Raw genomic sequence first — 115343 nt, forward strand, 5'->3', positions numbered from 1 at the left:
GTTGACATATTGTCATTCAGTTTTCAATGTTCATCTCAATAAAATCAATCTTTTCAATCATATCTTTTCTAAGAAGAAATGTCAATGATTCCTTAAGATTACTTTATTTATTTTAAAGTGTTTTTATAATGTTTGCAAGGGTAATTTTTACACTTGCTTAACAATTAAATTAAATACTTTACAATCGCTTTTCAGCGACTTTTATATAATATCAATTTCACGTTTTTAAGTCAACATTTAGATTGAATTATTTTTTAAATTTGTGAACAGCTAATTTGTAGCTCACAAAGAAATATTCTAGCATGATTTCTAAATTTTGCAATAGAAAAATCACACAAAAACAAAATTTGTTTCTGTGTGATCAGTATACCTTTTGTTAAATTACATTAAGATACTATTTTTGAGTACTGGCTATGACTTTTCTGGCGATTGATGTATAAATTTCTCCTAAACGATCTTCAGGCTGATAAATAGATGGTGAAAAATCTTTAGGGTTCCACGTAGGTTGTTCAAGAGGCAACTCTCCAAATAGCTGTGTTTCTAATTCATCAGCAAGTTTAGTACCTCCACCTTTACCAAATACATATTCCTTATTACCAGTTTCTTTACTTTCGAAATAACTCATATTTTCGATCACACCTAAAATGGAGTGTTCTGTATGTTTAGCCATAGCTCCAGCTCTAGCTGCTACAAACGCTGCTGTAGGATGCGGAGTAGTAACTATGATCTCTTTACTAGAAGGTAGCATTGAATGTACATCTAAGGCTACATCTCCAGTGCCAGGTGGTAAATCAAGTAAAAGATAATCTAAATCTCCCCATTGAACCTCTGTAAAGAAATTTGTAAGCATTTTTCCTAACATTGGACCTCTCCAAATGACAGGTGCGTTTTCCTCTACAAAGAAAGCCATTGAAATAACCTTAACTCCATGACGTTCAACCGGAATAATTTCTTTGCCATCTACTCCCGGTCTTTCATCAATCCCCATCATATCTGGAACGCTGAAACCATAAATATCAGCATCTACGAGTCCAACTTTTTTACCTTCTCTTGCCAAAGCTACAGCTAAATTAACAGCTACAGTTGATTTACCTACGCCACCTTTACCGGAAGCAATTGCAATAAATTCAACTGGATTATTTTGAGAAAGTAAACCTTCAATTGTTTTAGGTTTTTCTGTTCCTTTACCACGATACTTTTCTACTGTCTCCGGTGGTAATTCTTCAAAACGAATACCTACTGTATTAGCACCGTTTTCTTTTAGAGCTTTTACAATTGCCATTTGTAAATCTAATTGTGGTTGTCCCCCTAATTGAGCCATTGCAACTTTAACACTAACGTGCTCAATATCTTCTTTGATGGTAACGTTAACTATACCATCAGTTTCTTTCAAAGGTACATCAATAATTGGGTCTTTTAATGCACCTACTATTTCTTCAACTTGATTTACCGTTAACAAAGTAAATCCCCCTTAAATATAATAATTTATCTACATAATAACAAAAGTTATTCGATTACGTAGTTTATCTTTTTTATTATAAGTCTTTTTTTATTATAAAAAAAGAAGTTAGCCCATAATAATAGGCTAACTTCATATATAATTTAGACTTCTCTCATATTTTGAGATTTTCTATTAGGTTCTTTAATAAATAACGCAAATAAGAATGCAGCAACAACAAAACCTGTAACTAGAGCGAATGAAACATCAACTCCGGCAGCAACACTTTGTCTTTGTAATAATTCTTTACTAGCATGTGCAGACGAGGATGGCCCAATCCATTTCGAACCAATACTCATAAACGTTACCATTAATGCAGTTCCTAATGAACCAGCCATCACACGACCAAAGTTCATAATAGCAGTACCGTGTGAAATATCTTTATTGTCTAATGCATTAATACCAGTTGTATTAATAGGCATCATAAGTAGAGAAACAGCAAACATCCTAATCGCATAAATGACAATAAGATAAATATAAGATGTGTCTGCTTTTAAGAAACAAAGCAATAATGTGCAAATCGTTAATAAGCTAAAACCAGCATATATTAATGGTCTTGGACCATATTTATCATAAAAACGTCCAGTAAATACTGACATTATTCCATTTATAATCGCACCTGGCATAATCACTAAACCTGATAACAACGCAGATAAACCTAAAGCGTTTTGTACATATAGAGGAATAAGTAGTGCAGGTCCAACCATAGATAACATAATAATCATTGATGTAATTGTACTGAAACAAAAGATTCTACCTTTAAATACATTGAGGTTAAGTAATGGGTTGGAAATCGTTGGTTGTCTTCTAACAAATATTGAGATAATTATAATACTTATGATCAACGATCCTATAACTATTGGATTAGAAAAACCTAAATTTCCAGCACTACTAAATGCATACAGCATAATACCAAAACCTATAGTCGAGTATACAACAGAGCGTTTATCTAATTTTGAATCCTTCGTTTCGTTATAACTAGAAATTGAAATTAAACCAAAGATAAAAGCAATTAAGGCGATACCGACTATAATAATAAATGGCACTCTCCAACTTGCATTATCAATGATTAAGCCTGTGAATGTAGGTCCAATAGCTGGAGCGAACTGAATGACTAAACCAGCTAGTCCCATAGCAAAGCCACGATGTTCTTTGGAGAATAAAGTGAAAAGTGTAAATTGCATTAAAGGCATCAACACACCGGCGCCTATTGCTTGAATAACTCTTGCTGTCATCAACACACCAAAATTAGGCGCAACCGCAGCTACAATTGACCCTAATAAAAATGTACCCATAGCTCCTAAATATAAAGGTCTAGTTTTAACTCTATCCATTAGGAAAGCTGTAAGTGGTATCATGACACCATTTACAAGCATAAATCCAGTAATTAGCCATTGGGAAGTGCTTTCATCAATTTTTAATTCTCGCATAATGTGAGGCAAAGCAGTGTTGAGTAAAGTTTGATTTAAAATTGCTACAAACGCACTCACTAACATCACTGCTACAATTAAATTCCGCTTCGTTTTGGGTAAATCGATACTAGACATGAACGTTTACTCCTTTATTATTTTTATAACAGTGTTATATTCAATCAAATTATAATTAGCAAAGCAAAATAAATGCTTAATTACTATTTCTTGTTATTCAAGTTTTCACTTTCAGGATAAAATATCTCCTTACAAATAAATAGAAATCCTATGATTAACATAATTACCCAAAATTGAATATTAATATATACATAGTGAATATGTACTATAAAATAAAACATCACTGTCGTTACTATATAAGAAATAAGGTGAAATGTAATACCCTGAAAATAAGGATTGTTAGGCAATTTCTTCTTAAAGTAGTCCATTAAATGCTCAACAGCAAAAAGAGTAAAATATCCCAATACTATATAACTACCATAGTAAAACAAATTGTCATAAAATCCTTTATTGTAGCCAAAATAACCTAAATGAAAAAATATTAAAATCCTACTTAACCCATATAATCCAAAACCAAGAAATGTTAAGAATATCGCCCCGGATAATACAAAAATAGCGAGAACAATAAGTGTTACAGCTAAATTATAAAATTTATTTTTAAAGAATTTCATCACTCATTGTCCTCCCCTCTTTTTTAATACATATTTATAGTATCACGTATTCATCACCTTATAAAATTTAAAAACGCCTACTCTTATAGTAGACGTTTTTTGTATTTGAAAACCTTTTTAATTATTAAAATTTGAAGTTTTATTAGATTTATAAAATAAAATCCACATCATTGACAAGCAAATTGAAATGACGGCAATCAAACCTAATACATTGTGTAGATGAGTGCCGAATAAACCTGATTTTAAAGCATACATATATCCCATAATTGTAGAACCTACAGATGAACCTAAGTTTTTAGTTAATGCATAAAATGACATCATCTTCTTCATATTTCTAGGAGAGCTTTCCTCTTGTACAATCACGCTATCTTTAGTGTATACATATCCAAAACTAAGTCCAGCAAAGATAACTGAAAATGCTATCAACAATGGCACTTTCATGCCAAATAAAATAATAACACTGCAAATTAAGAGAACTGTAAACGCACTAAGATATAATGCTTTTCTAGTAAAGTTTGCTTCAATCTTCGCTAAATTAAAGTTTAATATAATCCATGCAACTGATAGTGGTAAAATAACAAACCCACTTTGAAGAGGTGATAAACCTAATTGTTCTTGTAAATATACTGGTATATACAGGTTATATCCTATTAATGACATAGCTATAAATAAATCAGTAATGAAAGCAAGCATTATTGATCTATTAAACTCATTAGTCGGAAGAAATGGATTATTTTGTTTTTGTTCTATTTTAAACAAGCCAATCAATACTAATAAAGCCAAGATGATTGCAATAATATTGAGATATAAATGTTGTTGATTTAATAATCCAATCATAAGCAATGCTATAAATATATAAAAGATTGATAATCCTTTCACATCAAAGTGTGTTTGATTACCATGTTCTTCCTCTGGAAAATGAAATGTCATTAGTACTAATACAATAGCAATAATTGCTATAGGTATATTAATAAAGAACAGCCAGTGCCATGTCGCGAATTCTAAAATCGCACCACCGAGTATGGGTCCAATGATACTGGAAATTCCCCAAACACTACCTACAATTCCCATAATTTTATATCTTAAAGGAATTTCAAACGCTAGTTTAGGGACTATCTGAGATAAAGACATCATGACCCCTGCCCCAAAACCTTGAATCATTCTTGAGATAATTAAAAAAGTAAATGTTTCACTTAAACCTGACATCAAACTACCAATTGCAAATAAAGAAACACCTGCAACGGCAATATATAATATCTTAAAACGAGATAACAGCTCACCTACAATAGGGTTAGCTATGACCAAAGCAATAAAATAAACAGTAAAAACTAAAGATACTAAATTACCTGCATGTAAATTTATCTTAATCGTTGGTAAGGCTAGAGATATAATAGATGTCTCAATTGCAGCCATAAACATGATTAGTATCAATGCGGTTACTGTTAATATCGACCTAAACTTCATTTATATTTACTCCTTTTGTTCTATCTATTTCGAACCCTTAAAATATTAATACGATGATGTTTAGTTCGCAATCATGCAATAGTATTAATTTTCTAGGTTAAAATAAAACGGCAGAGCCATTTAAACTCTACCGTAAACTTACTTTACATAAAATATAATATCCCTATCATGTGTAAAACCGATGCAATCACAATAAAAATATGCCATATCATATGAAAATAAGGTCTATTCTTTTGCGCGTAAAACCAGGCTCCTATTGTATAAGAAAGGCCACCCAGGAATATAAATAAAATAAATAACCAAGAGGTGCGCATGATAATCACTGGTATAAATATCACACCAACCCATCCCATCACTAGGTAAACAATAAGACTGAGCTTATGATTAACTTTCGTAGCAATGGATTTATATAATATTCCCCATAATGTAGTCCCCCATAAAAATAGGGTCACTACCCATCCTATCCATCCACCTACTATAGTAAGTAATACTGGCGTATAAGTACCTGAAATAGCTACGTAAATCATGCTATGATCGATAATACGTAAAATATACTTATGAGCTGTATAATTCTGCATAGAATGATAAATAGTTGAAGAAATAAACATCATAAAAATACTAATAATATAAATAGACACACTTACCGATTCCAATGTGCCACCATGATTGTAGCTATGAACAGCTGCATAAGGTAATACAAACAATGTTAATAATGCAGCCGCACCATGTGAGGCTGCATTACCTATTTCCTCGCCAAAAGATAAGGGAATGATGTCCTTAAATGATTCAACTACCGATGCTTTTTTATGCTTAGATGTATGAGACATCTATTCCACCACCTTTTATTTAAATCAAACTCATACGTTTTAAATCTTCTGTAGCAGTTTCCACACTATCTTTACCTACTTTATTTTTCAGTGGTGAAAACTCCTCTTCTCTAGGAACTTGTAATGTAACAAAACTTGTTCCATATTTGAAAATATCGAAATAAAACAATTCAAATTTTAATGTTGGTAGCTCTACAACGCCAAAGTCTTCATCTAGTTGTTTTAATTTTTTAATAGCTAAATGATATGGTAGTTCCCTATCTACTGCACTTTTAATATAGGCCAGTTTAAATGCATGGATACCAATATTAGCATTATCAAAATCATTGGCTACTTCGGGATCCAATTCTGAATACTCAAGAACTGTATCTTTACTATCAATGTTGACTAAACGTCCAACACTCTCTCCATGTTTAGGTTGAATTGTTTTAGATGTAACATCTTTATTATTACTTACAGTGTAACCAGCAAATAATGGATCTAAGACTTTCACAAGAACATTGTCAATATTATTTAAGAAGATATATTTTACATGATCCTTTTCCATTTTATCTAAGTATCCAGCCTCTTTAAGAGATTTAAATACTCCACCATTACCATTTGGTGTTTCCATAATATGACCATCTCTGTTAAGTACAAGTTTGCCGTCTTCACCTAAGGCTACAATATTTGCTTGTTTAAAGAAATGTACATGTTCTGGATCATAATCAAAATATTGATGTTTCTTAAAATACTCTATTGTTTCATTATGATTTATATCACTAGTCATTATATACCAATTAATTGTATGACCCGTTTGATTCTTTAAATTAATGAGTTGGCGAGCCTGTAACTCAAATAAACTTACACCCTCAATTTCAAAAGAACCTTTAGGCCCTTTATAACCTAATCGCGTTCCTTGACCGCCAGCCATAAGAAGTACCGCGAATTCACCATTTCTAATCGCTTCATAACCCTTTTGTTCATATGTATGCTTATCTTCATCAGAAAGTTGAGATTTCACTTCATACTTAACTTCTGATACCGATGATACATCATCTATTGATTTTCTATTAACATATAAATCATGATATAGTTTTTGAATTCCTTCTAAATCAAGCTCATCAACTTTATTTTCAAGTGCATCTTTTTCATTATTACTCATTAATTTTTCATATTCATACAAATGCTCTTGGTTATATTTCTCCAATTGGTTTTTATCTAACATGATTACTCTCCTTATGTATAAATGATTCAAAGAATTAATTTAGCCACTGTAACATAAATTCATTAAAAAAGGGTTGAAACAACGTGTATACTGTTCCAAAGCTAAAAGCTGTAGCTAAAGATAAATCAACTAATCCGCCTGTTTTAAAATGAAGCGGCGATACAACATTCAATGGTAAGGGATAGAATAATTTAACCCCTTTAGGTGTTAATATATCTAGTATAACATGTGAAGCTATTCCAATAACAATTGCAACCATATAATACATGGGTGTTTGAATTAAGTACAGTAAAAAACCAATGATAATGATGAAAGCAAGAGAGTGAGTAAATGTCCTATGGCCAAATAGAAGCCTAATAACAAAACTTAAAACTCTGAAACGTCTTCCAATTTTACTTTGGGTATGACATATGTCTGGCAATAGGCTTGCTAGAGTTGATAATACCAATATAGTGACTGAAGTAAATAAATCAGTATGAAAATATTGAGTTGTCAAAGCTCCTGTTAAAGCCCCACAGGAGGCATGTGTTTTACCTGTCATTTCTAGTTCTCCTTTTCAAAACATTTTAACACACAATTACATATAAAGCGAACATACTTTCGTATTAATATTTTATTAGTATGACATATTATATTCAAAAGTATCACATAAATCCTTGAAAACGATTTCAAAATAATTTATGATGAATATACAAATTATTTAAAGGATGTGTTTTTAATGGCAATGACAGTAAAGAAAAACGATAATGAAGTACGTATTCAATGGAGAGTAGCAGATATTAAAATACCTAATAATGAAATTAAAAATATCTCACAAGACCAAGATATCCATGCAGTACCTGAAAAAAATGGAAAAGAAATCTCTCGTATTGGTTCTACATTTGGAAAAACAAACCGCGTAATTATCGATACTGATGACCATGAATACATTATTTATACTCAAAATGATCAAAAAGTTTACAATGAACTGACTAAGTAATTAAAATATATATAATTAATAATCCATACAAAAGCCACCAACCATGTATCTATTACGGTTGGTGGCTCTCATTTTCGATATATGAAAATTGATAAGTATAAACAATCCTATTATATTGGAATCAATAATGATTATGGAGGTGAAGTTATTGTTCGTCGTAACAAATAGAATAACCGTGAAAAAAGGTTTTGCAGAAAAAATGGCACCTAGATTTACAAAAGGTGGTCAAATCCAATCCTTACAAGGTTTTAATGGTATTGAAGTTTGGCAAATTGATAGAGATGATTATAGTGAAGATATGTATGTAAATACATGGTGGAATACTGAAAAAGATTTTAAAAATTGGGTAAATAGTGATGCTTTTAAAGAAGCTCATAAAAATACTGGAAAATCCGAAGACTCTCCAGTAATTAAAAGTGAAATTGTTAAAGCAAATGTATTGTCGAAATTAGATAAATAATTTTTTAATAGAGGATTGCTTATTATAATAAAGTATATTAATAAGCAATCTTTTTAATGGATAAATAAATGCGCAAGTAATGCAATAATAGGAAGCGTGATTAAAGTACGTATTAAGAAAATCATAAATAGTTTACCTATGCTGACAGGAATTTTTGAACCTAAAATAACACCACCTACTTCTGACAAGTATATTAATTGGGATATACTTAATGCTCCAATAACAAAACGTGTTATGTCACTTTTGACCCCTTCAATTAATATAGATGGTAAAAACATATCGGCAAAACCTATGAGAATAGTTTGAGAAGCGTGTGAAGCTTCTGGAATTTGCAATAATTCTAGTAGTGGAACGAATGGTTTTCCAATAACTTCAAAAATAGGTGTATAATTCGCGATAATTGTTGCGATTGTTCCTATACTCATTACTACTGGTAAAATGACAAACCACATATCTACAACGGTTTTAAATCCAGAAATAAAGAACTTTTTGAATCCTGGAGCTTTTATACCAACCTCTGTCGCCATGTCATATCCATGTCTTAATGCCGTTTTTCCTTCTGGTAATTGCTCCGTTCTTGCATCCTCTGAAACATCTTTAGCATATTCATCTGGAATATTTTTTAAAGGCCAAATTCTTGGCATTATCATTGCTGCAATTAAACAAGAAACAATTACAGTGATATAAAAATAAAAGAATTGATCTTGCATTTTAATAGTTGAAGCAATAACTATAGCGAAAGTAATAGATACTACACTAAACGTAGTAGAAATGACTGTTGCTTCTCTTCTAGAATAATAGCCTTCCTCATACTGTCTACTTGTAATTAAGACGCCTACCGTTCCATCACCAATAAATGATGCTAGATTATCTACAGTTGATCGACCAGGTAGAGTAAATAGCGGTCTCATTACTGGTCTAAACACAGGTCCTAATAATTCTAATAGTCCGTATTCCATCAATAACGGTAAAAATAGTGCCGCAAATAAAAATACGGCCACAAGAGTTGGTAATAGACTATAAAAGACTAGCCCCCCCGTATCTTCTGAATAAATCATTTTAGGCCCTACTTTCAAATAAGTAAGCCATACAAATACAACTGATAATACTCTTAATATTAGCCAACCTAGTTTGACATTAAATGCATTATACATTAGGCCTTGTGGATTTAACTTGTGTTTATAAATTGTTGAGCACAAAAGAGTTAATACACCTGAAATTGTAATAATTAATACAATTAATATAGGCATAATATTCCCTAACAGATCTTTTAAACAATTTGCAAGAAATGCCACAGGTAATGTTGTTTGTTTTTGTCCATCTTGAACAACTGGTATAGGAATTAAAAATAATATGATACCTAGAATGGACATTGTTATAAATTTAATTCTACCTTTTATAATTTCGCTTTTAGTATATCCGTTCATTACTTTTCAATCCGTTTCTATCTATTTATATCAATTTGAAGTAATCAAGATTCATCTACACAAATGTTTATATATACAAAAATATGAATAATTACGTATAAATACTATACGCTAATCTATCACTTTTCGCAATTAAAAATTTAAAAAAGGCCGATTTCAATAAACTATAAATTGAAATCGGCCATAGCATACCTAAGAGCGCTCAAATTCATATTTAATGAATAAATCATTTCATTCTACGTAGTAAGAATAAGAAATATGGTGCTCCAATAACTGCAATAACTACACCTACTGGAATATCAAGTGGCGGTTGAATTCCCCTAGCTAACCCATCACCAAGCGTTAATAGTATAGCGCCTATTAAACCTGACATGATAATGACATGTATATTTTTGTGTCCGACGAGTTGTCTTGCTATATGAGGTGCTATAAGTCCTAAGAAACTAATACCACCGACAACTGCAATAGAAGCTCCAGCTAACATTACAGCCAAGATGAGTAATATCATTTTTAAAAATCGAACACGTGCACCAAGAGCTGTAGCGACATTATCTCCCAAGTTTAAGATATCTAGCTGGTAACCGAGTAATAATACTACCGGTACAGTGATAATAAACCAAGGTAAGACACTATAGAAGTTAGAAATATTATGTCCATATAAACTACCAGTTAACCAAACTAATGCATTATTTGCATCCATAGGATTACGAATAAGTAAGAACTGTACGATAGCCGTACAAATTGCGCCTATGGCTAAACCTATAAGAGCAAGTTTCGATCCTTTTACATCAAATTTGGAAATAAGGAAGGACAATATTAAACTAATCACCAATGCTCCAACAAACGATCCTAAAGGTAATACAAATAAAGGTGCCGACGGAAATATCATAATAATAATCACCGCTGCTAGACTTGCTCCTTTAGTAATTCCAATAACATCCGGAGATGCAAGCGGATTTCTAATTACACCTTGAATGACAGCACCAGATATAGCTAAACTGCTACCTATTACTAATCCCAATAATGTTCGAGGTATACGATATTCATTTAAAATAAAGTCATCTTGTGTGAAAAAACCAACAATAGCGTGTATAGGGTCTATCATAACTGAACCTATACATAAACTAAATATTGTACTGACGACTAATAAAATAATCACGATTCCATAACGTATACTATTGCTACTCTTAATCATACGCGATTCACCCCTCTTACAGTAATGAATAAGAAGTAAAAGGCGCCGACAAATGAAGTCACTATACCAACTGGAGATTCAAATGGATAAGTGATTAAACGACATAAAACGTCAGATATTAGCAATAAATCTGCACCAAAAATAAACGTGAGAGGTAGCATAACTAGATAATTTTTACTTACATAACGTTTAACTATATGAGGAACAATGAGGCCCACAAAACCGATGGGGCCTGCAATTGAAACAGACATCCCTGCTAATACTATCACTAGCAATCCAATAATCATTCTTACAATTTCAGTACGTTGACCAAGGCTTCTTGCAATGTCGTCTCCGAGTTCCATAATTGTAAGCTGTCTCCCCATAAAAATAGTTACAATTACAGCAATGACTATACAAGGTAAAATCATCATAATTTGATTCCATTTTATCCCAGCTAATGATCCTACTAACCAAAACATGACAGTATCATTAGAATCCTCATTTAAAAGAATGATTCCTTGGGTCATGCTACTAAAGAATAGATGTATCGCCATACCTGCTAAAGCAAGTTTCACTGGCGTAATTGATTTCGTAGATCCTGACAACGTATAAACAGTAAATCCACCAAAAAAGGCTCCAATAATTGCTAGGATAGTTGAATAAGAACCTAGGGATGGAATTAAAACTGTAATTAAAACAATGACGAAGGACGCTCCAGCATTTACACCAAATATTTGAGGTGAAGCAAGTGGATTTCTAGTTATTGCTTGCATAAGTAGACCGGCTATCCCCAATGCACCACCTATCACTAACCCTGCAAGCATTCGAGGCATGCGTACGTTATGAATTAAAAATGTTTGTTCTGATTCAATATGTCCAGTGAAGTAACTTAAAATATCATGAAATTGTATTTTTGAAGAACCAATCGCTAAATTCAAATAGATTGAAATAAAAAGAAAGCACACACCCACTATATAAGTGAGTGTAGTGCGCTTTCTCTTTTTTTGTTCAATAGCGGATTGACTATTTTTAATACCCATAGTCATTATTTTCCACCTTACTTATTATCTTTATTACTATCTTTCTTTGAAAGTTCTACAAGTTCTTTTGCCATCTCTTCAGAAGAAATTAAACCACGTGATCTAGCCCATAGGTCACGATCTAACACATCTACACGATTATGTTTAACAGCATCTAATTTTTTCCATACAGCATCTTTTTCTAATTCTTTAAGAGAAGGCTCATTAGGACTTGCTTTATCAGTCATGATGAACATACGGCCTGGATTTACTTTAGATAATGTTTCAGTGTTCATTTGTAAGTAAGGTCCTTTAAGATACTTACTTAAACCTTTTGTCACATCATCAGTTAATGCTTCTTTGAATCCAAGTTGATTTAAGAATTGTCCTACATATGAATAACTAGGGTGTGCTAATAAACCTGATTTAGATGCAACTGCAGGTAACACTTTCTCATCTTTATTCATTGTAATTTCTTTTTTATATTTTTCAATCTTTTCATCATGTTCTTTTAGACGTTTTTTACCTTCATCTTCTTTACCTAATGCTTTAGAAATTGTTTTGAAGGCATCAATGTTTTGATTATAGTTTCCATCAAAACTCTTAAGTTCAATTGTTGGAGCAATTTTACTTAAATCTTTATAAATTCCTTTATGTCTATTACTATCTGCAATAATTAAGTCTGGTTTTAGTTTACTAATTTCCTCTAAGTTAGGTTGTTTACGTGCACCTACAGACGTATAGTTACCAATTTTATCTCTTAATGGTTTGATGATACGTTCCTTTTTCTTATCATCTGCTATACCTACAGGTTTTACATCAAGTGAAGCTAATGCATCTACGAATGAATATTCAAGTACAACGACACGTTTAGGGTGCTTAGGTACTTTAGTTTTTCCTTCATCGTGTTTAATTTCTACACCATCTTTAGATGCAGATTTATTACTTGAATTATTAGAACCATTACTTCCACAGGCCGCAACAAGAACTAATACTAGCATTAAGCCAACAGCACTAAAAAATTTTAGACCTCTCATTGTTCCACTCCTTAATATGTATATGCTTACATATATAGTTTATTGATAACGATTCTCATTGTCAATATCATTTTGTATTGTTTTATGAATATATTTTACTCAAATATAATTTAATTCATAAGTCAGACTAACTACTATGAAAGATAAATCTGAATATCACTTAATATTTGCCTTATATACAATTTAGAGAACAATAACTAACTAAAATAAATAAAACTGCTCTTTTAAATAGAAATTAAAGAGCAGTTTAAAGTGAAATATAATTTAATGAATAAAATTGAGTCTTCTCTACGTATTGGCAAATATGTTTGTGTTAAAATTTTCAATCAAAGTTTGAATCTTTGAATCGTCGTAATATGATTTAGTTAAATTTTTCATATACATACTCTGTGACAAAGCTTCATAATTTAAACTAAATTGAATTCTATCCCCAATTTGATAGTGATCTTGATTATTCAAATCAATCATTAAATGATCGCTTGAGGCGCCAACCATTTTCAGATCATTGGCGATAGGCTTGATACCATCTGTAAATGTATCTAAATAACCTATATCCACTATTGCTTGTAAATAGGATTGGTGTGTCACTTGATTAATACGTGGTTTAATTTCAATAATTTCCGCTTCAAGTACAATCGCATCTTGATAGAGACTTGCAATAGGTTCATTCGTGGTAGTATCTATTCCCCTAAAGAGTGCTTCTCCTATTCTTAATTCATTAATCTTGCCAAGATCATTGTACATTGTTTGAGGTAACATGCTTGAGTTACCTCCTGAAATAATTTTAAACTTGTAACCTATTTCCTTTTCAACGGCACTAATGAACTTATTAATCATAAAGACATCATTTTCTTCTGGAGCTTTGGATTTAAAGCACATAAAATTAAATGCTAATCCTACTAGTTGTATATGACTCATACTCATAATTTCTTTAATATAATCTAATACATCATAAGTTAAGACACCTTCACGGCCGTCTTTCCAATCTACCATTAACATGATTTGATGCTTTACATTCATTCTTTTTGCAATTACATTCAATTGTTTAATCGTATCAAGTTCTGTTTGAATACTTAGTTTCACAGTAGAAATCATAGTTTCAAATTCTGTCGTGGGGCGTAATAGTGTAAATGTGATATTTAAATCTCTTAGTCTTTCAATATTATCAATTCTTGATTCAGCAAAGTGTGTAATTCCAAGAGATTTTATTGTAGAAACGATGCGTTCATCTCCGGCAACACATTTTACTACAGGGGTAAAGTGAATCTGTCTACGTTCAAGTAATGTCTGAAGTACTTTGGCATTGTATTGTATTTTTGATAAGTTAACTTTGATTCTAGCCATGTACTACACCTCTTTTTTAATAGGATTTTCTAATTCAGTGTTCAAATATTTTTTAACTTTATTTTCCATCCTCATACTCAATAACGCTTTAACAGTTATTGTCGGACCAAATAATACTTTCCTCAAAATGTCGGCATGGGATTTATCATCATCAATCGCTAGATCAATCTCTTCACGAACGATATCAAATAACTCTTCTTCTTTAACATCTTCATATTGATTAAAGTGATGAATCAACTCTGCTAATTGATTTTGTACAACAGCATGTTGAAACTTTGCAATAACTTCCTCAATGGATTGAGCTAATAAACTTTCATTCGTTACTTCAATATTTGTTACCTTCTGTTGTAAAGTATCTAAATCTATACGTGAACCACCTAAATCACGTACTAAGAATTTCATTTGATAGTTAGGACCTAGATTGACAATCGTATTTTGCATATGTGCTTCTAATGCAATTCCATAATCTTGAATGTATGCAATGAGTGGTTGGACTAATGTTTGTGTGTAAGTTGCAATAAAATGTTTAATGTGGTCAATTGATATTTCAGTTTCAAGCCATTCTAAATAGCTATCTACAATCGCTTTACGGTCAATTGGATTAGGATTAACTAAACTTGCTGTGACCACTGTTGAGCCATTTTCAAAGATAACGGGTTTCTGACGAATAATGCATGCAAGTTGTCTTGCCAAATCAGAATCCACGTCGGCATATGCACCAAAGGGTTCCATGGCCACTTGGAGTCCTGGATATTGATCAAGTAGTCCTTGTAATGCATAACTTAATTTAGGTCCATCTACCGTAGTAACCGTAGAAACAGTTCTTACTGCACTAGTTGCTTGAACATTCACAGGAAGTTTAACGTGATAAGGTTTATGAATTAAATCCATCGTTCTAAATGATAACGTTGCTTTAGATTCTACTGTGAATGGTGTTGGTATTAGTATTTTACTAGCAATCCACTGACTAAATTTTCCGCCTATAGTGTGATCGTATTGCCAAGGATGAACAATCATGACTCTATAATCCTCTAAATTTAAATTTAAAGGCTCCAAAAATGAATTGAGTTGATGACGATATTCCGGAATGACACGATTTAAAATATATTGGTCATCGTCTTCCATTGACGTAGTGACAATGTGATTCTTTTCAATAAGCATAATTTTTAGAGGAATAACCTTTTCAAACTCTGGAGCATACGCTTTCAACTCGCTTTTATTTAACGGAAGTTTTGTCTTAGTTAAAGGATGGGTAGGATGTCCTTCAACAATCAAACTCTCCGAATAACTTAAATCATCTATAATGCCACTATCTTGTAAATGTTGTAGCCAGGATATAAAGTTTAATGATTCAGGCAATCTTGAAAATTTCATACTTTGATGTATGAGTGATTGTCTGTTGTTAAAATGTTTATATGTTTCAATAAAACTGTCTCTACTATGAATCAATTCTTCATTCAAACGTTCTGAAATTTCAATATTAAAATCCTGTGTTAATGTTTCGAGCAGATCTTCTAAGCTTTCAATAGGTTGTGACTTTTGACCACAACCATACATAATATCGCCTTTAAACACATATCTTTCCATAGCACTTTTACGTTTTACTTGAACAGTTAATCTTTTGCCTTGGTACTGAATTTCCACCACATTATCATCTTTCGTTATTTTCATGCCTTCTGGTGAAATACGTTCTTTAATTATTGCGTTCATGATACGGTATTGTATATTTTTATCTGCTAACAGCCATTCATTACGCTTCATTATTACTTTCCTCCAACTTCGTCATACGCTGTATTAGGTAAAATATTACTGAAATGGCTACGGTAGTTATACCCATGATCATGAATGTCGTCAGTATTCCGAATACATCTGCAAAGAAACTCATAACTAAACTACCGAGAGGTATCATACCACGGTCCATCATAATAATACTTAATACCTTCCCTCTCTCATAGTCTTTAACACTATGTTGAAAATAAACTCTATTCGTTGTTCTTGCCCATTGGCTAAATAGTCCAATTAAAGTGATACAAATGAACATAATAACCAAATTATGTATAACGACGCCTAGTAAAGCTAACCCAAATAGCAAAGAACTTAAATAATACATTTTAACTGCGCTTAGATGATTTAAAATGGTAGGTAAAATAATTGTTGCTACGATACCACCAATAGCACAGAAGGTCATCGCTATACCAAATACTTCTGATTTTCCTGGAAAAATATGATTCGTAAGTACGGGTAATACTGTTGTATAAGAGAATCCTGTAGCCATGATTAATAGAGAAGTAATAAATATCTTACTCCCCTCTAGATTACGTTTGAAATAATTCATAACTATCTTTAATGAGAATTCTTTATTTTCGAGTTGATTTGAAACAACTTCAAAGTGAAGAGGCAGACTAAAAAGTACAGCAACTAAATAACATATCGCTTGTGCTAAGAAAGTTGAAGGCGCATGATAAGCTGCTAGAATGACTCCAGCGATTGCAGGACCTATCGAACGACAGATGTTAATGATAAACGAATGAAACGATACTGCCTGTGTTGTAGAAATTTTATCTGATAAATCAGGTAACACCGCTTGTCTTACTGGTGTTTCTACTGCACTTAGAATACCTCTTAACGATGCATAAATGAGTATTACAGCGATTGGGATAGAATCAATAGTAAATGTCAAAACACACAATACCGCAGTGACTATAAATGAAGAGGAAATGGTTATTCTAAGTAAATTTCCTTTATCATATTTATCAGCAATTGAGCCTGCCCATACACTTAGCAATAAAATTGGTACGAGTCGGCAAAAATTAACTAATCCCAGATAAACTGCGTTATGATATGTAGTAAGTACAAACCAGTTTAATCCTATTTGCCCAATCCAATTCCCCAAAAACAGAAGAAAAGAACTGGAAAAGAAAAATTTTGCCATTTAATTTTCACCTGTCTTTTTTATTGATAATAATTATCATTATCATTAATATGGATTATACAAATCTTATTTATTTTTGTAAAATATTTTTTTAGAGGTGAATTATGAATTTCAATCAATTTATTAACAAACAAGACATTGAGATGACCCAAGATGAGCAAAATGTCTTTCAGTTTTTACAACAATATGATGAACAATGGGCATCTATTTTCCAAGATAAATTATTAACTGGTCGAGATAAAGTAACAAAGCGTTTAGTTACTTCTATACATAGAGAGAATTTAGTTCATGGTAATGATCATAGTCAGTTACTTAATAGACGTAAATTTGCTGGCTATGACACTCATGTAACTGACATTTTAGAAATTCATTTTCCTAAATCAAAGCTATACTTATACGCACCAGTAACTGGTCAACATGCATTTAATCGTATAGATGTTGAAGGCCCCTTTTATTATAAACGTGAACAATATCAAGATGAATTTAAGCGTATTTTACATCCTAATGACATATTAGACTGGATTCTTACTGAATCACCAGAGTTGGACAATGAAGCGAGCCAACAATTCAGAGATGACCAAACGAACAGTGCAGCCAATATGACATTTGCGCTGAGCTATCAATATTTTAAAATGAAGGATGATCGAGCACCTCTATACGATATTATTAAAAATCATCAAGATAGTTATCTAAGGTCTGAGCAAGCCGTAGTAGAAGGCCACCCTCTTCATCCGGGAGCAAAACTGCGTAAAGGTATGGATGCGTTTGAAACATTTAGATACTCTTCTGAATTTACTCAGCCCATCGAATTAAAAATTGTATTATTGCATCATTCAGTGGCTCGTGTTCAAGCTTTAGATGCAAATTACAATGATACGATGAAACATATGTTTCCTGATATATACTCACACTTAGAAAAAGAATTTAGCGGACAAGTAAATTTAGACGACTATCAATTGATGATTATGCATCCATGGCAATACGACCATGTCCTACATCAAGATTACATGGAAGAACTTGATCAACGACTTATGATTGTGAGTGAATATTCTATCCCATATTATGCTGGTTTATCATTTAGAACGTTGGTTCCTGAATTACCTAATAAAGCGCCACATATTAAATTATCAACAAATGTACATATTACTGGCGAAATTCGTACACTTTCAGAACAAACAACTCATAATGGACCTTTAGTTACACACATCTTAAACGATATCTTGACTAAAGATTCAACATTTAAACAGTATGCTTCTACTGTAATTGATGAAGTGGCAGGAATTCATTTTTATAATTCTAATGATAGTGATGAGATACAAACAGATCGTAGTGAACAACTAGGTACGTTATTTAGAAATAATTTCTATCATTCTATAACGAATGATGTGGTACCTGTCATTCCATCAAGTTTAGTTGCAACGTATCCTTACAACTCTGAAACGCCTATTCAAACATTAATTCAAACATATCAAGTTTCTAAGGGATTTCAGTCATTTGAAGAAGCAGCTAAAACTTGGATGAATGAATATAGTAAAGCGTTACTAGGTTTAGTCATTCCTTTATATTCTAAATATGGTATTGCTTTAGAGGCACACCTACAGAATTCTGTTGCAACCTTTAACGAAGACGGTTCACTTAATAAACTATATATTAGAGATTTCGAAGGCTTACGTATTGATACTGAGCGCTTAAATCAATCGGGTTATGAGACGAACCATTTTCATGAGAAATCTAGAATTTTAACAAATTCTAAGACTTCCGTTTTTAATAAAGCATTTTATTCTACAGTTCAGAATCACTTAGGAGAGCTTGTGCTTACAATAGCTAAGTCATCTCATTCTTCTTCACTTGAAAATGAAATCTGGAAGGATATGGCACTCATATTAAAGGATATTTTAAGTAATATCACAGAATTATCTGAAGGTCGTCGTAGTGAAATCGAAGAAGTTATCTTTGCCCCAACAATTGATTATAAATGCGTGACGACTATGCGATTAGAAGATCAAGCACATGAATATACGTATATTAAAGTAAACAATCCGCTTCACTAATTAAAATATTAATGTAATTGTAGTTTATAATAAGCAGTCTATGTTTAAGAAAGTCATCTTTTACACAGACTGCTTATTTTTTGAGGAATATTAATTATTAATAAACAAAAAGCCTATAAATGGTGTGAGAACACTTTCCATTTATAGGCTAATATCATATAAGGTTCAACTTAAATGATTTATCAAATTGCAATTATAAATTATTGTAAACCTTGTCTGTCACTGTGGTTGTTGTCTTTATTGTCTTTTTCATTTTTTTGTTGCCATTCTTTTTTAGTCATTACATCGTCAACTTGCATGTTCACTTCAACAACTTCTAAGCCAGTGATGTATTTCACTTGTTCTTTAACTAAGTCAGTTACTTTACGGAAGATTTTTGGTGCTGATTCACCATATTCTAAAATAACTTTTAAGTCGATAGCAGCTTGTTTTTCGCCAACTTCAACTGACACGCCAGTAGTCACGTTATTACCACTTGAGAATGCATTAGTGAAGTTGTCAGTGAATCCGCCTTTCATATCTAAGATACCTTTAACTTCACGAGCAGCAATACCAGCAATTTTTTCAACTACTTCATCAGAGAAAGTTAATTTGTTTTCGAATTGTGGTTGTTGATTTTCTTGAACTTCTTTTTGTTGTTCTTGTCTTTCTTTTTCATTTACACCAGTTTGGTTATCGTATGCTTGTTTTGCTTTGTTATTATCTACTGCCATAGTAAATTCTCCTTTACTTTCAAAATTTAGTTATTATTAATAATTAGATTTAATTAATTCCTTTAGAACTGGTCTAGCTCCATCTATTGAGGAAATTCATAAAGTCTTGCGTACGGTCTTTAATATACCCGATACCAATTCCAATTAAACACAAGACAATGATTAAAATTGTTTTCCAAAATCCAAGAGTTAGGAATAATATAGCTATAAGTAAAAATGCTAAAAATCCAATAATACGCCACTTAAATGCTTTAAATATATTGATTAATTGTTGTGTAGAGTCTTGTCCGTTTTGATTATTATTTTCAGCCATGATATCCCTCCCTTACAACACACGTGGACCAGACGTTTTCTGGTCACGAACATTAACTTCTAATTTTCGTACTGGAATTTCTGTGAAATGTTCAACATTTTTCTTAATGTCAGAGCGAATACTTTCAGTTAATGATTTCACTTGAACATCATTTGGTACGAAGAAATCTGCTTTAATGTCGATAAATGATTTCTTTTTCTTACTATAAAGCTTACTTACTACATTAGGTTGTCTTACTTGATCATATTTAGTTAATGTATCGTACGCAGATTTTTCAACTGCTTTTCTTGATACATAAATATGACCATCATCAAAAGTTTTATAAAGTCCAGGTTTACGATACGTAGGTTTGAATATGCTTAATACTAATATGAGTCCAATCAATATTAGTAATCCCGCAAGTCCAATTAATAGTGGTTGGAACCAATTGAAATGAAGGAAGTAGTCTTGATAGCTTTTAATACGACTATCCTTTATGTACATAAACAATAGGAACCCAACAATTGCGACTATTAAAAGGCCGAGGATGAAATTTTTTAGTCTTTTCACCTCGCACGGCACCTCCTTATGTCATTGTTGAATTTGTTTACATTTTAAATGAGTACCCTATAAATATTTTTTTGAAACATAAATAAAACAATTTTTTATTCTATTTTTAAAAATATTTAAAGAAGCACTACTTATAATACATTATTCCCATTCTAATTAGATGAAAAACGTATATTTTTATTATTATGTTAAATTTTTTTCGTTTTTAGAACTACGGTATTCTAGAATGTCAGAATTCTTATCCTTAACTAATACCTTATTGCTAGGACGTGGCTTTTCATCACTAAGCGACTTAAAGAGCGACCAAATCATAACTATGATTACGAGTGAAAATGGTAATGCAGCTATGATAAGTAAGTTTTGTATTGCTTGTGTGCCACCAGTGTAAATCATAATTATTGCAAATAGTGCCATGATAATACCCCAGCTTACCTTTACAAATGAAGCAGGATTTATATCTCCACGAGCACTTAACATGCCCAGTACATAGGTAGCGGAGTCGGCTGAAGTCACAAAGAAAATCATAATCACTACTAGAGTAATAATACTTAATATAAATCCAAGCGGATATTGTTCTAACGTTGCAAATGTAGCTGTCTCTGTAGCTGCTTTAGCAATATTAGCTATATGATGATCTTGTAAATAAATTGCTGAAGCACCGAAGACTGCAAAGAATAAGAAACATACTAGTGCTGGAACAAATAGTACGCCTAAAATAAATTCTTTGATTGTTCTACCTCTTGAGACACGTGCGATAAAGATTCCAACAAATGGCGCCCATGAAATCCACCATGCCCAATAGAAAATTGTCCATTGTTGTAACCATTTAAATTTCTCTCCACCTGATGGAATTCTCAAACTCATTTTAAAGAAATTGGCTATGTAATTCCCTAAACCATTCGTAAATGTGTTCAAAATATAAAGTGTCGGTCCAACAATGAATAATCCGACTAAAACTAGAAATGCTAACCCCATATTGATGTTACTTAAAGTTTTAATACCTTTATCAATACCTGACCATGCTGACCAAGTAAATAATATAGTAGCAACGATAATAAGGATAACTTGTGTTCCAAAGTTATTTGGCACTTTAAACAAGAAGTTAAGACCTTCATTAATTTGTAATGCTCCAAATCCTAATGTTGCTGCAACACCTGTTACAGTCGCTATGACTGCTAATACATCTATCGCACCACCTATCGGACCTCGCATAGCTTTTTCACCGAAAATGGGCGTTAATGTTGCACTTACAAGACCGGGATATCCCTTATGGAAACTAAAATACGCAAAGACGAGCGCTACAATGCCGTAAACTGCCCAGGCATGTATACCCCAATGGAAGAAAGAAAATTGCATGGCGTCATTAATGGCTGACTGCGTTCCAGCTTTATGTATTGGAGTTAAAGTAAACGCGTGACTTATAGGCTCCGCAGTGGTCCAGAATACTAATCCGATACCCATACCTGCACTAAATAACATAGCGAACCATGAAGGAAGTGAGAATTCAGGATCTTCTCCTTCTTTACCTAATGTAATTGATGCATATCTAGAGAATAATAAATAAACACTTACTATAAGTATGAGTAGGATAAGTAAAAGATAATACCATGAAAAATGAACTGCTATAAATGAAGTTACAGTTTGCGTAACTTGTTCAAGTTGTTTAGGTAGAATCGCACCATAAATAACAAATGCTGTACAAATTGCTAATGCTACCCAAAATACAATGCTGATTTTACTTGTATTTGTTGATTTCATAAATAAAACAATCACCTCTTTCCTATGTTTATTACCCGTCCCAAGTAATATCAATCATTTATACTTTGTATTTTTAAAATATATAACTTTTTAATTTTATAGTGATGATGGCGACAAAATTGAATATAAAATTAGCAGTAAGATGATTCGTAATTAAAATCATCTTACTGCTATTCTCTCTAAGAAATATGTCGATAATTATTTATGGTAATTATTTTTCCACATTAATAACTAATTTACCTATCATCGTATTTGATTCTAAAATTTGATGAGCTTGGTAAAGTGTCTCGGTGGTTAATCCATTAATCACCTTCGTAGTTGTATGGTGATATTGGCCTCGTTCAACCCTTTCAGAAATATCTTTCAAATACTCATGATGTTTAATCATGTCATTCGTGCGATTGACTGGTCTGGCGAACATAAATTCATGAGTAAAGTTAACACTATTTGGTTTGAGTAGATTTAAGTCTTGCTTTTCTTTAAATGCAACAATCGTTGCGATATGACCTAATGGTTTAATAAGTTCAATCATTTTCTCATAATATAAATCTGTATCAAATGTGCAGAAAATGTAATCTACTTCATTAATATCGTGATGCTCAAGTTGTGTCTTTAAATCTTCTTTATGATTGATTACAATATCAGCACCCATAGACTTCGTCCATTCAATCGTTTCCTCACGAGATGCAGTGGTAATAACCTTTAAGCCATGTGCTTTAGCAATTTGTGTAGCAATACTACCTACGCCACCGGCCCCGTTAATGATAAGAAGAGATTTACCTTTGTTCTTTTCAGGGTCATGAGATATTTGAAACACATCAAATAATGTTTCAGATGCTGTGAGACCAGTGAGAGGTAAACTTGCCGCTTGTTCAGGCTTAAGATTAGATGGTGCTTTCGCTACTAATTCTTCCTCAATTAACTGATATTCTTCATTAGAGCCATGCTGATTTGGAGAACCTGAATAAAACACATAGTCTCCTGGCTCAAACATTGTGACATCTTCTCCAACTTGTTCGACAATACCTGCCGCATCAAATCCTAATATACGTGGTGCATGGTTAACTGGTAAGATGCGTTGTTTCGTATCAACCGGATTGACACTTATACTTTGAACCTTTATTAATAACTGATTCCTAGTTGGATTTGGAATATTAAATTCAATTTCTTGAAATTGATTACCATCTTCTAGATTGAACGGTGCATTAAATCCTATTGCTTTCATGATTCCACCTCTATGTTGATTTTATTAAATTAATTATAGCATTTAATTCAATTCACTCATTTGAACATTTTTTTGAAAATGAAGATACTAAAGTTCAGAGACTTTAATTACTTGTTTACCAAAATTATCACCAGTGAGTAAATTTCTAAATGCTTGAGGTACTTTATCGAAACCTTCTTCTATAGATACTTGAGTCTTAATCTTACCCTCTTGTACCCATTTAGCGAGTTGTTCGCTTGCATTTTTAAAGTCATCAGCAAATTCGGCAACTAAGAAACCTCTCATCATCGCTTGTTTCTTAATGAGTGTCCCTTGAATACGTGGACCAATATCTTCTTCAGGATGGTTATAAGAAGAAATAGCACCGCAAACAGGAATACGTGCATGTGTGTTTAGGTGTTTAAATACTTCATCACCTATTTCACCGCCTACATTTTCATAATAGACATCGATGCCATCTGGAACAGCATCTGCTAATGTTTGGGCGAAATCATCTTTCTTATAATCTACACCTGCATCAAAATTTAATTCTTTAGTAAGATAATTTACTTTCTTATCTCCTCCTGCGATACCTACAACTCTACATCCTTTAATTTTAGCAATTTGGCCGACAACTGAACCTACTGCACCTGAAGCTGCTGAAACAACTACGGTTTCACCTTCTTTAGGCTGTCCAATGTCTAAAAGGCCATGATAAGCAGTTTGCCCTGGCATTCCTAGTACGCTTAAATATAAGTCAAGTGGCACATCTGTTGAAGGTACTTTATCGATATGCTCTGTTGATACAGTGTTTATTTTCTTCCACGGAAGCATGCCCACGACAATGTCACCTTCATTATAATCTTTAGCATTTGATTGAATAACTTTAGCTACGATATGTCCATTAAATGGCTCTCCTTTTTTAAAAGGCTGGACATAGGAATCTGCATTCGTCATACGGCCTCTCATATATGGATCCACTGAAATATATAATGTTTCTAATTGAACTTCATTATTTTTAGGTTCTTGTACATCAGTTTCTTCATATTTGAATGTATCATCTTGTGGCATTCCATCTGGAACTTTGTTAAATACGATTTGTTCATTTTTCATATGATATCACCCTTTTTTGAATATTAATTCTGTAAATATCATACCTCGAACAAGGTCATCGCAATCATAGAAAATCACTTGTATAATAAGAGCAAGCGTTGAGAAATTGGTTGAATCGTAACGTATGGGAGGTTTAATTTTCCTAAAATGAAATTAAGCATATTAGATTATGTACCGATATTTGAAGGTAGAAGTGCACACGAAGCATTTCAGCATAGTGTAGAGTTAGCACAACGAGCTGAACAATTAGGTTATGTGAGATATTGGGTGGCTGAGCATCATCAAGTTCGTTCTGTGGCATCAAGCGCCCCTGAAATGGTCATGATGACATTATTGGAACAGACGAGTAATATCAAGATTGGAAGTGGTGGTGTCATGTTGCCACACTACAGCCCGTATAAAGTAGCTGAACAATTTAAGATGATGGAAGCACGCCATCCTCATCGTGTAGATATGGCCATAGGACGCTCTCCAAGTTTCAACAACGTGAACGCTGCATTAAATGAGAATAAAGAAAGAAAACTAGATTTTGATACACAGTTAGATGATTTGAATAAATACTTTAATGATGACATTGATAAAGCGCACCGCTTCAAGACGTTATTAGCTACCCCGTTAATCCCGACCAAGCCTGAAATGTATATTTTAGGTATGAGTGAACGAAGTGCAAAGTTAGCTGGCAGACGCGGTTTGCCATTTGTTATTGCTAAAATGGGACAATCGTCAAGTGCTATTGAAGAAGTTATAAATGTCTACAAAAATGAGTTTGCACGTTGGCATGGAAGATATTGGAAATCGTCTGGCGATGGCGATAATCGTGCTTTTGGTAGGACATCTCATGGAAGTTTAGAGGAAGATTTTGCTGGGGATTCACATAGAGGTGTTAGGGATTATTCTGGCGAACATGTGCATGAAGCTTCTGAGGAAGATTCTAGAGGCCATGTGCATGAAGCTTTTGAAGAACTTTCTGGTGGTGTGGAACCTTATGTGATATTAGCTACATTTGTAGTAACGGGTGATAATGAGGTTGAAGTTGAAGAGCTTTTAAGCGCATTACAACTTTGGTTGTTACGTATTAATTATTTAGATCAACCTCAGTTTTACCCATCTATTGAAACCGCTAAGAATCGAGTTTATAGCGAGCGCGAGAAAGAGAAACTTGAACAGAATAAGCGTAGAATTATTTATGGCTCGCCTCGCGAGGTATCACGTCAGTTAAAGGATATTAAAAGTTTGTTTGGAGTAGATGAGTTAATGATATTGCCAAATGTTTATGGAGAAGATGCGCGTTTTGAGTTAATTGAATTATTGGCACGAGAATTAGATATTTAATGTGTTTGCATTATTAGGCATGATATTGAATCATTTTATTCGTTGAATAGAGTGGGACTAGATAACTGTATGGAGTGTGGGCTGTTGATTCAACATGTTGGTGTTTTAGATGATATGTTTTTAATAGAGAGACGCACTGATGCATTAAAATTGTGAGGAGCCAAATGCATGAGTGCGCTTCAACTATATGAATTATTTGCTCCATAGAAATTGAATGATGTCGTTTGCGATATTTTTATTTTCGTGTAATTGGCTATGTTGAGCTGTTTTACCGGTGAATTTATTTTCCGTGTAAGATTTTGGACTATTTCCTAGTAAATATTTCAAAGATTTTGATGAACTATTAGATACACGACCATCTGAATGTGTGCCATCTTGAATATCTCCATAAATATTGAGTACATCAATGTTTTTATCTTTATAAACTTCTTTTAAAGATAATAACTTTTTGAAATCATCGTTCATTTTATTTGGCTTACCATTTCGATCTAGGTTTATTTCATTTATCTTTTCATTAAGATTTAGTACGCCATTATAAGTACCTGCAATATTTACTTCTTTTTGAAGGTGTGGCAAATATTTATCATTTCCATAGTTATTCATATAATAAGCAAATGACATATTCCCCATTGAGTGTGCTACAAAATTAAATTTATTGATATTATATTGGGATTTTAATTGAGACAAGACATTTTTAATCCATCGTGCATTTTCATTAAAATCACCATTGCGATTATTTTCAAATTCGATTTTTATAATTGGATTTTTTACATTTTTATCTATAGAACCAATAAAGGTCACATTACCATTGCGAGATACTTTTGCTATCATCACATCCTTTGTAACGCCCTTTTTAACTGCTTGATTAACCATGAAACTTTCTGATTTTTCGCTTCCTCCATATCCTTGCATAAATAGAGTGGCCACAAGTTTATGTTGATGTTGAGTAACAGAAGACGGAATATGTTTGCCCGATTGACGGCTACAAAGTACAGTAAATAATATCAAAGTAACAATAATAATAAGTATAAAGACCATCGCAGAAGATTTTGATTTCATCATCTTACCTCATTTTGTTTATTTTATATATTATATACGATTAGAGAGGTATTTGCTCATATTTAAAGACTCACTACATCAAATGTAATGAGTCTTTGGAACATACAAGCTGTATTTAAATGATAAATTTTTAAAAGGAAATTATTTGATTTCTTTTGTTTTAGCTAATTCTTTGTACCAATAAGCACTTTTCTTAGGATATCTTTCTTGTGTATCAAAATCGACGTAGAAAAGACCGTAACGTTTTTCATAACCATTTGACCATGAGAATACGTCCATCAATGACCATAAGAAGTATCCTTTCACATTAGCACCATCTGCAATTGCATCAGCAATCACGTTTAAATGTTTCTTAACATAATCAATACGGGCATCGTCATGTACAGTTTTCTCTTTTTCATCAAATTCATCTTTGTATCCTAAACCATTTTCAGTAACATAGATTTTATGATAATTTGGATAATCTTTCACAACCCTCATAATTTGATCGTATAATCCTTGAGGATAAATCATCCAATCCCAATCTGTTCTAGGTACATCTACATCAAATTCTCTTTGACCGACACCTTTAAGTTGGTATTTAGAACCACCTTTATCTCCAGTCGCATTGTGCGTAATCTCAGATTCACCTTCATAACCTCTCATCCAATCACTCATGTAATAATTGATACCTAAGAAGTCATTTAAATCTTTAGCAGCATCTAAAATTTGGTAATCTTCGTCAGGGATATTTAGCTTACCACCATTAACAGATAAGATGTGTTGAACGCCTTCCATTGTTTCACGAGAATACTTACCTAAGTATGTGGCATCTAAAATAAATTTATTATGAATAATATCCTCAAGTTCTGCTGCTTTAACATCTTCCGGATTAGAAGAGTCAAATGGATATTTTGTAGGTAAGGCATGAACTACCCCTATTTCACCTGAATATTGCCCATCTTTAAATAATTTAACAGCGCGAGCATGCGCAACCATCATATTGTGATGAGATTGAAAAACCTTTTCAAAGTCATATTTAATACCTGGAGGGAATTTACCTACTAAATATTGACCATCACCGATTGGCCCTATTTCATTGAAAGTAGTCCAGAAATTAACTTCTGGGAATTCTTTAAAGCAAAATTCTGCATAATCTACGAAATAATCAATGGTTTTACGATTTAAGAAATCTCCATCTTTATGAAGTACTTCCGGTGTATCAAAATGGTGTAAAGTAACGAATGGTTCAACATGACGTTTATGACATTCTTTAAATAGCTTATGATAGTACTCTACCCCTTTAGGGTTTACTTCTCCATAGCCTTTAGGAAAAATTCTTGACCATGCAATTGAAATTCTTATACCGTTAACTCCGAATTTCTCACTTAATTCTAAATCGATTGGATATTTATTATAGAAATCACTTGCTGGTTCTGCTGTATACCAATAATTTTCCTCAAGATATGTATCCCAAGCGACACGCCCCTTACCATCAGTTTGAGTTGCTCCTTCTGCTTGATAAGCTGCTGTTGCTCCACCAAAAATAAAATCTTCAGGTAATTTCTTAGTCATGAATAAAACTCCTATCTAATTTTTAAATTGTTGTTTTACAAATTCGAGTGCTGCTTGACCATCTCTAGTTAACTTAATGTATTCAGCGCCTTGTGTTTTAGCTAATTTTATACCTAATTTGTCAGTGTCTTGTTTAATATCTTCATAATTTGAGGCTACTTGTGGTGCTAATATAATTAATTGATATTCTTTCATAATATCCATATGTGCACCATAACCACCAGCCGCTGCTGTAACAGGTACACCGTATTCATCTGCTGCTTTATTCAAAGCATTAGCTAATAAACCACTTGTACCTCCTCCTGCGCATAATACTAAGACATTTGTTTGTTCAGTAATATTGCTGTCAGAATGATCTTGAATCACTTCTGGTTGTGAATCATGACTTTGCGAAGCTTCATTCGCTCCGGCAGTTGCTAAAATAGCATCAGCTTTTTTAGTATCAAAGTTAGCTGAAACTTTTTCTTTTAATTCATTATTAACTTCTTTATTACCTAACTCTTCTTCCAAAATCTGCTCATCATAAACCTTAACGAATGGATAATAAATAATGACATCTACTACGATTAAGACAATGGCTAATACAAATGACCAAAACGCAAAACCAGTACCCATCACGATACCTAGAGGACCTGGAGTAGTCCAAGGTAAGAAGATGCTAAAACTATTCATATTCAGAACATCAACAAAAAATTTAAATATTCATACATTGACAATTGGCGCTAAAATAAATGGAATAAAGAACACTGGATTTAATACTAAAGGCGCACCAAACAAGATAGGTTCATTTACACCAAAGAAAGTAGGAACTACTGAGGCACGTCCAATTGCTTTATTACGTTTAGACTTAGTTAGCCACATAAACATGAAAGGTACGACTAATGTTGCACCAGTACCTCCCATAGTTACAACAAACATTTGAGTACCAGGTGTAATGACTTTATCAGCATGTTCGCCTGCTTGAATTAAATGTAAGTTCGCTTCAAGGTTAGCGTAAGTAATTGCTGCAATGGCTGGTTCAACGATTGATGATCCATGAATACCTACAAACCAGAAGAAAGCGAATGCACCAAAGATAATTGTCACTCCGACCCAACCATCAGCTGCTGTAAATAATGGTTCAAAGATTTTTAATACTGCGTTAGCTACATTGGTATGAATAAAGGCTCTAGCAATTAAATCTAACGCATAAAGAATAATGATTACTGCTGATAATGGGAATATATCTTTGAAAACTTGTGATATATTAGGTGGCACTTCTTTAGGCATTTTTATTGTAATATTATGTTTGATAAAGAAACTATAAACATTAACAGTTATAAACGCTGATAAGAAGGCTGTTAATAAGCCTTTTGTTCCCATGAAAGCACTTAAAAACCCTCCATCTTTTACAGGATCGGCTGCTAAGAACAAGAAACCACACATTGCAGCCATCATTGTTGAAATAAAGTTAATTTGATTCGTGCTTTCCAATCGTCGATTAAATGAATCAGTCAGTGATTTGGCTGTTGTCCCTGCTACAATGAAACCAACAATTCCCATCGTAAAGTTATAGGGTTTCATTAATATACCTTCCATTGTTTTACTCCAAGTAAATCCAAATACATTCGGTACATAAGTGACTAAAATAAATATACTTGAGAACAAGATAATAGGAATTGCTGCAATAAATCCATCACGAATCGCTCTTAAATAAATATTACGAGATATTTTTTCAAAGAACGGCTTTCCTTTTTCTATCCATGCTATTAACTTATTCATAAAGGTCAACTCTTTCTTTTATATAATTCGATTAAATGCTTCATTAGATCTTTTAATAAAATAGTAGTCATTAAATGATCTTGACCATGCATCATCGTTACACTATAAGCAATGTCGTCTCCTTGAGCTTCTTTTTGTAATAAACTAGTTTGAGCACGATGTGCATCAGCAATGCACTGATTACCCTCTTCTATTAAAGATTCGGCTTTATCATACTCTCCCTCTTGTGCGGCTGTTAATGCCTCTAAAAACTTAGACCGTGCATCTCCAGCGTAAGCAACAATTTCAAAACCTAATAATTGTACTTCTTCTCTATTCATGATGTGTCTGTCCCCTTTCGAGAATTAAACTCTCTCTTTCCATGATGTTGCAGTCGTTTCTAAAACTTTATTCAACTCGTCAATGTTTTTGAATCCTGTAGTACGAAGCCATTGTCTAGCCGCTTCTTCACCTTTTTCGATATATACTTGAACTGCGCCTGCCCAAGTAGCTCTACCACAAAGTACTCCATTGAATTGAGCTCCTGCGTCATGTGCAAATTTTAAAGTCTCTTGGAAAAGTTCAGCAGAAACGCCTGCACTTAAGTAAATATATGGTAATTTTGTTGAAGCGTCTTGGTCTTTAAAATATTGTGCTGCTTCTTCTTTAGAATAAGCTACTTCTCCATCAGTGAATCCTTCAACATATTTCATATTTACTGGTACTTCTACTTTTAAGACATCAACATTAAAGCGATCTTCTGAGAATAGTTTCATCGCTTCATTTACTTTTCTTGGTTTCACTTTCGCAAATTCTAGACTACTATTATCTGGAATATTATCGTCATAAGTGAGAACTTCTAAGAAAAATGGAATATCTTCAGCTACACATTCAGATCCAATTCGTTCAATGTAAGCTTTCTTCTGAATATTAATTTCTTCTGCATCGTCGACGTCATAATAAAGCAAGAATTTAACGGCATTTGCACCTTGCTCTTTAAGTCGTTTAGCTGACCATTCTACTAAACAGTCAGGTAATCGACCTTTTGCGTTAACGTCATATCCTGTTTTTTCATAGGCAAGTAATAAACCACACTCTTTATTACGAGCTTCTGATGCAGGTAAACCATATTCAGGGTCTAAAAGAATAGATGACGCGTATTGCGTTAACTCTTCTGATACTAAAACTTTTAATTGTTCAATTTGCTCAATTGTAGGTTCATCTGATTGATGTTTTGCCATCATACGTTTTAACGCACCACGTTGGTCAAAAGCTAAAGCTGAGATGACACCTTTATCATTACTTAGATGTTCAATTGATGCCGTTTTTTGAGTTGTTTTTACCATGTTTTACACCTCTATAATTTCAATTTGGTCAAAGAGCTGAGAATAATTAGACATATTTACATAACCTGTTTGTGCCTCTTGAGCATTTAACATTCCTAAAGTGTTCGCCTTCTTAAGTAGATTCTCATCACTTTCATGATGAACAATTGCTGAAGCTATTCCTGCAACTGTTGAATCTCCAGAACCCACTGGATTAAGTACTTTAATCGAAGGAATGTTTACTTTATAAAATTGATTATTATGTTTAGCAAACGCACCATTCGCACCTAAAGAAACAATAATCCACTCAATACCTTTAAATAATTGATGATTTAAAGCTTTTTTCAGCTCTTCAGTTGATTCATTAAGTTCCGTAGAAATCAATTGTGATAATTCTTCAATATTTGGCTTTATCACTGTCGGTTTGTGATTATTTTGTAACGCTTCCTTTAATGTTTCTCCAGCACAATCCAGCACGACTGGTTTATCATTTTCATTACATATATCAATTATTTTTGAATAATAATTTGAATCTACACCTTTTGGTAAGCTCCCAGAAATAACAACCGATTTAGCTTTTGGTATTAGATCTTTTAAATGCTTCAAAAACCCGGTTGATTCATCCACAGTTATTGTTGGTCCTTGCTCCAAAATCTCTGTTTGGTTGCCATTATGCAATATAGCAATACAATTCCTAGTTTCACCTTTAATTTTGAAAAATGAATGTTTCACTTGATTGTGATTCAACTTTTCTGCTATAAAATCGCCTATTTTACCACCCAAAAAGCCAGTGGCAACAACTTGTTCATTGAGTTGTGATAACACCCTAGTTACATTGAGTCCCTTTCCACCAGCTGTCTTACTAACGTTTTGAATTCTATTAACTGTATCAATATGTAATTCATCCAATGGATAAGAGATATCTACCGAAGGATTTAATGTTAAAGTTAAAATCATGTTGTACTTCCTTAATCGTGATATTCGCCTTTATCCCACTTTTCTAAAAATTCATCAAAGAAATGTGGATCTTCTTGTTTAGCATTATGACTTTCAAGATGATTAATTTTTGCAATTAATTTTTTATTTTCTTCTGTTGGTTTATACTCAGCATTGATAAATGCTTCAATAATGTCGCACATTAAAAGTTCGCCGATGATTTTACCACCAAAACCAATAACATTTGCATTTAATTCCTCTTTCGCATATAAAGCTGAAGTCATATCACGTACAAGTGCAGAACGAACGCCAGCAACTTTGTTAACCGCATTATTAATACCAACACCAGTACCGCAAATACATACACCTAAGTCAGCATTACCGTTTACAACTTCTTCTCCTACTTTTTTACCGAAAATAGGATAATGCGTACGGGTGAAGTCATATGTTCCAACATCAATAACTTCGTGTCCTTTTGACTTTAAAAACTGAGATACTTCCATTTTTGTATCAGTGACAATATGGTCACAACCTAAAGCAATTTTCATTTATTCTCCTCCTATTAGCACATTTTATTGAGCATATCTACGCGAATTTGGTGACGCCCACCATCGTAGTGTCCATTAACGAAACCTTTAACTACATTCTTAGCTAATGTATCCCCAACAATTTCTGAACCTAGAGTAATCATTTTTGAATTATTATGACCTCTAGTCATATATGCTGAACGTTCATCTGAAACTTCAGCTGCAATCATCCCTTTAATTTTTGTAGCAACTATAAAACTACCTGCACCATAAGCGTCGATGGCAATACCCAAATTGTCGTCAGACTTTTGAACTTCACGTGCAACAGATACTGTTGAATCTACAAAATCTAAATCTTTACCCTCTGTTACATCTAATACTTCGAAATCGTTCTCTTTCAAATAAACTTTAATTAAATCTTTAAGACGTTTACCATCTACATCAGAACCAATAATAATTGTCATTTTAAGTCTCCTTTTAAAATGATTTTGAAAGCAAACACATATCAATTAAGAAAAGCGCTTTCAATTACCTATGTTTAAATCATAAACACTATACAACAATAATTCAACATATATTGTTTGAACTTTGTTTATTTAATGTTTGTTTTCAAACATTTAGTGAACTTAGTGTTTATACTGGCTTTGTAAATCAACAAAAAAGAGCGGAAATGAAATCTCATTCTCAAAGAATGAATCATTTACCGCTCTATAAAGGATAATTAATTAATAGATATTAAATTCTATATTTTAGTCAATGACCTCAACATATTTTTCAACTTGTTCTGTCTTTTCCGAATTATTATTATCCATTAATACCGCATTTAACTCTTTTAATTCACAGAAAGATGAAAAATCATCTTTTCCAATTTTTGAAGAATCAATAAGTAAATATTTCTCTATTGAATGTTTTAAAGCAAGTTGTTGGGTGTAAGCTTCATCTATTGAAGATGTCATCGCTACACCATCTTTAACTCCATTACTACTAAAAAACATCTTACTAAATCTCAAGTTATTCAATAATTGATTCGTCATTTCTCCTACGAAAGCTTCAGTTAAATCTCTCATTTCTCCACCTAGCAGATACACTCTAAAATGTAAGCTCTGTTTATTCATGAGAATTTTAAAAACTGGTAAACAATTGGTGATAACAGTAAGTGAATGGTGGTGAATTTCTTCTGCCAATTTTTGCACAGTAGTACCTGGCCCTAAGAATATTGTGTCACCATTTTCTATAAGCTCTACTGCTTTTTTGGCGATATAGCGTTTCTCCTCAATGTAGTGCGTATGTTTTTCTTGGTGAGACATTTCTTTATATTGAAATGCAGAATTACTACGAGCTCCACCATGTATCTTAGTGAGAACGCCTTTCTCTTCTAACTCTGCTAAATCACGTCGAACAGTCATATCTGATACATTAAGACCTTCTACAATTTCATTTGTTCTAACCGTTCCTCTTTTGTTGATGAGTTTTGTAATTTCGTCGAGTCTATCATATTTATTCATATCTATATCCACTTCCTACGATTACATCATTTACAATCTTAATTTGTTTAAACTTTAAATTACTTTTCTTATGTCTTAATATAATTTTATAACATACTTTAAATACTTTAAAATGATAAAGTAATATTTTATGTGAAGTTGTTGCTACTAAAAAATCATAACATGGAATCTATAATAATATCCCTGCTGTTATTTGAGATAAGAATTACAGATTTCCATTAATTATAAATAAATCAAAAACTGAGGTGATTCAATGGAAAAGGAAATTCAACTATTAAAAAGTATTTTAGAAAGATCCAATAACATTGTGTTTTTTACAGGCGCGGGTGTTTCAGTAGCAAGTGGTATTCCAGATTTCCGCTCGATGGGAGGTCTATTTGATGAGATTTCAAAGGATGGTCAATCTCCTGAGTATTTACTAAGCGTAGATCATTTAAATGATGATAAAGAGAGTTTTATTGATTTTTATCATAAAAGATTATTAATAGCTGATAAAAAGCCAAATATTGTACATCAGTGGATTGCTGCTTTAGAACGTGAACACAAATCTTTAGGTGTTATTACTCAAAATATTGATGGCTTGCATTCAGATGCAGGAAGTCGTCATGTCGATGAGTTACACGGCACTTTAAATCGCTTTTACTGTATCAAATGCTACAATGAATACTCAAAATCTCAAGTGATGGAAAATCACATAAGATATTGTGAAAAATGTGGGCAGATTATAAGACCAGATATTGTATTATACGGAGAAATGTTAAATCAAAACACAGTATTTAGAGCTTTAGAAAAATTACAAAAAGCTGACACGCTAGTTGTTCTAGGGTCTTCACTCGTAGTACAACCAGCAGCCGGCTTTGTTTCAGAATTTAAAGGTGACAATTTAATAATAATCAATAGGGATCGCACGCCATATGATCAAAGTGCTGACTTAGTCATACATGATGATATGACAGAAGTCGTCGAAAAGATCATGAAAAAATAGACCGTATACAAGTAGCGTGAAACAATCATGCTACCTTTTTAATTTAATAATTAGTAACTAAAAATATAGAAAAGCTCGCTTAAAAATGAATATATAAAATAAAAAGTTATAAACGACAACACTCGGATTCTAATTACTTATTTCTATAACTAATGATAATTGAAAATAAAAAAACACTTCCCAAATAATGGGAAGTGTTTTTGTACGTTCGCCAAAATTAACGTTTTGAGAATTGAGGAGAACGACGAGCTTTTTTAAGACCTGGTTTTTTACGTTCTTTCATACGTGGGTCACGAGTAAGTAATCCAGCGCGTTTTAAAGAACCTCTGTATTCAGGGTCAGCTTCTAATAAAGCACGAGCGATTCCGTGACGGATAGCTTGAGCTTGTCCAGTGAAACCACCACCGTGAACGTTTACTAAAACGTCATAGTTACCTTTAGTTTCAGTAACATCGAATGGTTGGTTTAAGTCTAAAATTAATGATTCGAATGGTAAGTAGTCACGTACGTCACGGTTATTAACTGTAATGTTACCTTCACCTGGTACTAAACGTACACGTGCTACTGAGTTTTTACGACGGCCTGTACCTTTATATTCAACTTGTGCCAATGTAATTTCCTCCTTCTAATTAACCACGTAACTCGTAGTTTTCTGGTTGTTGTGCAGCGTGTGGATGTTCAGCGCCACCATATACAAATAATTTTTTACCTTGTTTTTCACCTAAGCGTGAACTTGGTAACATACCTTTGATAGAAGTTTCTAATAAACGTTCTGGGTTTGTTCTTCTTAATTCACCAGCTGTGATTGATTTTAAACCACCTGGGTGATTTGAATGACGGTGGTACATTTTATCTTGTTCTTTATTACCAGTGAATTCGATTTTTGAAGCGTTGATGATGATTACATAGTCACCAGTATCAACGTGTGGTGTATAAGTTACTTTATTTTTACCGCGTAAGATAGCAGCTACTTCAGATGATAAACGACCTAATGTTTGGCCTTCAGCATCAATAACATACCATTTGCGCTCAATGTTTGATTCATTTGCCATAAATGTTTGACGCATAATAATTGTCCTCCTAAAAATAAATGCTTCATTCTTAATTGTTTTGTTAATTGATCACATTCGAACCTATGATCAGAAAACGCACAATTTTAATATTTGTTACGATTTAAAAGCGTAAGATTTCATTTATTTTATTAACTGTTGTTCTACTTTGCTTATATATCTAGTAACACAATAAGTTTCCGGGGCTTATCGTGGGGTGATATAAAACAATACCGTTAATAATCTTATAATTTCACAATGCTTTTGTCAATGACATTCAGTCATTTTCCAATGATTTTTTAAGATGTATTTTAATATCATTTCCAAACTCTTCTGTTAAAGATTCTGGCGACAAATAAATCTTTTCTAAGTATAGTCCTTCTGCCGGAGCAGTAAAAGGCACATTGTTTCTATTTTTTTCTTCAAGTAGTTGCGGAACTTCGTCGGGTTGTCGCTTCCCTTTTCCCACCTCTATTAAAAATGCTACAAGAACACGAACCATGTTATAAAGAAATCCAGAACCAGTAACCACATAATCAAAACCTGTCTCAGTTTGAACCACTTCACTTTGGTATAACGTTCTTACTTTACTTTCCACTTCCGTTTTCTGAGAACAAAACCCCGTAAAGTCATGTGTACCAATAAAATGATGCGCAGCTTCATTCATTTTTGATAAATCTAAATCACTATTTATAAATGTTTCGAGACCACTTTTAAAGGGATTACGATGTTCACCTTGATAAACTTTATAGCGATATCTCTTGCCGACACAATCATATCTACAATGAAAGTTTTCTTCTACTGTTTGAACGTTTTTGACGTAAATATCATCAGGTAAAAAACGATTCATCGCATATTGCCATTGTTGATTATCTATATTTAACTCAGTATCAAAATGGAAAAATTGTTGATACGCATGCACCCCTCTATCTGTACGACTGGTAGGATGAATTCGTACATGCCGTTTATGCATACGTTTTAAAATCTTTTCAAATTGTTGCTGTACAGTTCTTCCTTGTTGTTGGATTTGAAATCCTAAAAATTGATTACCCTGGTATGCTATTTCTACTAAAATTCGCAATGTCTACACTCCTGAGAACTTAATAATATATAGGATAATTGCAATTGGTATTAATGTTAATAAAGCAAATGTATCTCTTAGACGCCAATGTAATAACCTATAACTCGTACGTTTAACATTCATATCATATCCTCTAACTTCCATCGCTATTGCTAATTCTTCGGCTCTTTGGAAAGCAGAAATAAATAACGGAATCATTAAAGGGATGAATGCTTTTATTCTAGTTACTATGCTACCTGAACTTATTTCGGAACCTCTTGATTTCTGAGCTAAGATAATTTTTTCTAATTCATCCATTAACGTAGGAATAAATCTTAATGCAATGGACATCATCATGCTTAATTGATGCACTGGCACCTTAACTAGCTTTAGAGGTGATAATAATCTTTCAAATGCATCAGTCAAATCTATAGGGCTAGTAGATAATGTCATTATTGTCGCAATCATAACAATAAATATAAGTCTTAGAGAGATATAGATACCTTCAAGAACACCATCGGACTCTATTGTAAGGATTCCCCAATGAAAAAGTATCTTACCCCCATTGGTAAAGAAAATATGCATAAAAAAAGTAAATATTAAAAAGAAAAATATAGGCGTGAGACCTTTCATTAAAAACCCGAATGGTATTTTAGATAATTTCATAAAACCAATTATAAGTAAAAATATCCATGCGTAAGTTCCAAACGAATGGCAAAAGAAAATATAGACTATAAACATAAAAACAAAGATAAGTTTTGCTCTAGGATCAAGATGATGTACAATCGAATGATTTGGGAGATAACGTCCAATGATTAATTTATTTTTCATTCTGCCACTCCCTATATAAACTCGCAAATTCTTCTTCGTTTAACGCTAATTTAGGTAAAGTAGTATTATACTTATATTCAAAGTCTTTTTGTAATTTTACTATGTTGGGCAAAGTAATATGCCAATCTTCTAATTGGCTTGTAAACCTAAATAACGCTCTCGGCTCTTTAGTTTCTACCACTCGCCCTTTATTTAGGACTATGACCTCGTCAGCATAACGTGCGACATCATTCATGTCATGTGAAACAAGAATGATTGTCTTGTTTTCTTCTATTTGTATGCGTTTAATTAAAGACATGATTTGTTTTTTACTTTGTGGATCTAAACCTGCTGTCGGCTCATCTAAAATAATAACTTCAGGATTCATAGATAATATAGATACGATTGCTATTTTTCTCATTTGCCCGCCAGACATTTGAAAAGGAGAAAGAGACATAATATCTCTAGAAAAACCTAAATCTAATAATAATTGATAAGACTTTTCCTTTACCTTTTCTAAGTCCAATTTAAAATTTTTAGGGCCAAACTCTATTTCTTTTTCTACACTATCTTCAAATAATTGAGATTCAGGAAATTGGAAGACCATTCCTACCTTTTTACGAATAGGTCTTAAGTATTTATCTTTAGTTTTATGAGATATTTCTATTTCATCAAATGTAATAGACCCTTTTGTTGGTTTTAAAAGTGCATTAATATGCTGAATTAAAGTAGATTTGCCACTACCTGTTTGACCGACTATAGCGTAATAATTACCTTGTTCAAATGTTAAATTGACATCTTCTATTGCATTATACTCATATGGCGTTCCTTTTTGATAAGTGTAGCTGACATTATTCATCTGTATAGTCATAACTTTTTGACCAACCCTTCGTAAGTAACAAATGACGAATCGAAACCTAATCGTTGATTTATTTTCATAGAGAAAGGTAAATCCAAACCTATAGCAGTAAGTTCATCTGTATATTTAAATATTTCTTGAGGGGACCCCTGTTTGAATACCGTTCCATTATTCATCACGATAACATTATCTGCTTCAATAACTTCATCTAAATCATGCGTGATTGAAATAATCGTAACGTCATTATCCTCTTTAACTTCATGAACGAGTTTTAAAAGTGATGCCTTTGCATTAGGATCAAGCATTGTCGTCGCCTCATCTAAAATTATAACAGACGGGTTTAGTGCTAGAACTCCAGCTATAGCAACGCGTTGCTTCTGCCCTCCTGAGAGCGAATGTGGTTCATAATCAGCTTTATCTAACATATCTACTTCCGATAAGGAACGATCGACAATCTTTTGCATCTCATCATGAGGTACGGCATGATTTTCAAGGCCAAATGCCACATCAAACTTTACTGTAGAACCAACAAATTGATTATCAGGATTTTGAAATACAATACCTATGTGATTTCTAACTTCTTGAATACTATTAATATCAATTTTTTTATTTTTAAATAGTATATGTCCTTCATTAGCTTTCTCAATTCCGACTATTAATTTAGCAATAGTTGATTTACCTGACCCATTGTGTCCAACAATTGAAGTCCATTTTCCAGAAGGAATTGTAAAACTAACGTTATTTAATGTAAAAGCCGCATCACTTTGATACTGAAATGATACATTATTAAATTCAATGATATTATCAAGACTTTTCACATTAAACAACTCCTTAAACTCGAATATTGAATATTACTTTAAATATTTTACAATAATTCAATTTATCTGTATATCACATATGAGTTATTTACATCGAACTAAATAGGTATTAGATAAAAATAAAAAGCTGGGACATATAGCATTAAAAATGTCTCAGCTTAAATAAAAAAATAAGTGACTGATATTAAGTCGAATGACTATAACCTCTATATAATATCAGTCTTATTTACTAAAATTGGACAACGAAATAGAGGTTAAAACTGAATTTTTAGTCCAATTCAAATAAAAAAGCGCGCACCCCATCAAATTGTTGAGTTCACGCTTATAGAAAATATTTAGTTAGATGGGGTACTCTGAGCTAGACAATATTTGTATGTGGCAAACATTATCGTTGCACTCATTTGCTTTATATATAAGTAGTAAGTGTATTTATTAAGGTAAGGGTAAGGATAATGAAATCTAATTGTAAATTATCCTACCCTATTTAAATTATACTAATTCGATAATTACTGATTCAGCACCGTCACCGCGACGTGGGCCTACTTTAAGGATACGAGTGTAACCACCTTGACGTTCATTATAACGTTCAGCGATTTCACCGAATAATTTTTGAAGAGCAGTTTGTGTTGATTCATCTTCATTTAAGATTTCAACATTACGTAAAGTTTTAGCTGCATTACGACGAGAAGCTAAATCTCCTTTTTTACCTAAAGTGATTAATTTCTCTACAACACTGCGAACTTCTTTAGCACGAGCTTCTGTAGTTTCGATACGTTCACTTACGATAAGAGATGTCGCTAAGTCACGTAACATTGCTTTACGTTGATCAGAAGTACGACCTAATTTTCTGTAACCCATGAGTTAACCTCCTTTATCAATCTTCTTTTCTTAATCCTAATCCTAAATCTTCTAATTTATATTTAACTTCTTCTAGAGATTTACGACCTAAATTACGCACTTTCATCATGTCAGCTTCAGATTTATCAGCTAACTCTTGTACAGAATTGATTCCTGCGCGTTTTAAGCAGTTATATGAACGTACTGATAAGTCTAATTCTTCGATAGACATTTCAAGTACTTTTTCTTTTTGATCTTCTTCTTTTTCAATCATGATTTCAGCATTTTGAGCTTCATCAGTTAGACCTACAAAGATATTCAAGTGTTCAGTCATTATTTTAGCTGCTAATGATACTGACTCTTGTGGAGTGATTGAACCGTTAGTCCAAACATCTAAAGTTAATTTATCAAAATCACTACTTTGACCTACGCGTGTATTTTCTACAGTGTAGTTAACACGTTCTACAGGTGAATATAGTGAATCAACAGGAATTACACCAATTGGTAAATCACTAGTATTATTCTGTTCAGCTAATGCGTAACCTCTACCCTTATTAGCAACAAGACGCACTTTAAGATGTCCACCTTTAGACACTGTTGCGATTTTAAGTTCTGGATTTAAAATCTCAACATCGCTGTCGTGAGTAATGTCACTTGCAGTTACTTCGCCTTCATCTTTAACATCGATTTCAAGAGTTTTGTCTTCTTCAGAGTAAATTTTTAATGCTAATTTTTTAATGTTCATAATAATTGTTGAAACATCTTCTACAACATTGTCTACTGCTGAAAATTCGTGTAAAACTCCTTCAATTTCGATGTACTTAACGGCTGCACCTGGTAATGAAGATAGTAGGATACGACGTAAGGAGTTTCCTAGTGTAGTACCGTAGCCACGCTCAAGTGGTTCAACAACGAACTTACCGAATTTAGCATCTTCACTAATTTCAATTGTCTCAATTCTAGGTTTTTCAATTTCTATCATTTACAAATATCCTCCTTAAATACGTCGACTAGATTTAAACTGTTTGCTCAGTGACCTGTAACAATACAATCATAAATTAGACGCGACGACGTTTTGGTGGACGACAACCGTTGTGAGGTACTGGAGTAACGTCTCTAATTGCAGTTACTTCTAATCCTGCAGATTGTAATGCACGGATAGCTGATTCACGGCCAGGGCCAGGTCCTTTAACTGTTACTTCAACAGTTTTTAAACCATGCTCCATAGCTGATTTAGAAGCTGTTTCTGAAGCCATTTGTGCTGCGAATGGTGTTGATTTTTTTGATCCTTTGAATCCTAATGCACCAGCTGATGACCAAGATAATGCATTACCGAATTCATCAGTGATAGTTACGATAGTATTATTGAATGTTGAACGGATATGAGCTACACCGTTTTCAATATTCTTTTTCACTCTACGTTTACGAGATACTTGTTTACGTGCCATTATTTTTTGCCTCCTTTACCTATTATTTTTTCTTATTAGCTACTGTTTTAACTGGGCCTTTACGAGTACGTGCGTTGTTTTTAGTTTTTTGACCACGAACTGGTAAGCCACGACGGTGACGAATTCCACGGTATGATGAAATTTCCATTAAACGTTTGATGTTTAAGTTTTGTTCACGACGTAAGTCACCTTCTACTTTGTAGCTATCTACAACTTCACGGATACGACCTAATTCGTCATCAGTTAAATCTTTAACGCGAGTATCTGCTGATACGTTAGCTTCTTCAACAATTTTGTTAGCAGTTGAAGTACCGATACCATAAACGTATGTTAATGAGATAACAATGCGTTTTTCACGTGGGATATCCACTCCTGCAATACGTGCCATATTAATTTACACCTCTCTTTTATTAACCTTGTCTTTGTTTGTGCTTAGGATTATCACAAATTACCATTACTTTACCTTTACGTTTAATGACTTTGCATTTTTCGCAAATTGGTTTTACTGATGGTCTTACTTTCATTTTTATACCTCCCTATATTATGGAGTGACGATTATTTATAACGATAAGTAATTCTACCGCGTGATAAATCATACGGAGACATCTCAACAGTTACTTTGTCGCCAGGTAGAATACGAATGTAATTCATTCTGATTTTACCACTTACGTGCGCTAAAATCTCATGACCATTTTCTAATTCTACTTTAAACATTGCATTTGGTAAAGTATCTAATACAGTACCTTCTAATTCAATTACATCTTGTTTAGCCATTGATTAACTTCCCCCTTTTTGCAATAGTAAGGTAATCGTCAATAGACAACTTAACGATACGAATCTATTCGTGACTAATTAATATAAGTTTAACAAAAATACGGGAATTAAAAATCGTTATTTGTCACTCATTTTATTAAATTTTACTCAAATATTCACTAAGCAATAGACCGTATAGTGTTGATCTATTATAAATGATCTAAGATATCAATGACATCGTTGGTTACTTCTTCAATATCTTTTGAACCATCAATGTTTTTCAAGACACCTTTTTCATTGTAATACTCTAAAATAGGTTTAGATTGTTTTACATTAACGCTCAAACGATTTGATACTGTTTCTGGATTGTCATCTTCTCGTTGATATAACTTTCCACCATCGATATCGCAAATACCGTCAACTTTTGGAGGATTAAATACAAGATGATAAGTTGTACCACATTTCTCACAAATACGACGACCTGTAAGACGATTCATAAGTTCTTCCTCAGGAACTTCGATATTGATAACTGCATCAATTTCTCTATCAAGCTCAGACATAATACTATTTAATGCCTCAGCTTGTTCGATAGTTCGAGGGAATCCATCTAGTAAGAATCCTTTTTTTGCATCGTCTTCAGAAATTCTTTCTTTAACGATACCTACAGTAACTTCATCAGGAACTAATTCTCCACGATCCATATATGATTTAGCTTCTTTACCTAAATCAGTTTCATCTTTAATCGCTTTTCTGAACATGTCACCAGTAGAAATATGTGGTATTGGGAATTTCTTAACAATTTCACTCGCTTGAGTTCCTTTACCTGCGCCAGGTAAACCCATTAAAATGATATTCATAAGTGCCCTCCTACAAATTATCTACCACCAAAGCCTTTGTACTCTTTTTGAGTCACTTGAGCTTCTAATGTCTTCATAGTTTCAATAGCTACCCCGATAACAATTAATAAGCTCGTACCACCAATTTGAATTGATTGTGGTAAGCCCATAAATTTAGTTGCTACTATAGGTAAAATAGCTATAACTGCTAAGAATATAGAACCTACAAATGTCAGTCTGTAAAGAACTTTAGTAATATATTTTTTGGTTTGTTCACCAGGTCTTATACCTGGGACATAACTACCTTGCTTTTTAAGGTTATCAGCCATCTTTTCAGGATTAACTTGAACAAATGCATAAAAATATGCAAAAGCAATAATTAATACAATATAAACGATCATTCCAATATTACTTGATGGATTGGCAGTGTCCGCAATATTCTGTGCCCATTCAGCTTTAGGGAAGAATAAAGTCAACGTTCTTGGTAATAAGAAAAACGCCATCGCAAAGATTACTGGAATAACCCCGGCTGAGTTAACTTTTAAAGGTAGATAAGTTGCTTGTGTACCTAATCGTTGAGTAGATTGTTTCTTTGCATATTGAATTGGAATTTTACGCTTAGCTTCAAGTACAAATATAGCACCAACCGTTAGTAAGATTAATGCTACGATTAAGCCAGCAATTTTTAACCATGCTAGTGAAGTATCATCTTGACCAACAAATAAAGATTGGCCAAATTGTTCTATACTAGATGGCAATGTAGATAAAATCCCAGCAAAGATGATAAGAGAAATACCATTACCAACACCAAACTGAGTGATTTGGTCACCAAGCCAAATTAAGAAAGCTGTTCCTGCTGTTAAAACAACTGCAATCAATAAATAACTCATAATTGATTTATCCATAATCAATTTGCCACCAAGATAATTGTTAAATTGGAAAGCCATGCCTATTGATTGGATAAAAGCTAGAATAATAGCGAAATAACGTGTTACATTATTAATTTTTCTTCGACCCATTTCACCTTGCTTAGCCCATTCAGAGAACTTAGGCACAATATCCATTTGCAATAATTGCATTACAATGGATGCGGTGATATAGGGCATGATACCCATCGCAAAGATAGAGAAACGTTTCAAGGCACCGCCACCAAAAGTATTTAATAACTCAGTGGCACCTTGAGAACCCTGCGGATGGTTAAATGCTTCAGGATTTACACCTGGAGCAGGAATATACGTTCCTATTTTAAAAATTACTAACATTGCTAGAGTGAAGAAAATCTTGTTACGCACTTCTTTAGTTGTAAAGAAACGCACAAGCGTTTGAAACATTAGATCACCTCGTGTGCTCCACCTTTAGCATCAATAGCTTCTGCTGCTGAAGCTGAGAATTTATGAGCTTTCACTGTTAATTTCTTATCAAGTGAACCATTACCTAGTACTTTAATACCAGATTTTTCATTCTTAACTACACCAGATTCTACCAATAAAGCTGGAGTTACTTCAGTACCATCTTCAAATTTATTAAGTTGGTCTAAGTTAACAATAGCATATTCTTTACGGTTAATGTTAGTGAAACCACGTTTAGGTAAACGACGGAATAGAGGTAATTGTCCACCTTCAAATCCTGGTCTTACTTTACCACCTGAACGTGCTTTTTGACCTTTTTGACCACGGCCACTAGTTTTACCGTTACCAGTTGCAGCACCACGACCTACACGGTTACGTACACGACGTGATCCTTCAGCTGCTTTTAACTCATGTAATTTCATTTCGGCACCTCCTTAATTATTTTTCTTCAATTGTTAATAAATGTTTAACTTTGTTGATTTGCCCACGGATAGCAGGGTTATCTTCAACAACTACTGAACTATTAGTTTTTTTAAGACCTAATGCTTCAACAGTTTTACGTTGTGTTTCAGGACGACCAATAACACTACGAGTGAGGGTAATTTGTAATTTAGCCATAACTTATTTTCCCTCCTTAATTGTATAATTCTTCTACAGATTTGCCACGTAATTTAGCAACATCTTCTGCATTTTTTAAGTTTTGTAAACCATTGATTGTCGCACGAACCATGTTAATTGGAGTATTTGATCCTAATGATTTACTTAAGATATCAGTGATTCCAGCTAACTCTAATACCGCACGAACAGGTCCACCAGCGATTACCCCAGTACCAGGTGCAGCTGGTTTCATTAATACGCTACCTGAACCATAGCGACCAGTAATAGTGTGAGGAGTTGTACCTTCAACACGTGGAACAACTACTAAATCTTTTTTAGCTGATTCTACAGCTTTTTTGATAGCTTCAGGTACCTCTTGAGCTTTACCAGTACCGAAACCTACACGACCATTTTTATCACCTACAACTACTAATGCAGTGAAACGGAAACGACGACCACCTTTTACTACTTTAGCAACACGGTTTATCGTAACAACGCGTTCTTCAAATTCTTTAGTTTCTTCTTCTCTACGAGCCATGAATGTGTCCCTCCTTTAAATTAAAATTCTAATCCGCTTTCTCTAGCAGCATCTGCTAATGCTTTAACACGTCCGTGGTATAAATAACCTCCACGGTCGAATACGATTTCTTTAATACCTTTATCGTTTGCTTTTTTAGCAATTGTTTGACCTACTTTAGTTGATAAATCAACTTTAGACGCAGATTCGTTTGCAATGTCTTTATCTTGTGATGAAGCTTGAGCTAAAGTTTCGCCTTTAACATCATCAATAATTTGAGCGTAGATGTGTTTGTTTGAACGATACACATTTAAACGTGGCTTTTCAGCTGTACCTGATAATTTAGTACGAACACGAGCATGTCTTTTCAAACGTACTTTATTTTTATCAATTTTACTGATCATTTCAATACTCCTTTCTTTAGAGTGTTATCTATTATTTACCAGTTTTACCTTCTTTACGGCGAACATATTCACCTTGGTAACGAATACCTTTACCTTTATAAGGTTCTGGAGGTCTTACTGAACGGATGTTAGATGCAATCGCACCAACTTGTTCTTTAGAAACACCAGATACTTTAACAGTTGTGTTTTTCTCAACAGCAAAAGTAATACCGTCTTCAGCTTTAATTTCAACTGGGTGAGAATAACCAACATTTAGTACTAAGTCATTACCTTGCATTTGCGCACGGTAACCAACACCAACAAGTTCAAGTGATTTTTCGAAACCTTGAGAAACACCTAGTACCATATTATTTAATAAAGCACGAGTTGTACCATGGTCTGTTCTATCTTCTTTAGAATCAGAAGGTCTTACAACTTCGATTGTGTTTTCTTCTTGTTTGAATGTCATTCTTTCATTTAAAGTTCTTTCTAATTCACCTTTTGGACCTTTAACAGTTACATGATTATTATCAAAAGTTACTGTTACGTCACTAGGAATGTTAATAATTTTCTTACCAACACGACTCATGTTATGGCACCTCCTTATTAATTAATTACCAAACGTACGCGATAATTTCTCCACCTACGTTACGTTTTCTTGCTTCTTTATCAGTGATAACACCTTCAGAAGTTGAAACTAATGCAATACCTAAACCATTTAATACTTTAGGTACTTCGTTAGCTTTAGCATATACACGTAAACCTGGTTTAGAGATACGTTTTAATCCTGTGATAACACGTTCATTGTTTTGACCATATTTTAAGAATAAACGAATAACACCTTGTTTATCGTCTTCTACGTATTCAACGTTTTTAATGAAACCTTCGTTTTTTAAGATTTCAGCGATTTCTTTTTTAATATTAGATGCAGGTAATTCTAACTTCTCGTGACGAACCATGTTTGCATTTCTAACACGAGTAAGCATATCTGCGATTGGATCTGTCATTGTCATTGATTGTTGCCTCCTTTCAGACTCTTAATTATTACCAGCTAGCTTTACGTACGCCAGGAATTTGGCCTTTGTAAGCTAATTCACGGAAACAAATACGGCATAATTTAAATTTACGATATACAGAATGTGGACGACCACAGCGTTCACAACGAGTATATTCACGTACAGCGAATTTTTGTTTTTTTTGTTGCTTAGCAACCATTGAAGTTTTAGCCACTTAATTAGCCTCCTTTTTAGAGATTATTTACGAAATGGCATACCGAAGTTTGATAATAACTCACGAGCTTCCTCGTCAGTATTAGCAGTTGTTACGATAACAATATCCATTCCTCTAACTTTACTTACTTTATCATAATCAATTTCAGGGAAAATTAATTGTTCTTTAACACCTAAAGTGTAGTTACCGCGTCCATCAAAAGCTGTTTTAGAAACGCCTTGGAAGTCACGTACACGAGGTAATGATACTGCAATAAGTTTATCTAAGAATTCATACATTCTTTCACCGCGAAGTGTTACTTTAGCACCGATTGGCATACCTTCACGTAAACGGAATGTTGCAACTGATTTTTTTGCTTTAGTTACTAATGGTTTTTGACCAGTAATTAATTCTAACTCTTCTACAGCATTATCTAATACTTTAGAGTTTTGAACTGCGTCACCTACACCCATGTTCACTACGATTTTTTCGATTTTAGGTACTTCCATTACTGAACTGTAGTTGAATTTTTTAACTAAGTTCTCAGTAACTTCAGAGTTATACTTTTCTTTTAAACGGTTCAAAGTGGATCCTCCTTTCAACTAGTTATTAATTATTAGATTTGATTTCTTCGCCTGATTTTTTTGCAACGCGAACTTTTTTACCATCAACAATTTTGTATCCTACTCTTGTAGGTTCGTTTGTTTTAGGGTCTAATAATTGTACGTTAGAAACATGGATTGCTGCCTCTGTTTCTAAGATTCCACCTTCAGGATTTAATTGAGTTGGTTTTTGGTGTTTTTTAATTACGTTAACACCTTCCACAACGACACGGTCTTTTTTAGGTTCAGTCGCTACAACTTTACCTTCTTTACCTTTGTCTTTACCTGCGATAACTTTTACGTTGTCACCTTTTTTGATATGCATGTGGGCACCTCCTTAAATAGTATGATTGGTAATTTTTGTATTATAGTACTTCTGGTGCTAATGATACGATTTTCATGAAGTTACCTTCACGTAGTTCACGAGCAACAGGACCAAAGATACGAGTACCACGTGGGCCTTTGTCATCACGGATGATAACACATGCATTTTCATCAAATTTGATATATGAACCGTCGTTACGGCGAACACCTGATTTAGTACGAACTACAACAGCTTTTACAACGTCGCCTTTTTTAACAACGCCACCTGGTGTTGCATTTTTAACAGTACATACGATGATATCACCGATATTCGCTGTTTTGCGACCAGATCCACCTAATACTTTAATTGTAAGAACTTCACGAGCACCAGAGTTGTCTGCTACTTTTAAACGTGTTTCTTGTTGGATCATTCGTTAAACCTCCCTTATCTCTAATCTTGATTAAATAATTACTGACTCTTCAACAATTTCTACTAAACGAAAACGTTTTGTTGCTGATAAAGGACGAGTTTCTTGAATTTTAACAATGTCTCCTAATTTAGCTGAATTGTTTTCATCATGAGTTTTGTATTTTTTAGAGTATTTTACTCGTTTACCGTATAATTTGTGAGTTTTGTAAGTTTCTACAAGAACTGTAATAGTTTTGTCCATTTTGTCTGAAACAACTCTACCTACATAAACTTTACGATCGTTTCTTTCGCTCACTTTCGTAACCTCCTCTTTCAATTATTATTGATTAGCCTTACTTTGTTCAATTTCTCTTTCACGAGCAACAGTTTTTAGACGTGCAATCGTTTTTCTTACTGTGCGAATACGTGCAGTTTCTTCTAATTGACCTGTAGCTAACTGAAAGCGTAGGTTAAAAAGCTCTTCTTTTGAAGATTTGATTTGTTCTTCGATTTCTGAAGTGGTTAAGTCTCTAATTTCCTTAGCTTTCATTTGTTTCACCACCCAATTCTTCACGTTTTACAAACTTAGTTTTTACTGGAAGTTTGTGACTTGCTAAACGTAATGCTTCACGTGCAACTTCTTCAGATACACCAGCTACTTCGAATAAGATTCTACCAGGTTTAACGACTGCAATCCAGCCTTCAACCGCACCTTTACCGGCACCCATACGTACTTCTAAAGGTTTTTTAGTATACGGTGTATGAGGGAAGATTTTAATCCAAACTTTCCCGCCACGTTTCATGTAACGTGTCATTGCAATACGAGCAGATTCGATTTGACGAGATGTGATCCAAGACGTTGTAGTTGCTTGTAAACCATACTCACCAAATGTTACGTAGTTACCGCCTTTAGAACGACCAGTTGTTTTTGGACGATGTTGACGACGATATTTTACACGTTTTGGTAGTAACATTATTATTTTCCTCCTTCACTAGTGTTCTTAGTAGGAAGAACTTCTCCACGATAAATCCATACTTTAACGCCTAATTTACCATAAGTAGTGTCGGCTTCAGCGTGTGCGTAATCGATGTCAGCACGTAAAGTATGAAGTGGAACAGTTCCTTCTGAATATTGTTCAGCACGAGCGATGTCAGCTCCGCCTAAACGACCTGATACTTGAGTTTTGATACCTTTAGCACCAAGTTTCATAGCTCTTGTTATAGCTTGTTTTTGTACACGACGGAATGAAGCACGATTTTCTAATTGACGTGCGATATTTTCAGCTACTAAACGAGCATCAATATCAACTTTTTTGATTTCAATTACGTTAATGTGTACTTTTTTATCTGTTAAAGCGTTTAATTTATTACGAAGTTTTTCAATTTCTGAACCGCCTTTACCAATTACCATACCTGGTTTACCAGTGTGAATAACAATGTTGATACGGTTAGCAGCACGTTCAATGTCTACATGAGAAACTGATGCTTCTTTAAGTTCTTTATCAATAAATTTACGGATTTTTAAATCTTCGTGTAATAATGAAGCGAAGTCTTTTTCAGCATACCATTTCGCTTCCCAGTCACGGATAACTCCGACACGAAGTCCGATTGGATTAATTTTTTGACCCACAGTATTCCCTCCTTAGAAAGTTATTAAGCTTCTTTAGCTTCTTCTTTACCGTCACTTACGACGATTGTAATGTGGCTTGTACGTTTATTAATTGCACTTGCACGACCTTGTGCACGTGGGCGGAAACGTTTTAAAGTTGGTCCTTCATTTGCATATGCCTCTTTGATAACTAATTCATCAGTGTTCATGTCATAGTTATGCTCTGCATTTGCTAAAGCGGACATTAATACTTTTTCGATTACTGGTGATGAAGCTTTGTTAGTTAATTTTAAAATAGCAATAGCTTCAGCAGCATTTTTACCTCTGATTAAGTCAAGAACTAATCTTACTTTACGAGGTGCGATTCTTATTGTTCTAGCAACCGCTTTTGCTTCCATTAGGATTTCCTCCTCTACTTATTAAAATTATCTTCTAGTTTTCTTGTCGTCTGCAGCATGTCCTTTAAATGTACGAGTAGGAGCAAATTCACCTAATTTGTGACCTACCATATCTTCTGTTACATATACAGGTACATGTTTACGTCCATCGTATACTGCAAAAGTATGACCGATGAAGTTAGGGAAAATTGTAGAACGACGAGACCATGTTTTAATTACTTGTTTCTTTTCACTTCCGTCTTGTGCTTCTACTTTTTTCATTAAGTGATCATCGACGAAAGGTCCTTTTTTAATACTACGAGCCATTTGGGCGCCTCCCTTCTTATTGTGTGCGTGCAGCTTTTAAGCCGCACACCCAAATAAGTTGTTATTATTATTTTCTCTTACGTCCACGAACGATAAGTTTGTCTGATGATTTTTTACCACGACGTGTTTTCTTACCAAGAGTTGGTTTACCCCATGGTGACATTGGAGATGGTCTACCGATTGGTGCACGACCTTCACCACCACCGTGTGGGTGATCGTTAGGGTTCATAACAGAACCACGAACTGTTGGGCGAACGCCTTTCCATCTAGAACGTCCAGCTTTACCAACGTTAACAAGTTCATGTTGTAAGTTACCAACTTGACCGATAGTAGCACGGCAAGTAGATAAGATCATACGTACTTCACCAGATCTTAATCTGATTAATACATATTTACCTTCTTTACCTAATACTTGTGAGCTAGCACCAGCTGAACGAGCAAGTTGTCCACCTTTTCCTGGTTTTAACTCAATGTTATGAATTACAGTACCAACTGGAATGTCTTGTAGTGGTAAAGCATTACCTACTTTAATATCAGCTTCTGAACCACTTTCAACAGTTTGACCTACTTGTAATCCTTTAGGTGCGATGATATAGCGTTTTTCACCATCAGCATATACTAATAAAGCGATGTTTGCTGAACGGTTTGGATCATATTGAATTGAATCTACTTTAGCAGTGATTCCATCTTTATTACGTTTGAAATCGATAACACGGTATTGACGTTTATGTCCTCCACCATGATGGCGAACAGTCAATTTACCTTGGTTGTTACGTCCCGCTCTTTTCGGTAGCGGTTGTAATAATGACTTTTCAGGTGTTGTCTTTGTGATTTCTGCGAAATCCAAAGTAGTCATATTACGACGACCATTTGTTATTGGCTTATATTTTTTAAGAGCCATTGTCGCTTACCTCCTTATTGGTAATTTATTTTTAGTTAAATAAGTCGATTGAACCTTCTTTTAATTTAACAATCGCTTTTCTTCTTTTATTTGTATAGCCTTGATAACGGCCCATACGTTTTTTCTTAGGTTTATAGTTCATGATATTAACACTTTCAACTTTTACATCGAAGATTTCTTCTACAGCAATTTTGACTTGTGTTTTATTAACACGAGTATCAACGTCGAAAGTATATTTATCTTCTGCCATAGCTTCTGAAGATTTCTCAGTGATTACGGGGCGCTTAAGAATATCTCTTGCTTCCATTATCCGAGCACCTCCTCAACTTTTTTAGCAGCAGCTTCAGTGATTACTACACTGTCAGCGCTTGTAATATCTAAAACGTTTAATCCTTGTGCAGTTGAAACTTGTACTCCAGGGATGTTGCGTGCTGATAATTCAACATTTACATCTTCGTCTTCAGTAACAACTAAAACTTTTTTAGGTTGTTCAAGAGTAGATAAAACATTTTTGAATTCTTTTGTTTTTGGAGCGTCAAAACCGAAAGAATCAACAACTGTAAATCCATTTTCTTGAACTTTGAAAGATAATGCAGAACGTAAAGCTAAACGACGCATTTTCTTAGGCATTTTGTATGAATAACTTCTTGGAGTTGGTCCGAATACGATACCACCACCGCGCCATTGTGGAGCACGGATTGTACCTTGACGTGCACGACCTGTTCCTTTTTGTCTCCATGGTTTACGTCCGCCACCACGTACAGCTGAACGATTTTTAACAGCGTGTGTACCTTGGCGTAATGACGCACGTTGTAAGTTAATAGCTTCGAAAAGAACGCTATTATTAGGTTCAATAGCGAATACTGAATCGCTTAATTCAACTGAACCAGATTTAGATCCGTCTACTTTTAAAACATCATAATTAGCCATTATGCAATTTCCTCCTTTCGCTTCTTGAATTATTTATTACCTTTTTTAATTGAAGTTGTGATTTCTACTAAGCCTTTTTTAGGTCCAGGTACGTTACCTTTAACTAAAATTACGCTATTGTCAGTGTCTACTTGAACGACTTCTAAGTTTTGAACAGTTACAGTGTTTCCACCCATGCGACCTGGCATTTTTTGTCCTTTAAATACTCTTGAAGCGTCTGAAGCCATACCTACAGAACCTGGCGCTCTGTGGAAATGAGAACCGTGACCCATTGGTCCACGTGCTTGACCATGACGTTTGATAGCACCTTGGAAACCTTTACCTTTTGAAACACCTGTAACATCAATGATGTCACCAGTTTCAAATGTATCAACTGAGACTTCTTGACCTACTTCGTATTCGTCAACGTTAACGTTGCGGAATTCACGAATGAAGCGCTTAGGTGCTGTGTCAGCTTTTTTAGCGTGACCTTCAGCTGGCTTATTTGCATATTTATTAGATTTAGAACCTTTTTTATATGCTTGTTTGTCTTCAAATCCAACTTGGATTGCGTTGTAACCGTCAACTTCTTCAGTTTTCTTTTGTAATACAACGTTTTGGCTTGCTTCTACTACTGTTACTGGGATTAATTCACCGTTTTCACCGAAAACTTGTGTCATCCCGATTTTTCTTCCTAAGATTCCTTTGGTCATCGAAAGTCCACCTCCTAAAAATTTCTATTATAATTTAATTTCGATGTCTACACCTGAAGGTAAGTTTAAGCCCATAAGAGCATCAACTGTTTTAGGTGTTGGGTTAACAATATCGATTAAACGTTTGTGAGTACGTTGTTCGAATTGTTCACGAGAATCTTTGTACTTATGCACGGCACGAATGATTGTATAAACTGATTTTTCAGTTGGTAACGGAATTGGTCCAGAAACATCTGCACCAGAACGTTTTGCAGTTTCAACAATTTTCTCTGCTGATTGATCAATCACACGGTGATCATAAGCTTTTAATCTGATTCTGATTTTTTGTTTTGCCATAATTTTCCCTCCTTGTTCGTCTACATTTAAGTGATAGACTTCTCCACGAAAACTATCTCACACAACGCCATGGCAAAGCGGCCGGGTGTGTCAGTAACCTTTCGCTTCATCGCTTTTCATAAAGTCCAACATTAGATATGTTACATGAAAAACACCGATAAATCAAGGTTTTTCAGTAACTTTCTATATATCTGTCTAACACATACTTGATTATTGTACTTGAAATAAAGAGCTTGTTCAACCGTTTTATTGAAATTTTTTACTTTTATTTTAGTTCATTTCCTAAACGGAAACATATTAATATATTTATAACGTTAGCTTTAATATAATAGGAAGAGAATAGGAGTGATTAGATGAAAAACGGAGTTAAAATGACTTTAGCAATTTTAGGGGTTTTCCTTATCATTTGTGAATTTTTCTATGGGATTCCTTTTTTAGGTGGTAGTGTCATTTTAAGTTTTGGTTGGCAACCATTATTACTTAATGCATTTCTCTATCTTATTATTACAATTATTTTACTTGTAGATACTCAAAATTCTATTAAACCAATGGTTATTATACCGATTTTAGGTATCGTAGGATCATTTATTGCATTTATCCCAGTGGTTGGTATGGTAGTACATTGGATTTTATTCTTCTTAATGATATTTTTTGTATTCATTGTTTTATCTGCTCCAACTTATCTACCAAATAAAGATGCTCGAGTAATCTACACTCAATATAAGAACGATAATAGAGAAAAAGAAGAAATTCATAGATAAATATCACTTATAATAGTAGAAAAAGGTCGGCCCATATATGGGTCGACCTTTTTTATTATTTATGAACAAACACAAAGTAAAGTATAAATAATGCCATGAGTACATACATAATAGGATGTACTTCTTTATGTCTTTTTGTTATAACCATTGTAAGTGGATAGAATATAAATCCACACGCAATACCTGTAGCAATAGAATATGATAAAGGCATCATAATAATGGTAATAAATGCAGGAACCGCAACTTCAAATCGTTTCCAATTGATTTCAGCAAAGTTAGAAGCCATTAACACACCTACAACTACTAAAGCAGGTGTAGTCACAGCACTTGTAACCACTTCGATAAGTGGACTAAAGAATAGTGCAAGTAAGAAACAAATACCAGTTACAATACTAGCAAAACCTGTACGGGCACCTACCGCTACACCTGATGTAGATTCTATGTATGAAGTAGTTGTTGTTGTACCAAAAATTGCTCCCACAATCGTAGCAAGTGAATCTGAGAAAAGCGCTCTTCCCGCTCTAGGTAATTTATTATCTTTCATGATACCAGCTTGTGTTGCAACAGCTACAAGTGTACCTGCCGTATCAAAGAAGTCAATGAATAAAAATGTTAAAATGACGATTAAAAATTGAACTGTGAATAATTGACCAGGATCTTTAAATGATTCAAACGCTACACCAAAAGTTGGTTTAATACTAGGAATATGACCTACAATTCCTGATGGAGTATGGATTTGACCTGTAATCATACCTACAATCGCTGTAATAATCATCCCTATAAATATAGAACCTGGTACTTTTTTAGCGTATAAAATAACAGTAATTATAATTCCAAATATCGCTAATAATACTGGCGCTTTAGTTAAGTGACCAAGTGTAACAAGTGTTGAATCATTTTTAATAATGATTCCAGAACTTTGAAGTCCTACAAAGGTGATAAACAATCCTATACCTGCTGAAACAGCCATTTTCATCTGATAAGGTATAGCATTAATAATGATTTCCCTTAATCCTGTGGCAGTTAAGATAGCAAAGAACACCCCAGAGAAAAGTACGCCGGTTAAACCTACTTTCCATGGAATTCCCATTGTAAGCACAACAGTAAATGCGAAGAAAGCATTTAATCCCATTCCTGGCGCTAAGGCTATTGGATATTTAGCGATAAGTCCCATAAATAAAGAACCAACGAAAGCAGCTAATGCAGTGGCAACAAAAATTGCTCCTTGGTCCATTTTCATATCGCTAGAAACACCTTTTACCCCAGCCAAACTTAAAACTTGAGGATTTACGGCAAGGATATAAGCCATAGATAAAAACGTCGTGATACCACCTAAAATTTCATTTCTATAATTTGTTCCATGCTTATCGAACTGAAAGTATTTTTTCACGGTAAATGCTCCTTTATTTGAAATACTTTAATATTTTAATACCTAAATTCACAAAAAACAATACCAAAAACGAACCTTTGGTTATATTTATATTTTTTCGTTCGCTATTTTTTAAAGTTTTAAATTTTTTAAAGCGTCTTTAAATGGATTATTATCTATCTCTTCTGTATTATTCATATATTTCTTCATTTCTTTACGTGAAACTTTACCGTTAGTTTTCTCTTTCATACGCTTATTCATTTGAGCTTGTGTTTCAGAATGACCACAAACACATCTGTATACTGCCTCTTTCCCTCTTCCAAATAAAGTCATTTTCTTCTTACAATTAGGACAACGCGCATTCGTTTTACGTTGAACATTTTTCTTAGTTTTACAAGAGGGGTCTTGGCATACAAGCATTTGACCATTTTTAGTTTTTACTTTGATCATGAACTTACCACATGTAGGACATTCGGTCGTAGTTAAATTATCATGTTTATATTTTTGTTCACTATTTTTAATTTTGTCTACAATTTGTTTAGTGAAGTCTCTCATTTCGTTCATGAATTTCTGAGAGTTATATTTCCCTTGTTCAATAAGAATCAACTTTTCTTCCCACTGAGCAGTTAAAAGAGGTGATGTTAATTGATCAGGTGATAACTCTAAAATTTGTTTACCTTTAGATGTAACTTTGATTTTACCATCTCTTGATTCAAGTGCATTCATATTAAAAAGCTTATCAATAATGTCTGCACGAGTTGCAACTGTCCCTATTCCTCCAGTTTGTTTAAGAGTTTGAGCATACTTTTTATTACTAAAATTAATATAATTTTGTGGATTTTCCATCGCTTTTAATAGAGAACCTTCATTAAAATAATCAGGTGCTTTCGTTTCATGTTCATGAATATTCACTTTTTGAACTTTGAACTTAAGATTTTTAGTAAATCGATGTGATGATGTTTGACGTAATTCCTCTTCTTTAAGTGCCTTAAAACCTAATTGTTTAGGAATGTTTTCTTTCAATGTAAAGATTAAATCTTTTATACCAAAGTTAATCACAACATTTTCATATTCGTAAGGTTTCATTAAAGTTTCTAAAAATCTTTGAACAATAATTGTATAAATTTTTAATTCTCGTTGACTGAGTTGATCAAGTGATGGTCTTACTTCCGTAGGTATAATGGCATGGTGATCTGATACTTTTCCATCATTAAATATATTCATTTTAGGTGAAAATGACTGACTCATAAGTTCTCGCACATGGGCTTTATATTCTGTAGCGAGTAAGGCTTGTAAACGTTCCTTAATCGTATCCACCATATCATTCGTTAAATAATTAGAGTCAGTACGTGGATACGTCACAATTTTATGTCTTTCATATAAGTTTTGTAATGTATTTAACGTGTCCTTCGGTCCCATTTTAAAACGTCGATACGCGTCTTGTTGTAAATCCGTTAAGTTATATAACATTTGTGGGTACATTTTCTTATGCTTAGTTTTTATATCTAATATTTTGCCTTCTTGGTTTTTTACTTGTTGTGCAAGTGCTTCTAAATCTTCTTTATTTTTATAACGTTTATTTGAATCTAATTGAAAGTCGTACCCATCTACCTTAATTGATAATGTATAGTACTTCTCAGGTTGGAAATGATTGATTTCTTCCTGTCTAGATTGCACTAATTGTATAGTTGGTGTTTGAACACGTCCTAGTGATAATTGTGCATCATACTTTGTTGTCAGCGCACGTGTGGCATTAATACCTACAATCCAATCCGCTTCACTCCTCGCTAATGCAGCCTGATAAAGATTATGATATGCACGTCCATCTTTTAAATGTTTAAAACCGTTCTGAATGGCCTTCTTAGTTACCGAACTAATCCATAACCGTTGAATTGGTTTCTTGTTGCCAACTTTATCAAGTATGAGCCTTGCGACAAGTTCCCCTTCTCGCCCCGCATCAGTTGCTATAATGATGTTGTTCACCTTTTTATCCATTATTAATGATTTTACAGTTTTAAATTGCTTACTCGTTTTACCAATAACAATAGTCTTCATATGTTTAGGTATAATAGGTAAATCCTCAAGTTTCCATTCTTTATATGAAACATCATATTGTTCTGGTGTTGCATTTGTGACTAAATGACCTAATGCCCAAGTCACGATATATTTTTCATTCTCAATATATCCATTCTTTTTCTGCTTGATATTTAATGCCTCAGCTATATCTCGAGCTACCGAAGGCTTTTCAGCTAATATTAAGGATTTCATGATAACTTCCCTTCTGAAAATGAATTTGACGTTAGCTTAATTTTTACAATAATAATTTTTGAATCGTAAAGAAGAACTCTCTCAAAATATTTTTTCAAAATTAAACTTATTCATTGAATAGTATTAGTCATATTGTAACATGTGTATCTATCGATAAACTTTCATTTCTCTATAAATATAATATAATTGAAGAAAGACTATAAGAGGCGGAGGTAGAATGATGAATATCGTTCAATTGCGTGAACCACAAAAAATAAAAGCTTTTATAGACTCATCTCGTTACCTATCAACATCTTATTTATATAAACTACCTCAAGAATATGAGGATTTTGACACATTATTAAATGAAGCTATTACTCATCCAGGCGTGATTGCAATGACTGAAAATAATCAAATTCAAGCGTTGATACTTGCTTTCTCATATGATAATCATCGGTACAAAATAATAGGACCATTTATTGCACAAGACTTTACTTTGACTGATAATCAATTCAAATTACTGTTTGATAAATTGATAGAACAACAACCGGATGAATCCATATTCAACTTTTCATTTGAAGAAGGTGTCCAAGAATATAAAACCTATATGAAGACAATCCATGCTAGTTATAATTTTACTGATTATTATTTGGAAGCACAAAAAGACCTTGGAGATCATCTTAATAATCAAAATATCATCGAATATCAAAAAGGTTTCTATCGTGCATTTAGCAAATTACATATGATGACCTTTAAACATAACGCAATGACTCCGGATGAAATTATAGAATCACTAAATGAACATAATCGATTATTTATATTTGTAAGTGAAGGTCTATTGAAGGGGTATTTATACTTACAAGTCGATACTGAACGCAACAATGCCGAAATTAAGTACTTTAGTTCCCATATGGATTATCGACTCAAAGGGATTGCTTTTGATTTACTTGAGTATGCTTTGAAATACGCTTTCGAGCATTATACTATTCACAAAGTCTACTTTAAAATACGTAATAAAAATAGCAAATTGGTTGAACGTTTCAACGAGTTGGGCTTCCAAATTAACTATGAATATAAGAAATATAAATTTGAACCTAGACATTTGCACCAGGATTTCTCAAGTTGATTAGTACACTTACACATAATTAATTTTATACTTTAACCGTAAACGACTGTTTATAAATATCTTGTATACATAGAGTGTTTATAGACTTAACTTAGTTTACGGTTTTTTTATTAGACATTTCTCAAACTTTTACTTTGAGTTGTCATTCGTAAGTTTTTGTTTTTTACTTATCAAATTTTTTGATTTAGAATAATTTCAAGTGTTAAAGAGTACACTTAATTAAGTTTTTTTAGGAGAGTGAGTAATAAGTGCAATTTTTAGACTTTCTCATCGCACTATTACCAGCCCTGTTTTGGGGTAGTGTTGTAATTATAAATGTGTTTGTAGGTGGTGGACCCTACAATCAAATCCGTGGAACGACTTTAGGTACTCTAATTGTCGGTATCGGTTTACTATTAACTGGTAATGCTGCTTTTGATAATTTAACAGTTATTATTGTAGGTTTAATCTCTGGTGCGCTTTGGGCCTTTGGTCAAGGTAATCAGTTAAAATCTGTTAACTTAATAGGCGTTTCAAAGACGATGCCTATTTCTACAGGAATGCAACTTGTTGGTACTACTCTATTTAGTGCCATTTTCTTAGGAGAATGGAGTACCATGGTTCAAGTTGTAATGGGCCTCATCGCAATGGTTTTACTAGTGGTTGGTATTGCTCTAACATCACTTAAAGCTAAAAATGAAGGCACATCCAATAATCCAGAATTCAAAAAAGCAATGGGTATCTTGCTTATTTCAACTATTGGTTACGTAGGCTATGTTGTTCTTGGAGATATTTTCGGAGTCAGTGGTACTGATGCCCTATTCTTCCAATCAATCGGTATGGCCATCGGTGGATTTATTCTCTCTATGAATCATCAAACTTCTATTAAATCTACTGCATTGAATTTAATACCTGGTGTAGTATGGGGTATTGGTAACTTATTTATGTTCTACTCACAACCTAAAGTTGGTGTAGCCACAAGCTTCTCATTATCACAATTACTTGTTATCGTTTCTACTTTAGGTGGTATCTTTATTTTAGGTGAGAAAAAAGATCGTCGCCAAATGATTGGTATATGGTCAGGTATCGTTGTGATAATCATCGCATCAATTATTCTAGGTAACTTGAAATAAAACGTTAGGGGGACGTAAAATGTTTAAAGAATTAGAAAATAAAGTAGTTGTTATTACTGGAGCTGGTAGTGGTATTGGTAAATCATTTGCCGAAAACTTTGGGAAAGCTAAATCTAAAGTAGTATTAAACTATCGCTCTGATCGTCATTTAGATGAAATAGATGAACTAAAAAATACGATTCAAAATGCTGGCGGACAAGCTATTGCAGTTCAAGGTGATGTTGCTGTAGAAGAAGATGTTAAAAATCTTGTTCAATCAGCAGTTGATCAATTTGGTACATTAGATATTATGATTAACAATGCTGGTTTTGAAAAACCAATCCCAACACATGAAATGTCTAATGCTGAATGGCAAAAAGTCATAGATATTAACTTAACAGGTGCATTTACAGGTTCTCGTGAGGCGATTAATCAATTTCTTAAAGAAAATAAAAAAGGTGTCATAATCAATACCTCAAGCGTTCATGACACAATCCCTTGGCCTAACTATGTTAATTACGCTGCAAGTAAAGGCGGATTAAAGTTAATGATGGAAACTATGTCAATGGAATATGCTCAGTATGGTATTCGTATCAATAATATTTCTCCAGGCGCCATTGTCACTGAACATACTCGAGAAAAATTTTCTGATCCTAAAACACGTGAAGAAACGTTAGAAATGATCCCAGCACGTGAAATTGGTGAAGCTCAAGATATTTCAAACGTCGCATTATTTTTAGCCTCTGATTTAGCAAGCTATATTCATGGTACAACTATTTATGTTGACGGTGGTATGACTAATTATCCAGCATTTATGGGTGGTAAAGGATAACCCTTTTAAAATTCACACTCAAAAAAGCATGCGAAGACTTTTTATAAGTCATTCGCATGCTTTTTTCATACATTGCTATTAGATTTTATTTTTCAAAAATGAATGAACAAACAACTAAACAAAAAGTGCTTGATAAACATATAGAATAACAATACTAATTATTATAGTTAAGTTAGTGACCATCCCTACAAATGGCAACGTCTTATACTTAAATTGAATGGAGTAAGGTATGATAGCTACACCTACTGGTAAGAGCCATGTAATTAATAACGTCGTCTTAATCATTGGATCTGATACCGGTAAAAAGAAATGTACAAGTGTTCCTGCTACAATAGCTAATCCATAATGTAAGCAAAGATACTTAATGGTTACAGGTAAGTATTCTCTATCAATGCTAAAGCTCAACATAACACCTAGTAATATCATAGATAATGGCATATTAGCTTTAGAAAGAATGCTGAAGAAGTCTATAGCTGGCTTCCATATATGAATATTAGACATATTTAGTGTAAACATAACGATATATGTTACTAATGGTACAGACTGAATCAATTTCTTCCCTAAAAATTTAAAATTGAATTGGTCTCCACCTTCACTGAAATAACTTCCCACAAAGTATGTCAAACCGAACATAATCATTGCCCCACCAATATCAGCCATTCCAAAATATACCATACCCTTTTCTGGCCAAATAGCATTAACTAAAGGATACGCGAACAGACCGATATTCATTGAACCTGTCATCATTCCTACAGAACCACGCATTTGGTTACTATACTTCCTAAAGAACCATATCACAATGATTTTGGCAACAATACCATAGACTATCATCATGATTGGTAAGATTGAGAATGACATATTTAGGTCAGCACTATTTAAGTTAACGATGACAAGAGAAGGTAATGTGACGTTTAATACAAGCGTTGAAAGAACTTGACTATCAGTTGCTTTTAAATAATTAATGCGCTTAAGAAAATAACCGAGCGCAATAAGTAATATAATCATGACAAATTGTTCAGTCACATCTATACCTTCTTTCTCTGGATTTTCATTTTTACAGTTGATAACTTTAACATATTTCTCACAATTTTTAGAAGCGTCTTGTTTCGTGATATAATCTAATTTAAATATAGTTACTAAACAATTTCAATGATAAAAGGAGATTTGTTTCTATGGATTTAGAATCTAAATTAACAGAACTAAAATATGATTATGTACGATTACAAAATGATTTAGATAAAAAGGAATCGCTTAATCAAAATGTTGATCCACTACTAAAACAGCTAGAAGATATTGAACAACAAATTTCTGACATTCGAGCTAAAATGAATGAGTAATTTAATGGTAGACAGAAATTTAAAATTTAGTTATTACAAATTAAATGTTAGACATAAATGAGAACAAGACTTTTCTTTAATCATTTATTGACAATGAGCATATTCAAATTAACTTACATATGAATTATCAAACATCCTAGTCATCAATTTTTGAACGTGCTAATATATAATTCGTAAAAGAAAGGATGTCCCAGATGCAATTTTATCTAATTTTGTTGCCCATTTTATACTTAATTGTCGCATATATTAGTATTTTTAAAATGCACTCGATTTTCACGAGAATTTTAAGAATTATTATGGGTATTTTATTATTGTTCGTCGTTGCGATTACGACGCTACAATTTCCGAAAGAAAATTGGTGGGTATTTATCGTGTTATTACTCCTAGTTGGTAACATTGAGGTTACAGGCTTTAAAGAACTTAAAGGCGATAAAAAAGGTGTTAACATTTTAAATATCATTTCAATTATTTTGATAGTAATTTATGTAATTTTAACGCTATTTTTATATTAAAAAATATGAAAATCGACTTAGGCTATAATATGAGGATGCCTAAGTCGATTTTTTCTATTTATTATTCCATTTTCTAGAAAGTTTATTCTTTAGGGTGAACAAGATTTCGTAAATAACTGGAACGACGATGAGTGTCAATATTGTTGAAGAAACTAAACCGCCTATTACAGTAGCTGCCAATCCTTTTGAAATAAGAATTGAACTATCTTGACCAAATAATAATGGAATTAATGCACCAATTGTTGCTATTGCAGTCATTAAAATAGGTCTGATACGAGTGCCACCCGCTTCAATCAATGCTTCTTTCATTTCCAAACCATTTTTCTCATTGTTTATTACTCGGTCAATTAAGACAATTGCGTTAGTTACCACAATACCTATAAGCATCAACATACCAATTAAACTTGGTACGGAAATTGTTTCGCCAGTTATAACAAGAGCCAATACAACACCTACAACAGTAAATGGTAATGAGAAGAGTATTGTAAATGGAGCTAGGCCACCTTTGAAAGTAATGACAAGTATTAAATAAACAATAATAATAGCAGCTAACATAGCTATAGCTAATTGAGACATCGCCGTATTAATATCATCTGTCGCACCACCAACATTCATTTTAACGTTGTTCGGTTTATGAATGTCATTTAGTTGAGACATGACTTCGCGAGACTTACCTCCGACATCTTTATCAGAAACTTTACCTGTCACAGTCGTTGCATAGTCTCCATCTTCTTGCGTTAACTTACTTGGTGTCGTAGTTTTCTGTAATGAAGCTATTTTACTTAATTTAATTGTTCCACCTGTTGGTTTTTTCAATTCTATATTATTCAGTTTCTTCGGAGACCAATCGGTTTGCTTATTCTGTTTAACTTTAACATCAATTTTCTTGCCTTTATCTTTAACTGTAGTAATTGTCTTTTCAGGCAAGTTCTCATTAAGATTCATAGCTAATTGACTTGCCGAAATACCATTATCTGCAGCCTTATTCTGATCTACTTTAATTTCATATTGATCATATGTTTGTGATAAATCGGATTTAACATTTACGATACCATCAATATTTTTCATTTTCTTCTCGATATTTTCAACCGTATCTTTAATTGCTTCTGGTGAAGGACCTTTTACAGTCACTTCTATTGAATCATTACCTGCACCAGTTCCTAAATCCTGATTTTTCCAATCTCCTGGTTGCTTAAACGTCTCAATGTGTTTAAGCACTTTATCTGGTTCCTCATCAAAGTGAGGTGTATTTGAATCATATTTAACCATAATTGCCATACTATTTGTGCTACCTGTTGGATCTTGAGGTGTCGGTCCTCCAACAGAATATTGTACGGTTTGAACTTTATCTTTACTATCTAAGTATTTTTGTACTTCCTTCGCATGATTTAAAACTGACTTTTCAGTTTCGCCGGGTTTGGGCGTATAAGTTAATGCTAAGAATTTATTATCCCCAGATGAAATATAGCTTGTTCCTAATGTTGTCGCACCTAAACCAATACTACCAATCAGAATCACTATACTAATCACAATGACTATCCATTTATGATTGAGTGACCATTTTAGTATTCGTCTATATTCTTTGCTAATCACACCTAAACCTTCACGCTGACGCTTCGTTTTCACACCTTTTCTGAAAAGTGTAGAACCTAAAGCCGGCACAACTGTAATGGAAACAAGGAGTGACGCTAAAAGACTAAATGTGATTGCCAGCGCAAATGGTCTAAACATTTCACCGACGGAACCTGATACAAAGACAAGTGGTAAAAATACGACAATTGTCACTAAAGTAGAGGACATGATAGGTTTAAATACTTCAGTTGTCGCATTTATTATTAAATTTTCACCTTTCATTGTCTCATTGGAATCTGATAGTCTACGATAAATATTTTCAACTACGACGATAGAGTCATCAATCACACGTCCTATTGCGACAGTTAATGCACCTAATGTCAAAATATTTAATGATACATTACTTAACTTTAAAGCCACCATAGCTATTAGAATGGACAATGGGATTGATACTACTGAAATAGCTGTTGTTCTAATATTACGTAAGAATAGAAGAATTACTATAATAGCGACAATCGTACCTAAAGCTGCTTTTTCTACCATGGTATAAAGGGAATCTTCAATGGGTTTAGCTGTATCCATCGTCTTCGTTGACGTCATACCCTTATTATTCTTAACAAATTCATCTACTTTTTTCTGAACTTCTTTGGCAACTTGAACAGTATTAGCATCTTGAGATTTCATAATTTGTAAGTTAACTGCGTCTTTACCATTCGTTTTAGATATTGAAGTTCGATTATCTCCTACAGAAACGTCAGCTAAGTCTTTTAAGCTTACTGATGGCATTTTCCCATTACTACTTGCCATTTTTGATCCTGATTGCGAAGAGTTGGAATTTTCTTTAGGCATTAAGCTCTCATTATCAGAAGCGCTATTATTATTAGAATCATCACTACTTTGATTGCCTTGTCCTGCTATAGATAAAGGAATCTTTAGATTTTTTAAAGCATTAACTGATTTAAATTGACCGTCAACGACAAGCGATTTATCAGTTTTACCAAATTGGAATAACCCTAACGGTGTTTCACGAGTAGCAGTTTTTATGTAATTTTCGACATCATCAGCAGTTAACCCTTTATCATCTAAAGCATCTTGCTTAAATTTCAGTGTTACTTCACGATTAGTTTGACCATTTAATTGAGCATTTTGAACACCATTAATCGTTTGTAATTTAGGGATAAGTTGTTGATTAAGCTCTTTAGTTACATCTTTTAAGTCATGTTTATTACTTGTAAATGAATATGCAACGATTGGGAAGGCATCCATAGAGTTTCGAGTTAATTCCGGATCTCCCACTCCGTCTTTAAATTTAATTTTATCAATTTCTTTTTTTAGTTGTTCTTCAGCTTTATCCATATCTGTGCCATCATTATATTCAACTGTTACAATTGATGCATTCTGTATGGATTCTGTCTTCACACTCTTTACATAAGCCAAGGAACGTACTTGATTATCTATTTTCCTACTAATTTCATCTTCAGTTGATTGAGGGGTAGCACCAGGCATAGTAGTTTGAACAGAAATCATCGGATTCTCAACATCTGGTAAAAGTTCGAGTTTTAATTTTGCACTCGAATAAATTCCGCCTAAGATGACTAAAACAACCATTAAAAATATAGCGAATTTATTACCTAGCGAGAACTGTAATAACTTTTTAATCATTCTAGTATTCCCTTCTATATTAAAAATTATATTTAGTAAAAAAATCTGAACGATCTAGTTGAGTCACAGAAGCGTTCAGATTTTTGTTGCATTATTTACCTTTTAGTTTACGTGATAATTTAATCTTAGCCTTAGTTAAACGAGGTTTTACTTGTTCAATCAATTGATATAGCGGTTGATTAAGGACATAATCAAATTCACCTATTTTTTCACTTAAATATGTGCCCCAAACACGCTTAAATGCCCATAATCCATAATGTTCTGAATCTTTATCTGGATTATTATCAGTTCCACCAAAATCATACGTGGTAGCACCGTGCTCTCGAGCATACTTCATCATTTCGAATTGCATATGATGATTTGGTAAGAAATCACGGAAATCATTTGAAGAGGCACCATATAGATAATATGACTTATTACCTGCGAACATCAATAATGCACCCGATAAATAGATGCCATTTGGATGTTCTTTTTCAAGCTCTGTTAAATTCACTTTTAGTTCATGCGTTTTCTTAATTTTATTTTCAGCATCGTTTATTTTATTTAATGTTTTTTTGTCTTGCTTTTTTTGTTGTAGCTTTTCTTTTTCTTTTGAAAGATTATCTAAGTCTTTATTAACTTGTTCTAAAACTGGCTTAGGTTCTAATTTCACTAAGAAAAGTTCTGCATCTCCATCTTCATGTAATGCATCATAAATATTTTCAAAGTAACTAATATCACGCGTTAAGAACCCATCTCGTTTACCTGTAATTTTCATCAAATTAGCGAAAGTTTTTAAGCCCTCACGTCCAGTACGTTCAACTTTAGTACCTCGTTTAAGTGCTAAACGTACTTTAGAACGATTGCGTCGTTCAAAACTTTGGATAAGTTCATCGTCAGATTTATCGATAGGCGTAATCATTGTCATTCTAGGTTGGATATAATCCTTTGATAATCCTTCTTTGAACCCTTTATGTTTAAATCCTAAATCACGAAGGTTTTTTAAAGCCTCTGCGCCTTTATCAACCTCAACGTCAGGATCAATTTTGATTGCATAAGCTTTCTCTTCTTTAGCTACCTGTTTAGCAATTTCCAACAGTGTCTCTAAAGCTTCTTTATTATTATAATCAGTTACAAAACCTCTTGATATATAGCATAAAGTGAATGGTAATTTAGGTATTTTTTTGAATAGTAATTGTCCTACACCTTTAATTTCACCATTTTCACCAACCGCAATTCGTCTTGAGTACCATCCAGTTAATTTCTTAGTATCTGCCCATTTAGATAATTGCAGTAAGTCGCCATTTGGATGAGATTTTACAAATGCGTCATGTTCTTGATTAGTGATATTCATCTTTTCCATGCTTTATAATATCTCCTTTATTTTACAGTAATTTTAATTATACATCCTAACCTTGATACTGTCGATTAAGGACGTTATAAACCTTTTAGTTATGTCTATACAGTGTTGCTTGTTATAATGATGATTATTATTAGATAAAGAGGTTTTCTTAATGAGAAAAGTCATTCTATTCTTATTTATCATTTTAAACTTAATAGCTATTATAACATCGTTAGCTCAACCACTCACTGTATCAAATTTTAGTTTGAGAGTAATGTTTGTAGCATTATCATTTGTTTTATCTATTTTCTTCTCACTTATAAGAACATCTCGTTTTGACACCATTTTAAGTATGATTTCAGTAATCATTGCATTCATTCACATTGCAATCATTGCTCAAAGTACTTATGAATACCTATATTAATTTATAGGTTCAAAGCGATATTTTGCACCTCTAATTATTATAGAATATGGTGATGTGGCTTCTGAATCTTTAATTACTAGAGTGTGATAGCCCGGGTCTTTTCCATCTTCAATTCTAAAAAGGATATCATCATCCGCTAAAATGAGGTCAGTATACGTATCAGTTTCATCTACAACTTTCATGTCATACCATTTGATCCAATTGTCTACTGTTAAGTTGCGTTTTTCACTACTCACAACAAGCGTTTCTATTGAAAATTGCTTCTGATACAAGTCTTTTAAACTTTCATTTTTATATGCTTCACTCTCATCCCATTGAATGAAGAATGGAGGTTTAACATTATAGCTAGGATCTGCTATATATAAAAGTTGCCATCCTACTTTATCCCCTTTTTTATTTTCCCTTTCCATACGAACAGGTCCTATGACATCAATATTTTTCTTTTGTAAAGTTGCTTTAACTTCTTCTATGTTTTTAGTTCGCAAACAAATTGTCTTGAACCCTTGATTAAAGTCATCTTGGGCTATTTTAGTAGCAAATGAGACACGTCCCTCTTCTGTTTTAGCTACTTTCTTAAGTTTTTCTTTATCTTCAACATCTAACAATTCAATATAATTACCATTAATATAAGATAACTGGTTATACGTACCAAATTGATGATGTTTCCCACCATTATGTAACTTTAATAATTTCCCAGGAAATTCAAATTGATTGAGTTGATTAATGTAATGAATAATGTGATCAAACTTAAGCTCCATCAACCTTCCCCCTCTACCTATAATTAATTTTTATTTTAACAAAAAGTGTGCCATTTTACTTTAAATATCTAAAAGAATAAAAAGGTATTGCAATATTCATATATTAGTCATATAATATTTCTTGCGTTCAAAAAGGTTAGCTAAGCTAACTAAATATCATGAATGAGGTGCTATTAATGTTAAACAATGCTTTCTTCAATAGTTTTATAGGTGTATACAGACCATACACAAAATTAACTCAACCGATTTTAGATAAACATGATATTCATACTGGGCAATGGCTTGTTTTAAGAGACATAGCAAATTTTCAACCAACTACATTAGTAAAAATTTCTAATCGACGCTCTATCGAAAAACCAACTACTCGTAAAATAGTTAAAGTACTCCTTGATAATAAATGGATTAGTACAGAACAAGGTAGTGATAAGAGAGAGAAATTACTAAGACTAACCACTGAAGGACAAGCCTTGTTTGAAACTATAAATAAAGAAATTTCGGTAATACAAAAAGATATTATAAAGAAAGTAGGCTTAACAGAAGCACAACTAACAGAAATTACAAAAGTTATGTCTCAAATACATGAGACACTTATTAAGGAGGAAAAATAATGAACGAAGCGATACCTACTAAAGATCCCATATTTACTAAAAGCTTTAATCTCAATTTTGTAATTAACTTTTTCGTATATTTATGTATGTATCTTTTGATAGTAGTCATAGCTGGTTATAGTAAAACAGAATTTCATGCTTCTGATTCACTTGCTGGGCTGGTCGTAGGTTTATTCATAGTTGGCTCACTTATTGGACGATTTATCACAGGAAAATACGTTAACTCTTTTGGGCCAAAAAAGATACTCATTTTCGGATTAATTTGTTTAATCATTACTCAATTACTTTACTTCATTCCGGGTTCAGTGTGGTTCTTGATGATAGTAAGATTACTTAACGGTATTGCTACTGCAATCGCTACTACCGCAACAGGTACCATTGCTGCTTACGTGACACCACCTACACGTAAAAGTGAAGGAATTAGTTTATTTTCTTTAAGCTTAGTTTTGGGTACAGCGATTGGTCCTTTCTTCGGCATGTTGCTAATGAATTCATTTTCAATTCAAATTCTATTTATGATTTGTGTAATATTAGGAGTATTGAGTGGTTTACTATCACTCTTTATAAAAATTGATTTTAAAACTGTTGCATCTAAAAATGATACGTCTAATCGAAAAGCATTTAGTTTGGGGAATTTTATCGCAAAAGAAGCAATTCCTGTTGCGATTGTCATGATGTTAATTGGTGTCACATACGCTGCGATTCTCACTTACTTACAAGCATTTGCAGTTGAGAGAAACTTAGTAACTGCCGCAAGTTACTTCTTTATATTTTATGCAGTGGCCTCACTTGTGACACGCCCAATTGCAGGTCGATTAATGGATGATAAAAATGAAAATGTAGTTGTTTATCCTGCATTTATTTTCTTAATCATAAGTTTTGCAATGTTAATGTTTAGTTTTGATGGCTGGGTATTACTCATTGCTGGTATTGCATTAGGTATCGGGTATGGTAACTTATCTTCCTCAATGCAAGCCATTGCAATTAAAGTATCACCTTCAACGAAGTACGGTTTAGCTACATCAACTTATTTTATTGGTTTAGATATCGGTATTGGCTTCGGACCATCATTCCTAGGCCTTTTCACACATATGATTACTTATAGTCAATTATATGGCATTATGGCATTATTAGGCATAATTACGTTATTTATTTATTTTGTAGTTCATGGTCGTAATGTTAAGCATCAATCGATTTAATAGGTTTTAAACTATAAAAGCGCCTATCCCTTATATTTTGGGATAGGCGCTTAATCTATTAATTAGCAATACTAATTGTTTCAATTTCACCAGTCATTTTATCTAATAATTTCTTTTGTTTAGCATCAAAGAAATAGAATACTTGTCTTTCATCTGTTTCAGAACGTAATTTAGAAATTAACTCTTTTTTGTAAATCTTTCTTATAATTACATCAATTTTACTTGTATCCCATAACATTTCAAAATGTAATGTATCACGGAGTTCTTTACCACTAATCTTAGTATCTGCATAAACTTTGTATAAAACCACAAATTCTTCAATCGAAATGCGATAAGTCGTCTTTAACCAATGTTTAAGTTGACTTAATTCTCTTTCAGATGCGATAAAACGTTGTACTTTGTTACTCATAATAAAATGCCTCCTAATGTTGATTCTTAGATGTTATGTTTGCATTATAAAATTCAATTGCTTAACTTTATTATATAACAAAGTTTGCATTTAATCTATTACAAATATTAAAATAGCGTCTAAATCTTGTTAAGAATTTAAACATTTTAAACAATCAGTTATATATTGAAAGGCATATAAAATATCTAAATAGATTTTGCTATAGCTATGTTACATAATTAAACGCTTTAAAATATAAACATTTAAAATTAAAACAACACACAATAGTTAATTTGAAGCTATATGGCGAAAATCGCCAGACTCTAAAAAGTTTGGCGACATAAAATGAGGAGTTAATAAGGAATTCCAATCTTTTTTGACTAGATACAGTTTTCTATGAAATACTCTGTTGGTCTGGCTACTATCCTCCGATATAATTCATATTTATTTTTTTACGTTTGCGATTAGCAACAGTTTGTTCTGTTCGTTCATCAGAATATCGGTCATCTCGAATATGCCACAGCGCTTTGAATTGTTCTTTTAATTCTTCATCTGTTGCTCCAGATCTCATGAATGATTTAACGTTAAATCCATCCACAGTAGCAAATAAACATCCGTAAAATTTACCATCTGATGAGAGTCGTGCTCGAGTACATGTAGAACAGAATGATTGAGACACACTAGTTATCAAACCAAACTTCGCTCCGTTATCACTATGCCTATAATATTTAGCAACTTCTCCAAAATATTTAGGTTCTAGTGGCTCAATATTAAAATGTTCTTCAATCATATTTAGCATTTCATCTTTGGTAACAACTTTACTAAAATCCCAACCATTGTCATTACCAACATCCATAAATTCTATAAATCGAATTTCAATCTGCTTATCTTTAAAATAGTCTATCATTGGTATGATTTGGTCATCATTCACACCTTTTTGTATGACGACATTCACTTTAACGTGAAATCCGATTGAAACTGCATAGTCTATTTGTTCTAAAATAGTAGAAGCTTTAATATTACGGTTATTAATTGCTTGGAAAACCTCATCGTCAATCGCATCTAAACTTACATTAATGCGACGGAGTCCTGCATTATAGAGATTTTGGCCATGTTTCTTTAAAAGCAAGCCATTTGTCGTTAAGCCAATATCCTCAATACCCTCAATCTCATTGAGCTGTTCAATCAATTGATATAAATTACGACGTAATAAAGGTTCGCCTCCAGTAATTCTAATCTTTTTGACACCTAATTCAGCATAAATACGTGAGATACGAGTCATTTCTTCAAAAGTTAGTAGCTCTTCTTTAGGTAAAAAGACAAAATCATCTCCAAATATCTCTTTAGGCATACAATAATCACACCTAAAGTTACATCTATCTGTGACAGATAACCTTATATCACGTATAGGGCGGCCTAATTTATCTTTAATTTGCTCTACTACCATATTTGGGCCTCCTTAATTTCTTATCTTCGTTTTTAGAGAGTCCAAGTCTTGCTGATAGTTAATATTGTCGTACCAATAATGAGGAGAATGAATTTCAGAAACGTCTAACCAGTCAGTGGATAATTGATTGTACACATGTCGCAAACTATAGTCATCTGATTGCAAAGCTGCCTCTATCGTTTTCAATGCATGCGGACTATAAAAGGCAATCGTGGGTATTTTTGTTTCTGCATCTTTAAAAGCCGCAATATCTAGGTGATCCTCAATGAGATGAGAAATCATAAACTGATATAATCCACTTATAGCTTTACTTGTAATCATAGGTGTATCAACTGAAACTACAAAAAATAATTCCTCATCTGAATATTGTTTCATTACTGAATAAATTCCTGCTAATGGACCCTTATTTCTACTATTATTATCGTCAATAACAACATTTTGATGTTCAAATAAAGGCGCTAATTGTTCATTGGTGCTAATAATAACCTCGTTAAACATATTTGTTGAAGTCAAAGTGTTTATGATTTTTTTATAAAATGGTTGCCCTTCTATTTCTGCAAATGCTTTAGGTTTACCAAAGCGTTCAGAATGACCACCTGCTAATATCATTGCTTTCACTAAACTTAACCTCCACTAACTGGTGGAATAAGTGCTACAGTATCTTGAGGTTGTACAATATCATCTTTTCTGACAAACTCCTCATTCACTGCGACTTGAAATTTTTTACTTTCAATTTCCGGATGTTGTTCAAACAGATATGCTTCAAATTCTTGAACTGTCATCGTTTTTTGAGTATCTATCTCTTCAGATGATTGATTCAAAATTTCTTTCAATTCTGCGAAGTAAAGTACTTTCATAATATTCTCCCCCTCTTCGCTTCTTGATGGGTACCCTTTTGGTGGCCTTGCCACTCTTCACCATCTTCCCAAATTTCTTTTTTCCATATAGGAACAATTTCTTTTATGCGTTCAATTGCATACTCATTTGCTTGATAAGCATCTTTTCTATGTGGTGAAGATACCGCTATAAGCACTGCGATATCAGAAATTTGTAACGGTCCGATACGATGCACAATTGTAGTTATCGTGCCGGGCCAACGTTGCTTAATTTCATCGCCAATTTGGGCTAGTTTCTTCTCTGCCATAGGAGTATAAGCTTCATATTCTAGATATTCTGTTCGAACTCCCTTTGTCCATTCTCTAACATGACCAGTAAAAACCACAACTGCACCTTGATGTTCATTAAGTGTGTAATCTCTGTATAGCTCAGTTTGAATCGGTTCAGTCACGATTTCAAATTGCTTCATTAATTTTTCAATCCTTCTATCTTAATCAATTCTAACAATGCAATCTCAAATTTTTCATAAACATTTGATTCGTTCAAATTGATAGTGAAACATACATTGGTTAGCTTAGATAACATTTCTAAGTCGCTATCATCTCTATATACAACAACTTTTTTGAACGGTTCTTCTTTAAAACCTTCTACCAAGATGATATTACAATCAATTGTAACAGATTCTTTAATAATATCAGTAAGATTCTGTTTACTTATACGTGTTACTGTTTGTTGAAATGTTTCACCTTGTACAATGCTTTGATCAGCGCCTGCATTAAAATGTTTCATATGATCAACATCATCATTTTGCAGTGTAATATCATTACCCAAATGGCCATGATGTTTAATTGTCGCTACAGTAAATCCTTTTTCTTTTAGAAATGAAACCGCATGTGCCATTAAAGTTGTCTTTCCTGAATTTTTATATCCTACAATTTGTATAATCACAACAACAATTCCTCTTCAAACGCATTGGATTCTGTAAGTATTACATCCACCGTGTGCCCTGCTTTGAATCCTCGTGTTCCACTAGGTAACATAATCATCGCATTGGCATGTGCAATCGCTACAACAGCACCTGATTTATTAAAACCTGAAGGGACAACTGTAGTACCTGAAGGTGTTAAAGTCGCTTTAGCTCTGATAAAACGAGTAAAAGGATTAGGCTTAGTAAAATCTTCCATAAGTGTCGCTTTGATTATTTGAGGATAACACTCACTTGCGCCTATCAATTTATTAACAGCTGGTTTAACGTATAATTCAAAACCAGTAAAACAAGCTGAAGGATTCCCAGATAAACCAAATAAATATTGTCCATTACTAAATGCGACTGTTGTAACACTTCCTGATCTTTGAGCAACCTTATTAAATAAGACATTTGCATCTATCGCTTTATATATTTCTGGTAGATAATCGAAATCACCTACTGACACACCACCTGTAGTAATGACGATATCATGTTGAGATAAAGCATCTTTAACTACTTGAATGCTACTTTCCAGATTATCCTGTTGTAATTGATATGTGCCTACTTCTAAACCAATTTTTTTAGCTAACGCTTTAATCATAGGTCCGTTTGAATTTCTAATCTTACCAGGTTCTAATTCATCTTCTACATCTAACAACTCACTACCTGTCGCTATAATTGCTACACTTGGTTTAATCGTTACAGGAACTTGTGTATAGCCATACGTTGCTAATACTGCAATCGCACCAGGATTAATATGTTGTCCTTTTTTAAGTACGATATCTCCAGTTGTCGTTTCTTCGCCTTTTAGTGATATATTTTCAAGATGATCAAACGGCTTACGTATAGTAAAAGTTGATTCAGATTCAATAGTTTGTTCAAACATCACAACTGCATCAGCACCCTCTGGTATTTGCGCACCAGTCATAATACGAACCGCTTGATTTTTCCCTAAAGTCTTAGTTGAGACTGAACCCGCTCCTATATGATCGATAACCTCAAATTCAATGCGATGTTCACCGCTAGCATCTTTAGAATCTTCACTACGTATGGCGAACCCATCATATGGTGACTTATTAAAACGTGGAATATCATACGTTGCAACAATATCTTCTGCAAGAACATGCCCCAAACTTTCATCTAAATCCACTTTCGTAGTACGAATCGACACATTTTGTTTCATTATGCGAGAAATCGCTTCTTTTACTGGAATAGGATTTCTTTTTTCAACTGGCATATTTTCATCTCCAAAAATAAATTATTTTCATGATATACTAAATCCTGCTAGGAGGAATAGTATGAATAACTTTACACATATAAACGAACAAGGGAACGCTAAGATGGTTGATGTTTCTGACAAAGAAGTAACTAAACGTCAAGCACGTGCCCATTCAAGTATTACTGTAAATGAAACGATTTATAGGCAAATTATCGATAATACTAATAAAAAAGGTAATGTACTCAATACTGCACAAATAGCAGGAATTATGGCTGCTAAAAACACATCTACAATTATACCTATGTGCCATCCTTTACCTCTAACAGGTATAGATGTCAATTTTGAATGGGATACATCTCAAACACCTCATTATATATTGAATATCACTGCAATTGTTTCAACAACTGGTAAAACGGGCGTTGAAATGGAAGCACTCACTGCCGCATCAGCAACAGCTTTAACTGTTTATGATATGACTAAAGCAGTCGATAAAGGGATGGTCATTGGTCAAACCTATTTAGAATCTAAGTCTGGTGGTAAGTCTGGTGACTATCAAAGAAAAGTATGAGAAATACATTCATGTCATGATTGTTGATTGAAATAAGGGATGGTAATGTAAATCAATGTAGTTTACCTGCTATCCCTAAATCTTTATTCACTATTATTTCGTTAATTCATGAACAAGGTGATTTAATTCAGGTTTAATTAGTTTTTCAATTGCAAGTTTGACTGCCCCAGTTGATCCAGGTAAAGCAAAGATTAATTTATCTTTTGCTGTGCCTCCAATAGCGCGTGATAATAATGCGCGTGTACCCACATCCTCTGTGTAACTTAAATAACGAAATAATTCTCCAAATCCTTCTAATTCTTTAGTTAATAATGGTCTTACCGCTTCAATCGTAACATCTCTTTGAGAAATACCAGTACCACCTGTTGTAATAATGACATCTAAATTTTCATTGTCTTCTAACCATTGTTTTATCTGTAATGTAATTGCATTTTTATCATCTTTAACAATCTTATAATGGTGTTCTTCTATACTTACATTAATCTCTTTTAGAAGTGATTGAACTAATTGCCCGCCTTTATCACTATCGAAATCCCTTGTGTCAGAAACAGTTAGTAATGCTACATTAATATTTCTTTCTAATTGAACATGTTCATGTTGATGATTGTTCATGATAATTCACTCCTTTATTATCCAAACAATTGATTAATTAATTGTATCGCTTGTTGAGGTTGAGTCATATTATGAATAAGGAACCTACCTCCATTGAATGCAACAATACGATGACCCCTAAATTTAAAAATAGTCATATAATGATTCGTGCGATAATGTATATGATGCTGTTCTAGAAAGGTAGTAAGTATTTCCTGAGAAATATTTTTATTCTTATACTGTACTGTATCTCGCCCACAAAGTGTGGCATAATTTTGGCGTTCCTGATTTAAATATGGAAAATGAGGGCGACTACCGCATGTCGGGCATCGATCTTGATGCATTTTACTAAACCCAATCCTATAATGATCACCTTCCCATATATCTCCATAAGTCAACTGAGGCTTAATATCATGACCTGTTAGCAACTTTAATGCGTCTTTTAATTGAAGACTTGTAGTCATAGTCACCGCAGGTTGAATCACGCCTACAGTATCACATGTTAAATTTACTGAAGGCAATTGAGGCATAAGACAATTAAAACAAGGTGTTTGTTCTGGGATAAATGTAGCCTCGGCGTAAGTACTTTGAACTACTCCACCATATATCCAAGGAATATGATGCTTATAAGCGAAATCATTGATTAATTGTCTTGTATCGAAATTATCAGTCGCATCAAGTATTAAATCTACTTCTTTACCATGTTGTTCTAAAAAAGGATAATCCACATGTTCTATCCATGCCTCAATAACGACATCATTACGTATTTGAATTAGCCTGTTCTTTGCAGCTATCACTTTAGGTAATGCTTCATGTGCGTCATTTTCTGTGTAAAGTGTTTGTCTTTGCAAGTTACTATATTCAATATAATCTCTATCAACTATAGTTAATTTACCAATGCCTGCTCTAACTAACCCTTCTGCCAAGTGCGTACCCAATGCGCCCATTCCAATAATAAGGCCATGTTGATTTTCAATCTTTCTATGTCCTTCTTGCCCAATATGTTTAAATAACATTTGCCTAGAATAACGTTCTTGATTCATATTGGTTATCCTCTCATCAATATTTGTTTCTATTATAATGTCTATTTTTGTAAGTAACAAAATTTATACACACAAACACCTCTCCCATTACAGAAAGAGGTGCTAATGTTCATTTATTCATTGCCAATATTTACAATTTCGTGTGCCATCTTCTTAGCTTCATAATTTGAATGTGTAACAAAAATAATAGGTATCTTCCACTCATCAAATATCTTTTGGACCAGTGCGATACTCTCATCCTTCGTCGCATCATCTAAACTTGAGAAAGGCTCATCAAGTAATATCAAATCAGGCTTCGTACTTAATGAACGTGCTAATGCAACACGTTGCGCTTCTCCACCAGATAAAGTCATTGGATATTGAGTAACTAAGTGAGAAATGTTTAGTGTCTGAATTAAATTATTTATATGCTCAGATGGTTCAGTCATAAAAGTGATATTTTTATACACGTTCATATTTGGAAAAAGCTGATAATCTTGAAATAGATATCCAACATTACGTTGTTGAATTTTGACATTAATTTTATTTTCCGTATCAGTCAAGATACGATTATTCACTTTAATTAGTGCTCGGTCAGCTTTCTTTAAACCAGCTATGATATTTAGTACAGTAGTTTTACCTATTCCCGACGGACCTCGAATGGCATATATTTTAGGGATTTTATCATTAATGTCGACACGGATATTGATATCCTTTAGTAAGTATTCTAATTGAATCTTCAACATCTAATCGACCTCCCTATATTTATCATGATTGATTAAATTAATCGTAGTAATAACGACTACAGAAAAGGCGACTAGAACGAGTACCCATAGCCAAGCTTCATTTTCCTTACCTTGTTCAACTAAGAAATAAATTTCAAGCGACAACGTATTTGTCTTATTAGGAATATATCCAGCCACCATTAACGTCGCACCGAACTCACCAATCGCGCGAGCAAAGCTCATCATAATGCCTGCTAATATAGAACGTTTGGATAAAGGTAATATCAATTTGAAAAATATTTTAGTTTCGCTTGCACCCATTGTACGCGCAGTGTTTAGCATTTTCTTATCTATCATTCTAAATCCACCAATTGTATGTTGATACATTAGAGGAAAACTAACAATGACAGATGCAAGTACTGCACCTGTCAAAGTAAAAACTACTGGTAAGTGTAGAATATTGGTGAGGAACTGACCTATAGGTCCTCTTGTTGAAAAAACTATTAATAATATAAAACCAAGTACTGTAGGTGGAAGTACTATTGGTAATATTATAAAACTTTCAAGGATTTTTACCCAATGCCCTTTTTTATTATATAACCATTTGGAAACAAATATTCCTAAAATTGTTACAATGATTGTACTTGTAATCGCGACACGTAATGATATCCAAAATGATGTTAAATCAGGCATAGTTTAATACTCCTTAAGCCGAGAATTGGTATTCTTTAAGAATTTTTTTAGCTTTATCAGATTTTAAGAATTTCATCCATTCTTTAGCTAGTTTCTTCTCAGAAGTTGCACCAGCTTTATAAGTGATTGGTTTACTTAATTTAACTTGTTCAATCTCTTTTACTTTATCGGTCTTTTTCTTTTGATTGTATAAGTCAGTTTTATATACAAAACCTTCTTGCGCATTACCTTTTTCAACATAATTCAATACTTGTTTAACGTCTTTGGCATTAATGATTTTATCTTTTACTGAATTATATAAATTATTATCTTCTAAATATTGTTTAGCGTACTTACCTGCTGGTACAGTTTTCACTTCACCTAAAGCAAGTTTATCACCATCTTTTAAATCTTTAACTGATTTATAATTCTTATCCTTGTCACCAATTAATACAAGTTTATTTTTAGCATAATTATATGTATCATGCGCTTTCTTCTTGTCTTTTAATTGATCCACATCTTTAGTGTTTGCAGACATAAATACATCTACAGGAGCACCTGTTTCAATTTGTTGTCTTAACGCACCAGAACCACCGTAATTAAATTTAATATCAGCGTTTTTGTGATCCTTTTTAAATTCTTTCGCAAGTGCTTTACTAACATCAGTTAAACTCGCTGCAGCAGAGATTTGTAATTCTTGCTTTTTACTATTATCAGACGAGCTTTCATCTTTTTTATCACTATCTTTACTACTATTGCTAGAGTTCGAACATCCTGCTAATACTAGACACAGAACTAACATAGCAACTAAAAAATGTTTTATTTTCATAAACTAATCCCTCCACTCTATTTACATTATACTCTGAAGGAGAATCTTGAAAAGTCCTTTTTTGAAAAATAATTACATTTAATAGAACATTTGAGTGAGCATTTTCTTTTATAGCTCTTACATTAATTATTAAAAAGTTTACATAAACAAAAGCATTTAAATTTTTAATATTTAGCATTATGATTGTATTATGACTAAAATGGGGAGCAAAACAAGATGAATAATGATGTTTCGAGTAATCAATCAATTATAAGATATGAAAACGGGCAATTATTTGAAACCGAAGACTTTTATGTTACAGAATTCCCTTTAACTATCATGGTTAACGGCGAAGAATTTGCTACTATTATTTGTAGCCCAACCAATATGGAAGAACTTGTACTAGGATTTCTCGCTTCAGAGGGAGCCATTCTAAAGAGAGACGAATTAAAATCAATTCAAATTGATGATAGTAAAGGCTTTGCTCATGTAGAATTAACTAAATCATTGGGAGATCGTTTTGAATATTCTACGAAACGTATGATTGCCTCATGTTGCGGGAAAAGTCGTGAGTTTTACTTTCATAATGATGCCGCCATTGCTAAAACTTCGATGTCTAAAATCGAATTACATCCTCAACAGATTTTAAGGATGATGACTCAACTTCAAAGTGCTAGTGTAATATTCAAACAAACCGGCGGCTTACACAACGCAGCAATTAGTGATGGTAATACCTTTTTTGAACATAGACAAGATATTGGACGTCATAATGCACTTGATAAGTTATATGGTTATTGTATACAAAGACATATTTCGGTAAGAGATAAGGTATTAATATTTAGCGGTCGTATTTCTTCTGAAATATTAATTAAAGCAGCAAAAATTGGCGTAGGTGTGATACTTTCTAAATCAGCCCCAACAACATTAGCTGTGCAATTAGCGAAAGACTTAAACATTACAGCAATTGGATTTATTAGAGATGGTAACTTTAATATTTATAGCCATCCAGAACGTATAAAAGGCTAGTGAAATATAGGAAATTTGTTTTTCCTAAATTCACTAGCCTTTTTATTAGATGTTTTCTTTTAAAATTTGATACCTAAAACCCAAATATGTATAACCTTGCTTTATGTACATATCCTTAGCTGTATCTTCACCATCTGCGACAAGAATTACTGGATTGGTTTTAGCTAATTTACCGACGTGCGATTGAATTGATGAACCAATAGCGTTATGTCTGTATTGCTCCATCACACCTAATCCATCTATTTCCACCGTATGTGATGTAATAATTAAATCAACAATTCCAACAGGCTTTTTCCCTAAGTACGCAATTAACCTATTTTTTTCATCTGACAAGAAGCATTCCTTGATTTGCTTTGCACTTTCTTTGGCATACTGTTCTCCAAAAGGTAGAGCAAAGTAGTTATGAATATATACATAATCATCAATGTTTTGCTTTGTCACTTGCTGAATTATCACTTGATTATTTTGAGGCAATTGCCTTAGTTCATTAGCCTCTATTGCATACAATTCCAAAATACCTAGTTCAAAACCTTGTAGTCTAATAATATCTAACCATTGTTTACTAAGAACTTCATTTTCAGGAAAATAAAACGACAAATGATTTGAACCTTGTTTAAGATGATATTCCTGTTGTTCTTTCAAATCTTCTGTCCATTGACTTATTGTGGGCATTTTTTTATAGATCCATGTATTACTATCAAATTTAAGTGGATGTCCCGGCGTTAAATAAATGATTTTACGGTTGTCTTCTGAATATTTCACACCATCGACATAGATATCATTTAACGTGATGTGATTCATAGATTTCTACCTCGCAAAGTTTGATATATATTAATGTTATTGTATCAAACTTTTAAAACGAGTGTGATTTAAGATGGTCGCACCAATCAAGCTAGATATAATAGCTTTAATAATATCTCCAGGCATAAATGTAAATGATAGTAAAAATGCCTTAGAAATCGGTATATGTATAATGAATCCCATAATGATAGTACCGATGATATCTAAAGCTAGAACCCCGATAATTAATGTAGTGACGAAGAGTATAAGGAAATTAATTTTCCCATAATAACGGTCTCTAATTAATCCAATAAAGTAAGCTATAAATGGATATAAAAATAGGAATCCTGCTGATGGGCCAACAAATACACCTATTCCTCCACGTCCTCCGGATAAAACTGGTAAACCTGTGGCAACTAATAATAAAAAGACAATCACACTCAATGCGCCCATTTTACGCCCTAATATGATCCCAGCTAAAAAGATACCAATGTTCTGTAACACAATTGGTACCGGCATAAACGGTAAAGGCACACCAGGTACTAATCCTAAAATGCAAATAATGGCAGTCATCAAAGCTGTAAAAACTAAATTCTTTGTACTCACTTGTTCATCCTCCTTACATGAGAATGATTATAACACCAATGTAAACTTTAATAAATAAAAAGTTTACATATCCCGAAATTATTAATTCTACTTATTAAGCTTTTTTCGCTAAATAAGAAATATAATCGAAAAACGCATTATGTTCAACATAATTAACTACATTCACTTTACGCCCGTTATCATCTTTGTAAGTCTTTCCTTGACTCGGCCCATGACTTATTACATTCACATTCATTTTTACTGATTTTACTAGTTTAGGCATACCAACATATGCAGTTGTTAGAACATCCCATAAAAAGTATGTAGAATTTGTAAAGAAATGCGTTAATGGTGGTACTGCAGCATAACTTACTCCTAAAAAATCAATCCCTACAAATTCTCTCTCGTCCGCCCATTTTTGGCGCACATCTAATGTCAAAGGCACTTGATTTGTACTTTCTAAAGCTACCATATCAATCTTAAGATTACTATCGAACACCGTTTTAACCGCTTCAGGGTCCCAGAACGCATTCCATTCTGCAGTGCCATCGTGTTCTGGTTCTTCAACATTGCCTTTATCTAGAAAAGTTCCACCCATCCATACTAATTTTTCTACATTTGATAGGAATGATTGATCATGACACATCGCTTTAGCTAAGTCGGTAAGTGGACCAGTAAAGAGTAATGTCACCTTTTCAGTACTTGCGTTTACTTTTTGGATTATATCTTCATAAGCTTCATAGTTACTTTCATTAGCTCGTTTAGGCGTTTGGCTTTCATTTAAAATTGGTAATGCATCCATAAAGAAGGCGTGCATTCTCCATTCTTTAGGAAATGGATTTTTACCTCTTTCGTAAGATGGTGCAACTTGTATCGATTGATTAGAAAATCGATTAATAATTTTTACTGATGCACTCAATGAAGGTTCAAGATAACAGTCGGCTCCAATTGTACTCACACCAATTAATTCAACATCTTCCATTTGCAGTAATAAAAATAAAGAAATTAAATCATCAACTCCACCATCATGGTTAAAATAAACTTTAGTCATAATTATCTCTCCTCCATTCTTAATTATTATTTTATCAAAATTCTCATAGTGTATTAAAAACAGGTTGCCACTATTGTAGCAACCTGCAATATAACCAATTGATATTCGTTAATTCCCTTTTTTGAATATTATTTTGCATCCATTAATTTTTTCTTCAAGTCTTTACGCATAAAGTCTAACGTATAAGGATCATTATACCAATAAGTTTCAGCTTTTACCTTAACAACGTGGCCTTTTTTAACTGCAGGTAAATTTTTCCAGATATTTGTTTTTTCATAACCTGGAGTAGATTTACCGGCACTTGTTGACACAATATAATCCCCTGCAACTTTCTCAATTTGCTCTTGATTTACTTCTGCCCAACCTGCTTTTTTAGTTAAATCATTTTGACCTTTAGACATCTTTAATCCGAATGCTTGATATAATACTTCGCCACCACGACCCCAGTTATCACCGTATGTATATAATTTTTTATCAAATTCATCGAAGATTGAAACTGTAGCATCTTTACCTATCTTGTTCTTGATTTCTTTACCGTCTTTAGCTGTTTTTTCTTTCCACTGTTTTTCCCATTTTTTAACTTCGTCTTCTTTACCAAGTAATTTACCTAATTCCTCTTGTTGCTCTAGGTATTTATGCTTTTGGTAATTGAAAGGTACAGTAGCTGCAATTTTTTTATATTTTTTAATATTTTTATTTTGATCTAAAACGATGATTAAATCTGGTTTTTGCTTGGCAACTTTTTCAACATCGTCGTCTCCCACTTTAGTAACACCTTTAAATTTATCTTTTAAAATATGACTTTGATCAACTTGATTACTTACTGCAACGATATTTCCACCTAATTTTTTAATTCCACCTGCGTATGAAGGTGCAACAACTGCAATACGTTTTGGATCTTTAGGTATTTTAATTGTTTTACCATCATCTGTTTTATATGACTTAGTTTCTGCCTTTTTATCTGAGTCCTTCGAACTGTTTCCTGAGTTGTTTCCGCATGCTGCTAATACTAGGACTAAGACAATTAAAGGTAATAATAATTTTCTCATAGTTCCCTCCTAAGTGATAACGATTATCAATTTCGTTATTAATTATACGAAAATCATTGTAGTTTTACAATAGTTTATTAAATTCATATTTTTAAAAATTAAAAAAACAACATGTTATCCGAGAACGATAACATGTTGTATTAAGACACCCCTTACATCTTACCTGTAATACTTTTAGCAATATTCGTATAAGCCATGTCTTCCATAGGAGGATTATGCAATCCAGCCCTCATATCTCTATAATAACGTTGCAACGGTCGATCCATCTCTAAACTTTTAGCTCCAACGATTCTCATTGCTAAATCTATGACTTCCATCCCTTGATTCATCACCATTACCTTACTAGCTGAAGTTACATTCCAAATTTGCGCATCTTCTTCATATATTTGGTAACCTTGAGCAGTACTCCATAAGAAATGGCGCGCCGACAATAATAAACTTTCCATTTTACCTAAATTCTGTTGAACGGTCGGCAAATCTGCTATTGTTCCTTCAATGCTATTGGGGCTATAATTTTCCGCAAAATGAACTGCATAATCTCGAGCAGCTTGCGCAATACCCAAATAACAACTTGGTATATGAAGAATCCACCCATTCGGTTGAGGTTTACGACTAGCTTCAACAAAATACTCGTATGGTATATGAACATCATTAAGAACTAAGTCATGACTTTCAGTGGCACGCATTCCTACCATATTCCAATTATCAGCAACTTCAACGCCATCAAATTCTCGAGGTACTAAGAAGAATCCAACTGTATCGAGCTCTTCTACATAAGCTCCAACAATGTAATGCGTTAATGCTTTACTCATTGAGGTAAATGTTTTAACTCCATTTAGCACATAACCATTGTCTTCTTTAACAGCATGTGTACCTGGCCGCCCACCTCTAGTAGGACTACCGGTTTCTGCTTCGCTAACAGCACGATTAACTAGCGCTCCATTTACAATCTCATTCGCGAATGTATTGAGCATACTTTGCTCCCACATATTTTGTTCATATAATTGACCAACCACACTGAGATGCCATCCAATTGATAAAGCCGTTGCGCCATCTATTGCACCTAAATAACTTTGTAAGATGACCATATCTTCTATTGTTGCACCTTCTCCACCGTACTCTTTAGGTAAAGTCAATTTAGTATATCCCTCATCGACTAACCATTTTATATTTTCAAATGGAAATTGACCTTGAATATCATTTTCCGCAGCTCGTTGTTTAAATATATCTTCCACTTGCTTAAACTTTGCGATCCATCTTTTTTGAATTTCTGTGCGTACTAGAAACGACTGTACCACTTCTCTCACCTCAAATACATTCCCTTTTAATTAATCCTAGTTTAACACTCGACTTTTATATTTGAAAGTCTCCTTTTTGAAAATGTTTCTCACGATTAAAATATATTTCCGAACCCTCTAAAAAAGCCTTGAATGATCTCCAAATTGTATCATCCAAGGCTTCATCTTCTACATCACGTAATTAATATTTAACACTTAACTTAGCGAACAACTTTCCTAAATCGAACTACATCTTCAGCAAAATAATTTAAGTTCGATGTTTCTCTCCTGCAAACAGCATCAACCACGTTGCTAAAATAAACGGCATGGTTAATGCAGGCAAACCAAAAGGTTCAAGCAACGTATTTAATCCAAGATGTATAAATACTGTTAACAATACACCACAACCTGTAACCAAATAGCTATTCATCGTTGTTTTAAAAGTAACACCTAGTGCAATTGCCGTTAAAACTAAATTATAGCCGAATAAACCTTCATTGATGTCTGTATAATTACCACCTAATAATCCAACGATGACGAAACCCACAAGATTAGCAATAACTGCGTAAATGCCAGCCTTCCTAGAACCTATAAATATACCAACTAGGATAAATAAACCACCTATAAAATTTGGTACAAGAAATACTTGGCTAAACCCTTCTATAAGAGATTTAAAAAATTGGATATGTTCATTCCCAAGATCAAATGACGCTTTTTTAATATGACCAGGAATGATATCTAGTTCAGTAGTTAAATGTTTAACTTGTCCAGGTATTAATACAGTAATCCAAGTCATAATGACAAAAGGTGAAGTTAGCATAGATACACCATATGGTTTCAAAAATTCTCTAATTGCTGAACTCATAGGTAGTGTTAATATTGTTGCAATTAACGTCATTAATACGCCACTCCAATTATTGTCTATGAATAATATTAATGCTATAGCAGTTAGTACCGGACTAAATCCTGCTAACCCATTGTCAATTTCTTCTTGTGAGTAGTTCATATACGGTGCAAGTAAGTAAGCAATACTACTAGCAAGAAGTGCACTTAAACCCACTTTCCAATTCGCAACAAATAAACCAATCAATACTAATAAACCAGTCCATTTACTATTAATCAATAATACCTGAGCGATATTTTTCAATATTACTTCAATTGTTTTCAATTCTTTCACCTTAATTCTTAAAAATTTTAAGTATATTCTAGTGCTAAAATAAAATATCTTAAATATTAATAATCCTTTTTCTAATAGAATATTTTTAAATATTAGATAAAAATTATATTCGATGTTATTTGTACACTAATTGTAAAACATCTTTATTAAAATAACAAAATTATCTTACCGCATTACTTGTTTATTCAATTAAATCGTTCTAAGATTAATTTTGCAAGGCAAATTTTTTTGAAAGAAGGGATTATTTTTGCATTTCACACAACGAGAGCAAGATAAGTTAATGATAGTTGTGGCTGCAGAAGTTGCTCGTCGCCGTAAAGCACGAGGCCTTAAACTCAATCATCCTGAAGCACTTGCTTTGATTAGTGATGAACTACTTGAAGGAGCAAGAGATGGTAAAACTGTTGCTGAACTAATGAGCTATGGCAAAACGATTTTAAATGAAGATGATGTCATGGACGGTGTTGCAAGTATGATAAAAGAAATTGAAATCGAAGCAACATTTCCAGATGGAACTAAATTAATTACTGTCCATCATCCGATAGTTTAAGGAGGACTATATAATGATTCCTGGTGAAATAAAAGTTAAAAGTACAGAAATAGAAATCAATAAACATCATCCTGAAACTGTTATTGAAGTAAAGAATACAGGTGACAGACCTATCCAAGTTGGTTCTCATTTTCATTTCTTTGAAGCTAATAAAGCTCTAGCATTTGATCGCGAAAAAGCATATGGAAAGCATTTAGATATCCCTGCTGGAGCTGCTGTTAGATTTGAACCTGGTGACGAAAAGGAAGTTCAACTTGTTGAATATGCTGGTCATCGTAAAATCTTTGGTTTCCGCGGTTTGGTCAATGGTGATATAGACGAAGAACGCGTCTATCGTCCAACTGGTAAAAATGATGAAAATGCTGGCATTTTCGGTGATGAAGGCGAACAAAATGCGAATAAAAAAGGTGGTAAGCAATAATGAGTTTTAAAATGACACAATCTCAGTATACAAGCTTATACGGTCCTACCGTTGGTGATTCAGTGAGATTAGGAGACACAAACCTTTTCGCACAAGTTGAAAAAGACTATGCTAATTTCGGTGATGAAGCTACTTTCGGTGGTGGTAAATCAATTCGCGATGGCATGGCGCAAAATCCGAATGTAACCCGAGATGATAGAAACGTAGCAGATCTTGTATTAACGAATGCCCTAATTATCGATTATGACAAAGTTGTCAAAGCAGATATTGGCGTTAAAAATGGCTACATTTTCAAAATTGGTAAAGCAGGCAATCCTGATATTATGGATAATGTAGATATTATTATTGGTTCAAACACTGACATTATCGCTGCAGAAGGTAAAATCGTTACAGCCGGAGGTATAGATACACACGTACACTTTATCAATCCGGAACAAGCTGAAGTAGCCCTTGAGAGCGGTATTACTACACATATTGGTGGTGGTACTGGTGCATCTGAAGGTACTAAAGCAACTACTGTGACTCCAGGCCCATGGCATATACATCGTATGTTAGAAGCCGCAGAAGAACTCCCTATTAATGTAGGATTTACTGGTAAAGGTCAGGCCGTAAATCATACAGCGCTGATTGAACAAATTCATGCTGGTGTAATCGGTCTAAAAGTACACGAAGACTGGGGTGCTACGCCTTCAGCATTAAGTCATGCATTAGATGTCGCAGACGAATTTGATATCCAAATCGCACTTCATGCGGATACGTTAAACGAAGCTGGCTTTATGGAAGATACGATGGCAGCTGTTAAAAATAGAGTGTTACACATGTACCATACTGAAGGTGCTGGTGGCGGACATGCTCCAGACTTAATTAAATCCGCTGCTTATCCAAATATTTTACCGTCCTCTACGAATCCGACCCTACCTTATACACATAATACTGTAGATGAACACTTAGATATGGTAATGATTACCCATCATTTAAATGCTTCTATACCTGAAGATATTGCTTTCGCAGATTCAAGAATTCGTAAAGAAACGATTGCGGCCGAAGACGTACTTCAAGATATGGGCGTATTCAGTATGATTAGTTCTGACTCACAAGCAATGGGACGTGTGGGTGAAGTGATTATTCGTACTTGGCAAGTTGCCCACCGCATGAAAGAGCAACGCGGATTACTAGAAGGTGACTCTGAATATAATGACAATAATCGTATTAAAAGATATATTGCTAAATATACAATTAACCCTGCTATCACTCATGGTATTTCAGATTACGTTGGTTCAATTGAACCGGGTAAATTTGCCGACCTTGTCGTGTGGGACCCAGCATTCTTTGGTGTCAAACCTGAACTCATCGTTAAGGGGGGGCTTATTAATTCAGCTGTGAACGGTGATGCCAATGGTTCTATACCAACTTCAGAACCACAAAAATATCGTAAAATGTATGGTCAATACGGTGGTAACATTACTCATACAGCAATGACTTTTGTATCAAACACTGCTTACGAAAATGGTATATCCCGTCAATTAAATTTACAACGCGTGGTTCGTCCTGTTAAAAATATACGTCAGTTATCTAAAGCAGATATGAAAAATAATAATGCTACACCTAAATTAGATGTAGATCCACAAACCTATGAAGTATTTGTAGATGGTGAAAAAATCACTAGTGAAGCTGCTACTGAATTACCATTAACTCAAAGATACTTCTTATTCTAGGAGGCATACAAATGATTATCGAAGAAATTCAAGGCAACATTGCGAATTTATCTCCTGAAGAGAAACAAAAACACATTGAAAAAGTTTACTTAGAGAACTCTGATTTAGTAAAAAGAATTCAACGTGTCAAAACTGATCACGGTAATGAAATAGGTATCAGATTAAAACAACCGATTGATTTACAATACGGCGATATCTTATACCAAGATGAAACAAATATGATTGTGGTCGACGTAAACTCTGAAGATTTATTAGTAATTAAACCTAGAAACCTTAAAGAGATGGGAGATATTGCACATCAACTCGGAAATCGTCACCTTCCAGCACAATTTACAGATACTGAAATGTTAGTTCAATATGACTATTTAGTTGAAGATTTACTTAAGCAATTAGGTATTCCTTTTAATCATGAAGATAGAAAGGTAAATCAAGCATTTAGACATATAGGACATTCTCATGATTGATCATCAACATCTAAGACTTTTTCAGTTCTGTGATTCTCAATTTCCGACTGGTGCATTTAGTCACTCATTTGGTCTTGAAACTTATATTCAACGACAGACGGTACATGATGCTGAATCATTTACACAGTGGCTTACACTCTTTTTAAATGAACAGTTGACCTATTCAGATGGTTTGGCAATGCGAATTATATACGATGCTTTAGAAAATAATAATCAGACAAAAATTTTGGACATCGATAAAAAAATATTTGTTCAAAGTGTGCCTAAAGAAACTCGAGTTGGTACGAAACAAATGGGCACGAGAATGGTTAAATTGGCAATGGAACTTTATGATGCACCGTGGATCCAGTGGTATCATGAACAAATGAATCTCAAAAAAGCAAAGCTACATCCTGCGATATGCTTTACTATTTTAGGTCATCATTTAGGAATGAACATTGACACAATCATAGATTATTATTTATACCAAAACGTATCTAGTTTAACTCAGAACGCTGTTAGAGCTATCCCTCTTGGTCAAACTGCCGGACAAAAAGTCGTAACGAACATGATTCCATATATTGAAAAAACACGTCAACACATATTAGAGCTAGCAGAATCTGATTTTGGTATGACTGCTCCAGGATTAGAACTAAACCAAATGGAACATGAAAACGTGAATGTGAGAATATTTATATCATAGGAGGCATATTTTATGGCTGAACCAATTAGAATTGGAATTGGAGGACCTGTAGGTGCAGGTAAGACTCAATTAATAGAAAAAGTTGTTAAACGTCTATCTCAAGAAATGAGTATCGGTGTCATAACTAACGATATTTACACTAAAGAAGATGAAAAAATATTAGTCAATAGCGGTGTGCTACCTGAAGATAGAATTATCGGTGTAGAAACAGGTGGTTGCCCGCATACTGCAATCCGTGAAGATGCTTCTATGAACTTTGCTGCTATTGATGAATTATTAGAACGCAATGATGACATTGAACTCATTTTCATTGAATCTGGTGGCGATAATTTAGCAGCTACTTTTAGTCCTGAACTTGTAGACTTTTCAATTTATATTATTGATGTGGCTCAAGGTGAGAAAATTCCTCGCAAAGGCGGACAAGGAATGATTAAATCTGATTTCTTCATTATAAATAAAACAGATTTAGCTCCTTATGTTGGTGCTTCGTTAGAACAAATGGCAGAAGATACGAAAGTCTTTCGTCGCAATCGCCCTTTCGCTTTCACTAATTTGAAAACGGATGAAGGTCTAGATGAAGTGATTGAATGGATTGAGCGAGATACACTACTTAAAGGATTAGCTTAATGGCACAATCTAAATGGACAGGAGAACTCGACTTAACAGTCTTTAATAACGGGCATCGTTCCGTTGCACGAAATATCTTTTTTGAGAAAGCACTGAAAGTCCTTCGTCCTGTGTATCTTAATCAATCTACAATTCCAACATTTTATATTGTTAACGTCGGTGGTGGCTATTTAGATGGAGATCGGTATCGTCTAAACATAAATCTTGAAGAAAACGCCCAAGTTACCTTGACATCCCAAGGCGCCACAAAAATATACAAGACACTAAATGATCGCGTAGAACAATATCAATCTTTTAATTTGGCGAATCACTCTTATATGGAATTTGTTGCCGATCCAATTATCGCTTATGAAAATGCAAAATTCTATCAACATAATACGTTTCGTTTAGAAGCTGAAAGTTCTATGTTTTACACAGATATTCTAACGCCTGGCTATTCTTCAGACGATCATGATTTCACTTATAAATATATGCACTTAATTAATGAAATTTACGTAGAAGACGAGTTAGTCACATATGATAATATGCTATTAAACCCTGAGAAAAATCAACTTAGTTCAATAGGCTATATGGAAGACTATACACATTTAGGCTCAGCTTATTTTATTCATCCAGAAGTAAATCAGAATCTTATTGATGATATTTATAAACAAGTATCGCATTATGAAAATAAATTGAATTGTAGATTAGGCATTACACAGTTACCCACACACGGACTTGCAATACGTATTTTAGCGAATCGTACACAAACTATCGAAAAAATATTAACGAAAGTTCAATCATATATCGCTCAAGTACTTTATCAGCGCGAAATAGAATTTTTAAGAAAATATTAACTATTATTCACATTAAAAGACTAGGCATACTACTCCGATAGTAGACCTAGTCTTTTTTTAGAAATCTTCATCCTTAAAACACACATGAAACTTCAGTTCTCTAGTATTTTTTAAATATATTGTTCTAATTCAACAATTAATTTTTTAATTTTCTCTCGTTGCTCCGCTGTTACAAATACAATAACTGTTCTTTCATCATGCACGCTTCGTTTTTTTGATAATAAATTCAAGTCTTTTAATTTTTGTAATGCTTTAGTTAAATAATAAGGTTTAAATTCTGAACATGTAGCAATTTCTTTAGAAGAGATTTCGTTAGATTCACTTTTTAAAATGTGATTAAGAATATAAATTTCTTCATAATTTAAATTATATTGCTTTTTAGTATCTCTGAAAAACTTTTTTACTTGAAATGTAGCATTGACCAAATCATTGATATCTTGGATTTTTCCCATATTAAAACCACTCCTCTGATGCACATCTTGTTGTAGCAAGGTTCACATGTATTTTATCTAACCGAAAATTTCTCCGCCCATGTTACAAAATACATTTTAAACAAATAGGTATAAAAATTCAATATTTTTATTACTACAAAATGCATTTATAGATTTATTTCTTAACCTATACATTTATATAAGTGAATTTGATGTAATTAAAAATTATAATCCAATTTATATAACACTAATTGCATCATAGTAATTTTAAAATTTTATATAATTCCTATCAGTTTAATTAGCTTTATCGCATAGTCGACAAGAGTGGTTTTTATTGTATACTATTCTTTACTGTTCATAAGCATACCAATATTTTGGAGTATTAATGAATAACTGAGCATATACTAGTTATTGAATTTTCTGTTTAACATAATCTACAAATGCTTGAACATCTTCAGTTTTAATTTGTTTCATAGGCACTTTACCGATATTAAATTCAAACATAATATCTTTGCCATCAAATTCCACTTGATTTACTTCATCATATCTAATATTTCTATAATAGAATTGACCATTCATATCTACATTCATAATCAAACGTTCATTAGTAGCAATGAATGCCCCTTCAAATTCACTTTGCCCCTGTACATTGTATTCAATGATACCTAAAACAGAAGGTCCTTTCTTTTCTGTTGGGAACAAATCGTCAGGATTTACATTATCTAAAATCATTATCTATTCTCCTTACTTTATCAAATCAATTTTGTTTTATAGTCGTTCTATTCCCGTTTCCAAGCTATTGTAACATTCACTAATGGTTGATTTAATGTAGTCCACTTTTTCTTCATTAACACTTAAAACAATATTTCTCTCATCTTCAGTACTTCTACTTTTATTAATATATCCTTTGGCATACAATTTTTTGATGATAGGGCTGACTGTAACAACCCCTTTTAATAAATGAGCTTTAATATTTTTATAAGTGGATGGTTCATTATTAATAATCAGTAGCCCTAATATATATAACTCTTCTAAAGATAGCTGGTCTTGAGATGGCACTTTTTCAATGCTTTCAAATTGGTCATGACAATTTAAATAATAAGGAAGTGCAGTATGTTGATTAATGTAAGCGATGGATTTAGATTTTAATTCTAAAAATGATTTAAAATCCTCAAACATAAGGGCTATTTTTTCATGTTGCACTGCTGATAGACAAATGATTAATCGTCGTTGATCAAGCGGATCACGTTTTTTAGTGAGCCAATTAAAATCATATAGTTGATTTATTAATTTAAGAAGATGGTTTTTTGAATAATTTCTATAAAAGATAATAGCATTCAAACTTAATCCTTCTTTATGTTTCTCAGTAAAATGGTATATGAATTGTAATAATTTTAATTGTTCCACCGTTAAATTATAGGAAACTCTCAAATATTCTATCGAAATGTGATCTAATACAAAGTGAGCTAGAAAACTTTTAATCTTCTGTTGATGCATATGATGACAATCCTCTCTTAGCAACCAACCACGCTCTACAATGAAATAAGAAATTTAATATGGGCAATACTATCTTTAGGAATTTCTATCGAAGATGTTGAAATTTCTTTGAAATTTAATTTTGCTAACCAATGGTGTTGATGATAAAGCATTAGATTGTCCAGACTATTGTTCTCACTTATCGCATACCTTTGAATATCGAAATACTCTACCTCTGCATGGTTGAGTTGTTTAATATCTGAAAAAATTAATCGATATTGATTCACATTCATCTTTGATTTGATATTTAAAAAATATGTAATTACTTGATACTCGTGTTTATATCGAGTCATTACCATCTGGTTATTTCTATAAACTATTTCGCCTCTCAGTTGGTTTAACATACTGATTACATAAGATACTAACTGGAATGCATTCGGCTCTTGTTGAGCTATATTAACTACCACATATTTTTCTAAATAAGGTAACGATAAACCACTCACTTTATCATATTGATTCATTAATAATCTTATATAATCAATTGTTTGTATATTTAGTAGTTTTTCCTTATTTTTTATTAATTGGTCTACTTCAATAATTATTTTAGACTGATGAATATCGAGGTCCTCTAATAAGTTAATCGGTATCATTATTTTATCCACATCATTTACTATTCGCGCTAAACCTAACTCTTCATATTGGCCAGGTTTTACTCGATAAATCAATTGATAATCATCAAAATACTTATTAATAGATTGTTGTAACTGGTGGATTAAACTACACTTAACTTCTTCTATTAAAAACCCTAATTGAAAATGATTAAATTGACGCAAAAATATAAATAATACTTCCAATGCTTGATGAAATGACATTTTCTCTGATGAGTTAAATACATCTGGCCTTGAAGTTGATACTTTAAATATAGGATGCATATTTAAATCAGATATAAATTGAAGAAGTTGTAACAACTCTTTTATAAACGACTCTCTATCTTTAAATATATCTTTATAATTTAAATCTACTATATAATGTACATTTCCTTTATTGATATTTAGTGCTCTTTTCATGTTTAGAAATGAACATTGGTCAAAATAATTATTGTTAATATGTTCAATATAAAAGTCCGGTGATTGATATATATTGTTACTTTCTGCCACTCTAATTGTACGCTCTTCTATTTCAAGTGAAGTTTCTTCTCTGAATTCACTTAGAGACTTTAGAATATGTCGATTTAAATCAATTTCTTCAGATTTATTTTGGAAGATAGACGTTGCTATATAATCTCTTCTAATTAATTTAGGTGTGTTACCATAAGTATCTTTAAATAATTGTATAAATCGAGAATAATGGTGGAAGCCATGATCAATTGCTATCTCTTCTATAGGTCGACGTGTAGTTAAAATATCATTTAGACAAAACTTTAAACGTAGATGGTTAAGGTATTGGTTAAATGTTTGAAAGGGCGTTTCTTTAAACATACTTGTAAGTGTTTGATTAGATAACTGAACTGCATTAGCTAAGTCTTGCTTATTTATTTTATTTTCATGGTGATTAACTAAATATTCATGAACTTCTTCTGAAATGTACATTTTTTGATTAAATGGGTGGTCAGTATTCTCAAAATGACTTAGTTCAACAATTAAATACAGAATTAATTTATTGGCCTCTGTTTTGTAAGCTTTTTTTAGAGTATGTAATTCCAATAACTTTATTATCCAAAATTTAACTCTTTCTTGCTCATTTTTATTTATTTTTAGACCATTAGATAACATTGAGTTATTCGCAATTCTAAGATATGAATCATAAGGTATATCAATAACACAGCAAATTGAATCATTTTCACTTTTAAATGAGTATGTATCATTTAAAAGTACGAATGCAATTTCATCTTTAATTAATTCATACTTGTTCAAATTAATAGTTAACTCACTCTTACCTTGTAAACAATAGAATACTCTTACATTTAATGCTTTAGTTGTTTTAATAGCTAATTGATTAAAAACACGTATCGAATAATTCTCTCTCATATGTCTGCCTCACGATGTAGTATTGTGTTTTTGTTTATTAAAATTCTCCCCGATTGTTAAAAACTAAATTTAACTAGACAACATCTATATTTCATTCTTAATTATACAATCTTTAAATTTTTAGCTGTAGCAAATTAGATTAATATTATATCAATTTTCTTTTTAATTTAAATAGCTTTACCTAATATTTTTCGATTAATATCCTTAATAAATCTTTCAATATCCACACAAACGATTTATTGAACAGGCAAACATCATCTAGTTTATTCAATATATAATTCAATAAATATTTAAATACATTTGCTTTAAAGAATTTTCTGTAAATTTACAGTGTTGTAACAACAAAATATATTTTTTAATTCAAACAAAAATAAAATGCCGTCATAATCGTTTTCCAACAGATTCGACTAAAATGTTGGATTATAACAAACCGTGTAACAATATTAGCAAAAAATTACAAAACGTTAACAAGCCACACAAGCATACTTTTTTCTGATAAAGTATTGCTTGTCGTTAAAAAAGAACGAAAGAAATTAGTAACTCATTGGTCACATGACTATTAAATAAAAAAGATAATTTAATTCTCAGGAGGATATTTAACAATGAAAAAAATCGCTACAGCTACAATCGCAACTGCGGGAATCGCTACTTTCGCTTTTGCACACAACGATGCTCACGCAGCAGAACAAAATAATGGTGGTTATAATCCAAATGATCCAACTTCATATAGTTACTCATACACTATCGATCAACAAGGAGATTACCACTATACTTGGAAAGGTAACTGGAGCCCAGATCGTTTAAATTCTCATAACAATTATAGTTACAGTAACTACTCAAATAATAATTACAATAGCAGTAATTATAGTAATTCTAATAACCAAACTGGTGGCTTAGGTGCTAACTATTCTTCAACAAGTCGTAACGTACATGTAACAACAACTTCTGCTCCATCTTCAAATGGTGTGTCATTATCAAACGCATCTTCAGCAGGTGGTAACTTATATACTTCAGGTCAATGTACATACTATGTATATGATAAAGTTGGTGGAAAAATCGGCTCTACTTGGGGTAACGCTAATAACTGGGCAAACGCTGCCGCTTCAGCAGGATATACAGTAAATAACTCACCTTCACAAGGTGCGATTTTACAAACTTCACAAGGTGCATTTGGTCACGTTGCCTATGTTGAGAGTGTCAACAGCAATGGTTCAATTACTGTTTCAGAAATGAACTATGGCCACGGTGTAGGTGTTGTAACATCACGTACTATCTCAGCTAGTCAAGCTGCTTCTTATAATTATATTCACTAATAATGCAATTATATTTATTAACGTCAAGCATTCATTCCATTTTAGGTATGAATGCTTTTTTTATTCATTGAATGCCCTATCAATTTAAAAATAATTAAACATAAAAAAGGCCTATTACTTAGAAAGTAATAGGCTAAAAATAGTTTTTTCTAAAACAAATTCAAATGTTCTTGTTTAGTCTTTCTATATCATTTTAAAATTGATAATTAAGATGTATAAAAGAATTCGTTACATACAGTCAAGTATTTATTCCGCTACAAAATAAATACAATCACTATATAGAAGGATATTAATATGCTAAAACCAACACTAGATATAATCGCTACAAGTTATATCTATGTATATTGTTTCAACATATTTAGTATATTCCACTCTGTAAAAATATTAAACTTAACTTTTATTTAATTTCTTTATACCTATACCTGTAAAACCGTAAGTAATTGCTATTAGTGCACACAAGTAACAAGGTACTGTCCAAATAAAGAAATCTCCTACTGACACATTTAATTGGTGTGAATAATATATACCTGAAGTTCCCCATGGAATAAGTGGTAAAATCATAGTGCTTGAATCTTCAAGTGTTCGAGATAATACCGATCTTGATAAATTCATCTTTTCAAACATTTCTTTCATTAACACACCAACCATGATAATTACAATAGAAGCAACACCTGCTGCAAAAACAAGCATCAAACTACAAACCACTGTAATAAGTATAAGAGTTCCAACTGATTTTACACCTTTAGATACAGTATTTAACATGACATCTAAGCATCCTGCTTTTTCTACAATACCTGCAAAGGCATAGCCACAAAAAATAGTAACAATAATTTCTGTCATGCTCATCATACCACCTTGTTCTATTAAAGTGGTCACATTCTTAGATAAGTGTGATTGATTTACCATACTATGATTAAAACCTTCAAACATTGCTTTCAAACCATCAACTATATTGAAATGATTATTAAATGTTCCAACAATTAAAGCACTTAAACTAGAAATGAGCATGGATGGTACTGTAGAGACTCTTAGGAATAAACAAACCGCAATTACAACTAAAGGAATCCATACAATTAAATTAATGTTATAAACTTTATCTAACTCATGGAGTAATGTCTGTATTTGTTTAGGATTCGTATGACCTTTTGAATGCAATCCCGCAAAGAACCACACAATCATGCCAATGATGGATGCAGGAATTGTTGTCCACATCATTGATTTGATATGAGCAAAGATATTCACTTTAGTAACTAATGCGGCTAAATTAGTTGTATCTGATAAAGGCGACATTTTATCGCCAAACACTGCGCCTGCAATAATTGCACCTGCAGCCATACCAGGCGCTACGCCTAACTGATTTGAAATTGAAATCAATGCTATACCTGCTGTAGATGCTGACCCCCAAGCTGTACCTGTAGCGACCGAAGTAATTGCACTAATGATAAATGCAGAAACTAAAAAATAACTCGGATTTAAGAACTTTAAGCCATAATAAATCAATGCTGGCACTGTTCCAGAAAACATCCAACTGCCAACTATAATCCCTACGGCTAAAATGATAAAAATAGCAGGCATAGCTGTAGTAAGCCTCTTAGTTATACCTTCTTCTAAATCTTCCCATCTTAACCCAACTCGATATGCAATAAATGCAGCATAAGCTGATGATATTAATAATAATATCTGAATAGGTATATTAAAGAAGATAAATCCTATTACTACCACTATTACCATAAATATAATCGTAGATAAGGACTCCAAAAATGTGGGTTTCCTATACTTATGCGTCATATTAAATGCTCCCTTCAGCAGTTTTTGATGCAAAACCTCTTTTCGTAAACTTGTGATTAAATTTTTATTCTAAATCTAATTTTTCTAAACCTAATTCTTCTATTGTCAACCCTTCTTCAAAGAAGTCTCGTTCGAGAATTGTTGATGCGATAACTATAACCGCATCAATATTAGGTGTTGGTACATCTATAACTCTCCCTAAACTAGACCATAAGACTAATCCATAAGCGATATCTTCAGTTAAATATCTATTTTCTACATGGTTAGGTCCCGGTATTTTAGAAAATACTGGACTCGTATTAAATAGACGATTTAAAGGTTCATCTTCATCTTGTCGTTCTAAATAACCTCTTTGAATACGAGATTCTTTTGCTGTAGATAACTCAAACCCTAATTTTCTCCCTAAATTCAATCGTTCAAGTTCAATCGCATGTAATAATCGAACTGTATGTTTAGTTATCCCTTCTTTATATAATGAGAAATTCTCAGCATAATCTATTCGACCTACGTTTAGTAAAGTAGGACCCGGGTGTACTTCTGGGTTACCATTCTCTAGATTTGTCTTTAACAGACTTTCCTCTTTAACTAGATATTCATAAATTTGTGATACTTTTTCGTAACTATCATTTAATTCACTTCTATCAAATGTTGAGAAAAATACTCTACGTACATTAAGTGATAAATCTACTCGCGCATTTTCAAAATCAACACGTGTACCATAAGTAAGCGTGTTGGCTTCAGCAAAATTAGGGTGTACATCAATGTGACGATCCTCTAAAACGTTCATAAAACGAATAGATCCCATAGAAGCAGCTATGTTGAAAAAGATAAGATGTTTATCTGTCACAAAATGAGACATGACTTTAGCATAATATTCAATAAAGGATGATGGAATAATGACTTGAACTATATCTGCATCTTCTAGAACATATTCAATATCATCACTAATATTTGTGAAAGGTATAAATTTTTCTTGTCCTTCATTATTAAAATCAAAACCGCCTTTTTCGAAAGCAGCATTAAATTTTTCAATTGACTCGTTACGACAATACAATCTTACGTCATGACCTTTGTCTACCATATCGACAGCCGCAGTTACTGCACCATTACCTGAACCTACAATAGCTATTTTCATAATTTTCCTTCTTTCTTCATTAAAATAGTTGCGTTCATGTTTGTTAATTTAAATAATCCAATAAAAAAGGAGTGGGTCTGAATTCATCAATCGTATAGGAAGAATTCTGCGGCCCGCCCCGCGATAACTATAAATAACGTGTTTAATAAGTATGAGTCAAAGCCATTCACTTACTCAAAAACATGACTTCTTCTGTATAATAACAATACTATATAACCGAATAAACCATTTTTTAAACTTATTCAATATTTAAAGTTGAAAATTTAAATTTATCATTTAATAATATATTCTATTTTGATATAGTAATATGTGTATTATGTATATAAATAATAAATTCGGAGGCTATTCATTATGAATAATAGTGAAAATCATCGTTTTGATCATTCAGAAACAACTTCAGAAGGTCAAATGTCATCTCAAAACTTAAATAGTGAACGAAACCAATCTAATCAAAATAGTGATTACCAACAATATAATAGAAGCAATCAGTATACTTCACAAGAAAACAATCAAATCGCAAAAGATGAAGAGCAAGACGAGCGATTAATGTCAATGTTAATTTATCTATTAGGTTTATTTACAAGTTTTATTGGTCCACTTGTCATATGGTTAGTAAAACGAAAAGATTCTAAACTTATAGATACAGCTGGAAAGACATATCTAAATTACTACATTTCTTATTTTATATATTCTGTAGTTGCAGTGATTTTAGTCTATGGCTTTCTTTTCATATCAACCTTGAGTGATAATAATACAGGTATTCAAATTTTTGCATTAATTTGTATGTTAATTCTCACTCTTGCCTTACTTGTTTTATCAATTATTAGTATAGTATGTACTATTATTGGATGCGTTAAGTATTTTTCAGGCAAAACCTATAAAATACCATTCAGCATCCCTATCATAAAATAAAAGTTAGGTCTTATTTTATTACAATAACCTGTAACAAAAGCTTAAGTTTTTAAACAACAAAACCTATTTAATTTTAAGAACAGTGCTTCATTGAAGTTTTGTAACACACTGTAACCTTGACTAACGTTTATTACAACGATGGTCAAGGTTTTTTTAATTGGTTTACGAAAGCGTAACATCAATCACAAACATAAAATATTTTGTTAGAGTTGTTGTGTCGTCAAAGATGACGAATAAATAACATAAAATGATATATTCTTACTCATTGGTCGCTACACCTTTAAGATATATCATATTATTGTTTTATTTTTGGGAGGACTTTTAATTATGAAAAAATTAGTTACAATTACGACATTAACAGCAGGTATTGGTGCATCTTTATTTGGAACTACGACAAACGCACATGCTGCAGAAAATAGTCATGGTAATCAACAGTGGAATCAACATTCTCACAATCCCATGAACAATGGTTTTCAAGAACATGATACTCAATTGAAGCATTTTAACAATCACCCACAACGTCCATTTAACTACTACAAGGACCAGCATAGCTTAAATCAAAATATACGCACACACACTTTTAAAAATACAATTACAACATCAGCTGACTTAAACTCCTCATCAAACTCTAATTCAAGCAGCTCATCTACTACTTCAACTAAGACAACGTCTTCTTCAGGAAACTTATATACAGCTGGTCAATGTACTTGGTATGTTTATGATAAAGTTGGAGGTAAGATAGGTTCAACTTGGGGTAACGCAAATAACTGGGCAACATCAGCTCAATCAGCTGGTTATACTGTTAATCATACTCCAGAAAAAGGCTCAATTCTTCAATCATCTGCAGGTGCATATGGACATGTTGCTTATGTAGAGAGTGTTGGTAGTGATGGTTCAGTTACTGTATCAGAAATGAATTATAATGGTGGACCATATGTTGTAGATACACGTACAATCTCATCAAGTGAAGCAAGTTCTTACAATTACATTCATCTCGACTAAACACTATATTTTCAACTATCTTATAGCTCTAACTCCCGTCAAAGTTGCGATTTATATCTAAGTAACTTGACGGGTTTTTAATTCAATATACTAAATTAATACTTAACTACTACGTCAATTTTTAAATATTGCTACACTATCACTTATTTGAGAAAATAGTGATATCACTTTAAATTGGAGGCAATTGATAATGCAATGGCTGAAGGTAATTATAGCTGGATTTGTAGAAATCATCTGGGTTACAGGTTTAGATAATGCGCATTCTTTATTAAGTTGGGTTGTTACCCTCTTTTTTATTGCCCTCAGTTTCTATCTTGTCATTGATGCATCTAAGCATTTACCAGTAGGTACCGTCTATGCTTTTTTTGTAGGTATAGGTGCTGTAGGTACGGTACTTGTAGATATGATTTTCTTCAATCAACCCTTTACACCTACCAAGCTTATATTAATCATAATTCTTATTGCAGGTATTATAGGCTTAAAACTCACTACTAATGAAAATGAAGAAGGAGGTCAATAACGATGGCGTGGATTTTTCTTTTAATAGCCGGAAGCTTAGAAATACTCGGTGTGGTACTACTGAATGAATTATCACGTACACAAAATAAATTATTCATCATATTACTTGGCCTTGCCTTTATTTTAAGCTTTAGCACTTTAAAACTTGCCATGCATGAAATACCTATGGGCACAGCTTATGCTATTTGGACAGGTATAGGAACCGCAGGCGGTACCATAATCGGCATGTTATTTTATAAAGAATCGAAACACTTTAGTCGAATTATTTGCATTTTAATGATACTTGTAGCTGTAGTCGGATTACGTTTGATTGGCTAATTTATATAGTGAAATAGTTCATAAGAATCTTATATACTGCCATTAGCCAAGCTATTTTAATCTTAATGTGGTTGAACGCTTTCTATTGTTTGCGCTTTCTTCTTTTACTATACTATTAATAAAGAAGGAGTGATAATTATGGAAAAAGTATATATCGCAGGCGCAATTCCTGAAGTAGGATTAAACTTATTGAAAGAACATTTTGAAGTTGAGATGTACGATGGCGAGGGAATTATTGATAAAGAAACTTTAAAAGAAGGCGTTAAAGATGCCACTGCTTTAGTAAGTTTACTCTCTACTAATGTGGATAAAGACGTAATAGATAGCGGTAAAAATCTTAAAATTATTACTAACTATGGCGCTGGTTTCAATAATGTTGATGTCGATTATGCAAGGGAAAAAGATATCGATGTGACTAACACACCTAAAGCATCCACAAATGCCACTGCTGATTTAACAATTGGCTTGATACTTAGCGTTGCCCGTCGAATTGTTGAAGGTGATGAATTATCAAGAACTAAAGGCTTTGACGGCTGGGCGCCTCTATTTTTCCGTGGAAGAGAAGTTTCAGGCAAGACAATTGGAATTATTGGTTTAGGAGAAATTGGTGGTGCTGTTGCCAAACGTGCACGTGCATTTGATATGGATGTATTATATACAGGCCCACACCGTAAAGAAGAAAAAGAAAGAGAAATCGGTGCTAAATATGTAGATTTAGATACTTTATTAGAGAATGCAGACTTCATTACTATTAATGCGGCTTATAATCCTGACCTTCATCATTTAATTGATAGTGAACAATTTAAACAGATGAAATCCACAGCATATCTAGTTAACGCTGGTCGAGGACCTATCGTCAATGAACAAGCACTTGTACAAGCGCTTGAAAATAAAGAAATCGAAGGCGCTGCCCTAGATGTATATGAGTTCGAACCTGAGATAACAGATGAGCTCAAATCGTTTAAAAATATTGTTCTTACACCACATATCGGTAATGCGACATATGAAGCTAGAGATATGATGGCTAAAATCGTTGCTAATGATGCAATTAAAAAATTAAATGGTGAAGAACCACAATTCGTCGTAAATCGAAAATAATATATCACTCTGAACGTACAAAAAGTGAGCGGAACATTTAATGTCGTCCGCTCACCTTTAATTATTTTTCTTTTGATTTATATAAAAATGTTGCTTGTGATGATGCATATGCGTTAGGCATCATTTTCATAATTGAATTGCGTACGTTCACAATTAATTTATTACGTTTCTGTGCAACCTTTCCAATTTTTCTTGATCGCTTAATTACCTTGGCAGTGTGCTTAACACGTAATTTATCATATCGTTCAAGTGCTTTGTCGAAATCATAAGCTTCCAAGCAATTGACTAAAACGATTGCATCTTCCATCGCTTGTCCAGCACCTTGCCCCATATTTGGCGTAGTAGCATGGGCAGCATCTCCTAATAAAATTGTTCTTCCATATACAAAGGTTCTTAAAGGTTTCATATCATAAATGTCATTTAATAATATGCCCGTCTCACTTTGCTTATCAAGTATTTGTCGTACTTCATTTGGAAAATGATTAAAATATGCTTGTAAATGCGGTTTACCAAATGTTTGATATTTAGGATCCCTTTCTTTAGCTGGAACCGTAATGAACCAATAAGCTTGGTTATTTAATAATGGAACAACACCAACTCTTCCCTTTGCACCCCAATATTCATTAGCTACATGTTCATCTTTAAGATTGACATCATCAACGATTCCTCTAAAGCAAGTATAGCCCTGATAAATCAACTTGGTAGAGGCACCAACAGCTTCCCTTACATTTGAGTGAATGCCATCTGCTCCGATACACAAATCAAATGCTTCACTTTCTTGTGCTGAAAAGTGAACTGTTACTTTAGAATTTGTTTGTTCTAAACCAGTCACTAAATGATTAGTATATATTGAAGAAGACTTAACATATGATTGAATAATATCTATTAAAGTTTGACGCGCTAACGTTACATTTAAAGTATTATTTTTTAATTTAGCGGACACTAATTCGCGCCCACGTTCATCATATACATTCATAGCTGTTAGATTTTGACCAGCGTTTTTAATGCCCTTTTGAAGATCATGATTACCCAATTTTTTTAGTACATTATCCCCTATTCCTATCCCTGCACTTACTTCACTAATTGAATTATTCTTCTCGAAAATTTTCACTTCATGACCTTGCTCTTCTAATAATGCAGCGACAGTCAAACCACCAATTCCTGCGCCTACAATTGCAACTTTCATTGTTTTTACACCTCAAATTTATCATTCGTTAATATTTTATCATATGTTTAGTTGTTTAAAAGTTTGTCGTCACACTTTTAATGGTAAATTTTACATATCTAAATAAGGTTAGCGACATTGATGACCATGTGCTAACCTCATTGCTATCTATAGTATTTTTTTCGTATATTTTCTTTTTTAATACCAAAGTTGTCATAATATTTTTTCATCATATCAGCAATATTGTCTACCCACTTAATATCACTCGCATATTGGTGTTGCCCAGGATTCTGTGGATTCCAACGCATTTGATATAAATTAAGTTGATTATTTTCAAAATAATGATTACGTACGAAAGATGCGCCACCCATAATTGCTTTACTAGGTGTAGTCCAGGATTGTTGTTTAGCATAGCTTTTACCAGTATGGACAGCATTTTCATCGAAAGCGCCAATTCCATAAAAGTTGTAGTATCTATGACTTCCATCCTTAACGCCTTTAGCAAGTTCTGATTTCCCGTTCCCAGTTTCTACTAATGCATGACTTATTAAGTAAATAATATTAACTTCATATTTATCTTGAGCTTTTATAAAGGTATGGCCTTGATCTTCAAGAATACCTTTACCTTTTAAAATATGATTGACTTCTGATTCAGACATAGGCACTTTTTCAGAAATATCCATATATTTCAACGGATTGTCTCCATGGCTAATACTCATGGCTTGTTCAACATCTTTTTCTTTCGCATTGACAAACTTTCCATCTCTCTCTTTAGTATTTAGCGTACCTTCACCTATCTGTCTTTCTACAGCTTCATTAAAAGTATATTTGATATCATTTTTGAAAAGATTAGTATCAAAAATGAGGAATAGAATTCCAAATATTACTAAAATAGCTATTATTAAGATTGTCGTTATACGAAATCTAGTATTCTTCATTGTTATCTAACTCCCAAAGCTTTATTTTGATAAAACGAAATATGCGATAACAATTGCAATGACAACAATAAAGAATGATACATTGATTGCAATCTTCATACCTGTGCGATCTCTAAACATGACATTAAATATGACTAGACTAATAGCTAAAGATACTGCGAAGAATGCTATTGCAAGCATAAGTTTTAGCATAATTAGAAATACAATACCAATAACTAATAAGACATTGGAAGTGATTGCCATGGCTTTCAAAATATTAGGATTGATACGACTTCACTCCTTTATTTAAACTTTTCAATATACATTTCATCATACATGAAAATTTATAGATATGCGATATTAAAATAGAGGCTCGGAAGTCATTATAGAATGCTTCTTCGCCCCTATGCTCACATAATCATTGATATGATTTTATTCTCGTGACATGCCCTTAAGTAAATTAAGCATGTAAGTTAAACTACGATTCATGTCGTCATCTTTAAGGATACCCATTAAGTTTCTAATAGATGTACGTGCATTAGGACTTGCTTGGTTTGCAACATGAAGACCTTTGTTAAGACGATTAAGCATTTCACTTAAATCTTTCACATTTAAGTCACCAAGTAAAAAGACCATTTGTGCCATATTAGATAATAATCCTGTGTAAATATCCTTATTTAACTCCACTGCAAACTTATTGATAATTACTTGTCGTGCTTTAAATCCACCATTGAGTGCATCTAAAATTTTCGCTTCATCTAAAGTATGAATTAAACGGATTGCTTTAAGAATGCTATCTTTATTCTCAGCAATAGCATCAAGGACTTCGTTTAAATTTTCATTCTTTATTTGCTCAGGTGACTTTTTTAGACGTTTAATTTCAGTAATTCTTTCAGCCATTATTTATCACTCTGCTTCCCTGGGAATACGTAATCAGAACGATTCCATTTTTTCTGTACTTGAACACTATATTGAGGATGACGATGTTTATCAACACGGAAGTTAGTTGGATTTAATGGTGACTTACCACGTTTAGATATAACCTCCATGCGTGCATTTGTTCGCTTGTATGACGGTGTATCAGTGTATTTATCTACATCACTATTTGTGAGTAAGTTAATTGCTCCCATATCTCCATTTTCTAAAGCATCATTATTAAGTGGAATATAGATTTCTTTACCTTTAACTCTATCTGTAATATGAGCTACCAACGTTGCTTCACCAGTTTCTGAAATCAATTTGATTTCAGCACCTTCATGTATATCACGATCTTGTGCTAGTTCTGGTGAAATCTCAACAAATGGATGTGGTACTTTATATCTAATCATTTCAGTTTGATAAGTCATGTTACCTTCATGGAAATGTTCAAGTAAACGACCATTATTAACATGAATATCATAAACTTCATCTTCTTTGAAGAAATTATCAAATGTTAATGGATAAAGCTTTGCCTTTTTATTTTCAAAGTTAAATCCATCTAAATAAAGAATTGGAGAATCTTTCCCATCTTTATCTACAGGCCATTGAAGACTATTAAAACCTTCTAAACGGTCGTAGCTTACACCTGCATATGACGGAGTAAGTCGAGCGATTTCATCCATCACTTCTCCAGGGTGACTATAATCCCAATCTGCGCCTAATTTATTAGCAATAAGTTGGAATATTTCCCAGTCTGGTTTAGAATCCCCCAGTGAATCTAACGCTTTATATAAACGTTGCACACGACGTTCCGTGTTGGTAAATGTACCATCTTTTTCTAGAGAAGGACTTGCAGGTAATACCACATCAGCATAAGTAGCAGTGAATGTTAAGAATTCATCTTGTACAACCATGAAGTCTAATTTCTCAAAAGCTGCTTGAACAAAATTAATATTAGAATCTACGATACCTGTGTCTTCACCATATAAATAAAGTGAATGAACGTCTCCATTATGGATACCTTCTATCATTTGATGATTATCGCGACCAGGAGTTGCACTTAATTCTACGCCATATTCTCTTTCGAATTTAGCTCTAATTTCATCATCAGTAACAAGCTGGTAACCAGGGAATTGGTCAGGCATACTACCCATATCACTACAACCTTGTACATTATTATGACCACGAAGAGGATATGCTCCAGCGCCAGGCTTTCTATAATTACCAGTTACAAGTAATAAATTAGAAATAGCTGTACTTGAATCACTACCGATGTCTTGTTGCGTGATACCCATCGCCCAGCAGATTGCAACTGATTCAGCTTTCGCAACTTCGTGAGCGAACTTAATTAATCGTTCTTTTGGAATACCTGTTGTTTCTTCAGCGAACTCCATTGTGAATGGTTCTAATGATTTATAATATTCATCAAAATAATCGACCCATTCGTCTAAGAATGCCTTATCATGTAAATCATTATCGATAATATACTTTGTCACCGCGCCTAACCATACTAAATCAGTACCTGGTTTGGGTTGATAAAATTCATCTGCACGTTCAGCCATTTCATGTTTTCTAATATCAAAGACATGAGATTTTTGACCGAATAATTTTTGAGCACGTTTCATTCTTGAAGCAATGACAGGATGTGCTTCAGCAGTATTTGTACCAATCAACACTGTCATAGCTGCCTTTTCTAAATCATCAATACCACCAGCGTCGCCGCCGATTCCTACTGTACGAGTCAAACCTTTCGTAGCTGGTGCTTGGCAATAACGTGAACAATTATCTACGTTATTTGTTCCTATCACTTGTCGAGCAAATTTTTGCATTAAATATGACTCTTCATTCGTCGCTTTAGAAGATGAAATAAATGACAAGCTATCTGCACCGTGTTGATCTTTAATATTGTTAAAGTTATCTGCCATCACTTGCAGTGCTTCTTCCCATTCTACTTCATGGAAAGCACCATCTTTCCTTACTAATGGCTTAGTAATACGTTGATCAGAGTTGATGTGCCCCCATGAAAATTTACCCTTAACACATGATGCAATTTTATTAGCAGGAGAATCATGAGATGGTTGAACTTTTAAAATTTCTCTATCTTTTGTCCAAACTTCAAATGAACAACCAACACCACAATATGTACATACTGTTTTAGTTTTATTTATACGTTCTTTACGCATTTCAGATTCTGAGTCAGAAAGTGCCAATAATGGACCATATCCTGGTTCAGATTTTTTGATTAAGTCGATCATTGCTACAAGTGACCCTGGCTCAGTATCAGTCATGTAACCAACGTTGCCTTCCATATTCACTTCCATCATGGCATTACATGGACATACTGTTGCACATTGACCACATGATACACATGAAGATTCATTAATTGGCACATCATTATCCCAGATGACACGTGGATGTTCACGATCCCAATCAATGCTTATTGTTTCATTTACTTCTATGTCTTGGCAGGCTTCAACACATCGACCACATAATATACATTGGTCTGGGTCGTAACGATAGAATGGACCATAATCTTTCTCATAAGGTTTTTCTTTATATTCATATGTTTGATGCTGGATGCCCCACTCATCCATAGTATTATGGATTTCACAGTCTCCATTATTATAGTCACATACCGTACAATAAAGCATATGTTTTTCTAAAATACGATCTAATGCTTCTTTTTGACTTGATTTAACATCGTTGTTATCTGTTTTTACATTCATTGGACGGTCTATTGTTGTGCCACATGCACGCGCAATTTCTCCATCAATTTCAACCATACATGTATCGCATGTTTGAATTGGCCCCATCGATTCATTGTAGCAAATCGCTGGAACGAAAGTATCTCGAGACCGGATAAACTCAAGTAAATTTGTGCCTGGTTCGACAAGATAATCTGTGCCATCAAGTGTGACTACCAAATGTTCTTGCATAGGCTCACCCCATTTATATTAATTTTACCGTAATAGACTTTTCATGTTAGCTAGATCTATCTGAAAAATACCCCACATATATTTCAAGATAGAATTATCTAAATTGTATTACTTTACTTGCAAAAAGTTAAGTATTTATAAATAATTTATATTCATAAATTACTTATTTGAAAATCATTATCAATTAATGATCCTTTTACTTATTACATTTAATACTTATATACCTTGTAAAAATACATTATAAACACAAAAACACTGTGAGAATGGTTCTCACAGTGCTCATATACATTTTATAAATCTAAATTATCTCTTAGTAGTTGCGTGTTGCTATTTTTAGAAGCATCACTTGGGACAAAGTAATATAAACCATCACTTTGAATACCACCTTCTCCGTCAAGTTGATGAACGTTTACGTTATCGTTAGCATCTTTATAATTTTTTCTGACAAGATTCAGATCACTTAATGATAAATCAGTTTTAACATTTTGCTGTATTTCGCTCATTAATGAATTAAAATGTGTTATTGATGTTGGACTTGTCATTTTATTAGCCATAGCTTCAAGTACAAGTTGTTGGCGTTCTTGTCTACCAAAGTCCCCACCAGCACCTTCTTCCTTGCGGCTACGTATAAATCTCATTGCAGCATCCCCATCAACATGTGTTTTTTGCCCTTTTACAAAATGTAAACCACTAATTGTGAAAGTGTCATTACTTACCACATCCACACCACCTAAAGTATCAATCATATCGTGTAATCCATCCATATCAATTGTTGCATAGTGGTCAATTGGTACATTCATTAATTTCTCTAAAGAATTTACCGCCATATTGGGTCCTCCGTAAGCATAGGCATGAGCAATTTTTTCTGTCGTACCTCGTCCTACAATTTGAGCTTGAGTATCACGAGGAATACTAACGAGTTCTGTTTTTTTCTCTTTAGGATTAATTGATAAAATCATAATGGTATCGCTACGCTCTCCACCACCTTGATGTTTTCGCTCCGCATCTGAATCCACACCAAATAATGCAATTGTGAAAGGGTCGCCTTCTTTTAAATTAACCTTTCCTGAGCGTAACTCTGAATGGCTTCTATTTAGAGGATTATGTATCTTATCCCCTGTAATAAATATCTTGGCACAGATGTATATTACTACAATAACAGCGAGTGAAAATAATACTCCTACTATCCAAAGTAAAATTTTAGTTGGCAGGCTCATTTTTCTTTTATCTGAACGTTTCACTCCTACCACTCCTTTACATTTATTTCATATTCATATTCCATAGATAATTATATTATAAAATAAATTATTTACTATACATCTGTAGACCTATTCATTTATACATTCCGAATAACTTAAAAGTGAATTTTAACTCACATAATTATAATTGAGGACAATAATAAAGCCTTAAAAAGAAACTCTTTCTAAGGCTCCGACATTAACAATTCACTTATACAATTATATTAATATAATTGTACTTATTTTTGATAGCCATTACCGCTATTCAAAATATCCAGTACATCTTGATGACAACCAGGGTTACTAATTATAAAAGGGCCACCCTTACCAAAATCAACTTTGCCACCATCTAAGCTAGTCATTTTCAAATTAAGTTCTTGCGCAAAAAGAAACTGAGCGACTATATCCCAAGGTTTAGGATTCGTATTCATGTGAGCGCCGAATTGACCTTTAATGACTCTAATTGAATCTAAACCACATGAACCAATAATTCGATAACTAAATGAAGTTTGGAAAAGTGCGTTTATCGTTCTATCATTTAAAACATGTGGGTTAAACGACAATATTGCATCTTCAATGGATAATGTTGCAGGCTTTAACATCGGTAAATCATTCTCATATGCTCCCTCACCTGCTATTGCTTTATATAATTTATTATGAGGATAATCGTAGATATAAGATAGTTTTGGCTCTCCATCCACAAAGTATCCTAGTATAATACAATAATCTTCTTGTTGCTTTACAAGGTTAGCCGTACCATCAATAGGATCCATAATCCAAACATGTCCATGATAAGGATCAATATCATCATTATTTTTTTCTTCAGCTAATAGTAGATGCCCAGGTAATTGATTTGACAAGAATGTTTGAAAATGGTCTTGAATCTGTTTGTCTACGTTAGTAACTAAATCAAAACGATCCTTTTTAGTATCTGTATGCATCTCTTGAATAAGACGCGGTAAAATATCATCAACAATTTTTAACCAATCACAAATTAAACGATCAATCTGCTTTAAACTTTCTGTCATCCTATGTTTCACCACCAAATAAAATAAATTTATGTAGAATTAATAAATCAGTTATATATTATAAGTAAACTTTAATTATCGAAATCTCTCTATTTACTTATATTTATTTTATACGAAGTCATCAAGATTTTGGAACAATAATTAATAAGTTTTTAAAAAAGAAAAAATCGGCTAGTCACGAGCTAGCCGACAAATAGAAAGGAAAGTAAGTAATAAATATTGAAGATGTTTTGATGTAACTCGAACGATTACACAGCTATCTGTTATATAGCTCTACCCCTTTGTCTAATCGCTCCCCCTGTTACAAATATTATATTAACATAATGATTTTTATATTGTAAGCGTTTTCTAAAAGAAAAATAAGAAATTTTACACTTTTGTACCGACCAAAAATAAGAAAATGTCATCATTGTCGCTTATATGTTATAATAAATGTAATATGTAATGTTTATGGAGGTGACTTTCATTGAATAAATTAGAACGCCAAAATCAAATCATTCAGTCTATACAAAATTCAGATAAAATGACCGCTTCACAACTTGCAAAACTATTTAAAGTTTCGAAACGTACTATTTTAAGGGATATTGATGATTTAGAAGAACAAGGTGTAAAAGTGTACGCACAACACGGTAAACTCGGTGGTTATCAAATTAAAGATGCTCAATCAAAAATTTCTTTATCTTTAACAGAAAATCAACTGTCAGCGCTGTTTCTTACACTAAATGAAAGTCAGTCTTATTCTACTCTCCCTTATCAAACAGAAATTCAAGCCATTATTAAACAATGTTTAGGTTTACCTCAAACGCGATTACGTAAGCTATTAAAAAAGATGGATTATTATATTAAATTTGAAGATAGTAATAATTACTCATTACCACAACTATTTTCGGATATATTAATATACTGTACAGAACGAAATGTCATGCTTGTTGATTATATTGAAGAAGGAAAAGCGCACGCTGAAAATGTTATTTTTATAGGTTTATTGTGTAAAGATGGTCAGTGGCATGCAGTGATCTTTGATATAGGTCGTGGTCATACACGTGAATTATCAATCATGGACATACACGATATTTCTTACTCATTCGAAAAAACTATTAAAACTCAAGATATCTCAATAGATAACTATCAGCAATTTTTAAACCCAGCTGACATAAACAGTTAATTTGAATCAGCTGGGTTTTTAAACTAATTATAAAATATTGACCATAGAGTATAAATAAATGACACTAGATTATTTAACATATGCAAGCTAATCGATGCTGCCAAATTTCTCTTTGAAATTAAATACACAGAGACTAAAGCAATGGCTAAAATAAAGTATGCTCCGAATTCAAACGGTGATTTCGCATCAGTTACATGTATGTAAGTAAATAATACAGCTGATATAATCCCCATTACAATAAAATTAAACTTCTTTCCTAACTCTCCTATTAGTATGTGTCTAAACACTAATTCTTCGACGATAGGTCCTACAATCACGATTAATAAAAACGCGAAAGGTATAAATGCATGTACTTTGAACAATTGATCTAAAGCCATCTCATTTTGCGTATCAGAATATTGTAGATGCTTAGGTAAAAACTGCATTAACCATTCATATAAACTTGACAAACCATACGCCAATAAAAAAGCGATAATAATAATGAACCATCGTCGTTTCAAGTATTGTAAA

General features: G+C 33.1%; 131 protein-coding genes and 1 pseudogene (1 of these 132 running past the window's edge). 30 read left to right on the top strand and 102 right to left on the bottom strand.

Annotated elements, in window-relative coordinates:
* Nucleotides 1-394: 394 nt before the first annotated feature.
* The 7 genes from HMPREF3154_RS00005 to HMPREF3154_RS00035 form a co-directional block, all read right to left on the bottom strand.
* On the bottom strand, nucleotides 395-1459 hold the full coding sequence (locus HMPREF3154_RS00005; protein ID WP_002432308.1) for an Mrp/NBP35 family ATP-binding protein: 1065 nt from the start codon (nucleotides 1457-1459) through the stop codon (nucleotides 395-397).
* A 143-nt stretch (nucleotides 1460-1602) separates the two neighbouring features.
* Nucleotides 1603-3045, bottom strand: a complete 1443-nt coding sequence (locus tag HMPREF3154_RS00010; protein ID WP_070474206.1) for an MDR family MFS transporter — start codon at nucleotides 3043-3045, stop codon at nucleotides 1603-1605.
* A gap of 83 nt (nucleotides 3046-3128) precedes the next feature.
* On the bottom strand, nucleotides 3129-3596 hold the full coding sequence (locus tag HMPREF3154_RS00015) for a SepA family multidrug efflux transporter (RefSeq protein ID WP_002432814.1): 468 nt from the start codon (nucleotides 3594-3596) through the stop codon (nucleotides 3129-3131).
* A gap of 117 nt (nucleotides 3597-3713) precedes the next feature.
* The gene (gene sdrM, locus HMPREF3154_RS00020; RefSeq protein ID WP_023351326.1) at nucleotides 3714-5060 is read right to left on the bottom strand and encodes a multidrug efflux MFS transporter SdrM; all 1347 of its coding nucleotides are present in this window, start codon (nucleotides 5058-5060) and stop codon (nucleotides 3714-3716) included.
* A gap of 143 nt (nucleotides 5061-5203) precedes the next feature.
* Nucleotides 5204-5887 carry a PAQR family membrane homeostasis protein TrhA gene (locus tag HMPREF3154_RS00025; RefSeq protein WP_002432569.1) on the bottom strand — a complete coding sequence of 228 codons (684 nt, stop codon included), beginning with the start codon at nucleotides 5885-5887 and terminating at the stop codon, nucleotides 5204-5206.
* 19 nt (nucleotides 5888-5906) lie between these two features.
* Nucleotides 5907-7094: a UTP--glucose-1-phosphate uridylyltransferase gene (locus HMPREF3154_RS00030; RefSeq protein ID WP_023351325.1), complete on the bottom strand. Its 1188-nt coding sequence runs from the start codon at nucleotides 7092-7094 to the stop codon at nucleotides 5907-5909.
* 34 nt (nucleotides 7095-7128) lie between these two features.
* The gene (locus HMPREF3154_RS00035) at nucleotides 7129-7635 is read right to left on the bottom strand and encodes a metal-dependent hydrolase (protein WP_002432512.1); all 507 of its coding nucleotides are present in this window, start codon (nucleotides 7633-7635) and stop codon (nucleotides 7129-7131) included.
* A 177-nt stretch (nucleotides 7636-7812) separates the two neighbouring features.
* On the opposite strand from HMPREF3154_RS00035, the gene HMPREF3154_RS00040 reads away from it, so the two are divergent.
* Together HMPREF3154_RS00040 and HMPREF3154_RS00045 are read left to right on the top strand one after the other, a co-directional pair.
* Nucleotides 7813-8073 carry a SunI/YnzG family protein gene (locus HMPREF3154_RS00040; protein ID WP_002432344.1) on the top strand — a complete coding sequence of 87 codons (261 nt, stop codon included), beginning with the start codon at nucleotides 7813-7815 and terminating at the stop codon, nucleotides 8071-8073.
* A gap of 148 nt (nucleotides 8074-8221) precedes the next feature.
* The gene (locus HMPREF3154_RS00045) at nucleotides 8222-8533 is read left to right on the top strand and encodes a heme oxygenase (protein ID WP_002453758.1); all 312 of its coding nucleotides are present in this window, start codon (nucleotides 8222-8224) and stop codon (nucleotides 8531-8533) included.
* Nucleotides 8534-8586: 53 nt separating this feature from the next.
* Here HMPREF3154_RS00045 and HMPREF3154_RS00050 read toward each other — a convergent pair whose 3' ends face one another.
* The 7 genes from HMPREF3154_RS00050 to HMPREF3154_RS00080 all read right to left on the bottom strand — a co-directional run bounded on the left by HMPREF3154_RS00050 (nucleotide 8587) and on the right by HMPREF3154_RS00080 (nucleotide 17469).
* The gene (locus HMPREF3154_RS00050) at nucleotides 8587-9960 is read right to left on the bottom strand and encodes a YjiH family protein (protein ID WP_002432704.1); all 1374 of its coding nucleotides are present in this window, start codon (nucleotides 9958-9960) and stop codon (nucleotides 8587-8589) included.
* Nucleotides 9961-10186: 226 nt separating this feature from the next.
* Nucleotides 10187-11155, bottom strand: coding sequence for a FecCD family ABC transporter permease (locus tag HMPREF3154_RS00055; protein ID WP_023351324.1), 969 nt, complete (start codon nucleotides 11153-11155; stop codon nucleotides 10187-10189).
* Nucleotides 11152-12183: a FecCD family ABC transporter permease gene (locus HMPREF3154_RS00060; RefSeq protein ID WP_002432915.1), complete on the bottom strand. Its 1032-nt coding sequence runs from the start codon at nucleotides 12181-12183 to the stop codon at nucleotides 11152-11154. The genes HMPREF3154_RS00055 and HMPREF3154_RS00060 overlap by 4 nt, the downstream gene beginning before the upstream one ends.
* A gap of 11 nt (nucleotides 12184-12194) precedes the next feature.
* The gene (locus HMPREF3154_RS00065; RefSeq protein WP_002469703.1) at nucleotides 12195-13193 is read right to left on the bottom strand and encodes an ABC transporter substrate-binding protein; all 999 of its coding nucleotides are present in this window, start codon (nucleotides 13191-13193) and stop codon (nucleotides 12195-12197) included.
* 288 nt (nucleotides 13194-13481) lie between these two features.
* On the bottom strand, nucleotides 13482-14537 hold the full coding sequence (locus tag HMPREF3154_RS00070) for an alanine/ornithine racemase family PLP-dependent enzyme (RefSeq protein ID WP_002432510.1): 1056 nt from the start codon (nucleotides 14535-14537) through the stop codon (nucleotides 13482-13484).
* A 3-nt stretch (nucleotides 14538-14540) separates the two neighbouring features.
* Complete coding sequence (locus HMPREF3154_RS00075) at nucleotides 14541-16298, bottom strand: IucA/IucC family protein (RefSeq protein WP_023351323.1); 1758 nt, start codon at nucleotides 16296-16298, stop codon at nucleotides 14541-14543.
* The gene (locus HMPREF3154_RS00080; RefSeq protein ID WP_023351322.1) at nucleotides 16288-17469 is read right to left on the bottom strand and encodes an MFS transporter; all 1182 of its coding nucleotides are present in this window, start codon (nucleotides 17467-17469) and stop codon (nucleotides 16288-16290) included. The genes HMPREF3154_RS00075 and HMPREF3154_RS00080 overlap by 11 nt, the downstream gene beginning before the upstream one ends.
* Nucleotides 17470-17573: 104 nt before the next feature.
* On the opposite strand from HMPREF3154_RS00080, the gene HMPREF3154_RS00085 reads away from it, so the two are divergent.
* A complete protein-coding gene (locus tag HMPREF3154_RS00085; protein WP_023351321.1) occupies nucleotides 17574-19520 on the top strand; it encodes an IucA/IucC family protein in 1947 nt (648 codons plus the stop codon).
* A 200-nt stretch (nucleotides 19521-19720) separates the two neighbouring features.
* Here HMPREF3154_RS00085 and HMPREF3154_RS00090 read toward each other — a convergent pair whose 3' ends face one another.
* The 6 genes from HMPREF3154_RS00090 to HMPREF3154_RS00115 all read right to left on the bottom strand — a co-directional run bounded on the left by HMPREF3154_RS00090 (nucleotide 19721) and on the right by HMPREF3154_RS00115 (nucleotide 25170).
* Nucleotides 19721-20233 carry an Asp23/Gls24 family envelope stress response protein gene (locus HMPREF3154_RS00090; protein WP_002432778.1) on the bottom strand — a complete coding sequence of 171 codons (513 nt, stop codon included), beginning with the start codon at nucleotides 20231-20233 and terminating at the stop codon, nucleotides 19721-19723.
* 73 nt (nucleotides 20234-20306) lie between these two features.
* The gene (locus tag HMPREF3154_RS00095; RefSeq protein ID WP_002432747.1) at nucleotides 20307-20546 is read right to left on the bottom strand and encodes a DUF2273 domain-containing protein; all 240 of its coding nucleotides are present in this window, start codon (nucleotides 20544-20546) and stop codon (nucleotides 20307-20309) included.
* 12 nt (nucleotides 20547-20558) lie between these two features.
* Nucleotides 20559-21095, bottom strand: a complete 537-nt coding sequence (gene amaP / locus HMPREF3154_RS00100) for an alkaline shock response membrane anchor protein AmaP (protein WP_002432799.1) — start codon at nucleotides 21093-21095, stop codon at nucleotides 20559-20561.
* Nucleotides 21096-21278: 183 nt separating this feature from the next.
* Nucleotides 21279-22853 carry a BCCT family transporter gene (locus HMPREF3154_RS00105; protein ID WP_070474210.1) on the bottom strand — a complete coding sequence of 525 codons (1575 nt, stop codon included), beginning with the start codon at nucleotides 22851-22853 and terminating at the stop codon, nucleotides 21279-21281.
* Nucleotides 22854-23064: 211 nt separating this feature from the next.
* On the bottom strand, nucleotides 23065-24078 hold the full coding sequence (locus tag HMPREF3154_RS00110; RefSeq protein ID WP_023351319.1) for a zinc-binding alcohol dehydrogenase family protein: 1014 nt from the start codon (nucleotides 24076-24078) through the stop codon (nucleotides 23065-23067).
* Nucleotides 24079-24165: 87 nt separating this feature from the next.
* The gene (locus tag HMPREF3154_RS00115; RefSeq protein ID WP_023351318.1) at nucleotides 24166-25170 is read right to left on the bottom strand and encodes an NADP-dependent oxidoreductase; all 1005 of its coding nucleotides are present in this window, start codon (nucleotides 25168-25170) and stop codon (nucleotides 24166-24168) included.
* 147 nt (nucleotides 25171-25317) lie between these two features.
* Here HMPREF3154_RS00115 and HMPREF3154_RS11585 point away from each other — a divergent pair, with 147 nt between their 5' ends.
* Nucleotides 25318-26502, top strand: a complete 1185-nt coding sequence (locus tag HMPREF3154_RS11585) for an LLM class flavin-dependent oxidoreductase (protein ID WP_023351316.1) — start codon at nucleotides 25318-25320, stop codon at nucleotides 26500-26502.
* Between the two features lie 192 nt (nucleotides 26503-26694).
* Here HMPREF3154_RS11585 and HMPREF3154_RS00125 read toward each other — a convergent pair whose 3' ends face one another.
* The 9 genes and pseudogenes from HMPREF3154_RS00125 to HMPREF3154_RS00165 form a co-directional block, all read right to left on the bottom strand.
* Nucleotides 26695-27561 (bottom strand): alpha/beta hydrolase, encoded by an 867-nt coding sequence (locus HMPREF3154_RS00125; protein ID WP_023351315.1) that lies wholly within the window; start codon nucleotides 27559-27561, stop codon nucleotides 26695-26697.
* Between the two features lie 141 nt (nucleotides 27562-27702).
* Nucleotides 27703-29115 (bottom strand): 6-phospho-beta-galactosidase, encoded by a 1413-nt coding sequence (gene lacG, locus HMPREF3154_RS00130; RefSeq protein ID WP_002453772.1) that lies wholly within the window; start codon nucleotides 29113-29115, stop codon nucleotides 27703-27705.
* Between the two features lie 15 nt (nucleotides 29116-29130).
* Nucleotides 29131-30876, bottom strand: a pseudogene (locus tag HMPREF3154_RS00135) (lactose-specific PTS transporter subunit EIIC).
* Between the two features lie 5 nt (nucleotides 30877-30881).
* On the bottom strand, nucleotides 30882-31196 hold the full coding sequence (gene lacF / locus HMPREF3154_RS00140; RefSeq protein WP_002432608.1) for a PTS lactose transporter subunit IIA: 315 nt from the start codon (nucleotides 31194-31196) through the stop codon (nucleotides 30882-30884).
* A gap of 24 nt (nucleotides 31197-31220) precedes the next feature.
* Nucleotides 31221-32201 carry a tagatose-bisphosphate aldolase gene (gene lacD / locus HMPREF3154_RS00145; protein WP_023351312.1) on the bottom strand — a complete coding sequence of 327 codons (981 nt, stop codon included), beginning with the start codon at nucleotides 32199-32201 and terminating at the stop codon, nucleotides 31221-31223.
* A gap of 3 nt (nucleotides 32202-32204) precedes the next feature.
* A complete protein-coding gene (locus tag HMPREF3154_RS00150; protein ID WP_002432529.1) occupies nucleotides 32205-33137 on the bottom strand; it encodes a tagatose-6-phosphate kinase in 933 nt (310 codons plus the stop codon).
* Between the two features lie 11 nt (nucleotides 33138-33148).
* Nucleotides 33149-33664 carry a galactose-6-phosphate isomerase subunit LacB gene (gene lacB, locus HMPREF3154_RS00155; protein WP_002432294.1) on the bottom strand — a complete coding sequence of 172 codons (516 nt, stop codon included), beginning with the start codon at nucleotides 33662-33664 and terminating at the stop codon, nucleotides 33149-33151.
* Between the two features lie 14 nt (nucleotides 33665-33678).
* The gene (gene lacA, locus HMPREF3154_RS00160) at nucleotides 33679-34107 is read right to left on the bottom strand and encodes a galactose-6-phosphate isomerase subunit LacA (RefSeq protein ID WP_002432864.1); all 429 of its coding nucleotides are present in this window, start codon (nucleotides 34105-34107) and stop codon (nucleotides 33679-33681) included.
* A 285-nt stretch (nucleotides 34108-34392) separates the two neighbouring features.
* Nucleotides 34393-35148: a DeoR/GlpR family DNA-binding transcription regulator gene (locus tag HMPREF3154_RS00165; RefSeq protein WP_002432763.1), complete on the bottom strand. Its 756-nt coding sequence runs from the start codon at nucleotides 35146-35148 to the stop codon at nucleotides 34393-34395.
* Between the two features lie 253 nt (nucleotides 35149-35401).
* On the opposite strand from HMPREF3154_RS00165, the gene HMPREF3154_RS00170 reads away from it, so the two are divergent.
* On the top strand, nucleotides 35402-36133 hold the full coding sequence (locus HMPREF3154_RS00170) for an NAD-dependent protein deacylase (RefSeq protein WP_023351310.1): 732 nt from the start codon (nucleotides 35402-35404) through the stop codon (nucleotides 36131-36133).
* A 217-nt stretch (nucleotides 36134-36350) separates the two neighbouring features.
* Here the strand turns inward: HMPREF3154_RS00170 and rpsI are convergent, their stop codons facing one another.
* From rpsI to rpsJ, 35 genes are all read right to left on the bottom strand, one after another.
* Nucleotides 36351-36743 carry a 30S ribosomal protein S9 gene (gene rpsI, locus HMPREF3154_RS00175; protein WP_002443706.1) on the bottom strand — a complete coding sequence of 131 codons (393 nt, stop codon included), beginning with the start codon at nucleotides 36741-36743 and terminating at the stop codon, nucleotides 36351-36353.
* Between the two features lie 19 nt (nucleotides 36744-36762).
* Nucleotides 36763-37200, bottom strand: a complete 438-nt coding sequence (gene rplM, locus HMPREF3154_RS00180; protein WP_002432528.1) for a 50S ribosomal protein L13 — start codon at nucleotides 37198-37200, stop codon at nucleotides 36763-36765.
* Nucleotides 37201-37459: 259 nt separating this feature from the next.
* Nucleotides 37460-38263, bottom strand: coding sequence for a tRNA pseudouridine(38-40) synthase TruA (gene truA, locus HMPREF3154_RS00185; RefSeq protein ID WP_002432901.1), 804 nt, complete (start codon nucleotides 38261-38263; stop codon nucleotides 37460-37462).
* Nucleotides 38264-38266: 3 nt separating this feature from the next.
* A complete protein-coding gene (locus tag HMPREF3154_RS00190) occupies nucleotides 38267-39073 on the bottom strand; it encodes an energy-coupling factor transporter transmembrane component T family protein (RefSeq protein WP_002432289.1) in 807 nt (268 codons plus the stop codon).
* Nucleotides 39063-39923 (bottom strand): energy-coupling factor transporter ATPase, encoded by an 861-nt coding sequence (locus HMPREF3154_RS00195; RefSeq protein WP_002432586.1) that lies wholly within the window; start codon nucleotides 39921-39923, stop codon nucleotides 39063-39065. The genes HMPREF3154_RS00190 and HMPREF3154_RS00195 overlap by 11 nt, the downstream gene beginning before the upstream one ends.
* Nucleotides 39920-40729 carry an energy-coupling factor transporter ATPase gene (locus tag HMPREF3154_RS00200; RefSeq protein WP_023351309.1) on the bottom strand — a complete coding sequence of 270 codons (810 nt, stop codon included), beginning with the start codon at nucleotides 40727-40729 and terminating at the stop codon, nucleotides 39920-39922. The genes HMPREF3154_RS00195 and HMPREF3154_RS00200 overlap by 4 nt, the downstream gene beginning before the upstream one ends.
* Nucleotides 40730-41218: 489 nt before the next feature.
* Nucleotides 41219-41587, bottom strand: coding sequence for a 50S ribosomal protein L17 (gene rplQ, locus HMPREF3154_RS00205; protein WP_002432926.1), 369 nt, complete (start codon nucleotides 41585-41587; stop codon nucleotides 41219-41221).
* A 16-nt stretch (nucleotides 41588-41603) separates the two neighbouring features.
* Entirely contained in the window at nucleotides 41604-42548 is a 945-nt protein-coding gene (locus tag HMPREF3154_RS00210) for a DNA-directed RNA polymerase subunit alpha (RefSeq protein WP_002453783.1), read from the bottom strand.
* A 76-nt stretch (nucleotides 42549-42624) separates the two neighbouring features.
* Nucleotides 42625-43014 carry a 30S ribosomal protein S11 gene (gene rpsK, locus HMPREF3154_RS00215; protein ID WP_000101625.1) on the bottom strand — a complete coding sequence of 130 codons (390 nt, stop codon included), beginning with the start codon at nucleotides 43012-43014 and terminating at the stop codon, nucleotides 42625-42627.
* Nucleotides 43015-43036: 22 nt separating this feature from the next.
* A complete protein-coding gene (gene rpsM / locus HMPREF3154_RS00220; protein WP_002432712.1) occupies nucleotides 43037-43402 on the bottom strand; it encodes a 30S ribosomal protein S13 in 366 nt (121 codons plus the stop codon).
* A 22-nt stretch (nucleotides 43403-43424) separates the two neighbouring features.
* Nucleotides 43425-43538, bottom strand: a complete 114-nt coding sequence (gene rpmJ / locus HMPREF3154_RS00225; protein WP_001829709.1) for a 50S ribosomal protein L36 — start codon at nucleotides 43536-43538, stop codon at nucleotides 43425-43427.
* 31 nt (nucleotides 43539-43569) lie between these two features.
* On the bottom strand, nucleotides 43570-43788 hold the full coding sequence (gene infA / locus HMPREF3154_RS00230; RefSeq protein ID WP_001829792.1) for a translation initiation factor IF-1: 219 nt from the start codon (nucleotides 43786-43788) through the stop codon (nucleotides 43570-43572).
* Nucleotides 43789-43976: 188 nt separating this feature from the next.
* A complete protein-coding gene (locus HMPREF3154_RS00235; RefSeq protein WP_002432905.1) occupies nucleotides 43977-44624 on the bottom strand; it encodes an adenylate kinase in 648 nt (215 codons plus the stop codon).
* 17 nt (nucleotides 44625-44641) lie between these two features.
* Nucleotides 44642-45934 (bottom strand): preprotein translocase subunit SecY, encoded by a 1293-nt coding sequence (gene secY / locus HMPREF3154_RS00240; RefSeq protein ID WP_002432720.1) that lies wholly within the window; start codon nucleotides 45932-45934, stop codon nucleotides 44642-44644.
* Nucleotides 45934-46374 (bottom strand): 50S ribosomal protein L15, encoded by a 441-nt coding sequence (rplO, locus tag HMPREF3154_RS00245; RefSeq protein WP_001829796.1) that lies wholly within the window; start codon nucleotides 46372-46374, stop codon nucleotides 45934-45936. The genes secY and rplO overlap by 1 nt, the downstream gene beginning before the upstream one ends.
* Before the next feature lie 16 nt (nucleotides 46375-46390).
* Complete coding sequence (rpmD, locus tag HMPREF3154_RS00250; RefSeq protein ID WP_002432330.1) at nucleotides 46391-46570, bottom strand: 50S ribosomal protein L30; 180 nt, start codon at nucleotides 46568-46570, stop codon at nucleotides 46391-46393.
* A gap of 16 nt (nucleotides 46571-46586) precedes the next feature.
* Nucleotides 46587-47087, bottom strand: a complete 501-nt coding sequence (gene rpsE, locus HMPREF3154_RS00255; protein ID WP_002432477.1) for a 30S ribosomal protein S5 — start codon at nucleotides 47085-47087, stop codon at nucleotides 46587-46589.
* 20 nt (nucleotides 47088-47107) lie between these two features.
* Complete coding sequence (gene rplR / locus HMPREF3154_RS00260) at nucleotides 47108-47470, bottom strand: 50S ribosomal protein L18 (RefSeq protein ID WP_002432656.1); 363 nt, start codon at nucleotides 47468-47470, stop codon at nucleotides 47108-47110.
* 31 nt (nucleotides 47471-47501) lie between these two features.
* A complete protein-coding gene (rplF, locus tag HMPREF3154_RS00265; protein ID WP_002432506.1) occupies nucleotides 47502-48038 on the bottom strand; it encodes a 50S ribosomal protein L6 in 537 nt (178 codons plus the stop codon).
* A gap of 25 nt (nucleotides 48039-48063) precedes the next feature.
* Nucleotides 48064-48462: a 30S ribosomal protein S8 gene (rpsH, locus tag HMPREF3154_RS00270; RefSeq protein ID WP_002432853.1), complete on the bottom strand. Its 399-nt coding sequence runs from the start codon at nucleotides 48460-48462 to the stop codon at nucleotides 48064-48066.
* Nucleotides 48463-48493: 31 nt separating this feature from the next.
* Nucleotides 48494-48679 carry a type Z 30S ribosomal protein S14 gene (locus HMPREF3154_RS00275; RefSeq protein ID WP_001829713.1) on the bottom strand — a complete coding sequence of 62 codons (186 nt, stop codon included), beginning with the start codon at nucleotides 48677-48679 and terminating at the stop codon, nucleotides 48494-48496.
* Nucleotides 48680-48702: 23 nt separating this feature from the next.
* On the bottom strand, nucleotides 48703-49242 hold the full coding sequence (gene rplE / locus HMPREF3154_RS00280) for a 50S ribosomal protein L5 (protein WP_002432757.1): 540 nt from the start codon (nucleotides 49240-49242) through the stop codon (nucleotides 48703-48705).
* A gap of 25 nt (nucleotides 49243-49267) precedes the next feature.
* A complete protein-coding gene (gene rplX, locus HMPREF3154_RS00285; protein ID WP_002432326.1) occupies nucleotides 49268-49585 on the bottom strand; it encodes a 50S ribosomal protein L24 in 318 nt (105 codons plus the stop codon).
* 40 nt (nucleotides 49586-49625) lie between these two features.
* Nucleotides 49626-49994 (bottom strand): 50S ribosomal protein L14, encoded by a 369-nt coding sequence (gene rplN / locus HMPREF3154_RS00290; protein WP_002432661.1) that lies wholly within the window; start codon nucleotides 49992-49994, stop codon nucleotides 49626-49628.
* 30 nt (nucleotides 49995-50024) lie between these two features.
* Nucleotides 50025-50288, bottom strand: coding sequence for a 30S ribosomal protein S17 (gene rpsQ, locus HMPREF3154_RS00295; protein WP_002432741.1), 264 nt, complete (start codon nucleotides 50286-50288; stop codon nucleotides 50025-50027).
* A 24-nt stretch (nucleotides 50289-50312) separates the two neighbouring features.
* The gene (gene rpmC, locus HMPREF3154_RS00300) at nucleotides 50313-50522 is read right to left on the bottom strand and encodes a 50S ribosomal protein L29 (protein WP_000644737.1); all 210 of its coding nucleotides are present in this window, start codon (nucleotides 50520-50522) and stop codon (nucleotides 50313-50315) included.
* Nucleotides 50512-50946, bottom strand: a complete 435-nt coding sequence (gene rplP / locus HMPREF3154_RS00305) for a 50S ribosomal protein L16 (RefSeq protein ID WP_002432945.1) — start codon at nucleotides 50944-50946, stop codon at nucleotides 50512-50514. The genes rpmC and rplP overlap by 11 nt, the downstream gene beginning before the upstream one ends.
* A gap of 2 nt (nucleotides 50947-50948) precedes the next feature.
* Nucleotides 50949-51602: a 30S ribosomal protein S3 gene (gene rpsC / locus HMPREF3154_RS00310; RefSeq protein WP_070474213.1), complete on the bottom strand. Its 654-nt coding sequence runs from the start codon at nucleotides 51600-51602 to the stop codon at nucleotides 50949-50951.
* 23 nt (nucleotides 51603-51625) lie between these two features.
* A complete protein-coding gene (gene rplV, locus HMPREF3154_RS00315; protein WP_002432623.1) occupies nucleotides 51626-51979 on the bottom strand; it encodes a 50S ribosomal protein L22 in 354 nt (117 codons plus the stop codon).
* A 27-nt stretch (nucleotides 51980-52006) separates the two neighbouring features.
* Nucleotides 52007-52285 carry a 30S ribosomal protein S19 gene (gene rpsS, locus HMPREF3154_RS00320; RefSeq protein ID WP_001829710.1) on the bottom strand — a complete coding sequence of 93 codons (279 nt, stop codon included), beginning with the start codon at nucleotides 52283-52285 and terminating at the stop codon, nucleotides 52007-52009.
* Nucleotides 52286-52352: 67 nt separating this feature from the next.
* Nucleotides 52353-53186, bottom strand: a complete 834-nt coding sequence (gene rplB, locus HMPREF3154_RS00325; protein ID WP_002432890.1) for a 50S ribosomal protein L2 — start codon at nucleotides 53184-53186, stop codon at nucleotides 52353-52355.
* 31 nt (nucleotides 53187-53217) lie between these two features.
* Entirely contained in the window at nucleotides 53218-53493 is a 276-nt protein-coding gene (gene rplW / locus HMPREF3154_RS00330) for a 50S ribosomal protein L23 (protein ID WP_002432715.1), read from the bottom strand.
* Nucleotides 53493-54116: a 50S ribosomal protein L4 gene (rplD, locus tag HMPREF3154_RS00335; protein ID WP_002432772.1), complete on the bottom strand. Its 624-nt coding sequence runs from the start codon at nucleotides 54114-54116 to the stop codon at nucleotides 53493-53495. Before rplD ends, rplW begins: the two co-directional genes overlap by 1 nt.
* Nucleotides 54117-54145: 29 nt before the next feature.
* Nucleotides 54146-54808, bottom strand: a complete 663-nt coding sequence (rplC, locus tag HMPREF3154_RS00340; protein ID WP_002453788.1) for a 50S ribosomal protein L3 — start codon at nucleotides 54806-54808, stop codon at nucleotides 54146-54148.
* Between the two features lie 27 nt (nucleotides 54809-54835).
* On the bottom strand, nucleotides 54836-55144 hold the full coding sequence (rpsJ, locus tag HMPREF3154_RS00345; RefSeq protein ID WP_001118667.1) for a 30S ribosomal protein S10: 309 nt from the start codon (nucleotides 55142-55144) through the stop codon (nucleotides 54836-54838).
* 353 nt (nucleotides 55145-55497) lie between these two features.
* Between rpsJ and HMPREF3154_RS00350 the strand changes: the two genes are divergently transcribed.
* A complete protein-coding gene (locus HMPREF3154_RS00350) occupies nucleotides 55498-55905 on the top strand; it encodes a hypothetical protein (RefSeq protein ID WP_002432654.1) in 408 nt (135 codons plus the stop codon).
* Between the two features lie 55 nt (nucleotides 55906-55960).
* Here the strand turns inward: HMPREF3154_RS00350 and HMPREF3154_RS00355 are convergent, their stop codons facing one another.
* Nucleotides 55961-57295 carry an NCS2 family permease gene (locus tag HMPREF3154_RS00355; RefSeq protein WP_002432350.1) on the bottom strand — a complete coding sequence of 445 codons (1335 nt, stop codon included), beginning with the start codon at nucleotides 57293-57295 and terminating at the stop codon, nucleotides 55961-55963.
* Between the two features lie 111 nt (nucleotides 57296-57406).
* Nucleotides 57407-59542 (bottom strand): DNA topoisomerase III, encoded by a 2136-nt coding sequence (locus tag HMPREF3154_RS00360; protein ID WP_049326491.1) that lies wholly within the window; start codon nucleotides 59540-59542, stop codon nucleotides 57407-57409.
* Between the two features lie 220 nt (nucleotides 59543-59762).
* Between HMPREF3154_RS00360 and HMPREF3154_RS00365 the strand changes: the two genes are divergently transcribed.
* The 3 genes from HMPREF3154_RS00365 (at nucleotide 59763) to HMPREF3154_RS00375 (ending at nucleotide 62570) form a co-directional block, all read left to right on the top strand.
* Entirely contained in the window at nucleotides 59763-60647 is an 885-nt protein-coding gene (locus HMPREF3154_RS00365; protein WP_023351306.1) for a GNAT family N-acetyltransferase, read from the top strand.
* Between the two features lie 248 nt (nucleotides 60648-60895).
* Nucleotides 60896-61759 (top strand): GRP family sugar transporter, encoded by an 864-nt coding sequence (locus tag HMPREF3154_RS00370; protein ID WP_002432856.1) that lies wholly within the window; start codon nucleotides 60896-60898, stop codon nucleotides 61757-61759.
* 19 nt (nucleotides 61760-61778) lie between these two features.
* Nucleotides 61779-62570 carry a glucose 1-dehydrogenase gene (locus tag HMPREF3154_RS00375; RefSeq protein WP_002469711.1) on the top strand — a complete coding sequence of 264 codons (792 nt, stop codon included), beginning with the start codon at nucleotides 61779-61781 and terminating at the stop codon, nucleotides 62568-62570.
* 114 nt (nucleotides 62571-62684) lie between these two features.
* Here the strand turns inward: HMPREF3154_RS00375 and HMPREF3154_RS00380 are convergent, their stop codons facing one another.
* Nucleotides 62685-63593: an AEC family transporter gene (locus tag HMPREF3154_RS00380; protein ID WP_002432674.1), complete on the bottom strand. Its 909-nt coding sequence runs from the start codon at nucleotides 63591-63593 to the stop codon at nucleotides 62685-62687.
* A 149-nt stretch (nucleotides 63594-63742) separates the two neighbouring features.
* On the opposite strand from HMPREF3154_RS00380, the gene HMPREF3154_RS11475 reads away from it, so the two are divergent.
* Complete coding sequence (locus HMPREF3154_RS11475) at nucleotides 63743-63907, top strand: SE1832 family protein (RefSeq protein WP_002432795.1); 165 nt, start codon at nucleotides 63743-63745, stop codon at nucleotides 63905-63907.
* 194 nt (nucleotides 63908-64101) lie between these two features.
* Nucleotides 64102-64419 (top strand): membrane stabilizing protein MspA, encoded by a 318-nt coding sequence (gene mspA, locus HMPREF3154_RS00385; protein WP_002432960.1) that lies wholly within the window; start codon nucleotides 64102-64104, stop codon nucleotides 64417-64419.
* Nucleotides 64420-64473: 54 nt separating this feature from the next.
* On the opposite strand, the gene HMPREF3154_RS00390 is transcribed toward mspA, so the two are convergent.
* Nucleotides 64474-67653: an efflux RND transporter permease subunit gene (locus tag HMPREF3154_RS00390; RefSeq protein ID WP_030056889.1), complete on the bottom strand. Its 3180-nt coding sequence runs from the start codon at nucleotides 67651-67653 to the stop codon at nucleotides 64474-64476.
* A 91-nt stretch (nucleotides 67654-67744) separates the two neighbouring features.
* Entirely contained in the window at nucleotides 67745-68995 is a 1251-nt protein-coding gene (locus tag HMPREF3154_RS00395; RefSeq protein ID WP_023351304.1) for a lipid II:glycine glycyltransferase FemX, read from the bottom strand.
* Nucleotides 68996-69146: 151 nt separating this feature from the next.
* Here HMPREF3154_RS00395 and HMPREF3154_RS00400 point away from each other — a divergent pair, with 151 nt between their 5' ends.
* Nucleotides 69147-69398 carry a hypothetical protein gene (locus tag HMPREF3154_RS00400; RefSeq protein WP_023351303.1) on the top strand — a complete coding sequence of 84 codons (252 nt, stop codon included), beginning with the start codon at nucleotides 69147-69149 and terminating at the stop codon, nucleotides 69396-69398.
* Here HMPREF3154_RS00400 and HMPREF3154_RS00405 read toward each other — a convergent pair.
* On the bottom strand, nucleotides 69395-70156 hold the full coding sequence (locus HMPREF3154_RS00405) for a VOC family protein (protein ID WP_002432523.1): 762 nt from the start codon (nucleotides 70154-70156) through the stop codon (nucleotides 69395-69397). The two genes, HMPREF3154_RS00400 and HMPREF3154_RS00405, sit on opposite strands and share 4 nt — an antisense overlap.
* A 167-nt stretch (nucleotides 70157-70323) precedes the next feature.
* Here HMPREF3154_RS00405 and HMPREF3154_RS00410 point away from each other — a divergent pair, with 167 nt between their 5' ends.
* Together HMPREF3154_RS00410 and HMPREF3154_RS00415 are read left to right on the top strand one after the other, a co-directional pair.
* Nucleotides 70324-70764, top strand: coding sequence for a MarR family winged helix-turn-helix transcriptional regulator (locus tag HMPREF3154_RS00410; protein WP_030056887.1), 441 nt, complete (start codon nucleotides 70324-70326; stop codon nucleotides 70762-70764).
* Nucleotides 70764-71963, top strand: coding sequence for an MFS transporter (locus HMPREF3154_RS00415; protein WP_002432900.1), 1200 nt, complete (start codon nucleotides 70764-70766; stop codon nucleotides 71961-71963). Before HMPREF3154_RS00410 ends, HMPREF3154_RS00415 begins: the two co-directional genes overlap by 1 nt.
* Before the next feature lie 58 nt (nucleotides 71964-72021).
* Here the strand turns inward: HMPREF3154_RS00415 and HMPREF3154_RS00420 are convergent, their stop codons facing one another.
* From HMPREF3154_RS00420 to glp, 7 genes are all read right to left on the bottom strand, one after another.
* A complete protein-coding gene (locus HMPREF3154_RS00420) occupies nucleotides 72022-72372 on the bottom strand; it encodes a SarA family transcriptional regulator (RefSeq protein ID WP_002432752.1) in 351 nt (116 codons plus the stop codon).
* Between the two features lie 400 nt (nucleotides 72373-72772).
* On the bottom strand, nucleotides 72773-73798 hold the full coding sequence (gene moaA, locus HMPREF3154_RS00425; protein ID WP_002432710.1) for a GTP 3',8-cyclase MoaA: 1026 nt from the start codon (nucleotides 73796-73798) through the stop codon (nucleotides 72773-72775).
* Between the two features lie 12 nt (nucleotides 73799-73810).
* Nucleotides 73811-74416 carry a molybdenum cofactor guanylyltransferase MobA gene (gene mobA, locus HMPREF3154_RS00430; RefSeq protein ID WP_002432559.1) on the bottom strand — a complete coding sequence of 202 codons (606 nt, stop codon included), beginning with the start codon at nucleotides 74414-74416 and terminating at the stop codon, nucleotides 73811-73813.
* A 5-nt stretch (nucleotides 74417-74421) separates the two neighbouring features.
* Entirely contained in the window at nucleotides 74422-74655 is a 234-nt protein-coding gene (gene moaD / locus HMPREF3154_RS00435; RefSeq protein WP_002432537.1) for a molybdopterin converting factor subunit 1, read from the bottom strand.
* Nucleotides 74652-75104, bottom strand: a complete 453-nt coding sequence (locus HMPREF3154_RS00440) for a molybdenum cofactor biosynthesis protein MoaE (RefSeq protein ID WP_002432736.1) — start codon at nucleotides 75102-75104, stop codon at nucleotides 74652-74654. The genes moaD and HMPREF3154_RS00440 overlap by 4 nt, the downstream gene beginning before the upstream one ends.
* The gene (mobB, locus tag HMPREF3154_RS00445; RefSeq protein WP_002432705.1) at nucleotides 75104-75583 is read right to left on the bottom strand and encodes a molybdopterin-guanine dinucleotide biosynthesis protein B; all 480 of its coding nucleotides are present in this window, start codon (nucleotides 75581-75583) and stop codon (nucleotides 75104-75106) included. Before mobB ends, HMPREF3154_RS00440 begins: the two co-directional genes overlap by 1 nt.
* The gene (gene glp, locus HMPREF3154_RS00450) at nucleotides 75580-76839 is read right to left on the bottom strand and encodes a molybdopterin molybdotransferase MoeA (protein WP_070474217.1); all 1260 of its coding nucleotides are present in this window, start codon (nucleotides 76837-76839) and stop codon (nucleotides 75580-75582) included. Before glp ends, mobB begins: the two co-directional genes overlap by 4 nt.
* A 61-nt stretch (nucleotides 76840-76900) precedes the next feature.
* On the opposite strand from glp, the gene moaC reads away from it, so the two are divergent.
* Nucleotides 76901-77389: a cyclic pyranopterin monophosphate synthase MoaC gene (gene moaC / locus HMPREF3154_RS00455; RefSeq protein ID WP_002432275.1), complete on the top strand. Its 489-nt coding sequence runs from the start codon at nucleotides 76901-76903 to the stop codon at nucleotides 77387-77389.
* A gap of 93 nt (nucleotides 77390-77482) precedes the next feature.
* Here the strand turns inward: moaC and HMPREF3154_RS00460 are convergent, their stop codons facing one another.
* From HMPREF3154_RS00460 to modA, 5 genes are all read right to left on the bottom strand, one after another.
* Entirely contained in the window at nucleotides 77483-78001 is a 519-nt protein-coding gene (locus HMPREF3154_RS00460; RefSeq protein ID WP_023351299.1) for a MogA/MoaB family molybdenum cofactor biosynthesis protein, read from the bottom strand.
* A gap of 17 nt (nucleotides 78002-78018) precedes the next feature.
* Nucleotides 78019-79023, bottom strand: coding sequence for a ThiF family adenylyltransferase (locus tag HMPREF3154_RS00465; protein WP_023351298.1), 1005 nt, complete (start codon nucleotides 79021-79023; stop codon nucleotides 78019-78021).
* Between the two features lie 113 nt (nucleotides 79024-79136).
* Entirely contained in the window at nucleotides 79137-79748 is a 612-nt protein-coding gene (locus HMPREF3154_RS00470) for an ATP-binding cassette domain-containing protein (protein WP_049326489.1), read from the bottom strand.
* Nucleotides 79749-80420, bottom strand: a complete 672-nt coding sequence (modB, locus tag HMPREF3154_RS00475; RefSeq protein WP_070474220.1) for a molybdate ABC transporter permease subunit — start codon at nucleotides 80418-80420, stop codon at nucleotides 79749-79751.
* A 13-nt stretch (nucleotides 80421-80433) separates the two neighbouring features.
* Entirely contained in the window at nucleotides 80434-81228 is a 795-nt protein-coding gene (gene modA, locus HMPREF3154_RS00480; protein WP_002432765.1) for a molybdate ABC transporter substrate-binding protein, read from the bottom strand.
* 216 nt (nucleotides 81229-81444) lie between these two features.
* Between modA and fdhD the strand changes: the two genes are divergently transcribed.
* Entirely contained in the window at nucleotides 81445-82233 is a 789-nt protein-coding gene (gene fdhD / locus HMPREF3154_RS00485; RefSeq protein WP_002432564.1) for a formate dehydrogenase accessory sulfurtransferase FdhD, read from the top strand.
* A 45-nt stretch (nucleotides 82234-82278) separates the two neighbouring features.
* On the opposite strand, the gene HMPREF3154_RS00490 is transcribed toward fdhD, so the two are convergent.
* From HMPREF3154_RS00490 to yut, 6 genes are all read right to left on the bottom strand, one after another.
* On the bottom strand, nucleotides 82279-83034 hold the full coding sequence (locus tag HMPREF3154_RS00490; protein WP_023351294.1) for a GNAT family N-acetyltransferase: 756 nt from the start codon (nucleotides 83032-83034) through the stop codon (nucleotides 82279-82281).
* Between the two features lie 36 nt (nucleotides 83035-83070).
* A complete protein-coding gene (locus HMPREF3154_RS00495; RefSeq protein ID WP_023351293.1) occupies nucleotides 83071-83619 on the bottom strand; it encodes a biotin transporter BioY in 549 nt (182 codons plus the stop codon).
* Nucleotides 83620-83713: 94 nt separating this feature from the next.
* A complete protein-coding gene (locus tag HMPREF3154_RS00500) occupies nucleotides 83714-84652 on the bottom strand; it encodes a nucleoside hydrolase (RefSeq protein ID WP_162837222.1) in 939 nt (312 codons plus the stop codon).
* Nucleotides 84653-84777: 125 nt separating this feature from the next.
* Nucleotides 84778-85698, bottom strand: coding sequence for an ABC transporter substrate-binding protein (locus tag HMPREF3154_RS00505; protein ID WP_002432640.1), 921 nt, complete (start codon nucleotides 85696-85698; stop codon nucleotides 84778-84780).
* Between the two features lie 152 nt (nucleotides 85699-85850).
* Complete coding sequence (locus HMPREF3154_RS00510; protein WP_023351291.1) at nucleotides 85851-86996, bottom strand: acyl-CoA dehydrogenase family protein; 1146 nt, start codon at nucleotides 86994-86996, stop codon at nucleotides 85851-85853.
* 247 nt (nucleotides 86997-87243) lie between these two features.
* Entirely contained in the window at nucleotides 87244-88143 is a 900-nt protein-coding gene (yut, locus tag HMPREF3154_RS00515; RefSeq protein ID WP_023351290.1) for an urea transporter, read from the bottom strand.
* A 256-nt stretch (nucleotides 88144-88399) separates the two neighbouring features.
* On the opposite strand from yut, the gene HMPREF3154_RS00520 reads away from it, so the two are divergent.
* From HMPREF3154_RS00520 to HMPREF3154_RS00550, 7 genes are read left to right on the top strand one after another with little or no spacing between them, the layout of a single operon-like run.
* Nucleotides 88400-88702 (top strand): urease subunit gamma, encoded by a 303-nt coding sequence (locus tag HMPREF3154_RS00520; RefSeq protein ID WP_002469713.1) that lies wholly within the window; start codon nucleotides 88400-88402, stop codon nucleotides 88700-88702.
* A gap of 13 nt (nucleotides 88703-88715) precedes the next feature.
* Complete coding sequence (locus tag HMPREF3154_RS00525) at nucleotides 88716-89123, top strand: urease subunit beta (RefSeq protein WP_023351289.1); 408 nt, start codon at nucleotides 88716-88718, stop codon at nucleotides 89121-89123.
* Nucleotides 89123-90838 carry an urease subunit alpha gene (gene ureC / locus HMPREF3154_RS00530; RefSeq protein ID WP_023351288.1) on the top strand — a complete coding sequence of 572 codons (1716 nt, stop codon included), beginning with the start codon at nucleotides 89123-89125 and terminating at the stop codon, nucleotides 90836-90838. The genes HMPREF3154_RS00525 and ureC overlap by 1 nt, the downstream gene beginning before the upstream one ends.
* Before the next feature lie 11 nt (nucleotides 90839-90849).
* Nucleotides 90850-91302, top strand: coding sequence for an urease accessory protein UreE (gene ureE, locus HMPREF3154_RS00535; protein WP_002432939.1), 453 nt, complete (start codon nucleotides 90850-90852; stop codon nucleotides 91300-91302).
* Nucleotides 91295-91984 carry an urease accessory protein UreF gene (locus HMPREF3154_RS00540; RefSeq protein ID WP_023351287.1) on the top strand — a complete coding sequence of 230 codons (690 nt, stop codon included), beginning with the start codon at nucleotides 91295-91297 and terminating at the stop codon, nucleotides 91982-91984. The genes ureE and HMPREF3154_RS00540 overlap by 8 nt, the downstream gene beginning before the upstream one ends.
* A 12-nt stretch (nucleotides 91985-91996) precedes the next feature.
* Complete coding sequence (ureG, locus tag HMPREF3154_RS00545) at nucleotides 91997-92611, top strand: urease accessory protein UreG (protein ID WP_002453820.1); 615 nt, start codon at nucleotides 91997-91999, stop codon at nucleotides 92609-92611.
* Nucleotides 92611-93447, top strand: coding sequence for an urease accessory protein UreD (locus HMPREF3154_RS00550; protein ID WP_023351286.1), 837 nt, complete (start codon nucleotides 92611-92613; stop codon nucleotides 93445-93447). Before ureG ends, HMPREF3154_RS00550 begins: the two co-directional genes overlap by 1 nt.
* A gap of 110 nt (nucleotides 93448-93557) precedes the next feature.
* Here the strand turns inward: HMPREF3154_RS00550 and HMPREF3154_RS00555 are convergent, their stop codons facing one another.
* From HMPREF3154_RS00555 to HMPREF3154_RS00570, 4 genes are all read right to left on the bottom strand, one after another.
* Nucleotides 93558-93899, bottom strand: coding sequence for a SarA family transcriptional regulator (locus HMPREF3154_RS00555; protein WP_023351285.1), 342 nt, complete (start codon nucleotides 93897-93899; stop codon nucleotides 93558-93560).
* Nucleotides 93900-94286: 387 nt separating this feature from the next.
* Entirely contained in the window at nucleotides 94287-94610 is a 324-nt protein-coding gene (locus HMPREF3154_RS00560; RefSeq protein ID WP_002432947.1) for a PH domain-containing protein, read from the bottom strand.
* Nucleotides 94611-94646: 36 nt separating this feature from the next.
* Nucleotides 94647-95375: a transcriptional regulator, SarA/Rot family gene (locus tag HMPREF3154_RS00565; protein WP_002432665.1), complete on the bottom strand. Its 729-nt coding sequence runs from the start codon at nucleotides 95373-95375 to the stop codon at nucleotides 94647-94649.
* A 35-nt stretch (nucleotides 95376-95410) separates the two neighbouring features.
* Nucleotides 95411-97381 (bottom strand): helix-turn-helix transcriptional regulator, encoded by a 1971-nt coding sequence (locus tag HMPREF3154_RS00570; protein WP_023351284.1) that lies wholly within the window; start codon nucleotides 97379-97381, stop codon nucleotides 95411-95413.
* A 602-nt stretch (nucleotides 97382-97983) separates the two neighbouring features.
* On the opposite strand from HMPREF3154_RS00570, the gene HMPREF3154_RS00575 reads away from it, so the two are divergent.
* Entirely contained in the window at nucleotides 97984-98694 is a 711-nt protein-coding gene (locus HMPREF3154_RS00575) for a CHAP domain-containing protein (protein WP_023351283.1), read from the top strand.
* A gap of 390 nt (nucleotides 98695-99084) precedes the next feature.
* On the opposite strand, the gene nhaC is transcribed toward HMPREF3154_RS00575, so the two are convergent.
* Both nhaC and HMPREF3154_RS00585 read right to left on the bottom strand, forming a co-directional pair.
* On the bottom strand, nucleotides 99085-100482 hold the full coding sequence (gene nhaC, locus HMPREF3154_RS00580) for a Na+/H+ antiporter NhaC (RefSeq protein WP_002432773.1): 1398 nt from the start codon (nucleotides 100480-100482) through the stop codon (nucleotides 99085-99087).
* Nucleotides 100483-100546: 64 nt separating this feature from the next.
* A complete protein-coding gene (locus HMPREF3154_RS00585) occupies nucleotides 100547-101617 on the bottom strand; it encodes an NAD/NADP octopine/nopaline dehydrogenase family protein (RefSeq protein WP_002432785.1) in 1071 nt (356 codons plus the stop codon).
* A 351-nt stretch (nucleotides 101618-101968) separates the two neighbouring features.
* Here HMPREF3154_RS00585 and HMPREF3154_RS00590 point away from each other — a divergent pair, with 351 nt between their 5' ends.
* From HMPREF3154_RS00590 to HMPREF3154_RS00610, 5 genes are all read left to right on the top strand, one after another.
* Entirely contained in the window at nucleotides 101969-102529 is a 561-nt protein-coding gene (locus HMPREF3154_RS00590) for a DUF4870 domain-containing protein (protein WP_002432650.1), read from the top strand.
* Between the two features lie 327 nt (nucleotides 102530-102856).
* Complete coding sequence (locus tag HMPREF3154_RS00595; protein ID WP_023351282.1) at nucleotides 102857-103531, top strand: CHAP domain-containing protein; 675 nt, start codon at nucleotides 102857-102859, stop codon at nucleotides 103529-103531.
* 190 nt (nucleotides 103532-103721) lie between these two features.
* Complete coding sequence (locus HMPREF3154_RS00600) at nucleotides 103722-104051, top strand: DMT family transporter (protein WP_002432921.1); 330 nt, start codon at nucleotides 103722-103724, stop codon at nucleotides 104049-104051.
* A 2-nt stretch (nucleotides 104052-104053) separates the two neighbouring features.
* Nucleotides 104054-104368 carry a DMT family transporter gene (locus tag HMPREF3154_RS00605; RefSeq protein WP_002432642.1) on the top strand — a complete coding sequence of 105 codons (315 nt, stop codon included), beginning with the start codon at nucleotides 104054-104056 and terminating at the stop codon, nucleotides 104366-104368.
* 138 nt (nucleotides 104369-104506) lie between these two features.
* Nucleotides 104507-105466, top strand: coding sequence for a 2-hydroxyacid dehydrogenase family protein (locus HMPREF3154_RS00610; RefSeq protein ID WP_002432697.1), 960 nt, complete (start codon nucleotides 104507-104509; stop codon nucleotides 105464-105466).
* 61 nt (nucleotides 105467-105527) lie between these two features.
* Here HMPREF3154_RS00610 and HMPREF3154_RS00615 read toward each other — a convergent pair whose 3' ends face one another.
* From HMPREF3154_RS00615 to HMPREF3154_RS00645, 7 genes are all read right to left on the bottom strand, one after another.
* On the bottom strand, nucleotides 105528-106652 hold the full coding sequence (locus HMPREF3154_RS00615) for an FAD-dependent monooxygenase (RefSeq protein WP_002432615.1): 1125 nt from the start codon (nucleotides 106650-106652) through the stop codon (nucleotides 105528-105530).
* Nucleotides 106653-106795: 143 nt separating this feature from the next.
* Nucleotides 106796-107569, bottom strand: coding sequence for an N-acetylglucosaminidase (locus HMPREF3154_RS00620; RefSeq protein WP_002432770.1), 774 nt, complete (start codon nucleotides 107567-107569; stop codon nucleotides 106796-106798).
* A gap of 21 nt (nucleotides 107570-107590) precedes the next feature.
* Entirely contained in the window at nucleotides 107591-107812 is a 222-nt protein-coding gene (locus HMPREF3154_RS00625; RefSeq protein WP_002443867.1) for a hypothetical protein, read from the bottom strand.
* Between the two features lie 168 nt (nucleotides 107813-107980).
* On the bottom strand, nucleotides 107981-108448 hold the full coding sequence (locus HMPREF3154_RS00630; protein ID WP_002432356.1) for a helical membrane plugin domain-containing protein: 468 nt from the start codon (nucleotides 108446-108448) through the stop codon (nucleotides 107981-107983).
* Complete coding sequence (fdhF, locus tag HMPREF3154_RS00635; protein WP_030063431.1) at nucleotides 108448-111402, bottom strand: formate dehydrogenase subunit alpha; 2955 nt, start codon at nucleotides 111400-111402, stop codon at nucleotides 108448-108450. The genes HMPREF3154_RS00630 and fdhF overlap by 1 nt, the downstream gene beginning before the upstream one ends.
* Nucleotides 111403-111692: 290 nt before the next feature.
* Nucleotides 111693-112643, bottom strand: coding sequence for an LCP family glycopolymer transferase (locus tag HMPREF3154_RS00640; RefSeq protein WP_023351279.1), 951 nt, complete (start codon nucleotides 112641-112643; stop codon nucleotides 111693-111695).
* A 236-nt stretch (nucleotides 112644-112879) separates the two neighbouring features.
* Nucleotides 112880-113668 carry an inositol monophosphatase family protein gene (locus HMPREF3154_RS00645; protein WP_023351278.1) on the bottom strand — a complete coding sequence of 263 codons (789 nt, stop codon included), beginning with the start codon at nucleotides 113666-113668 and terminating at the stop codon, nucleotides 112880-112882.
* 466 nt (nucleotides 113669-114134) lie between these two features.
* On the opposite strand from HMPREF3154_RS00645, the gene HMPREF3154_RS00650 reads away from it, so the two are divergent.
* The gene (locus HMPREF3154_RS00650) at nucleotides 114135-114833 is read left to right on the top strand and encodes a helix-turn-helix transcriptional regulator (protein WP_002432593.1); all 699 of its coding nucleotides are present in this window, start codon (nucleotides 114135-114137) and stop codon (nucleotides 114831-114833) included.
* Nucleotides 114834-114856: 23 nt separating this feature from the next.
* On the opposite strand, the gene HMPREF3154_RS00655 is transcribed toward HMPREF3154_RS00650, so the two are convergent.
* Nucleotides 114857-115343: the 3' portion of a CPBP family intramembrane glutamic endopeptidase gene (locus HMPREF3154_RS00655; protein ID WP_023351277.1), read on the bottom strand. The gene runs 260 nt beyond the window's last position; 487 of the gene's 747 nt are visible here — the last part of the coding sequence; the start codon falls outside the window, past its right edge; its stop codon occupies nucleotides 114857-114859.

Origin of the sequence: Staphylococcus sp. HMSC06C11 (assembly GCF_001808345.1) — a bacterium.
In the GTDB taxonomy this organism is placed as follows: domain Bacteria; phylum Bacillota; class Bacilli; order Staphylococcales; family Staphylococcaceae; genus Staphylococcus; species Staphylococcus capitis.

Coding starts and splice junctions, on each gene's coding strand:
- HMPREF3154_RS00010 (WP_070474206.1), bottom strand. CDS start 3,045: ATGTCTAGTATCGATTTACCCAAAACGAAGCGGAATTTAATTGTAGCA.
- HMPREF3154_RS00015 (WP_002432814.1), bottom strand. CDS start 3,596: ATGAAATTCTTTAAAAATAAATTTTATAATTTAGCTGTAACACTTATT.
- sdrM (WP_023351326.1), bottom strand. CDS start 5,060: ATGAAGTTTAGGTCGATATTAACAGTAACCGCATTGATACTAATCATG.
- HMPREF3154_RS00025 (WP_002432569.1), bottom strand. CDS start 5,887: ATGTCTCATACATCTAAGCATAAAAAAGCATCGGTAGTTGAATCATTT.
- HMPREF3154_RS00030 (WP_023351325.1), bottom strand. CDS start 7,094: ATGTTAGATAAAAACCAATTGGAGAAATATAACCAAGAGCATTTGTAT.
- HMPREF3154_RS00035 (WP_002432512.1), bottom strand. CDS start 7,635: ATGACAGGTAAAACACATGCCTCCTGTGGGGCTTTAACAGGAGCTTTG.
- HMPREF3154_RS00040 (WP_002432344.1), top strand. CDS start 7,813: ATGGCAATGACAGTAAAGAAAAACGATAATGAAGTACGTATTCAATGG.
- HMPREF3154_RS00050 (WP_002432704.1), bottom strand. CDS start 9,960: ATGAACGGATATACTAAAAGCGAAATTATAAAAGGTAGAATTAAATTT.
- HMPREF3154_RS00055 (WP_023351324.1), bottom strand. CDS start 11,155: ATGATTAAGAGTAGCAATAGTATACGTTATGGAATCGTGATTATTTTA.
- HMPREF3154_RS00060 (WP_002432915.1), bottom strand. CDS start 12,183: ATGACTATGGGTATTAAAAATAGTCAATCCGCTATTGAACAAAAAAAG.
- HMPREF3154_RS00065 (WP_002469703.1), bottom strand. CDS start 13,193: ATGAGAGGTCTAAAATTTTTTAGTGCTGTTGGCTTAATGCTAGTATTA.
- HMPREF3154_RS00070 (WP_002432510.1), bottom strand. CDS start 14,537: ATGGCTAGAATCAAAGTTAACTTATCAAAAATACAATACAATGCCAAA.
- HMPREF3154_RS00075 (WP_023351323.1), bottom strand. CDS start 16,298: ATGAAGCGTAATGAATGGCTGTTAGCAGATAAAAATATACAATACCGT.
- HMPREF3154_RS00080 (WP_023351322.1), bottom strand. CDS start 17,469: ATGGCAAAATTTTTCTTTTCCAGTTCTTTTCTTCTGTTTTTGGGGAAT.
- HMPREF3154_RS00085 (WP_023351321.1), top strand. CDS start 17,574: ATGAATTTCAATCAATTTATTAACAAACAAGACATTGAGATGACCCAA.
- HMPREF3154_RS00090 (WP_002432778.1), bottom strand. CDS start 20,233: ATGGCAGTAGATAATAACAAAGCAAAACAAGCATACGATAACCAAACT.
- HMPREF3154_RS00095 (WP_002432747.1), bottom strand. CDS start 20,546: ATGGCTGAAAATAATAATCAAAACGGACAAGACTCTACACAACAATTA.
- HMPREF3154_RS00105 (WP_070474210.1), bottom strand. CDS start 22,853: ATGAAATCAACAAATACAAGTAAAATCAGCATTGTATTTTGGGTAGCA.
- HMPREF3154_RS00110 (WP_023351319.1), bottom strand. CDS start 24,078: ATGAAAGCAATAGGATTTAATGCACCGTTCAATCTAGAAGATGGTAAT.
- HMPREF3154_RS00115 (WP_023351318.1), bottom strand. CDS start 25,170: ATGAAAAATGAACAAATCGTATTTAACAAAGTTCCAGATGGAATGCCA.
- HMPREF3154_RS11585 (WP_023351316.1), top strand. CDS start 25,318: ATGAAATTAAGCATATTAGATTATGTACCGATATTTGAAGGTAGAAGT.
- HMPREF3154_RS00125 (WP_023351315.1), bottom strand. CDS start 27,561: ATGAAATCAAAATCTTCTGCGATGGTCTTTATACTTATTATTATTGTT.
- lacG (WP_002453772.1), bottom strand. CDS start 29,115: ATGACTAAGAAATTACCTGAAGATTTTATTTTTGGTGGAGCAACAGCA.
- lacF (WP_002432608.1), bottom strand. CDS start 31,196: ATGAATAGAGAAGAAGTACAATTATTAGGTTTTGAAATTGTTGCTTAC.
- lacD (WP_023351312.1), bottom strand. CDS start 32,201: ATGGTAAAAACAACTCAAAAAACGGCATCAATTGAACATCTAAGTAAT.
- HMPREF3154_RS00150 (WP_002432529.1), bottom strand. CDS start 33,137: ATGATTTTAACTTTAACATTAAATCCTTCGGTAGATATCTCTTATCCA.
- lacB (WP_002432294.1), bottom strand. CDS start 33,664: ATGAAAATTGCTTTAGGTTGTGACCATATTGTCACTGATACAAAAATG.
- lacA (WP_002432864.1), bottom strand. CDS start 34,107: ATGACAATTATTATTGGTTCTGATGTAGATGGTAAACGTCTTAAAGAT.
- HMPREF3154_RS00165 (WP_002432763.1), bottom strand. CDS start 35,148: ATGAATAAATATGATAGACTCGACGAAATTACAAAACTCATCAACAAA.
- HMPREF3154_RS00170 (WP_023351310.1), top strand. CDS start 35,402: ATGGAAAAGGAAATTCAACTATTAAAAAGTATTTTAGAAAGATCCAAT.
- rplM (WP_002432528.1), bottom strand. CDS start 37,200: ATGCGTCAAACATTTATGGCAAATGAATCAAACATTGAGCGCAAATGG.
- HMPREF3154_RS00190 (WP_002432289.1), bottom strand. CDS start 39,073: ATGAAAAATAAATTAATCATTGGACGTTATCTCCCAAATCATTCGATT.
- HMPREF3154_RS00195 (WP_002432586.1), bottom strand. CDS start 39,923: ATGACTATACAGATGAATAATGTCAGCTACACTTATCAAAAAGGAACG.
- rplQ (WP_002432926.1), bottom strand. CDS start 41,587: ATGGGTTACAGAAAATTAGGTCGTACTTCTGATCAACGTAAAGCAATG.
- HMPREF3154_RS00210 (WP_002453783.1), bottom strand. CDS start 42,548: ATGATAGAAATTGAAAAACCTAGAATTGAGACAATTGAAATTAGTGAA.
- rpsK (WP_000101625.1), bottom strand. CDS start 43,014: ATGGCACGTAAACAAGTATCTCGTAAACGTAGAGTGAAAAAGAATATT.
- rpsM (WP_002432712.1), bottom strand. CDS start 43,402: ATGGCACGTATTGCAGGAGTGGATATCCCACGTGAAAAACGCATTGTT.
- rpmJ (WP_001829709.1), bottom strand. CDS start 43,538: ATGAAAGTAAGACCATCAGTAAAACCAATTTGCGAAAAATGCAAAGTC.
- infA (WP_001829792.1), bottom strand. CDS start 43,788: ATGGCTAAACAAGATGTAATTGAATTAGAAGGTACTGTATTAGATACT.
- HMPREF3154_RS00235 (WP_002432905.1), bottom strand. CDS start 44,624: ATGAATATCATTTTAATGGGTTTACCTGGCGCAGGTAAAGGAACTCAA.
- secY (WP_002432720.1), bottom strand. CDS start 45,934: ATGTTTCAAACGCTTGTGCGTTTCTTTACAACTAAAGAAGTGCGTAAC.
- rplO (WP_001829796.1), bottom strand. CDS start 46,374: ATGAAATTACATGAGTTAAAAGCAGCTGAAGGATCACGTCGTGTACGT.
- rpmD (WP_002432330.1), bottom strand. CDS start 46,570: ATGGCTAAATTACAAATTACCCTCACTCGTAGTGTTATTGGTCGTCCT.
- rpsE (WP_002432477.1), bottom strand. CDS start 47,087: ATGGCTCGTAGAGAAGAAGAAACTAAAGAATTTGAAGAACGCGTTGTT.
- rplR (WP_002432656.1), bottom strand. CDS start 47,470: ATGATCAGTAAAATTGATAAAAATAAAGTACGTTTGAAAAGACATGCT.
- rplF (WP_002432506.1), bottom strand. CDS start 48,038: ATGAGTCGTGTTGGTAAGAAAATTATTAACATTCCTAGTGACGTAACA.
- rpsH (WP_002432853.1), bottom strand. CDS start 48,462: ATGACAATGACAGATCCAATCGCAGATATGCTTACTCGTGTTAGAAAT.
- rplX (WP_002432326.1), bottom strand. CDS start 49,585: ATGCATATCAAAAAAGGTGACAACGTAAAAGTTATCGCAGGTAAAGAC.
- rplN (WP_002432661.1), bottom strand. CDS start 49,994: ATGATCCAACAAGAAACACGTTTAAAAGTAGCAGACAACTCTGGTGCT.
- rpmC (WP_000644737.1), bottom strand. CDS start 50,522: ATGAAAGCTAAGGAAATTAGAGACTTAACCACTTCAGAAATCGAAGAA.
- rplP (WP_002432945.1), bottom strand. CDS start 50,946: ATGTTACTACCAAAACGTGTAAAATATCGTCGTCAACATCGTCCAAAA.
- rplV (WP_002432623.1), bottom strand. CDS start 51,979: ATGGAAGCAAAAGCGGTTGCTAGAACAATAAGAATCGCACCTCGTAAA.
- rpsS (WP_001829710.1), bottom strand. CDS start 52,285: ATGGCTCGTAGTATTAAAAAAGGACCTTTCGTCGATGATCACTTAATG.
- rplB (WP_002432890.1), bottom strand. CDS start 53,186: ATGGCTCTTAAAAAATATAAGCCAATAACAAATGGTCGTCGTAATATG.
- rplW (WP_002432715.1), bottom strand. CDS start 53,493: ATGGAAGCAAGAGATATTCTTAAGCGCCCCGTAATCACTGAGAAATCT.
- rplD (WP_002432772.1), bottom strand. CDS start 54,116: ATGGCTAATTATGATGTTTTAAAAGTAGACGGATCTAAATCTGGTTCA.
- rplC (WP_002453788.1), bottom strand. CDS start 54,808: ATGACCAAAGGAATCTTAGGAAGAAAAATCGGGATGACACAAGTTTTC.
- rpsJ (WP_001118667.1), bottom strand. CDS start 55,144: ATGGCAAAACAAAAAATCAGAATCAGATTAAAAGCTTATGATCACCGT.
- HMPREF3154_RS00350 (WP_002432654.1), top strand. CDS start 55,498: ATGAAAAACGGAGTTAAAATGACTTTAGCAATTTTAGGGGTTTTCCTT.
- HMPREF3154_RS00360 (WP_049326491.1), bottom strand. CDS start 59,542: ATGAAATCCTTAATATTAGCTGAAAAGCCTTCGGTAGCTCGAGATATA.
- HMPREF3154_RS00365 (WP_023351306.1), top strand. CDS start 59,763: ATGAATATCGTTCAATTGCGTGAACCACAAAAAATAAAAGCTTTTATA.
- HMPREF3154_RS00375 (WP_002469711.1), top strand. CDS start 61,779: ATGTTTAAAGAATTAGAAAATAAAGTAGTTGTTATTACTGGAGCTGGT.
- HMPREF3154_RS11475 (WP_002432795.1), top strand. CDS start 63,743: ATGGATTTAGAATCTAAATTAACAGAACTAAAATATGATTATGTACGA.
- mspA (WP_002432960.1), top strand. CDS start 64,102: ATGCAATTTTATCTAATTTTGTTGCCCATTTTATACTTAATTGTCGCA.
- HMPREF3154_RS00390 (WP_030056889.1), bottom strand. CDS start 67,653: ATGATTAAAAAGTTATTACAGTTCTCGCTAGGTAATAAATTCGCTATA.
- HMPREF3154_RS00395 (WP_023351304.1), bottom strand. CDS start 68,995: ATGGAAAAGATGAATATCACTAATCAAGAACATGACGCATTTGTAAAA.
- HMPREF3154_RS00400 (WP_023351303.1), top strand. CDS start 69,147: ATGAGAAAAGTCATTCTATTCTTATTTATCATTTTAAACTTAATAGCT.
- HMPREF3154_RS00405 (WP_002432523.1), bottom strand. CDS start 70,156: ATGGAGCTTAAGTTTGATCACATTATTCATTACATTAATCAACTCAAT.
- HMPREF3154_RS00415 (WP_002432900.1), top strand. CDS start 70,764: ATGAACGAAGCGATACCTACTAAAGATCCCATATTTACTAAAAGCTTT.
- HMPREF3154_RS00420 (WP_002432752.1), bottom strand. CDS start 72,372: ATGAGTAACAAAGTACAACGTTTTATCGCATCTGAAAGAGAATTAAGT.
- moaA (WP_002432710.1), bottom strand. CDS start 73,798: ATGGTAGTAGAGCAAATTAAAGATAAATTAGGCCGCCCTATACGTGAT.
- moaD (WP_002432537.1), bottom strand. CDS start 74,655: ATGAAAGTACTTTACTTCGCAGAATTGAAAGAAATTTTGAATCAATCA.
- HMPREF3154_RS00440 (WP_002432736.1), bottom strand. CDS start 75,104: ATGAAGCAATTTGAAATCGTGACTGAACCGATTCAAACTGAGCTATAC.
- glp (WP_070474217.1), bottom strand. CDS start 76,839: ATGCCAGTTGAAAAAAGAAATCCTATTCCAGTAAAAGAAGCGATTTCT.
- moaC (WP_002432275.1), top strand. CDS start 76,901: ATGAATAACTTTACACATATAAACGAACAAGGGAACGCTAAGATGGTT.
- HMPREF3154_RS00460 (WP_023351299.1), bottom strand. CDS start 78,001: ATGAACAATCATCAACATGAACATGTTCAATTAGAAAGAAATATTAAT.
- HMPREF3154_RS00465 (WP_023351298.1), bottom strand. CDS start 79,023: ATGAATCAAGAACGTTATTCTAGGCAAATGTTATTTAAACATATTGGG.
- HMPREF3154_RS00470 (WP_049326489.1), bottom strand. CDS start 79,748: ATGTTGAAGATTCAATTAGAATACTTACTAAAGGATATCAATATCCGT.
- modB (WP_070474220.1), bottom strand. CDS start 80,420: ATGCCTGATTTAACATCATTTTGGATATCATTACGTGTCGCGATTACA.
- modA (WP_002432765.1), bottom strand. CDS start 81,228: ATGAAAATAAAACATTTTTTAGTTGCTATGTTAGTTCTGTGTCTAGTA.
- fdhD (WP_002432564.1), top strand. CDS start 81,445: ATGAATAATGATGTTTCGAGTAATCAATCAATTATAAGATATGAAAAC.
- HMPREF3154_RS00490 (WP_023351294.1), bottom strand. CDS start 83,034: ATGAATCACATCACGTTAAATGATATCTATGTCGATGGTGTGAAATAT.
- HMPREF3154_RS00505 (WP_002432640.1), bottom strand. CDS start 85,698: ATGAGAAAATTATTATTACCTTTAATTGTCTTAGTCCTAGTATTAGCA.
- HMPREF3154_RS00525 (WP_023351289.1), top strand. CDS start 88,716: ATGATTCCTGGTGAAATAAAAGTTAAAAGTACAGAAATAGAAATCAAT.
- ureC (WP_023351288.1), top strand. CDS start 89,123: ATGAGTTTTAAAATGACACAATCTCAGTATACAAGCTTATACGGTCCT.
- ureE (WP_002432939.1), top strand. CDS start 90,850: ATGATTATCGAAGAAATTCAAGGCAACATTGCGAATTTATCTCCTGAA.
- HMPREF3154_RS00540 (WP_023351287.1), top strand. CDS start 91,295: ATGATTGATCATCAACATCTAAGACTTTTTCAGTTCTGTGATTCTCAA.
- ureG (WP_002453820.1), top strand. CDS start 91,997: ATGGCTGAACCAATTAGAATTGGAATTGGAGGACCTGTAGGTGCAGGT.
- HMPREF3154_RS00550 (WP_023351286.1), top strand. CDS start 92,611: ATGGCACAATCTAAATGGACAGGAGAACTCGACTTAACAGTCTTTAAT.
- HMPREF3154_RS00555 (WP_023351285.1), bottom strand. CDS start 93,899: ATGGGAAAAATCCAAGATATCAATGATTTGGTCAATGCTACATTTCAA.
- HMPREF3154_RS00560 (WP_002432947.1), bottom strand. CDS start 94,610: ATGATTTTAGATAATGTAAATCCTGACGATTTGTTCCCAACAGAAAAG.
- HMPREF3154_RS00565 (WP_002432665.1), bottom strand. CDS start 95,375: ATGCATCAACAGAAGATTAAAAGTTTTCTAGCTCACTTTGTATTAGAT.
- HMPREF3154_RS00570 (WP_023351284.1), bottom strand. CDS start 97,381: ATGAGAGAGAATTATTCGATACGTGTTTTTAATCAATTAGCTATTAAA.
- HMPREF3154_RS00575 (WP_023351283.1), top strand. CDS start 97,984: ATGAAAAAAATCGCTACAGCTACAATCGCAACTGCGGGAATCGCTACT.
- nhaC (WP_002432773.1), bottom strand. CDS start 100,482: ATGACGCATAAGTATAGGAAACCCACATTTTTGGAGTCCTTATCTACG.
- HMPREF3154_RS00585 (WP_002432785.1), bottom strand. CDS start 101,617: ATGAAAATAGCTATTGTAGGTTCAGGTAATGGTGCAGTAACTGCGGCT.
- HMPREF3154_RS00590 (WP_002432650.1), top strand. CDS start 101,969: ATGAATAATAGTGAAAATCATCGTTTTGATCATTCAGAAACAACTTCA.
- HMPREF3154_RS00595 (WP_023351282.1), top strand. CDS start 102,857: ATGAAAAAATTAGTTACAATTACGACATTAACAGCAGGTATTGGTGCA.
- HMPREF3154_RS00600 (WP_002432921.1), top strand. CDS start 103,722: ATGCAATGGCTGAAGGTAATTATAGCTGGATTTGTAGAAATCATCTGG.
- HMPREF3154_RS00605 (WP_002432642.1), top strand. CDS start 104,054: ATGGCGTGGATTTTTCTTTTAATAGCCGGAAGCTTAGAAATACTCGGT.
- HMPREF3154_RS00610 (WP_002432697.1), top strand. CDS start 104,507: ATGGAAAAAGTATATATCGCAGGCGCAATTCCTGAAGTAGGATTAAAC.
- HMPREF3154_RS00615 (WP_002432615.1), bottom strand. CDS start 106,652: ATGAAAGTTGCAATTGTAGGCGCAGGAATTGGTGGTTTGACTGTCGCT.
- HMPREF3154_RS00620 (WP_002432770.1), bottom strand. CDS start 107,569: ATGAAGAATACTAGATTTCGTATAACGACAATCTTAATAATAGCTATT.
- HMPREF3154_RS00625 (WP_002443867.1), bottom strand. CDS start 107,812: ATGGCAATCACTTCCAATGTCTTATTAGTTATTGGTATTGTATTTCTA.
- HMPREF3154_RS00630 (WP_002432356.1), bottom strand. CDS start 108,448: ATGGCTGAAAGAATTACTGAAATTAAACGTCTAAAAAAGTCACCTGAG.
- fdhF (WP_030063431.1), bottom strand. CDS start 111,402: ATGCAAGAACATTTGGTAGTCACACTTGATGGCACAGATTATCTTGTC.
- HMPREF3154_RS00645 (WP_023351278.1), bottom strand. CDS start 113,668: ATGACAGAAAGTTTAAAGCAGATTGATCGTTTAATTTGTGATTGGTTA.